This window comes from Dyadobacter sp. CY351 (assembly GCF_021502625.1).
Classification (GTDB): Bacteria; Bacteroidota; Bacteroidia; order Cytophagales; family Spirosomataceae; genus Dyadobacter; species Dyadobacter chenhuakuii.
In genome coordinates, this window is sequence record NZ_JAKFFU010000007.1 from 115,343 (window position 1) to 230,685 (window position 115,343).

A 115,343-nucleotide genomic window follows, 5' to 3' on the forward strand; every position below is an offset into this window, starting at 1 on the left:
GGTTTCTTCCAAATGCTCCTTTTCAAAATCAGCCAGGCTTTCCGTCACATAGTCATTGTAATATTTCCTAAACACAACCGCAGGCGATGCATCTTTCGGTTTTACCTGCTGCTTTCTTTTTACATAATTCAAAAAGCCCAGTGCATCGTACGATTGCTCTTCAATCTTAAATAACGCAACCGAAGCCCAATCTGTTGATACTGCACTTAAATAATCCCAATTTCCGCTGGTAATGCTGCTGTCTCCCAACGCAGCAACTGTTTTCCACTGTTCTGCAAATTCCTGGACTTTGTATTTTTCCCTGAGCCGTTTCGCATTGGCTTGTTCCAGCACTTTTCCTCTCGAATCCGTCACCACTTTCTTCCGCAGCGATGGCGCCATGGTTGCATATGGTTCCAGGCTGCGCTTTTCTGCCAGTCGCACAATGTGCCAGCCATACATGGTCAGCACAGGTTTGGAATAGGCGTTCACCTTGGTCAATGCAAAGGCCGCTTCTTCAATTTCAGGCACCATTTGCCCGATGCCAAACATGGGGAGTAACCCGCTGTTTTTCCTGGATTGTTTGTCGTCTGAAAAACTTTCCACGACTGCTTCCCAATCTTCACCGCTTTGTAACAGGGCATAGGCTTCATCGATCCGCGCTTTTGCAGACTCTTTCTGCGCCGCAGTTCCTGCCGTATCCTGCTGAACCATGATATGCGCAATCCGAACCATCCCCCGGTTCGAACGGCGATCTGTTACTTTCACCAGGTGATAGCCTCCCTTCGTACGCACGGGCTGCGAAACTTTTCCGACGGGCAACGTATAAGCTGCCGTTTCTATGGGATATAAGGTCTGAAAAGCGGTAAAATAACCCAGATCGCCTTTGGTTTTTGATGCAACGGGATCTTTCGAGAATTTTGCGGCCAGGTCGCCGAAATCATTGCCTTCCTCCAATCGTCCCCTCAATGCGATGGCCGCGCGGTAGGCTTCCAAAGTATCGGCCGGAGAAGCATCTTCCGAAACACCGATCAGGATATGGGAAGCTCTCACTTCCTGTTTCAGGCGGTTATAAGCTTCATTTGAGAGTTTTTCGACAAGTGATTTGTCGACCAGGTGGTTTTTTGCGAGCTGTTCGCGGTAGGAGGTGATTTCTTCTTTATAGTCCTGAGTGGTGTCTTTTCCTTCTTGCTTGGCATGCAGGACCTTTATTTTGAGGTCTTTGTATAAATTAAAATATTCTTCCGGGGTTAACTCACGCGTTGAATCAGAAGCATTTTTGTTTTTATTATATGAATCCTGGTAATCCTCAATCGAAAATTTCTCGTTCCCTATTTCCAGTAAGGCGGGCGTTTCGGTTACTACTGCTGCTTGTTGAGGAGGTGCGGTTGTTTTACAGGAGCTTACGGCTAAAACCGCAAGCAGGGCAATGTTGTATTGTATTTTAGGCATATCTACAAATCGAATTTTAAAGGGGCTTCCGGCAATGTACGGCTGCCTTACGACGCTGGTAAAGCCGGCAAAGTTAGACGCTTTCCGAACAGATCAAAAATATAACGTACAGGCTGGCGATTTGTTCTCTGTTGTCCACAGTAGCTGTGATTTTCAGTATGGCGTGATCGCCCCACTGCAAACGTTTGCAACATGGCCATTCTTAGGAAGCCGGTGTAGAAGTCCCTCTATTTGTACTCCTGCATGAATCTTTGGTTTAATTATTATAAATGCCCTTTTTTGGCGTTTCAGGCACAATTTTTTTAGCGGACGCGGGCAAAAGTAGTTCTTAAAAAAGGTTGGTTATGGAAGAGAGTAGAAAAAATGATTTCGTTCAGGCAATCAGAGCATTGTGGATCGAGCAGAAAACCAGAGAACTCCTTTATTTAGAAGCATTGAAGAAGGATAATATGGGCCCTTGCAGGCGCATTCTCAGCCAGGGCCATGTAAGTGCTTTATTATTCCAGAAGGAGATCAAATGGATTTATGATTATTTTAAGTGTTTTCTGACGGACAAAGAGTTGGGCGAGACCAATCATATCACAGCCCGGACAGCATTAAAACTGCTGGAAGACGTAGAAGAAAAAGAAGAAATTGCAACTTGTCTAAAAAAGGTAGAAGCAGCTACATTGCAGCTCTACAAAAAGCTGCGTACTTACGTTGATAAGGATTCCGAAGCACGACAAATGCTGGACGAACACTTGGTGCGTATCTCTGAGTTTTACGAATCTTTATGCAAGCTGGAAGTCGGAACCAGAAGCAGGGTAGGTTATACCGCTGCTGCCTGATCCACAAGAATCAGATCTCATATAATTCAATAGGCAGGTCGTCAGGATCGGCAAAGAATGTAAATTTTTTGCCAGTAAATTCATCCACTCTCACAGCTTCTGTAACAATCCCCTTTTTTCGCAACTGCGCAATCGCCGGTTCAATATCATCCACCTGAAAAGCAATGTGCCGCAAGCCGGTCGACTCGGGCCGCGACGTGCGCTTAGGCGGACTTGGGAAGGAAAATAGCTCGATAATGTATTGCCCGTTGAGCGAAAGATCAAGCTTATAAGAATCCCTTTCTGATCTGTACACCTCTCTTTCAATCTCAAAACCAAGTATATCAGTATAAAAGTGCTTGGATTTGTCGTAATCCGAGCAAATGACGGCAATGTGGTGTACGGCTTTGAGTAGTTTCATGATACAGGAATATAGGGCTCAAATATAGACCGCATATTTTAAATCCTGATAAATATCTTTCGCACGTATAACCAATACAGGATCGCCCATTCCACCAGCAGGATAATTGCACCGCGAACCAACGGCTGGTAATTGGGCCCGAAGAGCAGGTCATAGTTTTGGCTGACATTAATACGGAATGAGCTGTCTATAAAGCTGACAATGGTTTCAGCCATAACGTAGGCCACAATTGAATTGGTGCCTATGACGATAAGCGGGAAGAAGAACCGCTGCTTTTGTTTTACATCAACAATAAAGTAAAATCCAGCCAGGAAAAACATACAAATTCCTCCGCTGAAAAGCGTCCATGCGGGCGTCCATATGCGCTTCACGATGGGGTTAATGCCCGCGAAATTAAGGATCAATGCCAGCGCCAGCAGGATTGCTGCTGTTATAGCGAGGCGTTTGAGCAACCAGGCGGAAGATGTGGCGGATTTGAGCCATTTCCCTGCAATAAGGCCGAGGATCATGGTTCCTAATGTGGGAATGAAACTCAATGTGCTATATCCGCCTCCGTTGAATTTAAATGTTTCGGGGCGTGGAAATAAATTCAGGAACCAGCGATCAAACGCCCACGCAATGTTTGTATTCTTGTTCCAATGTGCGGCAAAGCCTTTAAGGTTGTGCTCCCAGTTGGCAACATTGCCCGTTTCCGACCAGTCGAAATATGGCCCGGGCAGGCTGTATAAGGCGAATGCGAGTCCGTATGCAAGTAATATCCCGCCTAGCGCGCCCCATTGCGTGCGTTCGCCCGTAAAGCCGAGCGCAAACAGGATCGGATAGCCTAAGCCGATCTGGGTTAATGTGTCTTCGAATGTAAAATTGGTTTGCTCACTGTGCATGGAACGCAGGAAAATGCCAAGCAAAATCAACGTCAGCGACCTCCTGAATGTATGCAGCCACATTACAGTCGTACTTTGTTCCCGGCTTGCACGGCTGGCGATAGAGTAGGGAAGTGCCACCCCGACCAAAAACGAGAAAGACGGCTGAATCATGTCGTGCAAGGAGCAGCCTACCCATTCCACATGACTTTGATGATAATCCAGAAATGCCCAAAATGCACTGCCCGGAAAGGCTTCCGCGACTTTTCCCAGCCGCAGTACTTCGGCCATCATCAGGAACATTACAAATCCCCGATAGGCATCGATGGAGGAAACACGTTTCGGCGCGGGTATATACTCTTTCAAATTTTGATGGGTTTAGTCAGAGCATAAAAGAAAAAACCCCGCCGGATATACCCAGCGAGGTTTTTTCAATTGAAATGTGCTTAACTAAACATTCATCTTTTTAAGCTCTTTCACGGCATGGTCGGCCGCACGTGCGGTCATAGCCATGTAGGTAAGCGACGGGTTCACGCAAGATGCGGAAGTCATGAATGCGCCATCCGTTACGTACACATTCTCTGCGCCCCAAACCTGATTGTTCTTATTTAAAACAGAGGTTTTCGGATCATTACCCATCCGGGCTGTGCCCATTTCGTGGATACCAATGCCAGGGTGTTTGGAGTCGTCAATGTATGGTGTAACGTTTTTCAGACCTGCTGCTTCCAGCATTTCCGCTGCATCATTCATCATGTCAACGCGCATTTTCCGCTCGTTTTCACCGTAAGCTGCATCAAAAACCACAAGCGGAAGACCCCATTTATCTTTCTTGGTCGGGTGCAATGTGAAGCGATTTTTTTCATCCGCGATCATCTCTCCAAAACCCTGAATGTTCATATTCCATCCGCCTGGCTCTGAGAGCGACTTCTTGAAATCAGCACCGAAACCGTCCGTTCCGACGCCGCGTCCCCAGCTTTCGCGGCTTGCGCCTCCTTGGTAACCGAAGCCACGAATGTAATCGCGCTTGTCGTCGCCCCAGTTGCGGTAACGTGGGATATAGATTCCGTTTGCACGTCTTCCGAAATAATATTTGTCTTCAAAACCATCCACATCCGCTCTCGCGCCAACTGCCAGGTGATGGTCCATAATGTTACGTCCCAGCTGATCACTTTCATTTCCCAGACCATTCGGGAAACGTTTCGACTTCGAGTTCATTAATATAGAAGCCGAAGCAATAGCCGAAGCGTTCATGAAAATGATCTTCGCATAATATTCCTTGGTTTCCAATGTGTTCTGGTTGATCACACGAACACCTGTTACTTTGCCTAATTTGTCATCGTAAATCACTTCTGAAACGATAGAATCAGGCACTAATGTAAGGTTACCTGTTCTCTGCGCAGCTGGAAGCGTTGCCGATTGTGTGCTGAAATAGGCACCGTAAGGGCAACCGCGCATACACATGTTACGGAACTGACAGGCAGCACGTCCCAGTTCTGTATGGAAAGCTTGTGGCTGGGTAAGGTGCGCGGCGCGGCCCATAATGATGTGGCGGCCTGCAAATTTCTTCTCTACTTCCCCTTTTACATGCTTTTCAACGCAGTTCATTTGCATAGGAGGCAGGTAATTGCCATCCGGCAACACATCCAGTCCATCCTTTGCACCACTGATCCCCGCGAATTTCTCCACGTAATCATACCACGGAGCAATGTCTTTATAACGGATCGGCCAGTCTACCGCGATGCCGTCTTTGGCATTGGCTTCGAAATCCATTGGATTGAGGCGATAGCTTTGACGCCCCCACAGCAGCGAGCGTCCGCCTACGTGATAGGCACGGATCCAGTCGAATTTGCGGGTTTCTTCGTATTGGTTCTCTTTATCGTTTTCAAACAGATACGCCCATTCTTCGTTGGCTGTATAACCTGTCCTGATCCCTGCCCAATATTGCTCTTTGGCAATGGTGGTAACGCGGCCTCTGTGTTCAAATTCCCAGGGGGCAAGTGTTGCTGTCTTGTAATCGGTAATGTGCTTGATGTCACGGCCTCTTTCGAGCATGACCACTTTCAAGCCTTTTTCTGTCAATTCCTTAGCTGCCCAGCCGCCGCTGATTCCCGATCCAACCACGATTGCGTCGTAAGTGGTTTGTTTCGCTGCCTTTATGTTTAAATTCATGATGAATGTTTTTCGATATTAATGACTTGGCCAGATGCCGGCCTGATAAATTCTGGAAATGCGGTGCTTACAAGGCCCACGCTTTTTGTCCCGGCTTGTAATCGATGCATCCATCGTAGCGACCCGGAACTGCCACATATTCAAGTGCTTGTGTTGCACCTTGTTCTGATGTGAAATAACCTAGTAAGGTTAGCTCCTTCAACAAACGGAAGAATGGGACCGGTGCGTCCGTATATTCTTTTCCGGCTTCTGTATACTTTTTCTTTTCCGTGTCCGCCTTGGCCTGATCTGCTTTCGATGCTTTTTCCATTTCGGTCAGGATCGCCGTTCTGTCTTGTGGCGTTGCCTTCATGAAATCTTTCTTTTCGAGCTCTTCCAATCCTTTATTAAAGCTTTTCTGCTCAGGCTCGGAATAGCAATCCTTCATCATTTTTTCGATAAACTCACCGACTTTCGCATCCTTTGCTCCCGGGGTGTCTGTTTTTGGGATAATCATCTCACTAACCTCCGCAACCAGCGCCTGTCTTTCCGGGGTAAACGGAAAAGTAATCCCGGTAGCAGTATCAGAAGCTTTTTTGCAGCTTTCAAGAAAAGCCAGCATGGTGGGGGCTGAGAGTGCACCACCCATTAAAAGTGCCACACGACCAAGGGCATCACGTCTTTTCATTTGATATACTTTATATGATAGGTTAACAATCCAAAATGTAATAATACATTTGATTAATGCAATTTTAAAAAGCCTGCTAATTTATGAAATATTCTCTGTTTACGGGTTCTTAGAACAATTCTATATAATGTAAACAAAGGTTATGTAACTCACTGTCAATGCGTACGGTGATATTAAAAACGCATTAATGTGTACTTTCTTAGCATGGTCAATTTTGGTTGCCGCAACAATGAACGACTTACATTACCATTAAATTGCAACCCCGGATGTCAGAATTATCAAAGCGGCCCATGACATAAAACGAGCCTTCCTTTTCACCGAATCTGCCGAGGTCCTGGGTTTCTATGAATGAGCAGCTATCCAGGTTGGCCAGGTCGATAATGTTAATGCCGCCGGTTTTGGAACTGTTTATATTGTGATCGTAAATCGCAAAAGGATCATTGATATCACGTAGCAAAATACGCATTGAAAATCCTGGCACGAGCAGCCCCGCGCCGTGTGAATAGCCTTGCGAAAGCATTTCGGTCATGCCGTATTCAGAATGGATTTTGTCAACCCCAAGTCTGCCCGTAAGGATGTCATGCACTTCTTCTCTTAAAAGCTCCTGCCGGCGTCCTTTCATGCCGCCAGTATCCATTACCGTAAGTTCTTTGATCTTGGCTAAAAACGAGAGATCGTGGTCGCTCTCGGCCAGGTCCAGCAGGGCAAACGTTACACCCAGCATGAGGACCTTCTTTCCATCGGGGTTGTTTGCGAGAAAAGCGAGCGTTTGAAGCAGTTCATCCACATTTTTAAGGTAAAAACCGGACAAATCTGACCCGCTTTCCGCAATAAAATGTTGCATCATATACACCAGCGAAGAGTTGTTTCGTTCAAGATATGATGGAAGCAGCGCCAGAATATGGAACTGTTTCAGGTCACCAAAATTTTCCCGAAAAATGCGAGCGGAGACGTCCTTGTATAATGTCCCGTCGAACAAATGGTGCTGGCTTGTTTGTTGGCCGGTTGTTCCGCTGCTTTGAAAAATAGCGGAAGCTGCGGGCAGGTCGCCGCTTTGGATAATGTGGTTTTTAAAAAACTGAACGGGCAAAAAGGGAATCTGGGTCAGGCGGGTTATATGCTCCGGGATAATGTTCAGATTTTTGATATACTGATTGTAAACCGGGTTATATGCTGCCTGATAGCGGAAAATTTCCAGTGTAAGGCGCTCGAAATTAGCAGGTTGTAAAGCGAGGATCTGCTCACGCAGGGCCTGCCGTTTTTCGGTTTGAGATTTGTTGTTTTGAAGTTCCAATACTGTTACTTTCGTAGAAATATAAATACAAAGCTAATATGCAATTGAAAGTTTCCCTATTCATCATTTTGGCAGCAGGAGCATTAGGCTGCGTGGATATCCCGGACTTTGATAACACACCCAAAATATATTATAATGGTATCGATCAGTTTACAGAAACTGATTCTGCCGACAAGAAAGTTCGCGAAAATGTAATCATTACCATCGATTTTGAAGACGGTGACGGTGACCTGGGCGCTTCCGCGGATGAACGTTCGGATTCTTCCTTTGTAAGGCCTTACGGAAAATGGGGTAACTATGAGCTTGTCACGGCAAGAAAAGGATCGGATGGCAAATGGACTGAGTCTATTCTTGCCGAAGATCAATACAAATGGATGCCTATCTTGAAACCTGACGGCAAGCCAGGTCCTATCAAAGGAAAGTTAGACTTGAATACAAGTTTTCTATATGGTAACAGCACGGTTCCTGTTTACGTGAGATTTAAAGTGCGTATCCGTGACCGGGCATTGAATGTCAGCGACCAGATCCAGACAGACAGCATTCAGGTCCCAGGTTACCGTTAAGCATTGTTCACACCCTTCAACAGATTGATTATGAAAGTTTCCAGCGCATTATTTCTCTGTATATCAGCCTCATTTACCGCTTGCGTGCCTGCGCCGGATTTCGATTCGGTCCCCAGAATCGAATATGCGTCCATTGATCAATCCACGGAGACAGATCCTGTGACAGGCAAGAAGCTGCGGGAGAATGTCGTGATCACAGTCACTTTTGAAGATAAGGACGGAGATCTGGGAGCGACGGCGGATGAACGTTCTGACGAAAACTTCAATTCCGTATATGGCAAGCGTGGTAATTATGAACTCGTGACGCTTACCAAAAATACCGATGGCTCCTGGGATGAGCGTATTTTGTCCAGTGATTCTGTTATGTGGATGCCTATCCTTAAACCCGACGGTAGGACAGGCCCTATAAAAGGTAAGCTCGATTATGAGCTGAAAAGACCCTATGGGAATTCCTCGATTGATATTGAGCAAAAATACAAGGTCCGGATACGCGACAGGGCATTGCATTACAGCAACCAGGTCGAAACGGACATTGTCACTGTTCCTGGTTATAGATAAAAGCTCTCGCTACTCAATGATATTTGCATTCAACAGGATGCGAAAAGTTGTTCCCCGACCTATTTCGGAGCTTTTGACAAATAGCTTGCCCGAATGGTAATTTTCAATAATCCTTTTGGCTAATGTCAATCCCAATCCCCAGCCACGTTTCTTCGTGCTGAATCCGGGATTGAAAATCTTGTTCATATTAGCCTTGCTCATTCCTTTTCCTGTATCTGCAATATCAATCCAGATTTCTTTGGTGTTAGGCGGTGCTTGAAGAGTCACATTAATCTCGCCGATCCCACCCATCGCATCCACAGCATTTTTGCAGACATTCTCAATGACCCATTCAAACAGGTTTTTATTGATTAATGCCGTCTGCTCATCCGCGAGCTGGTTGAAGACCGAAAATTTCACTTTGGAAGAAACACGTTTTTCCAGGTAACTGATAAAATTTGTCACGATCTCGGTAACAGGCTCTTCCTTCAAAGTGGGCACCGAACCAATGTTTGAAAAGCGGGTAGTAATCATTTCCAGCCGGATCACATCCTTTTCTATCTCTTCTGCGATGGACGGATCAATGCTCGGGTCGCTCCGGAAATATTCCACCCACGCCATTAATGACGAAAGTGGCGTTCCCAGCTGATGCGCAGTTTCTTTAGCCAAACCAACCCAAACACGGTTTTGCTCTGCTTTTCGGGCCGAACTGAACGCCAGATAGGCCAGATAACCAATCAAAAGCATCACCGAAAGCTGCAAAAACGGGTAGTAACGTAGCTGTGTAAGCAGGAATGAATTACTATAATAGATGTTCCCCGTGCGACCCTTGCCCAAATCAACCGGGATTGGTGGATGTTCCAGTTTCATTTCAGCCAGCTTATCCTGAATAATGCGCTCGCGCTCGGCAGGGCCGGCATTTTTCGGGAATTCAATGTTCTTGTTGGGATTAGGGAGATTATTTTCGTTGACATAAATGACCGGGATCTGGTAAAAATTCACCGCATCCTGGATCACCTGGAACACCACATTGAAGTTCTCGTCAAAAGGGCTGTTGAACACATATCGCATTCCCTCCGCATAAAGCTGCACTTCGCGTTCTTCCCGTTGTTCAAGCTCTTCCACCAATTTATCAGTATAAAATAATGATCCGATGCTGAGCAAAAGCAGGATAATGCCAATGATGTATTTATAAAAGCTTTTCTGATCATACGTGTCCATCAGAGAGCGGCGCAGGCGCTGGCTGTTCAGAATGGCAACGGGATGCAGTCGAAAACGAGGCTTTTGTTTTGGAGTTTCGCTAATCATTCATGGGCGGGCACGCATTTCCCGCAGTTAATGTTATATCCTGTAAATAACGTAAAATATTCGTGCTTAGTGGCCTGTAACGAAAGAAATCGGTGTTTGCAGGCGATTGTTATTTGTAAGATTTCTAAATAAACTTCCGGTGCTTTACACACGTTCCTATTGTAAGTTTTGTGCCGTACTTTTGTGTACCGAATAAGAACCAGTGATGTATAATCAGTTCAAATCAATAAGTTTATCACATCGGAATGCGACTCTGGCAATCAGAGAACAGCTTGCATTGAATGAGGCGGAGGCGAAAAGCATGATGCTCAGGCTGAAAGATTTCTTTGATGTTTCCGATGTCCTTGTTGTCTCCACCTGCAACCGCACCGAAATATACTATTCCGCCGCGACGGACCTGAATGAGGAGATCATCAAAATGCTCCTGATCCAAAAAGGCGTTGCTGACATTGAATCGTTCAAATCCTATTTTGAGCGCTTTTCAGCGGGAGAGAGTGCAGTGCAGCATTTATTTCAGGTTGCTACGGGCTTGCAATCGCAGGTTGTGGGGGATATGCAGATTCCAAATCAGATCAAACATGCATATCAGTGGTCGGCAGATCTTAATATGGCCGGGCCGTTCTTACACAGACTTTTACATACCATTTTCTTTGCCAATAAGCGCGTAGCGCAGGAGACTTTCTTCCGGGATGGAGCTGCTTCTATTTCTTATGCAGCCGTAGAATTGCTGGAAGGATTAATGCCAAATCCGAAAGTGCTAATCGTAGGATTGGGCGAGATAGGAGCGGATGTTTGCCGTAACCTGGCCCAGAAAAAAGGAACTGCCGAGGTTACCATCGTAAACCGGTCGAGAGATAAATCTGATAAGCTGGCTGAGGAGCTCGGTTTCCGCGTGGCAGACTTTTCTGACATTGAAGGTGAGATTTCCAGAGCGGATATCATTGTTTCTTCCATCGTTCGCGATGATCCTTTCTTTACCAAGGAAATGATGGTTCGCTTGCGCGGAATGTCTTTCAAATATTTCATTGATCTTTCCGTACCACGCAGCGTTTCGCCGGAAGTAGAAGAAATTCCTGGCGTAATGCTTTATACAATTGATTCCATCCGTTCCAAAGCGGATCAGGCATTGCACCGCCGCCTGGAAGCCGTGCCGCACGTGCGTGAGATTATTGATGAAGCCGTTATTGAATTCAACGACTGGTCCAAAGAAATGGTGGTGTCACCAACCATTCAGAAACTGAAAGGGGCTTTGGAACAGATCAGAAAAGAAGAACTGACGCGTTTTACCAAAAACCTGACGGATTCAGAACTTGAAAAAGTAGAACGCATCACAACGAGCATGATGCAGAAAATCCTGAAACTTCCTGTGCTTCAATTGAAAGCAGCCTGCAAGAGAGGAGAAGCAGAAACGCTCATCGACGTGTTGAATGACCTCTTCAATCTGGAAAAACAAGCGGAAAAGCATTAATCAAGATTTTATATTTTTATGTATATCAAAAAGAAAGGATGGCATTTGCCATCCTTTCTTATGTATTACCTTACCCTCCACAATAATTAATTGTTTCTTATTACATTCCCATTTTCTTGATAAATGGTCCTGCTATTGCCAAAACCTCTTCCATAGTCAAAGGTTCGTCAAATGATTCTGTTACAGCGTCTCTGCTGATGCCCACAACACCTGGTAGCGTAGCAGCGTCCAAACCAGCGTGAACTGTGTTAGACTCAGGCGTTGCGCCTTTATAAACTGCTTCCGGGAAACCTTTATCTTGTGTAATCCAGCCTTTCATCATTGGATCTTTTTTCAGGTGACCGATGATTCTTCTTACCAGTGAAGCGTGACGCGCCTCTACCGAGTGAACCTGCAATGCATATTCAAGGATCTGAGGAGAACCGATCAGGTTTCCTGCCTGTCCTTTGTAAGCACGTACACCGGTGTCTTCCAAAGCAGATGAGATCGTGATGAATGTCATGAAGTTAGTCCATGCATCTGGGAAAGCTCCACCATATGTGAAGTCAAACTGAGGACGATCAACAGCGGCACTTCCCAAAGCAGATTTGAGGAATTCAACGTGTTGTGTTTCGTGTCTTTCGATTTGTGAGAAAACCAATGTGTATTCCGCAGGAATGAAATTGGTCATTCTGTTTGCCTGGAAGTAGAATGTCTCTTCAAGATATTCCAGCGTCAGAGCGAAATTAAGTATATCTGTTACAGATGGCGTAGCGGCATATGCCTTATTTACAATGGAAGCGAAAACGGTTGGGACAGCTGCCGAAGCGAGTGTGCTGCCTACACGATTCATAAACATGCGACGGGTAGAGTGCGCAAGACGCCCTGCTGCATCACCGTCAACTTGTTGAATGCTGTCTAGTATTCTAAAAATATTCATGTCAGTAAGTTTTTTAAAAGTTAGCGTGGCAGATCTTTTCCACTGATTTTATCCATAATAAATGGTGCAACACCGCTCAAAATTACGGACGGAGAATAAGCATTTTCCAAGCCCATATTGTTGATCTGTCCACCTGCGAATTCCAATGCATTCGGGTTGATCAAATCGGCGATTGCAGAAGCGTGTCTTGCTTCAACAGATACGATCTTACCAGCAACAAGCAGATAATTAACGTCCTTAATAAGCTTGCCAGCGCCGTTGTAAGCAGCTACGCCGGTATCTTCAAACAATTTTGCCGCGCCAAGTACACTCTTGCGGTCAGCAAAGTCAATAGCAGAAAAATTAGGAGTAAGGCCTTTGATAGCGTTGCTGCCTAGTGCTGTTTTGAAAAATTCTCTGTGGATGATTTCGTGATCACGAATGTCAGTAAGGATCCATTTTTCCATATCTGTCATGTTCAGATAAGGAGTCATCATTACTTGCGTGTAGAATGCAGCTTCAAGCTGTTCCAATGCATACGCATAGTTCAGGATACCAAGATCACCTGTTCCTAGGTTTACAGTATCGTCGGATGCCAGATCCTGCTCTGTGCAGGCACCAAGGATGAATGCTCCCGTGGCAGCGGCAACGCCCGCAGATCTCAGGAAGTAACGTCTGCCCACTTTTGATAGCATTGCGCCCTCAGAAGGTTCAGAAATTTGAGTTAATGTTTGTTTCATAATCAGGAAAGTGTTTGAAGTTTATTGTGAACCATTTCAGAATTTCCATCCTGGTCCTGGCAGACTTACGCTGCATAAATCTTTATGGATTAAGTATCAGGGAATTATCTTGCAACTTTTAGGAATACTATTTTTTGATTTTGTATTAATCCAATTTAAACGAAGGATATTTGGTATAAACATTGTATTATTTACTTAAAAATATTTTTCATATTCTTTAAAATAAATAAAAAAAAGGGCGCTATGACTAAATAGCGCCCTTTTCTACCATGCTTGATTACAAGCCAAAGCCCAGTGCAAATCCTTTTACAGATCCTGCGAAATCGGAAACTTTCGTTGCGCTTCCGGTGGTCAGGTTAATGGAGTATAGTCCGGTGTTTCCGCCTACCGTAAGCAAAGCGTACGCCATGCCCGTAGTGCCGCCGATATCAAATCCGCTGGCTGCATCTATATCAATGCCCAACGCACCGATTTTTTCGAGACCGCCGTCATTTGGTGGATTTTGTTTGAATAACGAATTCGACTCGCTGTCGATATCATATAGCACCGTGCTGGTTGTGCCTGCAAAGCTGTTTGTATAGGCGGCAGCATTCACGAATGGCGTGCCAGGTCCCGGCACCAATTTCAATGGTCCGTCAAGCAGTGTAATGCCGCTGGTAACATTGATACGCAGATTTTGTCCTGTGTTGCTTACGATGCGCAGCCTGTCAGCAACAGGGTTGAAGTCGAAACCAAAGCTTGTGCCCATTACTTTAAAATTAGGATCACCAAGATAATGCAAAGGAGGAAGCGCTTTTGCAGCAGCTGATGCCAGATCAAGTCCGTACAGTTTTCCATCAGAACCCAGTGCGTGCAAGCGGCCATCAGCAGGACGGAAGTCGATTCCTTCGATGTTAACGCCCATTGGCAAGCCTGTAATCGCTTTTTCGATGCGTGTTCCGGCGTTCATCGGGTTGAAGATCAGCAGCTTGTTGGAAGCATCAACCGCATAAGCAACCGGGCTGGTAGGAATGGCAACGCCAATGATCTTACCGGCAGGCAGATTGCCGATTTTCGAAAGTGCACCTGTCGAAAGATTAATTTCGGCAAGTTCCCAAATGTTGTTCACCTTAACGGATGCAATCGCGTAGTTGTTAACCGAAGAAATATCAAACCCGCCTACATCCTGAATGTCAGTTCCCAACGGGCCAACTTCTTTCAAAACACCGTCATTAGGAGGCATTTGCAGGAAAAGCTTGTCAACGTCCGGATCAATATCGTAAAGCTGTGTAGTTGTTGCACCGGCAACATTGTTTGTATAAGCAGCAGCAGCCACTTTCACATCACTATAACCTTTCAGATAACCATCAAGCGCAGCTAATGCGTTGGTTTCAGGGTGTAAACGCAAATTTTGCGCTGTGTTTGTAACCAGTCTGATGCGGTCAACAGTTGGGTTGAAGTCGAAACCAACCACTTCCGGGCCCGAAATGCCAGGATTAAATGGAACAGGGCTAATAACTGTAACTCTTCCCGGGTTAATGTCGGAGCGGAGATTGACAGTGTAGATGTGATTTTTGTTTCCTACTGCATAAAGCTGGCCTGTGGCAGGGCGGAAATCAATGCTCAATAATTTTTCATCCGGCTCTAATCCTGCGGAGATCGTAAGTGTGCGGATGGGCGTACCTGGGTTTTGTACATTTAGTTCATAAATCTTGTTGTCGCTTGTTAATGCGTAAAAAATCTGGTTAGGAGCGCTCACCAGCGGCACCGGCTGGCTGTCAAGTTGGGTTTGTTCCGTACATGCCTGATTGACGAAGACCAGACCAGCGAGAAGCAGCGAACTGCCCGAGACGGATCGCAAAATTTTAGAGATGTTCATACCATTTGGGTTGAGTGTGACAAGTAATTTGACACACCACATACGACCATCAACCCGATTTAGATCAATCGCATTTAATTAATTTTTAATGCGTATGGGGTCCAATTTAATGGTTTTTTAATGGAGATGGATCAGAGTTGTTATTCTTTGGACATCATGCCGATCATCTTATCCAGGTTGAGGCTCCTGGCCGAAGCGTCAAATATTTCCCTGTAAACGCCCTCTTTCTCATACAGTTCGGTGTGCGTCCCGAACTCTGCGATTCGTCCTTTTTTCATGACATAAATCTGATCCGAATCCAGGATTTGGGAAAGGCTATGCGAAATGATGACAACTGTCCTGCCTTCTTTAATGGCATCCAGACTGTTTTTAATCTGCTCGGTTGCAATGGCGTCAAGGCTGGCTGTGGGTTCGTCGAGGAAAATGACGGGTGGATTTTTCAGAAAAAGTCGTGCAATGGCAATGCGTTGCTGCTGACCGCCTGAAAGCATTTGCGCGTCGGTTTCGTATTGCGCAGGCAACTCCATAATCTGATCGTGCAGATATGCTTTTCGAGCTGCGGCGATCAACTCTTCCTGGGTTGCGTTCATTTGCCCATAACGGATATTTTCCGCAATAGACCCTTTAAAAATGTGGTTTTTCTGTAAAACCATTCCGATGGAGTTGCGCAATGCGGGCAGATCATAATCTTCCAGAGGACGCCCGTCCAGCGTAAGCGTGCCGGAATCCGGCGCATAAAAACCAATGAGTAAGTTGATTAATGTACTTTTTCCAGCTCCCGACAACCCGACCAGCGCAGTCGTTTGCCCGGATTTAATGTTGACATTGATATTAAACAATGCTTGAGTGCCATTCGGATAAGTAAAGGAAACATCGTTCAAGGCATAATCGCCGCGGATCGTCTCGGGAATAACCTTTCCACTTTGTTCAACTGCATTATCGGCGTCCAGTATTTCAAAAAAGCCTTCGGAATAGGTCAATGCGTCGTTCATCTCATCGTAGATCCGGTGCAGCTGGCGGATAGGGGCTGAAACATTATTGAAAAGCAGGATATGGAACATAATCGCCCCGATGGACATCTGCTGATCCAGCACAAGATAGGCCGTAAGAATGATGATCAGCACGACGCCGATTTGCTCGATAAAGCTTTTAATGCCGTCGTAGGCAAAGTTGGTGCGGCGCGTTTTGAGCTGCGTCTCCATTAGCTCCATCTGAGTCTGATACTGCTTTTGCCCCTCAAATATTTCCCTTACAAATGATTTGATGACAATGATAGACTCGATCAGGTTGATGAGTCCGCTGCTTTTATTCTCTCGTTGCCTTTTCAGTTTGCGCCTTACGCCCTGCAATTCGCCCGCCTGCTTGTAACTGATCCAGAAGTAAACCGGTAAGATCGCAAGGGCAATCGCTCCGACATAAAAATTGGCAGAGAACATGATCGCAAGCGCAACGATGGAATTGGCAAAAAGCGGGAGAATGTCAATAAAAAAGTTCTGAATCAGTTTGGTAAGGCTTTCCACACCACGGTCGATGCGGGTTTGCAGCTTACCTTTCTGATTGTCATTGTCGCTGTAAAAGGCGAGGTTATAGGTGAGGATTCTGCTGATGGCTTCCTGAGCGAGATCGCTGGACACCTTAATCCTGATTTTTTCACCAAAATAACGCTGGCCAAAAACGATGAGCGAGTTAACAATTTCCTTTACAAAAAGAATGAGGGAAATCTTGATCAGCAAATCCTTACCTTGAATGATGCCCCAGTTTCTGTCGAGCATTGCCTGCACGGAATCCACTGTATAACGCAAAACCCAGGGGTTAACCTGGGCAGTCACCGCGCCAAGCAGTGTAAGGAAGAGCGCGAAAACGATTTGTTTGTTATACGGCTTTACGTAAGGCTGCAGGCGCTGGAATATTTGCCAGATACTCATAGTGAATGTTCGGGGAAGCTAATTAGATTCATTTCAGGAGTTATCCCAATAACTATGCCCTACTTTTTGCCGGAGCGCTTGATAGGGCGTCCGTATTTCTGCATTTTTTCCTGCGCGTGATTTCTTCTGACGTTTACCTTCTTATTCTTATCTATCTTTTCGTGAAATGCACCGCCGCCTGCTTCTCTTTTGGGCAGCTTCACATCAATGCTCTTCATGTAGATCTGCGGCTCTTCATCCGGCGTAAGGATTTCTGATATTTTAAGGTTTTCGGGAAGATCTGCGATCGGGATCTGGTAATTCATCAACTCCTCGATCTGCTCCTGGCGTTCTTTTTCACCTTCTGTAATAAAGGAAATGGCTACGCCTTTTTTATCCGCGCGACCAGTCCGGCCGATGCGATGAATGTAATTTTCAGGGATTTCCGGAATGTCAAAATTGAAAACGTGGGAAACTTCTGCAACGTCCAATCCACGCGCAATGATGTCTGTGGCGATCAGAACGCGATAATTACCTTCGTGAAATTGCTTAACAGTGTTAAATCTGTGATTTTGTTCCTTGTTGGAGTGGATGACACCTATCTTGTTCAGGTAACCCATTTCCAGTTGTCCGAAGAGCTGGTCGGCCAGCTTTTTAGTTGCAACAAACACCAGCACCTTGGTCATATCCGGATTTTCTTCCAGCAGCAGATCCAGCAGGTTTACTTTGGTATAAAAGTTCGGAACGTAATATGCTTTCTGTTCAATGTTTTCCAATGGTGTACCAACAGGTGCTGCTTCAATTCTTACCGGGTTATTAAAGTAAGTCTGCATTAATGCTTCAACCTCCGGCGTTAATGTCGCGGAAAAGAGCAGGTTCTGGCGTTTTTGCGGCAGGAGGTCAAGAATATTTTTTAGCTGCGTACGAAAGCCCAGGTTGAGCATTTCGTCCACTTCATCAATCACGAGTTTCTTAATCGCTTTCGTTTTGAGCGAGCCATTCAATGCCAGGTCGAAAAGCCGGCCGGGTGTAGCGACAACAACGTCTGCCCCGTTTTTCAGCTCAGCCATTTGTACTTTAATATTGCCACCGCCATATGCCCCTACGACCTGCAATGTCAGGTATGCGCTCAGTTTTTTCACCTCTTCCACCACTTGCACCACAAGCTCGCGGGTAGGAACCAGGATCAGCAATTGTGGGAGGCGATCTTTGGAAAACTCGATTTGCCGGAGGGTAGGAAGCAGATAGGCGAAAGTCTTTCCAGTTCCGGTTTGCGCAATCCCGCATACATCTTTCCCAGACATCATTACTGAAAAAACCTTGTGCTGGATCGTTGTCGGCGTTTCGTAATTCAGATCAGCGAGGGCCTGTAATAGAGGTTTGGTGAGATTTAATTCTTCAAAAGTCATAACAATGATTATAATAAAGCACAAAGTTACGCCTAATCTGCGGTTAGCGCGGCATCATTTGCCGGTATAAAGGGCAACACCAAAAAAAGAACCAGATGGATGATCCCATCTGGTTCTTTTAAATATGGCTAAATAGCTTGGCTAATTAACGCGTCCTCAATCTGCCGGTGTTGCTGTTGTAAGTTCCTAGCGGAAAGCTAAGACCAGCATTGATTCCGAAATTTTGGTTCTTCACATTGGTGTTGCCATCTTTGGTTACATCAATAAGGCCTAATCCATAACGTGCGTCCAGGTTCAGCCAGATTTTTTCTTGCAGACGAATGTTAATCCCTGCTCCGAAAGTCAACCCAAGGTCAAATGGAGAATAAACGCGGTTGTTGGAATCGCCATTCAGGTTATTTCCGTCTTTGTCCCGTGCGCCTACTAGAAAGTTAAGGCTTGGTCCCAGGAAAATTTTCGGCCGAACTTTGTCACCATATTGTCCGAAGAAGAATGTTGCCAGCAACGGAGCCTGAATGTAGTTCAGGTTAAGCTCATTTGTCTTGTTGTTGTTCTGAGCGCCCATTTGCGTAAACAAGAGCTGTCCGCTAAATCCAAAGCCGGATTCTGAACTGTAATTGTAGAAACCACCGACCGTTATGCCCGGTTTCCAATCCGTATTAGCAACGTCTCCCCTGAAATTAGCGATGGAAACCCCAACAATAGGTCCAATGGAAACATTCTCTTGTGCTTGTGCCTGCGTTACAAACAATGTAACCGCAAGTAATAGAATAATACAATTTTTCATCTGAGTAGGTTAAATATACATTTGCTGCAAAACAACAAAACATGTACCAACACGAATGAAAAAACGCCCGCCAGTCAATGTGCTCATTGCAAGCGCAATGTTCGTATATTTATATTTAGACTAAACTCTGAACCGGGGAATTACCTCTACAACTGTATACGTTACCCTCAAAAATCGGCTGATTCACTTATTAGTCTTCTTCTTCATCAAGGAAAGACTGGCCAGGTATCTGATAGGTTTTCAGATAGGCTTTAAGTTGTGAAGGCACCTTCCAGTTTTTGATCACATTACGGATGTTTTTTATCTCCGCTTTCATCTCATTCACATTGGTGTTGAACTTGACGATTACGGTCGTAAGAGAATTGGCATGCTGGAATGGCAATCCGCAAACGGCTGAGATCTTCTTCTGAATGGCTTCTTTGACCAGTTCCAGTTCCTCTACTTGCTGTTTAAGCACCTTATTATAGTAGTTGAGCTGGTTTTTACTCAAATTTTCCAGTTGATCCTGATCAATCCTATCCAGCGCGATCTGTAATTTCAGAAGTTTCAGCAAGTTATTTTCCTGATATGCCTGCGTCACCTGTTGCATAATGTCCGTTCTGCGCAACTTTTCCGCTTCGTCCTTTTCCAGGTCCGGGTGAAAAGCTTTTACCAGGTCCATATAGACGGTCCGCACCGACTTCGTCGTTTTCTGCTGTTCTGCGTTTTGTTTTGCTTCCAGTATGCGCTTGTTAAGCCGTTCTTCGCGTTGCTCTGCTTTAATGCGCTGTTGTTCTTCCTCGGGAAGGTCATGGAAGTTTTCGTACTCGACGGGCTCCTGCGCAGACTTACTTTCTATCAAAAATGCCGGGTCCGTAATTTTTTCGGATTTTGCCCTTTCCGCTGCAAGCAGGACTTCAATGTCAACCGCACTGTATTTATTGAAAACCGGCTTCAAATCATCGAACCCGTAATGTGCGATGAGGTCATAAGCACTTTCAGTGATCAGGTAAGCGAGTTTATCCTGGTAAATTTTCCTGAAAAGATCGGCGGAATATGTTCGGTCCATAATGTGAACAATCTCCGCGCGGAATTCCTGATATTCTCTGACCAATGGGTCGAGATCCGTGGGAATTCGCTGGATCATCTGGTCATAAGCGCTTTCCAGCTCGGGGATCAGGCGATCCAGTTCTTCTATTTTTTCGGACAGCTGGTTAAACTCTTTCTGTCTTTTATTCAAGACATTTTTCCGCTCATTAATATGTAAGATAGCAGTTTCGGGCATGGAGGTAATTTTATGGAAAAATTTGCGATCAAAAGCCTAACTCCTGATAGGAAATCATGATGATCGCAATGACTGCCAATAGAAGTCCAAATTTGTTAAGTTGGTTCAGTCTTTCGCGGTAAATCAGCCAGGCGGCACCCGCAGATACCAGCATGGTCAGAATGTTGTAGATCGGGAACACGAAAGCGGCGCTGTTGCTGAATGATGCAAGCGCGAGCAGCAGGAAATAAAGGGAAAGAAAATTAGGAACTCCCAGAATGAATCCTCCCAAAATGCTCCGCCAATGTAATTTCTCACCACTAACCAAAACCCGGAAAAGCAAAATGACTGACCCGATAAGGATAGCCCCCGAGCAGGCAATTATCATAAACAGCGTGGTTTCGCCGGCTGCATAATACTTTACCGACAAGTAATTGATCAATGTGTTGTTGGTTCCGGCGGCAAGAAAAGTGAGCAGGGGAAGGATCAGCAACAATCTCGCCCTTGAAACCGAATTTGCAGACGAGGTGGTTGTAGCGGAGGCAGCGTCTTTATTATTTTGCTGAATTGCGCCTAATGCTAGTGCTGCAAGTGCAATAACAAGCCCGGCATAGTTGACGACAGTGAATTCCTTATTGTTGTTTTGAAATACAAACAGACCAAAAAGCACAGGGATAACGAGCGACATATTGCCGGCCAGCGACGTAGCGGTGACGCTCACCTTTTGCGCAGTAAGCCCTATCAGCATAAATGTGACCACAAACATTCCGCCCAACGCCAGGGTTACCAGCGTTCCTTCCGAATTCCAGATCACATTCCTGAACAGGCCCAAGTCCGGCGTGAGCACCAGCCCGGTAAGCACGCATGCATAGTAATTGAACACAACTGCATGGAAAGAATGCACTTTATAGCGCGGAAACGCGCGCATAATCAGGTAAAGGGCAACGGTGAAGAGGACCGACAGCAGGAAATAAAGCATGAGCAGTTTCTAGCGCTTTTGATAAAGAACCTCGTCAATCACGCGCGGGTAATTTTCGTGTTCCAATGCATGGATCTTATTTGCCACATCGTCCGAAGTGTCGGTAGGAGCAACGGGGCAGGTGGCTTGGAAAATTACGTTTCCTTCGTCATAATTTTCGTTCACATAATGGATCGTAATGCCGGATTCGGACTCTTTTGCGTTCACAACCGCTTCGTGGACAAACTGCCCGTACATGCCTTTCCCGCCGTATTTAGGGAGTAAAGCGGGATGAATGTTGATGATTTTGTTAGGGAAAGCTTCCACCAGCAAGGCAGGAACCAATAGCATGAAACCTGCAAGCACGACCAGATCAATTCTTTCATTTTGCAGAATTTGAAGCACTTTGCGTGTGTCGTAGAATGTCTTTTTATCGAAAAAAACAACAGGGATCTGCAACTTACAAGCCCTCTTGATTACACCGGCCTGAGGATTGTTGGTGAAAATCAGTGACACTTCTACATCTTGCCGCTCAGCAAAATATTCAGCGATTTTTTCCGCATTTGATCCGGATCCGGAGGCGAAGATGGCAAGTCGTTTCATTGTCGTCAAGAATTAATTATTCGTAATGTAGTGTCAAAATTCTTTGGCAAATTTATAAAAAGAACGGCTCACGGTAGATGACCGGAAGCCGTACCCAAAGAATAATAAGTTAAATGTTTGAGTCTCAATACATTTTAGTGAGTTCGCTGCGCCCGATCAGCTTGCCTTTACGATAAGTTTCCGTTTTCAAATCCCAGGCAACGCCGGGTGCGCGGTAGGAAATACTTTCCATTTCCATTTTTACAGGAAAGCCCATTCTCATTTCAAAACTCAGATCTGATTTGATCTTGTAGGCATCAAATGTTCCGGCTGGCAGCGTAAGTTTTTCCTGGCCGGTAACATTTCGGTTTTTTATCATCATATCAAAATTCACTGCCATAGGCCCCGACTGACCATTTCCTTTCACAGACGCATCTTTTAATTTATCCCCGACATTGTATTTGGTCGGATATTCAATGTTTTCGTAGGTAAATTTCATTTCCATATTCTGGAATGATTTGAGTTGCTCCTGGCTGATGAGCGATTTGGCGTCCATGCTGATCACATTTCCGTCGCATTTCATTTTATAAACGTTTTTCAGCTCCGACTTGCCCTTAGGATTCATTGCTTCCATTTCAATGTTGAAAACCGTAAAAGCGCCCTCTGTCGAAACGTCCAGGATCTTGTAAATGATCTTTCCAGTTTCCTTTCCCTTCCCATCGTAGTTCATCATCTCAAATCCGCTGCCTTGCTTTAATACAAGACCGCCGCAGTCCTGGGCAATGGATTTTGTTTGGATAAAAAAGAGCAGCAGCAGGCTCCACAACAGCAGTTTTTTCATGAATGTAACTTGGATACGTGATTTAGTTTGCGGTAAACAAAGATAGTCCCCGCTGCCAGAAATCCACTTTTTGTTTGGAATATTGATTTTACGGTAAGGCGCTATGCCCAAACCATCGTAATGAGGCCAAGCAGCATAATGATCTTGCACAGGCTGCTGATACGCTTGAAATCACGACGTGTATCCGCCCGAGCCAGGCTTGCCGTAAGCAGGGCAATGGGGATCAAAAGGAGAAAGAATAAAATGATCAGTACATTATTGTCCAGCGCCCGCGCCATTACAAATAAAGTGGTAACGAACATTAAAAGAATCACATACAGGAAGTTTTTGGTCTGGCGGATGCCCCATATGATAGGCAATGTGCGGCAGCCATGCGCTTCGTCGCCCTTGATGTCTTCCATGTCCTTCACAATTTCACGGACGAGGGAAATAAAGAAAGAGAAAACCGCATAAATGAACACCAAATGGCGATTTGCCGGAAAATGGACTGTAAGGATCAGCAGAGAGAAACCGGTAAGCAGGGAAACGATAAAGTTGCCTATAAAAGGAAGTCGCTTATAACGCTCGGAATAAAACCAGAGTAATGTAATTGAGAAAACATTGATCACAAATATATAGGGACTGACCACAAGCCCCAACACTGCGCCTAAAACATTAAGGATCTGATGCGCGCCCATTGCCCAGCGCCGTTTCAGATATCGCCCCACGACAACACGTTCGGGTTTGTTTACAATGTCGATTTTTATGTCAAAATAATCATTGATAATGTAGCCCGCTGCGGCGATGCAGACTGTGGAAAGCGATAGGAAGAACATATCCGCATTCGCGATGATGCTGCGCCATTCGTCGCGGGGGCCTATGAGGAGAATGCGTGTAAAATACTGCGTTACGACCACAATCACCAGATTGGTCATACGGACCAGACGGGCACTTCCGGTAATGTAATCCCATAAAGTAATTTTTGGTCTGGCAGACACATTCATGGAGGCTAACTCTGGAAACAGAAGGTTTAGGGAATAAAATTATTCATTTTATCCCATTAACGACAAATCTCAACATCTTTATCCATTTTGGGGATAAAAAATGGATCATTTGTTGTTAGGCTAAAAGATCTGTTATTACAGCAGCTCGCCCGAGTGCGACTTTCAACTTTTTAAATAGCATTATGAAAATTGGTATTGTATGCTATCCTACCTTCGGTGGAAGCGGAGTGGTAGCTACCGAACTTGGCAAAGCACTTGCGAAAGTGGGACATCAGGTTCATTTTATTACATATTCGCAGCCTCAAAGACTCGACTTCTTCAATGAAAATCTTTACTATCACGAAGTAAATATCCCGGCTTACCCGCTGTTTCAATACCCGCCTTACGAATCTGCATTGTCCAGTGAAATGGTCCATGTGGCTGCAAGTGCCAATCTGGATCTGCTGCATGTGCATTATGCAATCCCGCACGCGTCGTCCGCGTATCTCGCGAAGCAGATCTTGGCGCAGCAAGGCATTCACATTCCGGTAATCACGACATTGCATGGGACAGACATTACATTGGTTGGTAAAGACGAATCTTACGAGCCGGTTGTAACATTCAGCATTAACCAGTCCGACGGCATAACAGCTGTTTCGGAATCGTTGAAAAAAGATACTTACGCACATTTCGCGATTACAAAAGATATTGAAGTGATCCCGAATTTCATTGATCTGGACCGTTTCAATCGTCAGAAAAAAGAGCATTTCAAATTAGCGATCTGTCCGAACAACGAAAAACTGATTGTTCATACATCCAATTTCAGGAAAGTAAAGCGGATCGATGATGTGATCATGATATTTGAAAAGCTGCGTAAAATATTGCCAAGCAAACTTTTATTGGTCGGCGATGGCCCGGACCGGCAACGCATCGAACGCATGTGTAAAGACCTGGATATGCTTTCGGATGTAAGGTTTTTGGGTAAACTGGATGCAATCGAAGAAGTGCTTTCCGTGGCGGATTTATTTTTAATGCCTTCTGAATCAGAAAGTTTTGGTTTGGCGGCTTTGGAAGCACTGGCTTGTGAAGTTCCTTTAATAACCTCAAACGCCGGAGGGCTTCCCGAGTTGAACCTGCACGGCATTACCGGATTTCTGAGTGATGTTGGCGATGTGGATGATATGGTGAAACATGCAGCTTACATCCTGGATGATGCGAATTTGCCAACATTCAAAGCGAACGCACTGGCGCGGGCAAAAGATTTTGATATAGCCAAGATACTTCCTCATTATGAAGCTTATTATGAGAAAGTTGTCGAAAATAGCAAAGCAGTAGCGATATAGGTATGGTATTTTTATGGTCTGGTCGAAATTCACAAACGACCAGACCATGTTACCAAACATTCCATATACACAATACAAGCGGGTAGTAATCGTAGGCGCGGGCTTTGGCGGGCTTGCATTGGCAAGAGAAATCGCCAAGCGCGAAGACCTCCAGGTTGTGCTGATCGACCGCAATAATTATCACCAGTTTCAGCCGCTCTTTTACCAGGTGGCTATGGCGGGCCTTGAACCCAGCTCCATTTCTTTTCCGCTCCGGAAAATCTTTCAATCCAAAAAAAACGTACATATCCGCATCACCGAGGTGCAGAGTGTAAACACCGACCGAAAGTCCATCATGACGGGGTTGGGTGAGATTACCTATGATTATCTGGTCATTGCAACGGGTGCTATCACCAATTATTTTGGAATGAAAGAAATCGAGGAGCGCGCGATTCCTATGAAAACAGTTTCGGAGGCTTTGGCATTAAGAAACAGGATCTTACAAAACTTTGAAGACGCATTGTCAGTGGATTCTGACGAGCAGCGCGCGGGGCTCATGAGCGTAGTTGTAGTAGGAGGAGGGCCCACCGGCGTGGAATTGTCGGGAACGCTGGCTGAAATGAAGCATTTTATTCTGCCAAAAGATTATCCTGAAATGGATTTTAAGTCCATGGAAATCCACTTGCTCGAAGGTTCCAAAGAACTGCTTGGCGCAATGTCAGATGAATCGTCTCAAAGGTCACGCGAGTATCTTGAAAAAATGGGTGTTCACATTCATACTGAGCAGGTTGTAACTGGCTTTGATGGAAAATATGTGACTACCAAACAAGGAATGCGCATCCGGGCCGATAACCTCGTTTGGGCGGCAGGGATCAAGGCAAATCCGTTGAATGGCTTAAATCCGGAGGTAATCGTGCGCGGTGGCCGCATTAAAGTCGATCAATACAACCGCGTTGAAGGTTATGACAATGTGTTTGCATTAGGTGATGTGGCTGCTATGCAGGAGGGTGAATGGGAAAACGGGCATCCGCAGTTGGCACAGCCGGCGATTCAGCAGGGTAAGGCGCTTGCCAAAAATGTGTGGCGTGTGATGGACGGGAAAAAAGCGGTTCCTTTCAAATATAAAGATCTGGGCTCGATGGCCACAGTCGGGCGTAACAGGGCGGTTGTAGATCTGCCTTTTATCAAATTCCAGGGGTTCCTTGCCTGGCTAACCTGGATGTTCGTGCATTTGATTTCCATTGTCGGTGTTAAAAACCGTTTGCTGATATTAATCAACTGGGTTTGGAATTATGCAACTTATGACCAATCATTGCGTCTTATCCTGAAACCCAAGACCATTGAGCAGATATCAAACAAAAATGAGAAGAACGAAGAAGCAGTTAAACAGGAAGCACAGCATAGCCACTCATAATTTCATATGGCCTTTCCCATGAGGGATTGGATCATTCATTAGGTTTTCGTTATATTCGTGTGCTATTTATGCCAGCTTTACGTTATATATTAATGTAACAAAATTTGAAAAATGAAACTGCTATTCAATATAATCCTCATATTCTTACTACTGATTGCGTTTGTCCCGTTTTTCAGAAGGTTTGTTTTCCACTTGCTTGTAGGCCGCCAGCTTATTAAAGAACAGGAAAGGCAATACAAGGCCCAGCAGCAGCGCCAGCGTGCGAATGCGGGTGTGAAAGTGGATAACACGCCCCCCGACGCAAATCCATCATCCCGTTTCCGCGGTGGCGAATATGTAGACTATGAAGAAGTGAAGTAATTTTTTTTTAATATACAAAATCAAAAGCCGGCACATTTGTACCGGCTTTTGATTTTGTATGCCATGATCTATACTAGCGGCTCAGATACAGATTCCGCTCGCTGTAAATTTTCTGGAAGAAATCATCCTGCAGATCATCAATGAAATAGATCGCTTCACCAGTCGATTTCATTTCCGGGCCGAGTTCTTTATTCACATTCGGGAATTTGTTGAAAGAGAAAACCGGGATTTTTATCGCCCAGCCTTTTTTCACCGGATTGAATGTAAAGTCCTTCAATTTTTTCGTGCCCAGCATCAGCTTCGTTGCATAATTCACGTAAGGCTCTTTGTAGGCCTTGCAAATGAACGGAACTGTACGGGATGCTCTTGGATTTGCTTCGATTACATAAACAACGCCGTTTTTCACCGCAAACTGCACGTTGATCAATCCGATCACATTCATCGCCAGCGCAATTTTGCGCGTATGCTCTTCAATCTGACGGATCTCATCTTCTGTTAGGTCAAATGGCGGAAGTGCAGCGTGTGAGTCGCCGGAGTGGATACCAGCAGGTTCAATGTGCTCCATAACCCCGATAATGTAGGCATCTTCGCCGTCACAGATCGCATCTGCTTCTGCTTCCAATGCGCCTTCCAGGAAGTGGTCAAGCAGGATATTGTTGTCCGGAATGTCGTGCAGGATCTTCACCACATGCTGCTCCAGTTCTTTCTCATTGATCACAATCTTCATGCTTTGTCCACCCAAAACGTAGCTTGGACGAACCAGCAGCGGGAAACCGAGCGTGCGCGACAATTCTACCGCAGCATCAGAAGTTCTTACGGTTCCAAATTTTGGAAAAGGAATCCCTAGCTCTTCCAGAAGCGGTGAAAAACGTCCGCGATCTTCGGCCCAGTCGAGTGACTGATAACTGGTTCCGATGATCTTAATGCCATATTTTTCAAGCTTTTCTGCCATTTTAAGGGCAGTTTGTCCGCCCAGCTGAACAATCACACCTTCCGGTTTTTCATGTTCGATAATGTCGAAAACGTGTTCCCAGAATACGGGCTCGAAATAAAGTTTATCAGCGATGTCCGGATCTGTCGAAACCGTTTCCGGGTTACAGTTGATCATAATGGTCTCGTAACCTTCCTCTTTCGCAGCAAGAACTCCGTGCACACAGGAATAATCGAACTCAATTCCCTGTCCGATCCGGTTCGGGCCTGAACCTAAAACAACCACTTTCTTGCGGTCGCTTACCACCGATTCGTTGTCCGGATATTCCTGAGATGTATTGAAAGTAGAGTAGTAGTAGGGCGTTTTGGCTTCGAATTCAGCCGCACAAGTATCAACGCACTTGTATACACGCTTGATTCCGAGCTCTTTCCGACGATCGTAAACCTTGCTTTCCTTGGTTCCGATCAAATGAGCGATCTGGCGGTCAGCGTAGCCTTTTTGTTTGGCCGTAAGCAAAAGCTCCTTTGGAAGGTCATTGAGGTCAAATTTTTCTATCTCATGTTCCAGTTCGATCAATTCTTCGATCTGACGCAGGAACCAGGAATCGATCTTAGTAAGGTTCTGAATCGTTTTGAATGACAAACCGATCTTGAAAGCATCATAAATATGGAAAAGACGGTCCCAGCTCGGGTGCGCCAGGCTGTGCTTGATCGCTTCCTGATCACGCAGTTCGCGACCATCTGCTCCCAAACCATTTCTTCTGATTTCTAGTGACTGACAAGCTTTCTGCAATGCTTCCTGGAAATTACGGCCGATTCCCATGGCCTCTCCAACGGACTTCATTTGTAGTCCCAGTGAGCGGTCAGCGCCAACGAATTTATCAAAATTCCAACGCGGCACTTTCACGATCACGTAGTCGATCGATGGTTCGAAGAATGCAGATGTGCTTCCCGTGATCGGGTTGATCAGTTCATCCAAGTTATAACCGATCGCCATTTTAGCAGCGATTTTAGCGATAGGGTAGCCGGTCGCTTTTGATGCCAGTGCAGACGAGCGCGAAACACGCGGGTTAATTTCAATGGCAATAATCTGGTCATCTGCAGGATTTACAGAAAACTGAACATTACATCCGCCTGCAAACTTACCAATCCCGTCCATCATCTTGATAGCCAGGTCACGCATTTGCTGGTACAATGTATCCGGAAGCGTCATAGCCGGCGCAACGGTAATGCTGTCGCCTGTGTGCACGCCCATCGGGTCAAAGTTCTCGATGGAGCAGATGATGATGAAATTTCCTTTGCTGTCGCGCAAAAGCTCCAACTCGTATTCTTTCCAGCCCATTGCGCTTTGTTCTACCAAAACTTCATGAACCGGCGATGCGTGCAAGCCGTTGTTTAATGCTTTGTCAAACTCAGCTTCCGAGTTAACAAAACCGCCTCCTGTGCCTCCCAATGTATATGAAGGCCGGATAACCAGCGGGAAACCGATTTCCTGCGCAATTTCTTTTCCTTCCAAAAACGACCTTGCTGTGCGTCCTTTGCAGACATTCACATTAAGTTCAAGCATTTTCAGCCTGAATTTCTCTCTATCCTCCGTCGTTTCAATGGCCTTGATGTCAACCCCAATGATTTCAACATCATATTTTTTCCAAACACCTGCTTTATCACAGTCGATGGCCAGGTTCAATGCAGTTTGACCGCCCATAGTAGGGAGCACCGCATCGATAGGTTTACCCATCGCTTTGTGTTTTTCAAGAATTTCAACGATATACTTCTTTTCCAATGGAAGCAGATAGACATGATCTGCGCTAATCGGGTCAGTCATGATCGTGGCAGGGTTAGAGTTGATTAATACAACTTCTATCCCTTCTTCGCGAAGTGAACGGGCGGCCTGAGAGCCGGCGTAGTCAAACTCGCATGCCTGACCGATGATAATTGGACCTGAACCGATAATTAGAACGGAATTGATATTCGTATTTTTGGGCACAGTAATTGGTAATTTGTAGAAATGAGGAAAACTTTTTTAGCAACTTTTGGCAACATTTCCTGTTAATCTCAGCAGGGGTACGTCCAAAAATTCCACAAAGTTAATTCACATATCCGAAAAAGAAGGGAAGGTTAGCGGAAATTACTGTTATTTTTTACCGCAAGATATTTAACAAACTAATTATCAGTTAAATGCAATTATTGGAGTGGCGCAATTGAAGGCGCAGAGATGTCAAAATCCCTCAATCTCAGCGGAACATTGCCATTAGCGCCTAAACGGAACACAGAAGTATTTCCCGGAATATTCGGATAGTAACCGATCCGGAACTGGACGGTATTAAATGTCAGGTTTTCATTTCTTAGCCGCAAACCAAGCCCGTAACCCTGATAAAGCGGACTTTTCCAGATCGACTCAGCGCCATTGACCAAGCCGATATCTGCGAAAACAAAGTAGGCGATACGAAAGCCCAGTAAACTTTTATCTGAAAAGAACACGGTTTCCGTACCCAGCGTCAGCCGCGTCGTCCCTATTAGTTGTTCACTGTTAATGCCCCTGATGCCCTGATCTCCGCTAATGTTTAGATAATCAAGCGGATCGCGGTTCACACCGCGGGTGTAACGGCCGGTTAAGAATTGCCGGAAGAAGCTGTATCTGAACGGGATAAGGTTACTGATGTAGTTGAGCTGCGCGCTGATGACGCCTTGCTGCGCTTTGGCCTCCTTAATGTAGGAACCGATGTTGATCAATCCATACATATAACCGAGGTTGTGCGGCAGATATTTCCCGCGTGCATATTGCAGGCCCGCATACCCTCTGGCGCCAAATTCGGTGTCCTCCCGGCCCGCGGTGAGCGCAAACAGGTTACCTACCGGAACGTCCTCCGTCCGTCCGAAACCATAGATCAGGACGTCTCGCTTGTAATTACGGTTGGAATAACCCAAGCTGAGCAATGTTGCACTTTTGTTCCAATATACTTTATTGATGTAGGGTGAAACCTCCGGACGCTCTGTATAATGATATTTGTTGTGCCTGGCAGCAATTACGATCCTGGAATTCTCGGCCAACCGGCTCGCTGGAAACGGAAACTTGAATGAACGACCCAGCCAGATATCATAATAATTGAATCTGGTGGGAAATATGATAGGCTCTTCGGTATCGCTTGGATTTCTTTTTATCTGCCTGACCATCATTTGACCGGCTTCCACCGCGCCCGCGTATTTTGTTTCGTTGGTCAAAAACCTACGAAAAAACCGGATCGATCTTTCTTCAAGGTCCCTTTCATAAATGAAGCTCGCTTGCCCGGTTATGAAGGTTTTACTAATGTAGGGAACCGTATAAATCGTGCGGAACTGAAATTTTTTGCCCAGGTCATCATTTCCGTCCCATCGGACCCGCGTGAGCTGTGAATGCGTCGTTCCCCGTACATTGATATCCTCGACGCCAACATTGAATTTATTAAAAGAGCTGAAACCGCCCCTGAAATTGAGCGACCAGGAATCCTGAATCAGCACGACCACGTCTGCCATCCAGGTTACGTCCTTCCTGGGCACAACAATGATACGCGCATCGGTAATTGTTTTGTTAGTCCGCAGCAGACGCTCATTATCTTTCAGGATCTGTGCTTTAATGTCGTCCCCCTCGGAAAACAGCAGAAAAGAACGCCTTATGATGCCTTCCCGCGTATTCGTGTGCAGATTTTTACTGAGAAATTTTTCGAGCCTTTTCCCTTCTCGCAAGGTGTCATAAACCGATTCACCGAGGATGTCGAGCTGCCGGATGTAGATTTTCCGGATCACCATCCCTTCGTAAGGCGTAAACGGGTTAGTTTCAATTTCCTTCACCTCCGTCACCTGCCCCTGGTTATACACATCCCTGAACAAAAGCCTGTAAACCGCACGCGAAAACTTGGTTTTCGACATCCGTACTTTCAGGTTGGTATATCGAAGGCTGTCTCTGCTGTACACTTCCAGGCTATCGGGGTTTTTTTGCGCCGACGCATAGGTGGATAACAGCAAAAAAAACAGGACATATCTAAACATGTGTACTTTCAATTCCAAATCAACAGACTAAACGATAAGGTACGAATGATAGATATATATGGCGTTGTAAACCGGTTTCAAAATTGATATGAAAAAAGAGGCCGCTACTTCCCGGCATCCAATATGGCTTTGATCGTCTTGTCGGTGGCGCTGGGTGCCGAGGCGTTCCTGGATGCAAACTTACCATTGGGCCGGATTAGTGAAAAAGTGCCAGGGTCCAGTGGGTTGAGGCGGAAAAGCAGGTCCATCATCTGGTTAGCATCCATGAATAAATGTGTGCCTTTGAGCTTGTGCCGCACAATGTATTGTCTCAGCAATGCATCGGCAGGAACGACTTCATCACCTGATAAATGCAGGAAAAGGAAAACGACATCTTCCGGCACATTCGCCTGTAATGCAGGAATATAGTCGAGTTCTTCACGGCTTTTAGCGTCGTCCAGGTTCCATTTTACGAGATACACCGTTTTGCCTTTGTATTGATCAAGAACGCGATTAAACCAGCTTGTTCCACGGTCATTGGAAGCTGCCAGAAAATAGCCCGGTAATGCTTCGGTCGGGTCGGTTTTTACATTCTTATATTCTACAATTTTGCGGATATCAGCGCTATCTTTTACTTCCAGGCGTACGATCTCATCCAGCGATTCACGGAATACAGGCAGGCTGCTCCTTGACTGAATGTGCCTGTTCAGTTGTAGTTGTTGTGGGTAGGTGAATTTAAAAAGGTTTTTAGCCAGATAACGGATTTTGAGAAATTCAGTCGCTGTGCTGTCAAACAGATCCGCATAAATACGGCTCTCGCGCTCGTAGTTGAAAAGGATGTTCAGCACCGTTTCATTTTTTGCAAAGAGTTTATTCAAAAAATCCAGGTCAGTTTTCTCTGCCAGGCCATTTGCATTAATGTCATTCAGGCGCTGCCTTTCCGTGGGAGTCAGGTTCGCCGCATTGTCTTTTATCAATGTAGCCATAAGGCGAACGGGCAGTGAATTTGTTTTGCTTGGATTTGTGTATTTCCGTTCCTCCACTTTCAGGTCGGCATAGTTACCGAAGCGATTAGCCCAGATCACGCGCTGCGCAGTCAGCGGCGGCTCCGAAAGGCGTTTGAGGCTGTCGAGCAGCACCTTACTCACATCGGTTTGGTTGCTCAATGCATGTTCGTACAAGATCTGCAACTGTTCCTCGTCCGTGATCGATTTAGCCCATTGGGATAATGTAGGAGAAGGCACCGTATTGGCTGCGGCTTGTTTCACGGCGGAAAGTCGCAGGGCAGCGCGTTGCTGTGCGATCTCGCGGGCGCCGGAAGCACTGTTTTGCCAGAAATTTTTAAAAAAATTGGCGCCTAAGTAACTGTTCGCTGCCAAAAGCTTGTTTTCAGCAGCCAGATACTGAGCATACTGATTGTTTGCGTCTGCATTTACGCCTGCAAAATAAAATAGCTTTGAAGCCTTAGCAATCGAATCGCCGTCAAACGTGATCTCCACAGTGCCCGGTGAGCCCAGAAATGTTGTAAAAGCTTTTCCACCGTAATCCAGATAAAATTCTTCTTGCGGAAACAGGATAGGGAGCGACACTCTGAAACTTCCGTCCGCTTCGAGTGGCGTCTGCATGCTAAGCTCGGACTGTGGTTGTAAAATGTTGTTTCTTGAAAACGTGATGACAGGAGCTTGGCGGTATAGTCTGCCATTCAGGTTTAATATGCGCCCCTTAACGATCAGGGAGTCAGTGGAAGCAGAAGAGAATGTAAAAAAGCCTGAAAAAATAATCGCCAGACCGATGAAGCGCATGCCCATACATTAGGAATTTATCAATTTAAAACATTAAGCCCTGTCCTCATTCTCAGGCAGCTGCTCAGAAACGCCATCTTCATAACGCACATAAATGCCATGGTAACGATCCTGGACCTTATAATCTTTTCTCAAAGGGTGACCATTCCAATCCTCAGGCAACAGGATCCTGCGCAGATCAGGGTGTCCTTCAAAATGAATGCCCATCAAATCATATGCTTCTCTTTCGTGCCAATCAGCTGTACGCCAGATGCTTGCTACGGAAGAGACAACGGGCAGGGGAGTGCCCTCCGCACTTCTTGCAAAAACTGTTTTCAGCATCAGATCATGCCCGTATGGAATGGATGTGAGGTTGTAGATCAGCTCCATCGTGCCAGCAGCCAAGCCATTGTCTATCGCGGTAACACAAGCCAGAAAATCAAAATACAAGCGGCTGTCCCGATATAAAAAATCACAGATCTTGTAGATATCCGTCACGGGAACAATCAAAACAGGCTGAGGCCCTTTTGTGTCCGTTTCGAAATTCTTATCCGAAAAAGTAGTAATTACCAGCTCCGAAATTTCCTGAAAAGTCATTGTAATCAATTAATTAGACAGTTGCGGTTTCAGTTGCTTCCATTTCCAGAAAGAGCTCCGGAGCGAGCGGGTGTTCGCCTCTGATTTTTTCCTGCAACTTCATAAAACCACCGATCAGGGCCTCGGGTCTCGGCGGACAGCCGGGAACGTATACATCCACCGGTATTATTCTATCAACACCTTTTACAACGTGATAACCATGTTCCCAATACGGCCCGCCACAATTTGAACAGCTGCCCATCGAAATAACGTAGCGCGGTTCGGGCATTTGTTCATACAATCTCCTGATCCGGTCTGCCATTTTAAATGTCACAGTTCCCGCCACGATCATCACATCCGACTGGCGCGGGGAAGGGCGGGGAAGTATACCAAAACGTTCCAGATCATAGTTTGAAGCATATGCAGCCATCATTTCAATCGCACAGCAAGCAATCCCGAACCCCATCGGCCAGAGAGAAGACAGTCTCGCCCAATTCATCAGATCCTCAGCATTTGTAAGAATAATGCCTCCGTCTCCCGTTTTTATTTTATCACTCATCCTATTGTGCTCCTAAAAATCCAGTGGTACAGATATTGCTTGTTAAGCTACATCAATGTATACAAAAGTAACCATATTTAGCAAAAATCTGTTTCAAGCTTTCATCTGGAAGCCATTCAACAACACAACTCTATGAAAAACAAATTACTTTTCAGCGCCATTCTGGCTATGTCTTTTTTCACTAATGTACAGGCACAAACCGACAGCACCGTGCGGATGTTCAAGAGCGGCATGGCCATTTATGCCGAATTCGGATTGCTTCCCAATAACAAAACCATGCGCGAACAGCTTGACAGATTGCAGATTAAGCCTTTCACTTCCTTCATGGGCTCAATCGTCCTCGCCAAGCGGACCGAATCCCAGCGCTGGTTTACAGAAGGCCGGATTATTATCATGAACAGCACCAATTATACAACGGATAAGGACCAAAGAAAAGCATATCTCAACGGCATCGGTATCGGAACAGACGGAGGCCCGAAATTGGTGAACAACCGTCGCTGGAATGTGCTGGTCCCCATCGGTTTTGACCTGATGTTGTACCAACTGAAAATCAAAAGCAACCAGACTGCAACTATTGGCCAGGTAACGCAAAATCCGCAATCGTATCAACCTGTAAGGCTCCGGACAGGGAATATCAACTTCCACGCGGGTATTGGGGCTGATTATAAAATGAATGTGCTACCCAAATGGCACGATCAGGTTTATCTGAGCGGAAAAGCATCGTATCATTTACCCTTGCTGGGACGTAGAAAATGGAAAGGAGAGGACGTAACGATCAGCGACTTGTCGTCCCTGAAACTTAACCAGGTTTACTTGCAACTGGGTCTGGTGTTTTTTCCAAAAAAGGATGCGAAAATGTGGAATGGAATGGGAAAACATCACTGACATCCCATATCTTTTTTGCGTAGGTCATCCAGCTGCCTTTCCAGAATTTTAATATAGCTGTCTTTTTCCTCAATGGCCCGGATCAGGGCAGATTGTCTTCCCTTGGGATTCTCCGTAACGTCGGCATCCCAAGGGCTTTTTTGAGCTTTTACATCTGAAATCAGCTCATCGACAGACACTTCTAAAATCTCAGAAAACTTTTTGAGCTGGTCGATCGACGGGCGGGTTTTACCTCTTTCAATGTCCGAGTAATTGGGTTGTGACATCCCGCTGAGAAACGCCATATAAGCTTGTGTAAGCCGTTTTTCCTCACGTTTAGTGAGCAGGTTATTCGCAAATATGTTCATAATAGTGTGTTGAAAGTATTTAAGCACGCAAGCTATTCGGTGCGCAAAATCAATATTTTTTCCATTTCAACCAAGCCCAAAATTCAATTATAAGCACCGGTTATATTTTATAAGCATTAGCTATTGACTTATAAGCACAGCTTGTTGGATTGAAGTATCATTACAAAGCAATTTTGCAAACCATCCAATGTCTTGCGAAATAGTGCGGCGGGAGGACGGGATTTAACACATGCTTTTATATGGTAAAGACACACTATCAAGCAGCTGGGACTGCGCTATTGCTATTGATCATCGCGCTTGTATTTGTAAAATGCCATCGCGATGAACCGATCAAAAAATCGGAATCGTTAAAAGAGGCCAGGTCTGATTCTTTGCAAGTCTCCCTAATTGAAGCGTCCGAAGTTGCCTCTGCCGCAAACGCCGCTGTAACCGGCGCGACTGCGGATTCCTCCGCCAGAATAGGAGGTGAAAGAAATGAAATTGTGGATCAGGTAACCATCAGGGATTCTACAGACGGCACCCCGCTTCTCTATATTTTCAAGAAAGCAAGAGGATTCACAGTTGTATCGGCAGATTTGCGGGTAATGCCCATTCTGGCTTTTTCAGACAAGTCTGAAATCGACCCGCACAACATTCCAAACGGCATCCAGCTCTGGTTAGAAAGTGCTACAACGAAAATCAAAAGAGCCAAAGCCGACAAATCACCACCACATTCTATTGTCCTCAAAGAATGGGAGAAATTCCTCGGCAGAAAGCTAAGAGTTACTGACACCAATTGTATTGAATGGTATCAATACGGGCAGTATCAGTGTAAGAATAAGATGACGATTAAAGGGCCGCTTATTACTACAATTTGGGGGCAGCAATTCTTATCTACTACAAAATTAAGCACGGCTGGAAATTGTGATGGTTGTGGCAGGAGGTTGGCTGGTTGCGGACCCGTCGCAATGGCACAACTAGAAGAATATTACCATCCTGATCTTAGCCGACCGCGTGTGTCAAAGGACAAGTGCATTGCTGGTAATGCCGGAGAACATAGTTTGGGCACACTTATGAAATCTATGGGTGACAAGTCCAAGGCAAGCTACAATTATTTGGGGAGTTGCAATACATTTACCTGGCCCGCGGATGTAAAGAGTGGATTAAAAAGCTTTGGTTTTTCAAGTGGCGGATCAGGAAGTGAAGCTTATAACTATTCCATAATTAAGAGCGAGCTCGGTGGCGGACATCCTTTAATTTTCTGGGGTTCAACATGTCTAAGTTGCTTTGAGAAATACCATATATGGGTGTGTGAAGGATATCAGGAAAACCACTATAGTGAATTTGATTGCGCTACAAAACAATGCAAAGAATGGTCGTTTACCTACCTAAGAATGAATTGGGGATGGAATGGAGATCGGAATGAATACTACGCTTTCGGGAAATATAGTCCCAACGGCAATGACTACAATGCTAATATGCATGTTATATCCGGTATCAGACCCTAAAAATATGGAAATGAAAACTGCGACCAAGCTATGTTTTACACTCATCTGTTTATCCCTGCTCGCCGGTCGTTGTCAACGTGACGACGGCTTGACCGCAGGTGGTCCTATAACCATGTTTCTGCTTGGAACCTGGAAGCTTGACAAGATAGTAACTCCTACAAAAACGCTGGTAGGAAGTCAAATGGGCTTTACAGAAAAGTTGTTAATAGTGTACAATGATGGTCATTTTGAAAGTACATTTCGAAATGACACCCTGACTGGGACAGAAGTTTGGCGTATCAATCCTGCACCAATCGCAAAAACAAAGGATATGACCGTTTCCATCACATATCGATATGGGCTTAAACGCCTTTATAAAATTATAAAGCAAACGGGCCAGCCAACCTTGCTGGAAGCATCAGCCTATTTACCAGAGTTGGGCGGGGACGCTGATACTGTTAAATTCTTTTATAAAGAAGTGTGGTAGTATTATAACAATGCTGGTTGCGAAGCTTTCATAATGTCAGCATAGCAAACTTTAAAGATTGAATATGAAAAAGTTAGTTATACCCGTCATGATATTAGCTAATTAAATCCTGCTCGCTGGTCGTTGTCAACGTGACGATCGGCTGGACCGCAGGTGGTCCGCTAATCATGTTTCTGCTTAGAACTTGGAAGCTCAATGAGATAGTAACTTCAACAAGACCACTTAACCTTAATATACTTGTATGCGAACTTTCATACTGATGTTGTGTATCAATCTGATGATTGGGTGCCATCCTAAAAATTTAGGGCCTCGAGGGGATGTTATCGGTAATGGCGGCGATGGCATTACGGGATACTGGAAAATGACAAAATATGAAGTTAAAGGAAGAGATATGCCTTTGGATAATGTCTCGCAAATGTCATTTCTAAAAACGCTGATTGGTTTTATGCAAAACGATAGTCTTAAAACTCCTTTTTACAAGCAAGGGACAGGCTATCGGATATTCTCATTTTACGACGTAAATATGGATAGCACGTCCCGCTATTTGGGCATTTTATACGATTACAGATACAATAAGAAGACGAAGCAGAGTGCATTCTATTACAGAATGGATGAAACGAACGGATTCTTGGCAGTCATTGATCAGGATGTTACTGCGGGACTGACAACCAAGATTAAGTTGAGTAATTTAATGAAAAGCACCGTATACAAACCCGAACTGGATACATTGGGATATACCTACGAGCCGACAGCTAAATTTGAATGAAGTTGAGCGTTATGTTGGCATTGTGTCATTGATTTTGAGAACCTGTTCTTATCAACACTAACTTTCCTCATGAAACATCTGACAAAATTTGGAGTCATTTTGTGATAGTGGTGGGCTAAAAAGGTTCTATAAAATAATGAAGCAAGGTGGAAAGCAGGACAAGCTTGACGCCTCTGATTTTATGCCTGAAATACGAGGTGCTGCTAATACGGTCAGGGTTTTCTATACCAATGCAATGCTTCTTTAATGATATAGATTTGGTAGGCTCTTGAAATTCTGTCTGAGAGGGAAGGCGTATTAATTTAAGATCACTAAGCCTACTTTTTGCTATACCTCTCATTAACATTAGCATACAAATCCGCAGGAACAGGCGAGTCAATCACAGGAACTTGTGGTTTTGGCCTTACCCAGTCGAGGTAACCTTTGCCCCAGGCGTAGGCGAGGCCTAGGATGAGGATTCCGATGAAGACGGTCATTTCGGCGAGGGCGAACCAGCCCCATTGTCCGTTCGTTTGGGTGATGAGGTCTTCATTTCCGAAAACTATCGCCCAGGGAAACAGGAAAAGCAGCTCAACTTCAAATAAGACAAAGATTAATGCGATCACATAAAAACGCACATTGAACTGAATGTTGGCATTTCCCAATGGATCTTCGCCTGACTCATAGGTGGTCAGCTTTTCCTCATTTGGCCGGTGCGGTCGCAGGAATTTGGCAATGGTGAGCATTAAGCCCAGCAAGGCGATTGCTGCAATGATGAAGAGTAGGATGTAGCCAAAATCAGTGATCATAGTCAGGGACTCGTTTTTACAAAGCTACTGAATTTAGGCTTTTGACGTTAATTCAGGCTTTAAAACGTTTGAAGTGGCAAAGAAGAGGCTTGCAGCTTAAAGACTTAGCCAGATTGTTCTTACGCTCAGCCCGATTACCAACGCTCCGATAATCAGCATCAAAGGTTTGCGCTTTATTTTTCCAACGAGCATTGCACCAAAGGGAGCAGCAATAACCCCTCCGATAATAAGACCCGAAACAACTTGCCAGCTGCTAACTCCCGTGAAAATGAGAAATGTAACACCGCTGGCAAATGCAATTACAAATTCAGCGGCATTCACAGAACCAATGGTGTAGCGTGGATCGCGGCCCTGGCCAAGCAATGTTGAAGTAACGATCGGTCCCCAGCCCCCGCCGCCGATGGAATCCAGGAAACCGCCTGCTGCTGCCAGGATGCCTATTTTCTTGGTTTTGTTTTTAATCAGATTCTTTTGCAATGCTTTCCTGATGATGATCAGGCCCAAAATAAGCATGTAAGCCGCAATGTAAGGTTTAACTAAATCACCATCAATCACGTCTGAGAGCAGATAAGCACCTGTAACCGCGCCCAGCACGCCGGGGATCAGCAGACTTTTGAAGAGTTTCTTATTGATATTTTTGTAACGAAAGTGCGAGATCGCGGAAGCGCCGGTCGTAAACATTTCTGCCACGTGCACGCTAGTGCTGCTGATGGCCGGCGGCACGCCCAGGCTTAGCAAAAACGATGTGGAGGTAACCCCATAGGCCATGCCCAAAGCGCCATCCACAAGCTGTGCGGCCAGACCTACCAATAGATACAATGCAAAATCGCTTCCAATAAACGCACTAACATTTTCTTCGCTGATTGAAAATGAGCCGTTGAAAATAAATAGCGCAGATAATATGACCACGATGCCCGCGGGAACAAAGTACCAGTTGGATATTGTGGGCAGTTTAAGGGAGAGCACTTTTGTAAGCATTACTGTTGGATTTTGGAATCGCCGTGAACAGGAAGTTACAAAAGTAGTAAAACTATTTAATCTACGTAATTAATAGATTATTAAAATTCGATCCTTTTTTTTGTTTACCAGATAATTTTTAAAAGTGAAACGCCTTGGGCGGGTAAATCGAAATTAAGATTAATTCGCTCGTTCTCAACATTAACCCATTGTGGCGAAGTCAATGTTTGTAACTGACCGGCGTGTTCCAATGTTGCGATCTGCTCCGCCGTCGGCTTTTGCGGTGATCCCATTTTTTTCCATACTTCATACGCATTGCTATGTTCCTGATCAATGCGATAATGCTGCACCTGAACGCGTTTTGCCTTCACACCACTGAGCTGCACACTTACCGGAGAGGCTTCGACGATCTTGTTGTCGTCATGATAATTCCAGACCATAACAGCAGCTTCATGGTCATTTTTGGTTGCGAAAGCATTGATATCCCGCTCGCCTCGAACGCTTTCCTTTCTTAGTTTTTCAAAATTATAAGCCAAATTTTGCTTCACCTCCACACGGTTTCCGTCCATCATCCCAAACATTCTGAACACATTCAAAACGGGTTTATCGACACCATTCGTCGCCAGATCGCGGAAACCGCGGAACCAGGGCTGGTCCTCAAATTCAAAGGCCCACGTCACCGCACCCAGCAGATTCACGCCATGCGCATCAGCCAGTTCATGCTTTCTGGCAAATGAGGCAGCCGTGTAACTGGAATACATGGTGCCGTTCCGGTAAGCATTTTGGGGATGCAGATCTTCCGAGCAAGCCGCACAGCCTTCGGGATCGGATTCGCCGATGATGATCGGCAGATTTTTCAGGCTGGGGTAGGAGGCCACGATCTCGAAACCTTTGTTAATGTCGCGCAGCTGCGTGCCCATATCCATGCGCACAATGCCGTCCACGACTTTGGGATTGCCTTTTGCGTGAAAGGTGATGACGTCGAGCGGCGAGCCTGTTTTGCCTGTTACATAATTTTTGCCGCTCACGACATGATCCAGAAAAGTCCTGAAAAACTTGGCAGATACATCCCAGTTTGGGCCCGTAACTTCCGGTCCGCCTATTTTCGCAGTTGGTAATGCACGCTTCACGGCGTCGGCGGAATAATCGTAAAGTTTAATGTATTCCTCCGTCGTACCTTTCCAGTAACTGATGTTAGGCTCGTTCCAAAGCTCCCAATACCAGGATTCAACTTCGGCCTGGCCATATCGCTTCACCGAATGTTTCACCCATTGGAACACCAGCTCCGCAAATTTTTCATAATTGTTGGGCGGATAAGCCCAGCCTGTGTAAATGTCGTTGTAATCATCGCCCGGCTTCCAATGATGGCGGTAAGGTTGTGGTTTGGACGATAATGCTTCGGGCATGAAGCCAATCTGCGCGATCGGTTTCATGCCTCTTTCTATATAAGTATCAAAGATTTTGTCAACAATGGTCCAGTCATAAACCGGATTTCCCTTTTTGTCCTCCGTATAAACATTCGTCGAGCCCCACTTCAACGCCGCCACGCCATCACCCGTTACAAACATACTATGCGCCCGAACATAAACCGGCACCTTGCTCAACTGCGAAATCTCCGTTAGCAATTTCTTCCCATCCTTCATATAAGTATAATTCGGCTCATCATACCCAAACCAAGCCCAAATCGGCTTCGCCAGGCCTTTTTCGACAGCGAGGTTGATTTCGATAGCGACGGCTTTTTGTTTGGTTTTTCGGCCTCAACAAAAGAAGAGCCAAGAAGTAACAGAGATAAAAAGAGTAATTTTATGGTCGACATGGGCTGCGAATTATTGCAATAAGCAAAAGTTGGTGATTCGCATTGGTAAGGATAGCCGACAGAAAAACTACTAATCCTGCCTAACAACTTACCAATTCCCAGCCCAAAAACTTGCCCCGTCAAACCCGCTCTGCGCCAGCAGCTTTGCAGCCTGCGCGCTTCTTTTTCCGGTTTGGCAGTAGAAAACAATGGTTTTGTTTGGTGGTAATGTGGCGAGAATGTCTGGGATTTCGGATAAGGGAATGTTAATGCCGCCGAAGTTATCGGCTTCGAATTCGTTGTATTCGCGGACGTCGACAAGGTGGATCTGGCCGGGATAGGAGGCTTCAATGCGTTCGAATTCTGCAAAGGTTAGCTCTTTAAGGTCGGATTTTAGGTCTGCTTTTGCTGTGTCTGCCTTTGCTGAGTGTGTTTGGGTTGATTTGGAGGCGGATGCTGTGATGTTACTGGATCTTGTGAAAGTAAAAATGTTGGTGGTGTTGATTAATGTATTGATGATAAGTAGTTTACCGGATAGCGGTTCTCCAATTTCACAAATGATTTTAATGGCTTCGTTGGCCATGTAACTTCCGATCATTCCGGGTAAAATGCCGATAACGCCAGCTTCGGCGCAGTTGTCGCCTTCTTCGGCGTCGGGGAAAAGGCAGCGGTATGTGGGGCCGCCTTTGTAATTGAAGACAGACACTTGTCCCTCGAAACGCAGGATGGAACCGAAAACGAAGGGTTTATCTAATGCCACGCAGGTATCGTTGACCAGATAGCGGGTCGGAAAATTGTCGGAGCCGTCGATGATGAGGTCGTAATTGGCAATGAGGTGGGCAGCGTTATCTTCCTGTAAGCGAACGGCAAAAGGCGTGAGCTGCACAAAGGGATTCAATGCTTTGAGCTTTTGGACGGCGGTAGTGACTTTGCTTTTGCCGACATCTGCGGCAGAATACAAAATCTGGCGATGCAAGTTGCTCAAATCCACCACGTCATCATCCACGATGCCAATGTTACCAACACCAGCCGCCACCAGATATTGCAGCACCGGGCAACCCAAACCACCCGCGCCAACAACAAGCACTCTGGCCTGTTTCAGCTTTTCCTGCCCAGCCAGGCCGATTTCCGGCATAATGATCTGCCTACTATAACGCTTCCTTTCTTCCTTTTCAAACATTGTATTTAAATTTCTATGGCACAAAAACCGTGTCCCAATCCTTCCAAACCGGCTCATAACCCTTTTCCCGGATCATTGCTGCAATCTGCGCGGGCGAGCGCTCGTCTGAAATTTCAAACTGTTCAAGCGACTCAGGTTCAACGGCATATCCGCCCGGGTTGGTTTTGGACCCCGCACTGATTGACGTAACGCCCAGCTGAATGCAATGATCACGAAACTGCTCAGATTCGCGCGTCGAAAGTGAAATTTCAACTTCCTCATTCATGATCCGGTACGCACAAATCAGCTGTACAAGCTCCCGGTCTGTCATTTCTACCTTTGGTTCGAGCCCGCCGGAAAATGGGCGCAGCCGGGGAAATGATAAACTATAACGCGTTTGCCAATAGGTTCGTTCGAGATATTGGAGGTGGGCGGCCGTAAAAAAACTGTCTGTCCGCCAATCTTCCAGGCCGATTAAGACGCCCAAACCCATTTTATGAATGCCTGCCTTTCCAAGCCGGTCGGGCGTTTCGAGCCGGTAATTGAAATTTGATTTCTTGCCTTTTGGATGATGCTTTTTGTAATCTTCCTTGTGATAAGTTTCCTGGTAAATCAGCACCGAATATAGCCCTAATGCGATCAATTCCTCATATTCAGCGGTTTCCAGCGGCTGGACTTCCATGGATATTTGTGAAAAATAAGGCCGTATCAACTCAATCACTTCCTTGAAATAGGCCGTGTGCACGGTTTGGTTTGCTTCACCGGTTACGAGCAAAACATGGTCATAGCCCAGGGATTTGATCACATTTACTTCGCGCAGGATCTCTTCCTTAGAAAGCGTTTTTCGCCGCACTTTGTTGTCCAGACTAAACCCGCAATAGGTGCAAATATTGGTGCATTCATTTGATAAATACAGCGGAATGTACATTTGCAGGGTTTTACCAAACCGCTTTTGGGTCAGTTTGCGGCTGAGCTGGGCCATGGGTTCAAGGAAATGGGATGCTGCAGGGGAGATGAGTGCTTTGAAATCCTCCAATGTTCGTTTTTGGGCCAAAAGTGCATGTCGGACATCCTGTGCCGTTTTGGAGTAAATGCTGACCTTAACCTCCTCCCAGTCATAGGCCTCAAATTTGTCCTTAAAGCTCATCCAAAAATGCGGTTAACGGGCTGCTAGCCACGGCGAAATTTTCCTGATTTCCCATTCGCGCCTCAAATGCCATACGCCCTGCGATCACCCCCATCTTAAATGCCTCCGCCATCGCCACGGGATCGCCAGCAACCGCAATCGCTGTGTTGACCAAAACTGCATCCGCACCAATTTCCATCGCTTTCGCAGCATCAGAAGGTGAGCCAATCCCAGCGTCTACAATGACGGGAACATTGCTCTGCTCAATAATAATTTCCAGGAAATCAATGGTTTTCAAACCCTTATTACTGCCAATGGGAGAACCCAAAGGCATTACGGCGGCCACGCCAGCTTCCTCCAATCTTTTGCACAAAACCGGATCTGCATGAATGTAGGGCAGGATTACGAACCCGAGCTTTGCCAGTTCCTCGGCTGCTTTTAGCGTTTCAATCGGATCGGGGAGGAGATATTTTGGGTCGGGATGGATTTCCAGTTTGAGCCAATTGGTTTCCAATGCTTCCCGGGCAAGCTGTGCCGCAAAAACAGCCTCTTTTGCCGTTCGGACGCCGGAAGTGTTGGGCAGCAAATGAATGTGCGGATGTTTCAAATGCAAAAGCATATCATCTTGCGCATCATTCACATTTATCCGCCGCAGCGCAACGGTCACCAGTTCCGAGCCCGAAGCCAGCAAAGCTCCTTCCATCAATGCGGCAGAACTGAACTTCCCAGTCCCGGTAAAAAGCCGCGATTCAAATGTTTTATCTGCAATTTTCAACATAATATTTCTTCAAGTTTTGGACTGTTTCTCTTGGTTCTTTTGATTGAATCAATGCAGAAGACATGGCGACACCGTGTATTCCGGTGCTTAGCAATGTTGGAATGTCATCGGGCAGGATGCCACCGATGGCAATGATTGGGATTTCCTTTTTCTCCTGCGCGAGCCTTTGCATCAGGTCGCGATAACCTTCCAGGCCCAGGGTTGGGCTGAGATTTTGTTTGGTTTTGGTAAATCGGAATGGGCCTAACCCAATGTAATTCGCTCCTTCTTCAATCCGTAAAAGAATGTCTTCGAATGTGTTGGCTGTGCCGCCGATGATCATGTTGTCACCTACGATGTTCCTGGCTTCGGGAATGGGCATATCGTTCAATCCAAGGTGCAGACCGTGAGCAGAAACTGCTTTGGCAATGTTTGGAAAGTCGTTGATAATCAGCTTGGCGCCATAGTTTTCACAAAGTGGTTTTGCCGACTTGGCTATTTGAAGAACTTCACTTTCGTCTTGATCCTTAACCCGCAATTGGATCCATTTGCACCCAGCTTCTAATGCTAGATTAATGCTATCTAAATGGCTTATTTCTAATGTTTGATTAGAGATGAAATGAAGCTTTGTGATCTTTTTAAAATCTGAAATCAAATTCAAATCTGAATATGATCTATTTTGCCGGGGGCTTAAGCCCCCGGCAATTTTTGAAGAAGAATCTGAAATAAGATTCTGATCTGATTTCAAATCAATATCCAAATCTGAATCTGATCCATTTTGCCGGGGGCTTAAGCCCCCGGCAATCTTTGAAGAAGAATCTGAAATAAAATTCTGATCTGATTTCAAATCAACATTTAAATCTGAATCTAATCCATTTTGCCGGGGGCTTAAGCCCCCGGCAATTTTTGAAAAAGATTTAAAAAAAGAATCTGAATGCCAGATTGCTCCTAACATGGCGGCGCCATCGAAGTTCATCTGCTTTATCTTATTTAAGTTGGAATGATCAATTCCTCCAATAGCGATCACTTTGATTGTTTTTTGTTCTTCTTTCAAATAAAAATCATCATTAATAACGCGCTGATAGCCTTCTTTAGAAATGCTGTCAAAAACCGGCCCGAATAATGTGTAATCAAAACCCTTGGAAAGCTGGGTAAGCGCATCAATATCATGGATCGAAGTGCTTAGCGTGAAGCCAGCATTGCTTAACTTTTCCAACATAAAATCCGGCGTCCCTTGCCTTAGCTTTTCGGGAAAATGCAGTCTTTTGATGCCAAATTCTGCCGCAAGTTCATGATGTGAATGCAAGGCAATGTTGGTATGAAAAGCAGGGTCAATTTCTCCGATTAGTTGACTCAGGTCAGCGACATTGCAATGTGGTTTCCTGATGTGCAGGCGCTGCAAGCCATCCCGAAAAAGCGCGTTAATCCGTTCGGCTTCATTCGGGATGAAATCTGGATGAGATATCGCGATCAGTTCCATATTATAAAAGAGCTGATTATAGATAGATCTGACTGCCCAGACTCGCGAATTCCCGCGATTTTTCCTCCATACCTTCCGCAATCGCCTCGTCGTTCAGGCCATTTTCGTCCGCATAGTCGCGTACGTCCTGCGTGATTTTCATGGAGCAGAAATTGGGTCCGCACATAGAGCAAAAATGGGCGATTTTGGCGCCTTCGGCTGGTAATGTTTCGTCGTGGAAGGATTTGGCCGTTTCGGGATCGAGGGAAAGATTGAACTGATCTTCCCAGCGGAATTCGAAGCGGGCTTTGCTCAATGCATTATCACGATATTGCGCGCCCGGATGCCCTTTGGCAAGATCCGCGGCGTGCGCAGCGATTTTGTAAGTGATCACGCCGTCCTTCACATCTTTTTTATTCGGCAGTCCTAAATGTTCTTTCGGTGTCACATAACACAGCATCGCCGTCCCGAACCAGCCGATCATGGCAGCGCCAATAGCCGACGTAATGTGGTCATAACCAGGTGCAATGTCTGTTGTTAAGGGCCCTAATGTATAAAACGGCGCTTCCTGGCAATGTTCCAGCTGCTTTTCCATATTTTCTTTGATCAAATGCATCGGCACATGGCCCGGACCTTCAATAATGGTTTGCACGTCGTGCTTCCAGGCAATTTTTGTCAGCTCGCCCAAGGTTTCCAGCTCGGAAAATTGTGCGGCATCATTGGCATCTGCAATGCAGCCCGGACGCAAACCATCACCCAGCGAAAACGCGACATCATAAGCTTTCATAATCTCGCAGATCTCCTCAAAATGCGTGTAAAGGAAATTTTCCTTGTGATGAGCCAGACACCATTTGGCCATGATCGAGCCGCCGCGGGAAACAATTCCCGTGATCCTTTTGGCCGTAAGCGGAATGTAACGCAGCAAAACGCCGGCATGAATCGTGAAGTAATCCACTCCCTGTTCGGCCTGCTCAATGAGCGTGTCTCGGAACAATTCCCAAGTCAAGTCTTCGGCCTTACCATTTACTTTTTCCAAAGCCTGATAAATCGGAACGGTGCCAATGGGAACGGGTGAGTTGCGGATGATCCACTCGCGGGTTTCGTGAATGTTCTTGCCGGTTGAAAGATCCATGATCGTATCAGCACCCCAGCGGCAAGCCCAAACGGCTTTTTCGACTTCTTCCTCAATGGTGGATGACACCGCGGAGTTGCCAATGTTGGCATTGATTTTAACCAAAAAATTACGACCAATGATCATCGGCTCGCTTTCCGGATGGTTGATGTTCACCGGAATCACTGCGCGGCCGGCTGCTACTTCGGAGCGCACAAATTCGGGTGTGATGAAGTTAACCGGCGTATTTGCCCCAAAACTATGGCCGCGATGCTGGTGCGAAAGCGAACCCGCTTTGCCGTTTAATTCCAACAGATTTTCCTGGATACGCTGATTTTCCCGTATCGCAATGTATTCCATTTCCGCAGTAATAATGCCCTTTTTTGCATAATGCAATTGAGATACATTCGCACCCGGTTTGGCCCGAAACGGCTTGGTAATGTGCGCAAAGCGCAGTGCATCCAATGAAGGATCCGAAAGTCGCTGCTGTCCGTATTGCGAGCTGATGCCTTCCAGCTGCTCTACATCCTGCCGTGCTTTAATCCACTCTGCACGCAACGCAGGCAATCCTTTTTTTACATCGATTTCAACATTGGGATCTGTAAAAGGGCCACTCGTGTCGTAGACCGTGACAGGCGCATTTTTCTCCACCTGGCCTAGCTTTCCATGCAAACGCGTGTCGGTTAGTGCAATTTCCCGCATCGCAACGGACACATTGTGCAGGCTGCCTTTTACGTAAATTTTCCGTGAATTCGGGAACGGGTCGGTGGTTACACTGCCGCTTTGTGGCGTTTTTTCGGTTTTCATAAAATGTTGGATTAAGGATAAAACAAATGGGAAGAATGGAGGCTAGCCGCCTTGCGTGGCTGTGATCAGCATGACACGATCGTGCGGTTGCAACGGATGCGCAGCCCACGCCGTTTTAGGGATAACCGACTGGTTTACAGCGACAGCGATCCCTTTGGCAGGATCTGGGAAAAGAGCAGAAAGTAATTGCTGGACCGAGAGCGGTTCAGAAAATTCACGCGATTGACCGTTGATGATAATTTCCATTCTGAATAATGTTTTTGAGAAAAACTTCAGGAATGGACCTTTTGGAAGAAAGATACATTGAGATACAATAGCAGTATCTCTTACTTTTCCCTTCGGCAGTACTAACTGCATCAGGTTCAAAGGGTATTATCTCAGTCCGCATTTCGGGACACCCCTAAAGTTTGGACAAAGCTATCGCAAAAAATGTATTTTCAAAAATTAACCAGAGAAAACACGGCGAAACGAAGCAATAGAAGCACTTTTATTTTAAGAATTATCGGGTAACTTTAAGGTCATATTTACCAATTATATCGAACCTACGTTACTTGATGGATCTTATTATCAGAAGCGCTGCTCCAAAGGATTTGCCATCCCTGTTAGAAATTATTAATCACGCCATTCTCAACACCACCGCCATTTACGATTACGAACCCCGCACGCTGGACGAGCAAAGGGAATGGTTTGAGAAAATGTTCAATGACGGCATGCCCGTGATTGTCGCGGAAAGGGAAGGAAAAGTGATTGGTTACGGCTCTTACAATATTTTCCGGCCGAAAATAGGCTACAAATTCAGCGTAGAGCATTCGATTTACCTTGATGAAAAATCAAGAGGTTTAGGCGTGGGAGGCAAACTCCTCGGCAGCCTCATCCAACGCGCCCGCGAATCCGGCCTGCACAGCATGATCGCTGGTATAGATGCCGCCAACCGCGGCAGCATTGAATTTCACAAGAAATATGGGTTTGTGGAGAAGGGTTATTTGAAGGAGGTGGGATATAAGTTCGATCAGTGGCTGGATTTGGTTTTTATGCAGTTGTTGTTGGAAGAAGATTGAGGAATAAATCGCGGAGCGATGTAATATCGGTAGCCGTCGCGCGGTAGGAAAAAAGGATAGATAAAATAGACGCAAATCCCGGAGGGATGTAATATTGGTGGCCGCCGTGCGGTAGGAATCCAAAAAGATACAAAAAATAGAAATCCCGGAGGGATATAATATTGGTAGCCATCGGGAAACATGTCCGATATAAAAAATCCCGGAGGGATGTAACAGCATGAACGTTGTTACATCCCTCCGGGATTTTTATTTTTCGATCTACATTTTTTGCTACCGCACGGCGGCCGCCGATATTACATCCCTCCGGGATTTACATTTTCACATCTCCCTTTTTTCCTACCGCGCGGCGGCCGCCAATATCTCATCCCTCCGGGATTTGCGTTCAATGCGCCCTTCCGGTCTCCACATACGTCTCTTCATCGCCCGTCGGTTTGCCTTGCCACCAGGATGCTAAAATTGATCCGGTAATGTTCATTAACGGCCCGAAAATCGCGGGTGCTAGCCCAACGGTGGCCATTTTCCCCATTTCTTTGGCTATTCCTGATGCCAGTCCTCCATTTTGCATGCCTACTTCAATGGCTATGGTGCGGCAGTCGCGTTCGCTCATTTTGAAGAGGCGGCCGGACCAGTAACCTAATGTGTATCCCGATAAATTGTGGATTAGTACGAGCAAGAGCAATGTTGGCCCGATGGTGAGCAGGCTGTCGCGGCCTGCGGCGGTGATGATGACGATGATGAATGCGATGCCGGCCATGGAAACGATCGGCATGGCGTCATCGAGCCACTTGGCTTTGCCGCTGAAAAATTTGTTGAAAAGCAATCCGGCGCCGATTGGGATGATGACCATTTTAATGATGTCCCACATCATGTGCAGGGTGTCGATTTGTACAAATGCACCTGCTAATGCACTCATTAACAATGGCGTCACGATAGGAGCGAGCATTGTAGAGATCGCTGTGATGGTGATCGATAATGCCAGGTTTGCTTTGGCCAGATAGGAAATTACATTTGAAGCCATTCCGTTTGGTGAACAGCCGATGAGGATAATTCCGGCAGCGATTTCGGGTGGGAAGCCGCTTAGGTTAGCCAATGTGAATCCAATGGTTGGCATGATGATAAAATGGCTTACCACGCCTATTAGCACGCCTTTTGGCATTTTTACAACACCTACAAAATCCCCAAAACTCATTGACGTGCCCATTCCAAACATGATAATCTGGATCAAAGGCGTAATTAATGCTGCCAGCTTGAAGCCGTTCACCGTTTGGAAATGCTGCGGATAGTAAAGTGCGGTGGTTACGGCGGCGAAAATGACGGTTGTATAAGTGAAACCTTTCAGTTTTTCAAAACCCCTGAAACTGACTGCTAAGGCAAGAAAAAAAGCAATAAAGAAGGGGCCAGCTTGCGGCAGGTTTCCGGAGAGCGCGAGGAAAAGCGCAACGAGAAGACACAGACCTGCAACACCGGCTAGTAGCTTGTAAACATTCATATAATTATCGTTATAATGCTATTTAAAAAAGAACGCAAAAGTGCCCTGGCACTTCAATAAGAAGGTTACCAGGTTCTTTTCTTCATGTATTCGTCCAGTTCGGCGCGCTTCATCGGGATTTCCTTTGGATTGCTGTCCAGCCATTTCAGGAATGCTTCTTTGAGCTGATCGGTCCATTGGTTGTCGATCTGGCCGGGGGTGAATTTGCCTTCGCGTAGCATTTGGAGGGCGAATTTGTCCCTTAATGTGAGGAATTCGGCGGTTAGGATCACTTTTTCGGCCATGTGCGCGGGAATGAAGATCACGCCTTCTTTTTTGGCAAGCACAATGTCTCCTGGCAATACAATCGCGCGGCCTATGCGGATTGGTGTGTTTATGCCGGTCAGGAAAACGTCTTTTAAGAATGATGGGTCAAAATCTCTTACAAATGCATTGAAGCCCTCGATTTTGGAAAGTCCTTCCAGGTCGCGGACCGATGCGTCGAAAACAACGCCATTGCCTGATTTTGTAAAAATGGATGTTCCTAAATTGTCGCCGATCAATGTTCCGCTGGCGATCTTGCCGAAGCCGTCTGCTACGTATACGTCGCCTTTGGAAAGCTTATCGATGGGCCAGGAATTGGTGTTTCCTAACATGCCGTTTTTGTTGCCGCGGTCTTTTACAAGTTTTTCAACGTCGGGGCGGGAGGGCATGAATTGGGCGGTTAGTGCCCGGCCCGTGATGACGATGTCGTCTTTCAATATTTTCCAGTTTCCGTCGAACTGGCAGTTGTAACCCTCATTTTGCAACACCACCCACGCTTCTTCGATGGAGATGTTTTTGGCGCGGTTAATGAGTTCGTCGGACACTTTCGGGCGGCCATCAGGGAAGCGTTCGCCCTTCCACTCAGAAGTGAGGAACATCAGTTCTTCCTTGGGCATCATTTGCGCCTGCGTCGTTTGCAGACCATTAAAATTGAGGGCTAAAAGGGCTATTACACCTAAAAATTGTACTCTCATGTTTGAAAAATAAAATTGCGGCAAGATAAATGTCAAAGATGCATCGAATGGCTTATCATTCAAACTATCTTTTGGTAATCACGAGCGGTTCGGTGAGGCCATTGAGGTCGTAAACGACTTTTCCGGCGCGGATCGTCACCTCTGCTTCCAGTTTTTGTTTTCCCTGGATCTTGGTTCCTGTGTAATCCCAGAATCCGAATGTTCCTGTGTCATTCAATTGGAATTTACCATCCAGAACCCTCAAAACAGTCACATCTGCACGCGAGCCAACTGAAAGGTTTCCTAGCTCCTCGCGGTGAATGGCTTGTGCAGGCGCCCAGGTGCTGGCTTTGATCACAGCCGGAAGATCCATGCCCATGGCCAGAAATTTGGACATAACATTCAGCATATCTTTCATGGCATTGTTCATGCTGCCGGTGTGAATGTCGGTGCTGATGGTGTTGGGATAAAAACCGCTTTTAACAGCTGGAATGGCTTGTGAAAAGGCAAAGCTGATGCCGCCGTAACCCACGTCAAAAAGGATCCCTTTCTTACGCGCGTCGTAAACGAAAGGCTTAATTTTGCCGGTAGCAATGTCCAGAATCGGCTCCCGGCTGCTGAGCTGGCCGAAGCAATGTGTGAAAATATCGCCTGGGCGCAGGTATTTTGTAAACAATTCTTGGAGCGGTAAAACGGGCTTGCTTCCGCCGAAATCAACCATTACAGGCACATTAGCAAGTTTTCCGGCTTCCACGGCGCGTTCGGTTGGCGTCCAGTTGTAACCGTTGTAATGTGCGAGTTTTATGCCGACAATGTAATCCGGATTTTCCTTCACCACTTTTGCCGTCGCAGCCGCATCCATATCGTCCACATTCTGCTCGTAAGTGCCGCCACGCATGCCTTCTCCTACAATGTTCAGGAATGCGAGCACGCGGGTTTTTGAAATGTCAATGGTTTGTTTTTTAAAATCAGGAAAAGATTTCCAGCCGGCGCATCCTGCGTCTACCACCGTTGTAACGCCGGTGCGGAATGTAAAACCATCCGGTGGCAGTGCATTCGGACCATTGCTGTAAGTCTGGTCCATCTTGGTGCCGTAAAAGTTGTGGGAATGCATGTCGATGAGGCCGGGCGTTACGAAAAGCCCTTTGGCATTCACGACCTGCTTGCCTTCTTTGGCATCGATGTTCTTGGCAACGAGCATGACGGTGTCACCTTTCAGCGCGACATCCATAATGCCGTTCACATTGTTTTTAGGGTCGATGACGTGGCCGCCTTTGATCACCACAGAATATTGCTGGGCGTTGGCGGCGCATGCAAATAGCAGCGCAAAACAAGTTAAGCGTAATTTCTTGTTCATGTTTTCAGGATTAGGAATATGGGCATTAGATAGTTAAAGGAATTCTCAGTTCGTTTTTAATGCTACAAGTGCGTTTAATGTTAGTGCGTTGGTTATGAATAAATCAGACTTCCGGGTTTGTGGCCTGGAAGTCTGACATTACATTTTTTTGCAAAAATTATTTATCCCACCAAACCATGCTGGAAAGCGTATTCGTGCCGCCTTGTCTGGTTCTTGCTTCGTAGAAATTGGCCTGGTTATACTGCTCTTCCGAATCAGGAATTACAAAACGGGTTGGGATTTTGCCGCCGGTGAGGTTACCAGGATAGTTGGTAGGCGTCAGCTTAGGGTATCCGGTGCGTCTCCAGTTGGACCAGATTTCATATTCATCTTCCAAAAACAGCGCGACCCACTTCTGCGTGCCGATCTGCTCCATTTTTTCAGCCAATGTTCCTGTTGCTTTAAAGGGATTTGCTTTCAGGTAAGCAGCGATTTTAGCATCAGAAATGACACCGCCTGCACCAAATGCAGCCCATTGCTTCATGCCTGATGTTACCGCGCTTTCATATTCCGCGGCTGGCGTTGTCGCCGTATACCAGCCTCTCAAACCAGCCTCAGCGAGCAGCAAATGCACTTCCGCAGGGGTGAAAACCAATAAGGGCGCATTGTATTTCAAAATCGTATTCGGATTTGGCTCGGAATAAGAATCAAAATCTGCTGGCAATGAGTTGAAAGCCGCATTAGGCATTCCTTTTTGCAAGGCAGTAGCTGTGTCGGCAACGTAAGGAGCTGTTGCAGATGCTTTTGTCCAAACCACAGAGATTACATTCAAACGCGGATCTTTGGTTGTTTTCAAATGGTCAACCAATGTTTTGGCCAATTTTCCACCTTCCACATTGTCACCGCCAGGAGAAACATAATCTGTTGCCATGAGGCCCGCAGCGATGAAATTTCTGCTGGCTGTGATGGAGCCATCCACGTAAGCGATCGTCGCCATATCCGTATCAGATGTGATCACACCGCCTGCAATGGCCTTTTTTACCCAGGTTTCAGCGCTCGCCGGATCAACTTCTGTCAGGCGCATTCCGAGGCGGAGCATCAGCGAGTAACCGAATTTTTTCCATTTTGCAATTTCCCCGCCGTAAACCAGGTCCGCATTTCCAAAAGTAGGTTGCGCCGCATCAAATGCATTGATCGACTCGTCCAGCTCTTTCAGCATATCCGCGTAAATGGCTTGCTGCGTATCGTATTTCGGTGTGAAATTCTGGCTGGAAAGTGCTTTTCCTGCGTCGAAATAAGGAATGTCGCCGTATAAGTCTGTCAAGCGATGGAACAGATAAGCTTTCCAGATCCGCGAAACGGACAACTTGTTTACGTCGGCAGGATTTGTTGAAACAGCTTCAATAACCTGCGCAATGTCAATCACCGCACCCTGAGAAACCGGATCGCCGCCATACAGCTGCCAGCTGCCCTGGCTGTAACCGAAATTGAAATATTTGTCACCCGCGCCAGGCACTTCCTTATAAGTTGCGAAATGCTGCATCGAACCGCCGATCGTCAGGTAAGCCGCGCCCGTAAAGTTGTTGCTAACCGTCACGAGTTGCGCCCTTGTGAAAAGGAAGCCAGGCACAACTTCCGTCGAAGCATTGGGGTTAATGTTCATTTCTTCAAATCCATTGTCGCAGGAGGCAATGAACAGGGCCGGAGCCAGATATAGGACTTTTATTAAATTTTTCATATTCACTAAAATGCTTTTTAATGATTAAAACTTCACTGTAAGGTTCACACCCAAACTCCTCGTTCTTGGAACCCCGAATGCTTCTAGACCTTGCGCATTGCCATTGGTGTAGCTCGATTCCGGATCGAAATAATTGTTGCGCTTGTCTTTGTAAAGCAGCAGCAGGTTACGGCCAACCAGCGACACAGAAGCAGATTGCAATTTCAGGAATGACATTTTGCTCACATTCAGGTTGTAGCTCAAAATCACCTGGCGCAGCTTCACGAAATCGTTGTTGAAAGTGAAAATTCCCGTGTAGTTTTTGTCATTGTCATAGTAGGTATCCACGTCCTTTTTCTCCCAGGTTTTGGTAAAAGGAGCACCCTCAGGCGTTACGCCCGTTACCGTTACACCCGTTTCGCGGCCTGGCAATGTTTCTTTTGGCAAACCAAAACGGTAGGCATACTGATACATGTTGGAGTACACCACGCTTCCGAATTTACCGTCGATCAGAATGTTCAGCGAGAAGTTTTTGTATTTGAAATTGTTGGTTATACCCATCGTCAACGGAGGAATACCATTGCCTAGTTTTTCCAGATCACCTCTTACGGCATATCCGCTGGCTGTGTTGAAAACCACATTTCCGTTGCCGTCCGTTTTCTTGTTGTAACCCCAAACTTCTCCGTAAGTCCCGCCGACAACGTTATTGATCATACCGCCGCCTACACCAAGTCCGATGCTCAATGTTTTCAGGTTGTCGGCCAGTTTCACGATCTTGCTTTGGTTGTAAGCCATGTTGTAGCTGATATCCCAGGTAAAATTATTCTTGCGAAGCGGTGTTGCAGTCAGCAAAAGCTCAACGCCTTTGTTGCTCAATTCACCCACATTCAAAAGTGCCTGCGTATATCCTGATGACGATGCAATGTTGCTTTGCACAATGTCATTGGTGGTCTTACGATTGTAGAAAGTAAGGTCAAGACCAAAACGGTTGTTCAGGAAACGTGCTTCCAAACCAGCTTCATAAGTGGTGGAAGTAAGCGGACGCAAATCAGGGTTAGGAACCAATGCCGAAGCCAATTGCTGCACGGGACGACCATTATGACCGCCTTGCGCCATTTGATAGCTTTGGTAAATCCGGTAAGGATCCACGTTCACAGCACCCACCTGCGCCCACGAAGCACGCACTTTGGCAAAACTGATCGCCGCTGGCATATCAATGGCCTCAGAAAGGATTACCGTTCCACCAACTGCCGGATAAAAAATGCTGTTGTTTGATTTGTTCAAAACAGAAAACCAGTCCTGTCTGCCCGACATGGTCAGGTAAGCCAATCCTTTGTAACCCAAATCCACCGATCCAAACACCGAGTTAATGCCGCTTTTCAAATATCTTGGCGTCGTTGTTGTGGTTGCAAGGTTGGTAAAGCTGTAAAAATTCGGGATTGTGAATTCAGCGCCTCTGTAAGCCATTTCGTCGTAAATGCTGCGCTGCGTGTTACCGCCAAGTAATGCCGAGAAGCTGAAATTTTCAAACTCCTTGTTATAGTTCAATGTCAGCATGCCGTTGGTTTCAGACGAAGTCGTGCTGTTGGATTCGTACTTTCCAAGCGGTTCGAAAGCATTGGCCGTGGGCACGATGAATTCGTATTTGAAATTATAGTAATCCTGGCTCACGCTTCCTTTGATGAACAGGTTATCAAGGATATCGTAACGAATGTTGGCCTGTCCCAAAAAGCGATTCTTACGGTCGTCGTTTTTGAATTTATTAATGACAAAATAAGGGTTTGGTGCAGCCGGAACCGGGTTCCATTCCAATTCTTTGCCTGTAACGGCGTCATAACCAGGAGAAAGGCTTCTGATATCCACCGTGTTGGCGATCAAATGTGTTGCCCAGTGCGGGTTATAATCGGCATAACCCACTTTCGGACGGTTGTGGCCGTCTTCAATGTTGTATTGAACAACCGTTTCGATGCTCAGTTTTTTACCCAAAAATGCATTTACGTTCAAATTCGCAATCCTTCTCGTGAAGTCCGAGTTAGGGACAATGCTGTTTGATTTTGTATTGTTCAAACCAAAACGAAAGTTGATCTTGTCATTTCCACCTGTGAAGGCAATGGAGTTAATGTAGTTCGTTCCCGTTCTGTAAAAGTTCTTAAGATTGTCTTTCTGAGGTGAATAGGGGCGCATCTGGCCGTCAAACTGGATCACATCCGTGCCGTCCATTCTTGCGCCATATGACAAGCGTCCTGAGCTTTTTGCCTGCGTTTGCGTCATTGGTTTTACACCGTCCACACCTTGTCCGAACTCATATTGCCAGTCCGGAATGATCGCCAGGTTCTCCGTTGTAAAGTTGCTGTTGAATTCTACACCAATGCCTTTTTGCGCGCGACCTTTTTTGGTGGTGATCAAAATAACACCATTACCCGCACGAGCACCGTACAAAGCCGCAGCTGGGCCACCTTTCAAAACGCTGATCGATTCAATGTCGTCCGGGTTGATCCCGCCGATTCCGTCCCCACGGTCGGTATTGTTACCATTTCCGTCAGAAGCATTGCCACCGCCCGGAACGCTGTTGTCCATCGGCATACCATTGATCACATACAAAGGCTGGTTGTTTCCGCTCAAAGAACCATTACCACGAATGATAATCCGGCTCGATCCGCCCGGTCCTGTCGACATCCCCGTTGCATTCACACCGGCAATTTTACCTGTCAATGCATTCGCAACGTTGTTTTCGCGGGCCTGTGTGAATTCAGAACCTTTTACTTCGGTCACTGCATAGGCAAGTGCTTTTTTCTCTTTGGAAATACCCAAAGCCGTTACAACAACTTCATTTAATGCTTTGGCCTCGGGAGCCAGCTGAACGGAGAGTGTTGTCTGCGTTCCGACTGCAACTTCTTGTGGCGTGTAACCTACAAAGCTGAAAATCAGCACTGCTGACGCTGCTTCTGCATCCGGAATGTCCATCGTAAATTTTCCTTCCGCGTCCGAAGATGTTCCGCGCTGGGTGCCTTTTACCAAAACACTTACACCCGGAAGACCCGCGCCCGTTTCATCCGTAACCACACCTGTAACATTGCGTTTCGGTGCTTCTTTGGAGGAAGATCCTGTTTCAGAGGCTGCCGTTTCGCGTTTCAGAATGATACGGTCCTGCACCACTTCGTAGGTTACTTTATGCGGAGCGAGGATTTTGCCCAGCACATCGGATAATGCTTCGTCCTGGAATTTGAATGTATATTTCTGTGCATTGAAAATCTGCGGGTTATACATAAACTTAACCTTGGTCACATTCTCAATTTTTTCCAGTGCCTTGTCAATTTCGGCATTGGCTAAACGCAGCGTTACTTTTTGTTCTAAAACCCGCTGACCGCGTACGTCATTGGCTTGCACAAATGTGCTGACGACGATAGCGAGTATGGCTTGATACAGCGTAATGCGCATGATTTTCTGTAAAGCATGATGAATTTGTACTGTTTTTGACATAATTTTGATTTTTGTCGGATTAAAATTTGGCATTAATTGATTCCCACGGCCGCTGCGAGGCGATAACCGTAAGAAGAAACAAACAGGGGATTAACGGAGCCGGTGGTGTTGCAGCATCATCGGCTCATTTTTTAGGGGACTGGTAGCAGATCTCGTCATAGGCATTGTCAGAATTTTAGGGGATTGGTGAGGAACGTTAGTAACAACCTTTGCTGGTAATGATAATGCTGGCATCCAGCTGTTCATATTGGGCGCCTATCGTTTTACAGATCAGGTTTATTTTTTCAAAAAGCGGTTCGTCGGAAAGGGATGCGGTCAGATAGCAATCCTTCATTACATCGGCATCGTGAATGATCTTCACGCCATAAGATTTTTCAAGCGTCTCAAAAACATCGGTAATAGGTGTGCCTTTGAATTCAAATGACTGGCTCTGGATCGGTAATTCAAGCAGTTTTGGGTCCGGAATCAGGCTGCGTGTGAGGCGTAACTCTTTGGGAGCGAATACGATCTGTTGATTCGGTGTTAACACCATTCCGCCAAGCTTATCGTCAGCCTGCTGCGTTGCGATGGCTTCTTTGGTCATCGGGAACACCGAAACTTTTCCTGTTTTTACTACAACCTTCACTTCCTTGTCGCCTTCAAATGCGCTCACTTTGAAACTGGTGCCTAACACTTTGGTCGCCAGTGTATGTGCGTATACATAGAAGGGTTTGTCCGGATTCTTGGCAACTTCAAAAAACGCTTCCCCGCTCAGGAACACTTCTCTCTTATTTCCTTCGAACCTGGAAGGGTAGGTAATACGGCTATTGGGTTGCAAAAGCACCGAGCTTCCATCCGCCAAAACGATCAGCTGCGCCTTGTCCGTCACATTCTCAGCCTTCACCAACGGCTCCTTAATCTGGCTCAGGATCACCTTATACTGGTCTGACTGCTGTTGTGAAGGCGTTTGCTTGTTAAACCACCATCCCGCAAACATCAGCAGCAATACGGAAGCCGCCATATTATACCAATTGGGCCTGAAAAGCTTTCTTATACCCGATTTCTTCGCCTTATTTTCGCCAATCGAATGTGAAAGCCGGTAAATCTCATTTGCAATTTCATCTTCGGAAATCTGGTCAAATGCCGATTTGGTGTTATTCAGAAAGTATTTTGCTTTTGCTACAAGCTCTTTTTTATCCGGATTAAGTTCAAGCCATTCAGCCCAGAAAATGTCTTCTTCGGGATCGTTAAACAACGTCCAGCGTCTGAACGATGGATCGGCTGCGAGTTCCTCCGGAAGAAAATTGCGGTAATTGTGCATATAGGGCAAATAATTGTATAGCTATTTTATTTAAGGATGCACTTTCCTGCGGTCAATACTCTTTTTTTAGAAATTATTTTTTGAGGGAAGCCGTTTTGAGTATGAATGTTCTGAGACGTAAAGTTTGTGAGATGGCGTTTTAATGTTTAGTTTTAATTCTGTTTTAAACCACACTAAACATTCATATGAAATTCACAGTATTAATATCAAAGGGCGAGGAATTCCTGATCGGACGCATCAAGGAAATTCCATCTGTCATGACGCAAGGAGAAACCATCAACGAAGTGATGGAAAACATCAGCGACGCGCTCAGTCTATATGCCCAGGATTCTTTCGAGAGTTTGCCACAAGATGATCAATTCATTGAGGATGAGATCTATGGCGCAATTATCTCTACGAAAGAATTAGAATTTGCCTGATGTCAATAAAAAGAAACGAACTAATCAGGCATCTTGAAAATCACAGTTGTTACTTAAAAAGAAACGGGGCAAAACATGATCTTTACTCCAATGTCCTCAACAGCAAACAAACCACAATTCCGCGGCATCCTAAGATTGACAAGCACCTTTGCGAGGCGATATGTAAGCAATTGGGGATTGAAAAAATCTGATGAGCTTAATCAATAGCAAGGCTAACCATTATTCACAAAAACCAGCAGCATCAGGCTTGTTACTGCGCGGATATGGGTTTTTAGAGAGGATATGGCTTTGAAGAGGAGGTTGGCGACGGATTGGCGGTTGACTTGCATGAGGTCTGCAATTTGCTCATTATCCATTCCTTCGAAATATTTGAGGAAAACGGCTTCTTTCTGGCGGCGTGGAAGTTCTTCTATGGCCGAGCGTACTTTAATCTGGTTTTCAGAGTATATTTCACTTTGCTCAATCTGCGTTTCGACAGTCTGATAATCTGACATCTGCCCAACTTCTTCAATGTCCAGCAGTGAATTGGCCGGATTGTTTTTCCGGAATTCTTGCAGCAACTGATTGCGAAGCGCTTTCAGAAAGTAAATGGAAACAAACTGAATGTGAATTGTCTCGCGCTTTTCCCAAATGTGGATCAGCAATTCCTGAATGGAATCCTTGATAAATTCCCGGTCCGACGTGAAGCTGGTGGCGTAGTTGAACAGCGTGCGATATTGCTTATCGGCAAGCTGACAAAATGCAAGACTGTCCCCGGCCTGGGATTGTTGCCAGAGATTCAGAAGAATTACATTCTCCTCAGCGATGCGTTGTCGTTTGTTCAAATCTTATTGGGTCAGGCAACAAAGAAACTGCTTAATCGCTTAATTTTAAAATATAACACCGACTTTATTTTTTATTTTAAAATTAGATTCGGCAAAATTGGATTATGCCAGAATAAAGATTTGATTTTGGGGGAGGGGGTTATTGTTGGCCGGTCGGGCGTTACGCAGACCGGTTTAGCATGGTGCCTGCCCTTCGACTCCGCTCAGGGTGACAGGGCAGGCACCATGCTAAACCAGCCCTGTCACCCTGAGCGGAGCCGAAGGGCATACCCCTGCGACACTAACAACTGCCGTTGTCACCCTTAGCGGGCGGCCCCGCCCGGCGGCCGAAGGGCAGCACCATGCTATCCTCCTAGATATAAGCAATACAATCAATCTCCACCAACGAGTCCCCCGGCACTCCACCATAAACAGCCACCGTCGTCCGGCAAGGCGGTTTTGAGCCGAAACGGCCTTTGTAAGCCTCATTCATTGCCTTATAGTCATTCAAATCGTTCAGGAAAACACTGCATTTCAGCACTTTCTCCATTGAAGAACCGGCTTTGATCAATTCTTTTTCCAGTTCGTCCAGGACGTGCTTGGTGTGGGCGGTGATATCGCCTTCGAAGTGGGCGCCTTTGCCGGCAATGAACACCATATTATTGAACTTGGTATGGCCTGAAAACAAGGGAACATCCTGATACATAACAACATCACCGACTTCCTTTTCGGGCGCTGGCGCAGCAGGCGTTTCTGCGATTGCTTTGGAAGCAACGCCAATTCCGGCTACTCCGGCAACTGAGGCGAATAATTTTTTAAGGATTGATCTTCTTTCGGACATGATAGTATAATTAAGTTATTAACGAATGTATTATGATCTTTTTTTCTTGCTCTTTTTAGCCATTTTCTCGTTCGCAGGCAGCGTCACTTTCCAAATGCTTCCGCCCGATTTATTTCCGCCCTGCTTGCCGCCGTACTCGATAATGTAAAGCGTATTGCCAACAAGCAATGCATCCGTAGGCGAAGTAAAACCGTCGATGATGCGGGTGGTTTTAACTTTGTAATTGTCTGAGGCTTTGTCGTAGGCCATTTCGAGGTGTAACAAATCCCGTCCTTGCTTCCTTAGCGGACTTGGATTAGCGACCCCGTTTCTTGGTCCGCCCGTGTAACGGATGACAAAACCGTCACCGGTAAGGTCTTTGCCCAGCGTATTTTTAGTATCAAAAAACAACCCAAGCGGGGAGGAGTGCGCGTTGAATGTGCTTACGCCCACGCCCGTGGAATCGCCGTCGTAGACCTGGCCGGTTTTGCGGTCGCGGTACTCGTTGGCGTCCGGGCCCATGTTCTGCACGCCTGGGCTGAACTTCACGCCCGCGGGGCGTTTCGGGAAATTTGGGTCATTGTGAAAATACTTCATCAGCCAGGCAAAAGCAAATTTGCTCAGGAAAGGATCGGTGTCCGGATTGGGTTGATAATCTGGAAATTGCTGCGGATTATCGATGCCGCCCATAACCCACGGAAAACCGTAATGATGGCCCTTGCGCACCCAGAACATATCTTCGGAATGGTCGTAATCACCTGAATTGGAGACTGCGAACAGATTTCCTTTCGGATCAAAAGCCATGTCATATGCATTGCGGATGCCTTCTGCGTAGAGATAGCCGTCGGCTTTTAATTTTTGTGTATCGGTGGAAAGCAGCAAGTCTTTGGCATCGATCGGGAAGCGGAAGATGTTGGCTGTTAATGCATTATCGCGCGCATTTGGATATTCACCGCCGTTGTCCTGCACTTCGCCGTGATCCGTTCTGGCGCCGGTGTTTACGAAAATATATTTGCCATCCGGACTGATTTCCAACGCGTTCCAACCGTGGTCAAATGTCGTTTTGTTGGCACCATATTCCACCGTATTGAAAACAACCGTCATCGCAGGCTTTTCAGTTGAGTTCGTATCTACGCCAGCTTTCAGCTCATAACGAACCATGCGGCCTTTGTTCCCTTTGTTGTTGTTGACATTAATGTTTCCTGCCAAAAACAATGTATTCCCTTTGAATGCCGCACCTTGCAAGCGCGTAATGCCGTGGTCTTCGGCGCTGAGGATTTTCTTACTTTCGGGCTGACCGTTGTTGGTGACGATCTTTAATACATCGCCAAAGAACGTCGTATAATAAATTTCCCCCGTGACCGGATGCTGAATGATCCGCACCGCTTCCGGCTCAATTTTCATGTAGTGCTCAATGGTAATGTCGTCGCGCAGTGATTTCGGCGTGCTTGTGACGGTTTCTTTGGGCTGCGCAAATGCATGTCCTGCAATGGTGGCAAGCAGCAATGCAGCGACTTTGGGTTTGAAATAACGGCTAATAGTCAGCATTTTATCCTATGGGTTCAGTTTATTCAGTTTTGCCTAAATGACGGATGTAGGCCACGAGCTGCCAGCGCTGCTCGTCGGTGAACACATCTTTAAATGGCGGCATGTTACCCCTGCCGGTGGAGATTTTCCAGAAAATGGCGCCGTCGCTCTGGGCTTTTACCAATGTGTCGTGAAAATTAGCGGGTTTCTGCCCCAACGCGCCGCCCGCTGCGCCGTCACCATAACCAGCGTCGCCGTGGCAGGTGGCGCAGTAAAGTGTGAAAAGTTCTTCGCCCTGCGCCAATGTCAGCGGTTCCTCGTGATAGGGACTTTTCAGTGTGTCGGCCCAGGCGGGTGCTTTCCAGGGATCCTGGCTGACGTGCGGATTGAAAGGCCCGGAAGAAAATCCAGTCAGAATAATTCCGGCTAAAACGATAAAATTTGCGGCTAAAATCTTATTTTTAAACATCAAATGTAAAGAAACGTGATATATATAAATGTCTGATTTTTCTCCCTCCAACCCCTTAAAGGAACACTCAATTGCCGGAGAGTAATATCCACTTAAACGAGGTTGGAAGGAGAAAAACGTTGTTGCTAATTTGTTTTTTCAACGGCTGCTCTGACTTTCGAAACTTCATCAGCAGAAACGGCGCTGGCGGTGTTTCCAAAATTACTGCGGATATGCGTCAGAACTTCTGCGATTTCTTCATCTTTTAAAAAGCTGTGTTGGGGCATTACATTGTTATAGGATTGCCCTTTCACTTCCAACGGCCCTTCCAGCCCTTTGAGCAATACTTTTATAAGGCGTTCCTTGTCTCCGGTTACCCATTCGGCACCGCCCAAAGGTGGAAAACGCTGCATATCGCCCATGCCGTTTCGCTGATGACAAGCTGAGCAGTAAACGCTGTAAACCTTCCCACCGGCGACGGGCTTATCCTTGTCCAGGTTGTCGGCAACTTCGTCCGGCGTGCGGATGTTGGACATGGATTTTCTCTTTTCCATTTTGACCAAAGCCGTTTTTGTAAATTTCTTTTTATCGCCTTTGTAAGTCACTTTCCAGATCTTCCCTTTTTCTGTCTCCGCAATGTAAAGCGCACCATCAGGACCAATCGCCAGGCCCATTGGTCGATAAACCGCGTCGCTGACATTCACAATCGGATCTACGCCAGCAAAGCCGTCTGCGAAGACCTCATAATCACCTGCTGGCTGGCCATTTTTGAAAGGAACAAATCCAATAAAATAGCTTGACTGCGGGTAAGGAGCGCGGTTGGTAGAACCGTGGAATGCGATAAAGGAGCCGTTTTTGTAGCGTTCCGGAAAATGGTTTCCCTGGTAAAACAGAATGTCATTCGGAGCCCAGTGGCCAGGAAAACCGATCAGCGGTTTTTCATACTCGCCGCAGCGGCCCACTTCTTTCCCATCACCGCCATACTCAGGGTTAAGGATCTTTTTGCCCTGCATTTGATCCCAATAACAATAAGGCCAGCCTGCATGCGTGCCCTCTTTGATCCGTAAAAACTCCTCGGAAGGAAGCATAGCGCTTTGCCAGGGAGAAAAAAGCTGCGGGAACAGGCGCAATAAATCGTCCCGGCCATGCTGCAATGCATATAAATTATTATCAGCAAAATTCCAGTCGAGCGCCACTACGCTCCGCAAGCCGGTCGCGAATTTCAGGCCGTCTTTCTGCAACTGACCTTTCTTATTCGCGTCAAAACGCCAGATCCCGCCGTGATCTTCGAGGATAGGGCAAGGATCGAGGCCGCTGGATGAGGGGATTCGGTTATCATCCTGACAGGCATTGGAATTAGCGCCAAATGGCACATACATAAATCCTTTGTCATCAAATGTGACCGGCTTTGCAATGTGCTCGTGCATGCCGTGCGCGTGGTCGTCGGTAAGGATTATTTCTTCCTCGCCAGACGGAACAAGCTCGCCCGGATTCAGTTTGTAACGTGAAACAATCAGTTCTGAACTGAAATAAAGATATCCTTTGTAAATGCGCATGGCAGTTCCGTAAACACCTTCACCGTCACGTCCACCAAAATGTTTAATAATGTCTGCACGGCCGTCGCCATTGGTATCGCGCAGCGCAATCACGGATTTCCCTTTTCCGGAAAAACGCGCTTTTACATAAATATCACCATTGTCATTCACGGCAATGTGGCGGGCGCGGCCGGGCAGGCTGTCCACCACAACGGTTGCTTCAAAGCCGTCCGGTAGGAACAGGCCGCCGTTCTTGTCATTAACCACGTCACTTTGCCGGTCACTCTTATGGGTAAAACCCAATGCAAAAAGCAGCAGAAGCGAAGCTGAGAGTTTGAGAGAATGGTAGCGCATTATTTATAGAGGAGTTTAGGAATAACAGGGTCAGCAGCTATTTCAGATAGATCGGCTTGGCAATGCCGTTGAGGTCGTAGACGATCTTGCCGCCCATGATCGTCATCTCGCATTCCAGCTTTTCTTTTCCTTCCATTTTATAACCGGTTTTATCATAAAAACCAAAATTGCCCTTGCGCATCGAAAATATGGCGACATCTGCAATGGCATTCTCTGAAATGTGTCCCAGGTTTTCGCGCTTGATCACCTGCGCAGGTTCCCAGGTGCTGGCCTTAATCACCGAAGGCAGATCCATGCCCATCACATAAAATTTGGACATAATGCTCAGCATGTCCTTCATGGAGCCGTTCATGCTGCCCGTATGCAGGTCGGTGCTGATGGTGTTGGGGAAAAAGCCTTGTTTGATGGCAGGAATAGCCTGTGAATAATTGAAGCTCGCGCCGCCGTAGCCGACGTCAAAAATAATCCCGCGCTTGCGCGCTTCCAGAACGAACGGGCGCACTTTCCGCGCTTTTTCATCTACAATGGTTTCTCTTACATTGCCTTCCAGCAAAGTATATGCGTGTGTAAAAATGTCTCCGGGGCGAAGGTGTTTCAAAAACAATTCTTCCAATGGCAAGGGCGGCGTGCTTCCGCCAAAATCGATCATGACGGGCATGTTGGACAGCTTGCCCGCCTTCACAGCATTATCGACCGGCTTCCAGTCATTGCCCATGAAATGTGCGACTTTAAAGCCGACCACATCATTCTTATTTTTCAGCGCGACGCCCGCAGCCAGCTCGGGGTTCATGTCGCTGGTATCCTGTTCCCAATTTCCCCCGCGCATGCCTTCGCCTACAATGTTAAGGAAGGAAAGAACGCGCGTCTTGGAATTAAAAATAACATTCTTTTTGAACTCAGAAAACGAATCCCAACCCGCACCGCCGGCGTCCACAATGGTCGTAACGCCTACGCGGAAAGTGAAGCCGTCGGGTGGTAATGCAACCAAACCATTACTTAAATAATGGTCTGGTTGCGTTCCGAAAAACACATGTCCATGAATATCAATGAGTCCGGGCGTGACATACATGCCTTTGGCATCCACAACCTGTCGGGCTTCCTTAGGATCGATGTCCCTGGCAACCTTCTTGATCTTTCCTTCAAATATCCCTACATCCATGATCTGGTTGAGGTTATTCTTAGGGTCGATGACCGTTCCGCCTTTGATCAATATGCTGTAAGTCTGCGCATTAACGGCGAGAGTTACACTGCATATCAGGAAAAGGATAAGCAGGGATCTGTGTTTCATTTTTTATAGGGCTTAGGAATAGGTATTCTTGGTAATGCAAAATCTTAAACAACTGCCTTTGATAATTCTTCTTTCAGGCGGGCGGCAACTATTTTTTCCTCCCCGGGTTTCAGGCACCAGGTTGTGATGGTTAATGTGTTGTTTTCGCCGGGCATGATCTCAATGGAAGGGTTGCCGTTCCGCATGTTTTCCTGCAACAATTTCACAGGCAGGCTCACTTTGGCAGCGTCCCAGGAAATGCGGAGGGTAGGCGTATGGTTGCCCAGTTCCGGAGCAAATGTCTCAACATTGACACCAGCCACGCTTTTTGCCGCATTGCTGATCAGTGCCGCGCGGTCTTCCCACATTTTCCACTCCTTCTTGTGGTCCATTTTCACGAACTTTTCCAAAGCCACATACATGCCCAGGATCTCTTCTTTATTCACCTTCATACCGCGCCCGATCGTAGAGCCGCGTGGCGGCATGCTCAGTCTGGCAGCGTCGATAAGGTGTTTTTTACCCATCAGTATGCCTGCACTTTGCGGTCCGCGCATGGCTTTACCGCCAGAGACGCACACCAGGTCAAAGCCCATATCATTGAATCGCCAAAGATTTTCAACAGGCGGCACATCCGCAGCCATGTCTATCATCGTAGCAATGCCATTTTTCTTTGCAATTTCCACCCATTGCTCATGCTTGATCTGCCCTTTGTCCGACTGGATATGCAGGAACCAAAGCAATGCAGTTTTTTCATTAATGGCCTTTTCCAACTCTTCAACCGTCTCAACCTGGATAATTTTGCAACCTGTGTTGGTCAGCGCGTGGGAGTAGCCAATGTTATGGCCTTTCTGGATGATAACTTCGGATTTCATGCCCGTTCCTTCCAGATGCGGCAATGCTTCCACCCGCTTCTGATCCATTCCGGTAAGCACACCCGCAAGTCCTAATGTTAATGCAGAAAAGCATCCGGCAGTAACCACCGCAGATTCGGCATGCGTTAATGCAGCAATTTTTTCACCAACCTTGGTCTGAACTTCGTCCAGCATCATGAAATTCTGGGCAGCGCCCTGGATCGTTTCTACCACTTCGTCCTGCATGAGCGAGCCGGTCATAGCCGTGTAGGTACCCGCAGCATTAATAAAAGTTCGGATCCCCAGCTCCTTTACAAGGTTCCTCGCAGGCAGCTTAGCCGCGAAAGTTGCAGCTTCTGCACTGCCGTTCCCCAAAAATCCGCCTATTAGGGGCACAGCGGACAAATGTTTGATTAAATCTCTACGGTTTATCATGATATTGGAAAGGACTTGAAAAGTGTTAAGGGCGTTAAAAATCTACGATGAAAGCATCAACATATCAATGATGCAGGAAATGCATGCTGATACTCTTTTTTGTAAGATTATTTTTTTTAATTATTGAAAATTAGAAAATAAACTTTGGTCAATGTAAATATTGACGCCCTTTTTATTCCGGCTCAATTCCTAATCGATAAACAGCTGCTTTACACATACGGGCGTAGGAATGCTGATCTCCTTGCTGGTATAAGTCAGTTGGCCTGTTTCTGCATTTCTTTTGAAAAACACCACATTATCATTGTCGCGATTGGTCACCAATACAAGCTCACCTTTGGCATCCACCAGGAAGTTGCGCGGGTGCTTTCCGTGCGTTTCGGCATGCCCGGCGACGGTTAATTTGCCGGTTTTGGCATCTACTGCATAAATAGCAAGGCTTTCATGTCCCCGATTGGAAGCGTACAGGAATTTGCCGTCCGGCGAGAAATGAATGTCAGCGGCAAAGCTTTTTCCCGTAAAATCCGCAGGAAGCATCGTTACCCGCTCCATAGGCACAAGCGCGCCGGAATTCTTAACAATTTTGAAGGAGTTAACAGCCGAACCCAGCTCGCAAGCTGAGTAACCGAAATTGCCATTAGGATGAATAGCAAAATGACGGGGGCCATCACCGGCCTTCACTTCTGCATAGGGAACGGCTCCGGGCGTGAGCTTGCCTGTTTTGGCATCAACGCTGTATACCATGATCTTATCGATGCCAAGATCCGAAGCATAGATGTATTTGCCATCCGCCGAGGGGATTACCGAGTGCATATGTGGTTTTTGGGACGCTAAACCTTTGTCCTGAATGCTGTCGGCCACTGCGCCGATTGTGCCGTCACTATTGATGAGGTAAACGCCTAGTTGCCCGCTTCCGTAATTGGAAACATACAAAAACCGGCCTTTCGGATCTACGCTGACGTGGCAGGCGCCTTTGCCGAGCGAGGGTTTGGAATTCATTGTCGTCAGTTTTCCGGCGGCGTCAATGGCATAAGAAGAAACCGTGCTGTTGCCTTCGTTAGCTGTATACAGGAATTTTTTGTTAGGATGGAATTCCAGGAATGAGGGGCTGTTTTTATTCACCATTACCTGTATTTCTTTGAAAGACAGGTTGCTTCTGTCAAATTCGTAGACATAAATACCCTCACCTTTTTGGGTGTAAGTGCCAATGTAAAGAATTTCTTTTCCGGATTTTTGTGCAAATGTCATGACTGCGGATAATAGGCAAATGAATGTTAAAATTGTATTGCGCATGGTTCAGGAATTTAATGTTTGGATCAATGTTAGGAGTGGCAGCGACTTGCTATTCAAAAATCAAGGTGCCGAATTTGTTAAACTCGTGAAAGCTCCCGCCTGTTTTCTGCCACGAGTAATAGGCGGTTTCTTCATCATAATCAATGCGGTAGAAGTTCCCGCGCCACTTGGTCCCGGACTTTGGTGCGGCTGTTACCATAGGGCTCATCAATGCATAAGGGATAAAGAATTCGGCTTTCCAGCCCTCTACTGAGGCCATGCTCTTCTTTTGGCCTCCTTGGGCGCTGGTGGCATGTTGTACGCGGTTGCGGTCTGTGTAATGCCAGGCTTTCCATCCTTCTGTCCGGCCTTTTATGTTGGCAATGATGATGGGAAGTTCGTAATCCAATGGTGAAAGCTCGTATTCCAGATAAATGGGCACTGTGGTGTCCGGCCAGAGAAAAACTTCCACAACATCCTCTTTAAACAGTAAACCATAATCCTCCATAATGGTCGCAGTCAGTTTTTTATCGGTGCAGTCGAAGAGGAAATACATTCCTTTTTCGGAGTAGAGGATTTTTACTTTGGTGGGAAATTGTTTTCCCGGCGCGGGCTGGTTCGGACCTTTCTGGACCGTGATGTCAAAAGCCTTTGCAGTGGCCCAGTTTGCAGCACTGCCTTGCCCGTCTACTTTAAAGTCGGTCGTTTTTTTGATCACCATGGAGGAATCCGGGATTGCGGCATGCGCCTGGGCGCGAGGAGCAATTGCGCCCGTCAAAATGCCCGCCCATAGAAAAAAGGGGACGATTTTTTTCAACATCATTGTATGGTTTAGGAATGGAATAGGGGCTGCGGGAAGCAGGTTCCGGCAATTTCCTCAGGTTTTTAGATATTACCAAATGATTATTTTCCATAAGTCCCCGATTTTCCAGACTGCGGCACGCTTTGGAATGATTATTTAACAATTGGCACATATCAATCAACTGAAAACCATTTAACTTTTAGCATTATGATACGCGAACGAGGAGAACCCGCAATAGCTGATACCAGCAAACCCATTCTGGAAGCACCGGTAGTTCCGGACTTTCCAACAAATACACAAAAAACCCGCGCAGTAGCCGATGATCCGGAATTGGTAGGCGGTAATGATGACGACGATCTGGATGGCGACGACGATGCAGATGATGTCCTGCCACAAGATGTCCTAGACGATGATGATGACAGCCTGCTCGATGATGAGGAGCCTGTGATCATTGACGGGGACGAGATTATCGACCGTGAAGATGACGATGAGGACGACGACGTTTTATAACGATCCGTCCAATAAATTGATTTAAATAAATATAGCCTCTGGATTTATCCAGGGGCTTTTTTATTGATATAATGAGTAATGATACCCGTCCCAAGGCTTTTCCAGCTAATTCAGGAAGAACATCTTATCCTCACCTTTACCTAAACCCATGCAGTCCACAGACAAAAATGTTACCCAAAGCATTACCCAGGTAATTGCTGCTTCTTCTCTTGGTACTTTAATTGAATGGTATGATTTCTACATTTTTGGCAGCCTGGCCGTTATCATCGGGCAACAACTTTTTCCCAGCGACGCAGGCGCATCCGCATTAATCAACACATTGGCCATCTTCGCCGCCGGCTTCATCGTGCGCCCATTCGGGGCATTGGTTTTTGGTCGGTTAGGTGATCTCATTGGCCGGAAATATACATTTCTGCTGACCCTGGTGCTAATGGGCGGTTCCACATTTCTGATTGGATTGATTCCCTCATATTCAAGCATCGGGTATGCAGCTCCGATTTTAGTTTTGATCCTTAGACTGGTGCAGGGCCTTGCGCTGGGTGGTGAGTATGGCGGCGCAGCGACTTATGTGGCGGAGCATGCACCGGTTGGCAGAAGAGGATTTTTTACGAGCTGGATCCAGACCACGGCAACATTGGGCTTGTTTCTTTCCCTGGGTGTTATTGTGCTCACCAAGAACATGTTAGGTGCCGAAGCGTTTGCGGACTGGGGCTGGCGTATCCCATTCCTGGTGTCGATCTTGCTGGTGGGCGTTTCGATCTATATCCGGATGAAAATGCATGAATCCCCTGTTTTCACCAAACTGAAAGCGGAGGGTAAGGTTTCTACCAATCCTCTGAAAGAGAGTTTTCAGAAGAAAGCGAATTTCAAAATGGTGCTGCTGGCATTATTCGGGGCCACAATGGGGCAGGGGGTGATCTGGTATACCGGCCAGTTTTATGCCCAATCGTTTTTGGAAAATACTTGCAAGCTGGATTTCAATGAATCGCGTTATGTGCTGCTTTGGGCCATTTTATTTGCGACTCCGTTCTTTGTTGTGTTTGGTTCGTGGAGCGATAAAGTGGGGAGGAAATGGATCATGCTTACCGGAATGCTGCTGGGGGTGATCTGCTATCGCCCTATTTACCAATATTTTATTGACGCAACCAATGTTAAGGAATTCCAGAAGACAGAGTTGAAAAGTGCTTCGGATCCGGTTGTTGAAAGGACTTTACTGAACGATACCAAGGATTCGCTGATCACAACCACCGTATTCAAGACACTCAACAACGGAATGACGTTTAAGGAAGCAAAAGTCGTGATCATTCCCGACGATGTGCTGGCGCCATTGCCCGAACCGCAAACGGTGATCAAGGACGTGACGCTTTCGGGGTCATCTTATATTATCATTATTGCGCTGGTTTTCTTCCAGGTTTTGCTGGTAACAATGGTTTACGGGCCTATTGCAGCTTTTTTGGTGGAATTGTTTCCTACCAAGATCCGCTATACTTCCATGTCGCTTCCTTACCATATTGGAAATGGCGTTTTTGGCGGTCTGGTTCCGTTTATCGCTACATTGGTTGCTTCGTTCAGCGGCTCTACGCCATTATCCGGACTTTGGTATCCGATCGGCATTGCTGCGCTTTCCTTTGTAATCGGGGCGGTTTACATTAATAATAAGGGAGATGAGAACGTGGCTGATTGAGTTTTTGATTTGTAAAAAATATTTTAAAAATAGCTTAATATGAATGCTTTAAAGAAATATCTGGGCGTAGTATGGATGCTGCTGGGGCCCATTATCATTATTTTCCTCTTCATGCAGGCCATTGAAAAAATAGGATTGGCAGCGGAGGGAATTGCACGGACAAACACAACATTGCAATGGTCAATCATCATCCTGATCTTCATCCCCATTTGCGCGGGACTGGTGATTTTCGGCTACTACGGCTGGAAAGGCGAGTACGAAAAATTGCCCGGAAGCTCGGCTGATTTATAGGAGGGAGGATTGCACAAACTTCTTCTTTTGTGGATTTGGTGCTTGTTAACATGAATTTGTCAGGATAGTTTTTATTTTTGACGATCTCATCATACAAGCCAATAACCATGAAAGAGGAAGTTTTTATTTTGTCCGCAGCCCGAACGCCGATAGGCAGTTTCGGCGGAAGTTTGTCTGCTGTTCATGCCGCAAAGCTGGGTGCGACGGCCATTCAGGGCGCTGTTGAAAAAGCGGGTGTCTCTTCGGAGCAGGTTCAGGAAGTGATTATGGGCAACGTGATTTCTGCCAATCTGGGTCAGGCGCCTGCGCGTCAGGCTGCGTTATATGCCGGTTTGCCTTCCGGTGTGATCTGCACGACGGTCAATAAAGTATGCGCTTCGGGCATGAAGGCCGTGGTTTTTGGGGCGCAATCCATTCGGCTGGGCGATGCGGATCTGGTGGTGGCAGGTGGGATGGAGAATATGTCGCAAGTGCCCTATTATCTGCCCAAAGCCCGAAATGGTTATGGTTATGGAAATGGCGAGATCATTGACGGATTGCTGAAAGATGGTTTGGTGGATGTTTACGACCAGATCGGAATGGGCGTTTGCGGCGACCGGACGGCTGAAAAATATGAGATTTCAAGAGAGGAGCAGGATGCTTTTGCCATCCGGTCCTATACAAAAAGTGCGGAGTCAACGGCAAGCGGCTTTTTTAAAAATGAAATAGCAGCAGTGGAAGTGCCTTCGCCGAAGGGTGGAGAGCCTGCGATTGTTTCTGAGGATGAGGAATTTAAGAAAGTAAAATTTGAAAAAATCCCTTTTCTTAAACCTGCTTTTTCCAAAGACGGAACAGTGACCGCGGCAAATGCTTCCACCATTAATGATGGCGCTTCGGCACTGGTTATTGCAGGAGGAGAATTTGTCAGAAATAACAACATTACACCCCGAGCCAGGATCGTCGCCTATGCCGACGCGGAACAGGAACCGGCCTGGTTTACGACAACGCCCGTTCTGGCCACACAAAAAGTTTTGAAAAAAGCCGGACTGTCACTTTCCCAGATTGATTATTTTGAAGTGAATGAGGCGTTTGCTGTGGTGGCGCTGGCTTACATTAAAATGCTGGAACTTGATTTAGAGAAGGTCAATGTCTTTGGAGGCGCCGTTTCGCTCGGCCATCCGCTGGGTTCTTCGGGATCGCGGATCATCACGACGTTACTTTCTGTTCTGGAACAAAATAACGGGCGTTATGGCTTGGCGGCCATTTGCAATGGCGGCGGCGGCGCTTCGGCATTTATAGTTGAAAGATTGCAGGAAAATTAGCGGATAAGGACTTTGAGGCGGTTGTAAAATCCTGTGCTTTTGAAGGTGAAGGTTTTGTGCAAAATATAATTACTCACAAAACTAAAACCCATTCCCGACACATATGAGCCCATTTCGGTGATGTTAACCTGTTTTTTGCCAAATGGGAGCTTCACAATGTAGATGTCCATGCCTAAAACTTCGGTTGCCAGCTTGAATGATCCTAATGTGAAAATCTTCGTGACGCCCAGTGATATTAAAGCAACGATTAAGAACTTCACCATTTCCCGGCGCGTCTGATTACTGCGGCGGGCATCAAATGCAAATAATTTGGTAAGGATAAAACCGACAACAAATCCTACTAAATAAGACAATGTGATGGACTCGCTCCATGTCACATCGAACCAATCCTGGATTAAACTGCTTGAAACAAGTTGTATAACTGCCCCGGTGCCCGCAACAAGAAAATACGCTATTAAATCTTTGGCATTGAGAATTTTATCCTGCTTTACTTGGGCCACTTGAGAGTTGGTTAATGGACTGCCGGGAACAATTGTGACCCAATATTAGAAAGAAAATGATCCTGAAACAAAAGCAGAATCGTAATTTGAGCAACTGGAAATGGAAGGCAATGTCATTATTATGGCACTATTTTTGTCCTCTTTACAATTTTGAATAGTGATTATGAAAAAATTTATTACGCTCGTTTCTCTGTTTTTTATCGCATCCCCTGCCTTTGCCCAGACTCAAAAATGGGCCGTCGGATTTGAAGTCGGTGAGCCCATCGCCGTCAGCATTCGTAAATATGGAGAACGTAATGCGCTGGATATCAGTATCGGAACCTACATTGGTTTGTTCAAAAGCAAAGATAATTACAAAGTTAGCAATGACGATCTGGGCGGTGTAGGCGTTATGTTCAATGGAACGTATCTTTGGTATGCGCCGTTTTTTAATGAACGGATGATTGCGTATGCGGGTCCGGGTGTGCAGGTGAATTCGCGAAGATATTACCCAGACCGGAATGTAAAATCAGTTTATACAACCAACATTTCAACAGGGCCGTCGGCCACAGCGGGGCTGGAATTCTTTTTCTCACAAAAACCTGCTTCATTTTTCGTAGAAGGCGGTGGTTATCTTGAATTGATTCCCAAATTCTTTTACTTCAATCCCAATCTGAGCATTGGATTAAGACACAACTTTTAACCATCAAAATCGTGAAAAACATTTATCTTATCTGCTGTATGGCCGCTTTGACGGTGATCGGCTCATCGTGCTCCCAGCAATTACAACGTCGCTACGACCAGCGCCACGGCACATCTTCCGGCAGTACTGATGCTTCCGACCGTTCGTACGACAGCGATTATCGCTCTAATAACGGCACGTACAAAAGAGATTATGACCGCGTTCTCAACGAAACGCCGCGCAGCGATAATGCGGTTTCAGCCGGAAGCTCGGATTACAACCAGCAGCTGATCGCCCAATATCAGGAAATGGACAAGCTGGGCGAAGTGGTGTTGTATGAACTGGATAACCTGGAAAGCCGCTATAATGTGCTGATCAACGAATACCGGACGGCCAAATCTTCCCAAAAAGGCGTTCTGGCGGATCAGCTGGACAGGATTAGCGCGGATCAACTGGTTCTTTACAGGGCGTATACGAACATTTACCGCAATGGCAAAACCAATTGGGCTTCCGTAAAACGGGATGTAGAGAATGATCTGCGATCGGTTCGGCGTGTTGCGGACCGCTAATTACCAGCCTGCGCCTTTAGTGTTTGTTTTGACCCTGCACACATAACCATCCACGGTCATATATAATGTAGAGCCATCATTTCCCCAGGCACAGTTGGAGGTCAGTTCGCCCATTTCGATCCTGCCTATCAGCTTTCCAGCCGGGGTGATAATGAGCATTCCGCCGGGGCCGGAGGACCAGAGGTTTCCGTCTTTGTCTATTTTCAAACCGTCCGGAAGGCCCGGTTTTCCTGCTTTTACCATAGGTGTAGCGTCGTAAATGAGTTTTCCTTTTCCTGTCACATTGCCGCTCTCATCCACATTATAGGCCATGATTATGGCTTTTTCAGGATCGGATTGGGCAATGTAGAGCATTTTTCCGTCAGGGGAAACAGCGAGCCCGTTGGGCCTGGTAAGGTCGGGGATTTGCAGGCTTACTTTCCCGTCTTTTGCAATGCGATAAACGCCGAATTGTTTGGTTTCTCTGGTGGGATCTTCATGCTTTTTAGCAAGCCCGTAAGGTGGATCGGTAAAGTAGTAGCTGCCATTCGTATGCTCTGTCACATCATTTGGGCTATTAAACCTTTTGCCTTCGAAATGATCCGCAAGCGTAACTTTTCCTCCCACTTTTAATGAAACTGCTGAAATGCGGCGATCGCCGTGCTCGCAGGAAACAAGCCGTCCCTTGCTGTCGATGATCAGGCCATTGCTACCAGGCTCATCGCTGTAAACGCCCCGGCCTGTATAACCCGAAGGTTCCAGGAAGACCGACAGACCGCTTTTTTCATCCCATTTATAGACCTTGTTTTTAGGCACATCCGAAAACAGCAAAAAGCTGCTGTCCTTCACCCAAACCGGCCCCTCGGACCATTCAAAACCCGAAGCAAGCACTTCGATTTTCGCGTCTTTGGCAAGCAGCTTCTCAAATGCGGGATCTTCGTAAATGATCTTTCCCATCGTGGGATACGATTTTTGGGCAAAACCAGATACCGAAAGCAATAGGAGAGAACATAGAAATGGCGCGCAGAGCTTCATGATTCCGAAGTTTATTTAAATTACAACCTGAATATGGAAGAAAGAAGCGGATACACCGCAACCTACTGTACGGATTTCACGAATGAGAAGCCAGAATAAGGCTGCAATGTGGCGCGAGCTGCATGGTTTGTAACATGCCAGAATGTTGGGGATCGGTTGAAAAAAGGATGTGCTTGAAGTCAGCTTTATCGTCGGGCATCAAGATAGGCTTGTCATGACTGCTTAAATTATGAATGATAACCAGCGACTTATCCACATGCGGCCGGAAATAGGAGAGCATCTGATCGTCTTGCAGGCACACGCGGTGGAGGTTTGGCGCAAAGATCTGGCTCAGCGCCGGCTCGGACTTCCGCAGATGTATCAATGTTTTATAATGATTGTAAACGGAATCAGGATCTTCCATTTGTACAGACAGCGGCACGACGGTTTCTTTTTTTGAAAATTGGGCATCAATCCAATTGGTGTTTCCGCTGCTTTCCAGGTCATCGGACCATATAAAAGGCTCGCGGATATAAGGATCGGGCTTCGTGCCTAGCATGCCGATTTCTTCTCCATAATAAATATACGGCTGGCCGGGCAATGTCAGCAGAATGCTTGCCGCCATCTTAATTTTCTCTCTATGGTTGCCGGTGACACTCGCAATCCGGTCCTGATCATGGTTGGTAAGCATGATAGCGTCCACAAAGAGCGGGTTATATTTTTCAAAAACCGCATAACTGGATTGCAGCTTCTCAACAATGTCTTCATCCTTTTCACCGATAAGCATACGCTGCAAAGCGAAACTAAGATCAAAATGAAAAGTGGCGTCCAGATAACGGAAATAGGGTGCTACTTCTTCCGTCTCCGCCCATACTTCACCAACCGTAAATGCACCCGGCTTGATATCCTGCACGAGTTTTGAAAAATATTGCCAGAATTCAACACTTAAATGTTTCTCCCATTCCGGGTAAACGTGCCGGGCAGCATCCAGACGAAAACCGTCGACACCCACGTCCACAAGCCAAAAACGAATAATTTTTTCCAATTCTTCCCGTAATGCCTGCGAATGGTAATTGAGGTCGGGCATGCCTTTGTAAAACAGGCCGTAATACTTTTCCAAATCTTCGGGATTCTCGTGCCATGGATAAACCACCTGCGAATCGTCCGAGGTTTCCCTTTCTGAAATTCCCAGGGCTTCGATTTGTGTGGGCGTCATCCACCAGTAGAATTCTCGATAAGCGTTCGCCGTGTTTTTACGCGCTTCGGAAAACCACGGGTGGAGCGTGCTGGTGTGGTTAATGATCAGGTCGAGGTAAATTTCAATGCCCCGCTCACGCGCACTGGCGAGCAGCTTTTTGAAATCATCCATTGTCCCGAATTCCGGTTCAATGGCATAATAATCCGTCACATCGTATTTATGATAACTGGGCGATGGATGGATAGGCGTGAGCCAGATTGCCTCTATGCCGAGGTCGGCCAGGTAATCCAGTTTTGAAGTAATGCCATTTAAGTCACCAATCCCGTCGCCGTTGGAATCGCAGAAAGAACGGACAAATATCTCGTAGCAAACCCTTGGAATAAATCTTGACTTGTCTGCAATCATATGAATGTTGCCCGAAACCGGACCGGCTCAGCGGATGAAATAAGGTTTCAGCAATTTATAAACAATATGCACCGGTAAGCCCATAATCGTGTAAAATGATCCCTGAATTTTTTCAACCCCAACCATCCCGATCCATTCCTGGATGCCATAGGAACCAGCTTTGTCGAAAGGTTTATATTGGTCAATGTAGTGCGTTAACTCCCAATCTTCCAGTCTGCTGAATGTCACTTCAGCAACATCTGAAACAGTTTGAATGCTGTTATCATCCAGCAAACTCACCGATGTAATCACCGTATGCGTTTTGCCGGACAGCTTTTGCAGCATTTGAAATGCCTCGTGAAAATTGGCCGGCTTTCCCATGATTTCATGATCTGCGACCACAATCGTATCCGCGGTCAAGACCATGTCGTCCGGCCGGAGGCCGAGGAACATTTCTGCCTTTTCCCGTGAAGTATAGTCGGCAACCGCTTCGGCTGGTAACGTGGCTGGAAATGTCTCGTCCGTGGGCAGCACTTCCACAGTAAAATCAAATCCTGCATCTGCCAGCAACTGCTTGCGGCGCGGTGAATTAGAAGCGAGTATAAGGGGTTTTTTTAACGGAATCATTTAAGGAAAAAGGGAAATGACGCTGATAATCAATGTATTTGCGTTGCGTTAGCAGATATTTTTAAATTTCTTTCACATGCATGAACCATTCATGAGAATATTGATGTTACTACATTAAATGTATATACATCATAATTACATTTTGTCGGCAGCTATGTCTATTGAAACTGATATAAAACAAAAAAAATTTCGAAGCGCCTATCAGCGTCTTGCATTGAACCTGGTTTATACAACCAACTGGCTGGAATCCAAACAACTTGAATTTTTTAAAGGGCACGACATCACCAGCCAGCAATATAATGTACTTCGGATCCTGCGCGGACAGCAACAAAACCCGATCAAGGTAAGTGACATTACGGAAAGGATGTTGGATAAAAATTCTAATACATCGAGGTTAGTGGATAAGCTGTTGGCCAAAAACCTCGCAAAACGATCATCCTGCCCCAACGACAGGCGCGCTGTGGATGTGTTGATTACCGAAGACGGCTTGAAATTGCTGGAAGAACTTGATCCGTTCGTGGAAGAATGGGAAAACCGTTTCAATGTGATTTCCAGCGAAGAGGCAGACCAGATAAGCGCTTTGCTTGACAAACTTCGGGAATCAAACAAGTGATAATGAGCATGAATACCCAAAAATGAATAACCCAATAATTTAATTACAATCAATTAATCCAAAAATGAAAACTACAATGAAATCCGTTAAATTCTTCCTCGCTTCTATTGCTGTTGCTTTATTCGTATCAGGCTCTGTTTCAGCTGATGACAAAGTTAAAAAAGCAACTAATCTGAAAGTAAACACTTCAAAAAGTGAGCTTACCTGGGTAGGCAAAAAAGTTACTGGTGAGCATACCGGCAAAATCGCTTTGAAGGAAGGCACTATCGTTATGGACGGCGCTAAATTGACAGGCGGAAAATTTGTTGCCGACCTGACTACAATTACAAACACCGATCTTACCGACAAAGAATACAATGGAAAGTTGATCGGCCACTTGAAATCTGACGATTTTTTCGGCGTTGAAAAACACCCGACTGCAACATTCGTAGTAACGAAAGCGACACCAAAATCAACTGGCGTTTACGAAGTTACGGGCGACCTGACGATCAAAGGCATTACAAAACCTGTCACTTTTCCAGTAACTGTTAAAACAACGGCAACTGGTGCAGAAGCAACTGGCAAAATTGTTGTTGACCGTTCGAAATACGATATCAAATACAACTCCAAGTCTTTCTTCGAAAACCTTGGTGACAAAATGATCAACGATGATTTCACAATTGACGTGAAATTGGTTGCTTCAAAATAATCAACTGAGTTTTAAGATTTTCATGGCTAAGATTGTTAACCTGTCCGACCTTTTGGTTGGGCAGGTTTTTGTTTTTTATACCAAAAAACTCAGTTGTTGAATTCCCTGTATTTTGGAAAATCATCCATAAAATGAATCTGTCCGTTCACCGCTTTGAAGCAATAGTGGGCCATGCCGTTGGTAACAGCCAGATATTGAGGTTGTAATGTGAAGTTGTATCGGCTGATCTGGGCAAAGGTGGCATCATTCACGGTAATGAAAGGTGCTTTGCATTCCACAAGCAGAAACGGAAGCGATTCGCCGGACAGGACCATAATGTCCGTCCGTTTCGCTAATGTGTTGTATTGCAGGCCCGTTTCTACGGCGAAAAGGGATTTAGGATAACCATATTCTGTGATCAGCAAATGAATAAAATGCTGCCTTACCCATTCCTCCGGCGTGAGCGACACGAATTTCCTGCGTATAATGTCGAAAATATGCGGTTTCCCGTTAACGTGCTTAACTTTGTAAGCAAACGTCGGGAGGTTCAAAGATTCCATGAACGAAGATACACATCACAACAAACGCAGCCAATAAACTCATTGAATTCATGACTACTAAGGAACAAATCGTCGAAAACTGGCTGCCGCGCTACACTGGTACGGCCGTTGAGGACTTTGGAAGTTACATTCTGCTGACCAACTTCGGGAATTACGTGACCATGTTTGCGGAGAAATTCAATGTTGAGGTAAAGGGTCAAGGGCGTGCGATGCAAACGGCTACTGCTAAGGATATTACCATCATTAACTTCGGCATGGGAAGTCCAATGGCCGCTACGGTGATGGACCTTTTATCTGCCATTAGTCCAAAAGCGGTTTTGTTTTTAGGTAAATGCGGCGGCTTGAAAAAGACTCAGGTAGGCGATCTTATTTTGCCCATCGCAGCCATTCGCGGCGAAGGAACCAGCGATGACTATATGCCTTCGGAAATTCCTGCATTACCTTCATTCCGCCTGCAAAGCACGGTTTCGGCCAGTATTGCCAAAAATAAAATGGATTACTGGACCGGAACGGTTTACACCACGAACCGAAGAATCTGGGAGCACGACGACAGCTTCAAAGAATATCTGCGCGATATCCGTGCTATGGCCATTGACATGGAGACGGCTACGATTTTTATTGTCGGTTTTGCCAATTCCATTCCGCATGGCGCATTGCTTTTGGTATCCGACAACCCGTTGGTTCCGGAAGGGGTAAAAACAGAGGAAAGTGATAAAAAAGTGACTACTAATTATGTCAAAATGCACCTTGAAATCGGCATTGAATCATTGACGGAACTGGCGAGGTCCGGTGCGTCTGTGAAACATCTGCGATTTGAAAATTGATCAGCAAAATGAGTGAAGCTACATTATATGAGCGCATCGGCGGCGATGCGGCGCTACGGCAACTAACGGATAAATTTTACGACCTGGTTTTCAATCACGAGTTGATTTCCAGGCTGTTCAAAAGTGATAAAGAAGAAATAAAGGAGAAACAGCGCCTCTTCCTCACCCAATTTCTAGGCGGCCCGCAACTCTACTCCGACATTCACGGCCACCCCATGATGCGCGCCCGCCACATGCCCCACGTCATCACCGAAGACGACGCCGTAGCCTGGCTCCAATGCATGTCGGAAGCAGTAGGAACGCTCCCCATCAGCAAGGAGCTCAAAGACGAGTTATTCGACCGATTTCCCAGGACAGCATTTTTTATGGTAAATCGGTGAGTTAATTCTTATTATAAATTAAAAAGTTCTTGATTTGGGAACTTTTCCTATCTTTGTGTCGTCAATAAAATTTAGATGGAACGCATCTTTGCTAAAAGCACACTACGAGAATATTGGGAATCACATCCTGACACTGAACAATATTTAAAAACCTGGTATGATACGGCTTTTAACGCCAGCTGGAAAACCCCCGCTGATATTAAGCAGACTTACGCTTCTGCGAGCATTCTGAAAGATGGCAGGATCGTTTTTAATGTTAAAGGCAATGCGTACCGACTGGTTGTAAAGTTTAATTTTGAAAAGCAATGGGCCTTTATCCGCTTCATTGGAACACATCAGGAATATGACGGCATTGACGCTAATTTGATCTAACGTTATGAAACTCATTAAAACAAAAGAAGATTATCAGGCAGCGCTCAAACGCATGGAAATCCTTTTTGATGCGGCAATCGGAACACCTGAAAGTGATGAAGCAGATGTGCTCGCATTGCTGATTGATGCCTATGAGCAACAATATTATCCTATAGAAGCCCCGGATCCAATCGAAGCAATTAAAATCCGGATGGAGGAAATGCAGTTGAAGCAAGTCGATTTGATTGAGGCGATCGGAGGCAAAAGTAGGGTTTCCGAAATTTTGAATAAAAGGAGAAAATTGAGTGTGGAGATGATCCGCAACCTTGCCTCACGTCTGCATTTATCAGCAAACAGCCTCATTGGGGACTACCAGCTTGTTCGATAATTTAATTCTCCAAGTCAGGCAGAACAAGAAATCTTTACCTTTGCCGCATGAATTTTAAAGAGCAGTTAATCCAGTATCCGATTCTTGAAATTGTGGCGAAGGCTGCGGCGGAGCTGGGGGTGGAGGCATATGTTATCGGTGGATTTGTAAGGGACCTGATACTCAAAAGGAATAGTAAAGATATTGACATCGTTTCGATCGGAAGCGGCATTGAACTGGCCGAAAGTGTTGCCAGCCAGCTCGGCCCCGACGTTTTTGTGAGCATATACAAGACCTTCGGCACGGCGCAAATCCGGCAGGGCGATCTGGAAATCGAATTTGTGGGGGCGCGCAAAGAATCTTACCGCGCGGATTCCCGGAAACCCGCAGTGGAAGACGGCACATTGAGCGACGATCAGAACCGGCGTGATTTTACGATCAATGCCATGGGGATCAGCCTTAATAAGGGGACATTTGGTGAGCTCGTGGATCCGTTTGAAGGGATGCGGGATATAAAAAGAAAGATCATCCGAACGCCGCTGGAACCGGAGATTACATTTTCCGACGACCCGCTGCGTATGATGCGGGCGATCCGCTTTGCGAGCCAACTTAACTTCGACATTGAGCCCAATACATTCGACGCGATCATTAAAATGAAGGATCGCATTGAGATCGTTTCGATGGAGCGCATTTCGGATGAACTGAATAAAATAATCCTGTCACCAACACCTTCTTACGGTTTCAAGTTGCTGTATCACGCAGGCATTTTACAAATCATTTTCCCGGAAATGATCGAACTGCTGGGCGTGCAAACCATTGATGGTAAGGGACATAAGGATAATTTTTACCATACATTACAAGTGCTGGACAATGTGTCTCAGAACACAGATGATCTTTGGCTGCGCTGGGCAGCGATCCTGCACGATATTGCGAAACCTGCGACCAAAAAATTTGATAAACGCGTCGGCTGGTCATTCCATAACCACGAGGAAGTAGGTGCGCGCATGGTGCCCGTCATTTTCCGGCGGATGAAACTGCCGTTGAATGAAAAAATGCGTTTTGTAAAAAAGCTTGTGCGATTGCATTTGCGGCCCATCGTTTTGTCCAAAGAAGAAATAACAGACTCCGCCATGCGACGCCTGCTCGTGGAAGCGGGAGAAGATATTGAGGCATTGATGAAACTCTGCCGGGCCGACATTACTTCCAAAAACCCCGACAAAGTAAAGCGCTTCCTTCAAAACTTTGATCTGGTGGAACAGAAGTTGAAGGACCTCGAAGAACGCGATAAGCTGCGCAACTTCCAACCCGTTATTACGGGCGAAATGATCATGCAGGCGTTCGGCCTGAAACCGGCAAAGGAAGTCGGCATCATCAAGGAAGTGATACGGGAGGCCATTCTGGAAGGCATTATTCCAAATGAATTTGATCCCGCATACGCGTATATGGTGCAAGAGGGCGAAAAAATGGGCTTAACTTTACAATCATAAAATCTGACTCCTCATTACAATTAAATGGAAAACAATACGCAGTTTAAACGCTTCTTCGGCGCACTTCTCACTATCCTGGGCATTTCGGTTCTGCTTTTTGCCTGCATCGCATTTTTATCCGACAAGCCCGTTCTGGGACTTACCGTTTCCAAGTGGGAATCCGTGGTTCCGTTTCTGGTCGGCACCGTGTTTTTGCTTACCGGTGTGAACCTTGTTAAGGGCTGACCGAGCGCACCAATGTGGCTCCAACTGTGCATTCCAGACATTTCCGGAATGTACAGTAATTGTTATACCACTCTATAAGCGCCTGAGAATCAGCGGCGGTCTTGACATTCATTCCCAATATTTCCCACTCCCGCGTAATGCGATTTTTTTCTGCGCCGATTTCCGACAACCAATAAATGGCCTTTTCCAGCAGTTCGGGCTGTTGCCGATGCTTTGCATATGCGACCAAAAGTGGCACAGCGCCATTGACAATCAGTAAGTTTGCCGAGTCTTTTCCTAGAAATGGCACCTTACCTTTTGATTTTTTACCAAAAAGATAATGGTCCTGCCAATAATCCGACTGCTCTATCTGGAACATGCCCTGCAAGTTCGAAAACGACTGCGCAGATATAATCTCAGGAAACAGATTCCCGTTTTTATGCAGCAACCTGGCAAATTGAGCGAGGCGAACCGTTGGAAAACCAGCAGGCCGCATCCGCAGGTTCTTCCATTCATGACCATTCATTTGCTGGTCTTTCAAACCATATTTCGCACTCAAAAATTGATGTTCCGCTCGTAGCTGACGAATGTAAGGGTCATTGGAGTCGGTGGGGATAAGTCCTGCACAACCGAAAAGCAATGCTTCAATCTGGTTCACTTTTTCGCGGTGTTTCCGGATTATTTTCCAGGGAACAATTTCAGTAAGCCGCGCGAATGGTGCGTCATTTAATTTAAAACCAAAGTGCCTTCCCAACCATTGATAAGCCGTTTCTTCCCAATCGTTGTTGTTGTTACTTAGTAAATCCATCACCAGAGCGGCTTTCCGATCGAGCCTTTCGAGCAGGACGCGGTCGAGCATTCCGTATTTTTGTATGTCGTGCACCTGCGCGAACATGGATGCACATGGAATCGTCTCTGTTTCGTCCTGCAATGTCGCATATCGTTCCAGAACCGATTGATTGACGATGTTCTTTAATGTCAGAGTCGGCAGTAATGTGCCGTCGTGCCTTATAATAGGCCGGTCATTTTCCCACACCACGTGCAGGATCACTGTTTCATAGGCAGGATCGGTCTCATGATTATGCAGAAACCAGTCGGAGGATTTAACATGTATTTCAATGCTTCCTACCCATTGACAATCTTCGATATTGACCCGCGCTTCGGAAAAATCAGGGCCTGCATTGGCGTTCCTGTGGCCTGTTCGGAGGATGGAGAGCTGGCTGCCTTCATCGGTGCAGAGGGCTTCGTTGGCGAAATATTGGAATCGCCATATAAAACTCAGGATATCTTCATTCATCGCATTTAGAATTAGCGTGTGTAGAAATATTTAATGTAATGGCCTTTATTTTCTTTGTCTAAACCTGATTAGTTTCTGTTCTTTGTACGCTGATGTTTTGGTTTGGTCACAGGTTTTTGAAGTAAAAAGTTTTATGCTCCGCCGTTTGCAATTTATTGCGCTTAGAATTCTCATTGTTTTTTTCGTTCTTTCAATCTTTTGGGTGCTGGTTTTGAAGTTCTTACCGGTTTGGGTAACGCCATTTATGCTATCCAGAAAAATCGAAGCTTTCCGGGCCGACGAGGACACGGAAATCCATCACGATTGGGAGCCTTATGAAAATATTTCAAAGGAAGTTGCGCTGGCGGTTGTCGCATCCGAAGACCAGAATTTCCCAAACCACTGGGGATTTGACTTTGACCAGATCTATAATGCAGTGACAGAGAAGCGAAAACGCGCGCGCGGAGCCAGTACGATCTCGCAGCAGGTTGCCAAAAACGTCTTCCTATGGCATGGCAGAAGCTTTGTCAGGAAAGGTTTGGAGGCTTATTTCACTGTCTTAATCGAAGTTATCTGGGATAAAGAGCGCATTCTGGAAGTCTATTTGAATGTTGCCGAAATGGGAAAAATGACATTTGGCGTAGAAGCAGCCTCGTTAAGATACTACAAGAAATCCGCCAAAAAGCTATCCCGCGCCGAAGCCGCCCGCATCGCCGCAGTGCTCCCAAACCCCGTTCGTTTCTCCATCAAAAACCCATCCGGCTACGTCCAAAAACGAACCGGTCAGATCGTACGGCAAATGCGGTATCTGGGCGGGCAGAAGTATATTGCGGATTTATGAAGCAAGTGTATCTATAAATCTTAATTCTAGGGGGAAATCACACTATCTTTTTTTGAATCAAGGGTAGCAAGATATCTAAAGGCCACTGATGGCTATCCAAGTTTTGCCCTAAATTTATACAAAAGGAATCTCTTGGTTTCCCAAGCTTTCATCCGCTGATTGGTGTTTTGGAAGTTGTCCTTCGAAACAGGCTTAATGACGTAATTGCTGATGGCGTTAGGGGAAATCCTTGAACCACAATATGCAACCTCAACTATTCCCCCGACTCTTCTCTTTCAAAAACTTATAAGTTCGGTGTTTGGATAGGGCTGGGTTGAGTTTTTCGAATAATCCTTGGCTTTTGAGCGCGTACCAGTTGATTTTTAAGAGGTAAAGGCTTACGAATGAGCTTAGGTTGCTTTGGATGAAGGTGCTGGTTTTGGTTTGGAGGTCCAGGCGTTCGAGGGCTTGCAGACCGCGCCAGTAATCGATGCTGTCGGCTTGCGACTTGTTTCTGGCGCGTCCTTCACCGGCGGTGTAGATGAGCAGGCGGTCGTCGGAGGGCTTTTGAATGTTGTTCCAGTAATCCCGCCATTCATCATTGCTTCTGGAATTGCTGACGATGGATCTTGAAATGTCCGTAGTGTCGAGCTGGATCTTTACACCATTTTCAAGAAAAAAGAAAAGCTGGCCTTTTAGCTGGGAAACCTGCATTTGGTACAGGTTGGGAACCAAGTCCTTTTCCATGAGCAAATTAATGCTGTCCTGGCCGAGCTTGATCGAATGTACAGTTGCTGCGAAGCCTTTTTCCCGGGTCAATAAAATGGCCTTGCGACCTTTCATTGGTTCCGGGTTGACAATTTTTATTTTAATAATCTGACCAAAAGCAGGGGATAGGAGGAAGAAAAAAGCAATAACCCGAAGGAAACATTTGGTCATCTTACAACGGAAATTTAGACGCAGCCGGCTTTTAGTGGCCGGCTTTTGACAAGTAAATTAGGAAAAAAATCCCAGAATCGATTTGCCAGAAGCCGGCACGAGGACTGCGTCTATTACTTGATCTCAACCTTGATCAAAACAGGCTGGTGATCAGATGGGTAACGTTGTTCTTTGGCATCTGTTAGAACGCCGTATTTAAGCACATTAATGTTCTTGCTTACAAAAATATAATCGATGCGTTTGTCCATAGCCGCGTCAAATTTGAAACTGTTGAATGTTCCTTCCGGACCGTAAGGAGGCTGTTTTGTAACCTCATGCGAATCGTTAAGCAATCCCTGAATAGTTTTAATCTGCTCGGTCTCAGGCGTTGAGTTGAAATCACCAGTGAGGATAACCGAAGATTTTCCGGCAATCTCGCTGATCTTCTTCACCATCAGATGACCCGATTGTCTGCGGGCCTCAACGCCTTGATGATCGAAATGAACATTGAAAAAATAGAATTCTTTTTTGCTTAACAGATCCTGAAACTTTACCCACGAAGCAATTCTGTTACAGCAGGTTGCGTCCCAGCCCTTGCCAGGCTTGTCGGGTGTTTCGCTAAGCCAGAAATCGCCCGATTGCAGCGCTTTGAAACGGTTTTTTTTGTAAAAGATGGCCGAATGTTCTCCGCCTTCCTTGCCATCATCCCGGCCTTTTCCGTAGAATGTGAATTCTGTCAATTCGGCCACATCTTTTAATTGACCTATCAGTGCTTCTTGTACACCGAAGATGTCAAATTCATGGAACCGGATCAACCCTTTCACATTTTCCTTGCGGTTGGGCCAGGCGTTTACACCATCATTCGCGGTGTTATAGCGGAGGTTATAGGAGGCAACATTGATCGTATTTTTTTGCGCAAAAGTGCTTTGCGACAATGCTAACATCAGGGAAATGGCGAAGGCGATTTTTTTCATTTAAAACTTATGATTTGTGAACGGAAGCAAAGTTAACAGGCTTGCCGGTTATTGATATTTTGACTGCGTGATCATTTTCCCTTTTTTGCAAGCAGAAACTTTCCGACCACTTCGCCATCGTCCCGGATCATTTTCAGGTCCAGGTGTTTTTTGGTTGCATGCAGTTTGATCAATGTTCTTTTGCCTTCCAGCGGGCCTCCGCCGATCACAATCGGATAATTGTGCGTTGCGTCCGGCTCGTGCGTGGCGTAGCGGTGTGTATGGCCGGAGATCTGCAAGTCGATTTTTGCCTTGTTCAAAACCGGGCCGAAAAGCTCGCGACAATGTAATGTTCCATGCCAGTCCCCGGAATGGTAAGGCGATATGTGAATGAGGACGATCCGGAAATCGGCTTTTTTGAAATCCGTGGATTCCACTTCTTTTTCCAACCACTTTTTCTGAACCTCACGATAACGGTCAAAGGCCGAAAGTCCGCCATATTCCACGCTGTCATCCGTCTTATCCTCACCCGAATCCAGGACCACGAACCGCACCGGTCCGCGCGTGAAAGCATAGTAATATTTATTTTCGGGATAGGCATAATAAGCCGGGATATGCCTCGAAAAGCTTCCCCGGCATTCATGATTTCCCTGCGTGAGGATAAATGGGATTTCGGAAGCAAATATGTCCGTTGCGGGCTTGATCAAATGGTTAACCATCTGAATTTCTTCGGTTACCCAATCAAAACAATCGCCGTTGAAAACCACAAAATCATAATCGCGGGTGTTACCCGTATAACCGTGGCGGTAAAGAAGTTGCGGGATAATTTGCGGACGGTCGTGAATGTCATTGAAGATTACCATTTTAAACTCTTCCTCATTTTCAGCCGGTGTTTTAAAGCCAAACATCGCACTGGCAATGGTGTCGCCAAACTCAACTTTCGAGCCTTTATAGCCGGTTATTTCCGTGGAAACAATTTTGTATTTGTGCTCCGTGCCCGCATTTAATCCGCTTAATGTGACCTTATTGATGCGATTATTAGCTTCAATCAGTCCGTTGTTATAGCCAAATTCCCGCTTGCTGGTGTAAGTCCCGGCCCCGTATTCGACCCAGCTGAAACTGTTTTTATGCGTGATCCACATGATGGTCACCTCGTTGGTGCCCATATTTTGTAAATAAGGGCCCGCAACGAATTGGTTTTTTTCTTCTAACAATGCATTGGAGTCGCCGGCTTGCGCAGCAGATAATGGCAAGAGGCTCAGCGCGCCGATCTGCGACATTTTTTCAAGAAACGACCTTCTGTCTGAAAGCATATTTTATGGGTTTAGGAATAGATGCAAAGCTTAAAGTTACTTCCAGTTTGGATTCTGGGTGAGGTTTGGATTCAATAACCTTTCCTGCGTGGGGATTGGATATAAGTAGTCCTTGTTTTCGTCAAACCTTTTGGTAATGTGGCTATTGATAACAATGTTCCCTCCTTTGTTGCCATTTTCCAGAAGGATCTCGCTGCCGAGTTTTAACAACTGCGCGCCCGGAACAGCCGGCTTCGTGCCTTCATAAATAACAAGGTCAATCTTTCCGTTTTTGTCCAGGTCGTAATTTCCTGGACCGGGAAAATACATTCCTTTAAACTGTTTCGTGAGCAACTGGCCTTCTTTCCACCGCACAATGTCATCCCAGCGGAAGAAGTTTTCCATAACCAGCTCAATGCGTCTTTCCCGACGGATTTCCAGGATCACGCCTGTATTTTTGCCGGTCAGTTTTGTGTATTGTGCGGCCTGGTAGGGATCCGGTTTTGCATTGGCAGTCGCCATATTAATGTTCACCATGCCCACGCGGTCGCGGGTGAGTTTGGTAGAAATGTCCAGGTCAGCCTGCGTTAATGTGCCCTTTTCTGCTTTTGCTTCGGCGTAGTTGAGCAGCACTTCGGCATAGCGGAAGATAGGCATGTCGGTAATGTCCTTCCCGAATGTGTCCCATTTTGGCTCCGAAACAAATTTGATTAGCTGGTAACCTGTAACCGTTGCTCCGAACTCCGGAACAAGCGGGGTTGTTTCGCCAATGCGCGTATATCCCGGCGTGCGGATCGTCTGTGTAAGGCGCGGGTCGCGGTTCTGGACTTCGTCATAAAACTGCATGGTTTCGTAGCCCTTTATGTCGGTAAACCGGGAGCCATCAGCCATTAAATAGCTGTTAACGAGCTTCTTTTCCAATCCGGGCTTTCCGTAAGATGCCGTCATGGTATAATAGTTCAGGTTGTGATAGACCTGCAATGCATCGCTAAAATCGCGCGCCAGGATCACCTCGTCTGCAATCGCATTATCGGATGCGAAAAACATTTGGTAAGCCGTTTTAGGAGTTGATTTATAAATGCTGTATCCGCTGTTTTTCATGAGATCTTCCGAAGCCGTAATGCAGGCGTCCAGGAATTTCTCCGAATCGGGCAGGTTGAATTCGGTATGATATTTCCGGAATGTGCCCTCATATAATCCGATTCGGGATTTCAGAGCCAATGCCGTCCATTTTGTAACGGTGCCGACTTGTCGCGTAGCTTCAAGATTGGCAATTGCGAAGTCAATGTCTGCCATTACAGAGTCCATTACTAACGTTCTCGGATCGCGTGCTTTGTTCAGCAATGCTTCATCTCCTGCTTCAATCGGGCCGCTATACCAGGGCAGGTCACCGAATCTTTTGACCATTTGAAAATAAAAATAAGCCCGGAAAAAACGCGCGACGCCATTGTATTTTGCCACAGCTTTCGGGTCCTGGACTTTGCCGGAATTGGCCAGGAAGTAATTAATGTTCCTCAACTCAGTCCAGCCCCAGCCGCCGCCGCTGGTAGGCACGATACGCGTTCCCTGCAACTCGTCGCGCAAACTGTTTTTGACCACATTATCCACGTCTTCATTGTAAACATCTTCCGCGCTCGGCAGCATGTTATAGAATGAATTGGTATAAAGCAGCAGGTCGTTTTCTGTTTTGAAAAAAGTTTCGGGAGAAATGGCGTCGAGCGGAAGCCTGTCGAGGTCGCACGAAGCGAGCCCGATGGCCAGGGTCATGATATATATCAGCTTTTTCATGTGATTTCTTTTAATGTTTTTGGCAAATGATTTTAGAAATTAATGCTTAGGCCCGCAGAGTATGTTTTCGAAAGCGGATAAGTTCTTCCGTTGGTAAAATCACCGTCAAATTGCTCGGGATCAATATACTTAGATCTTAATGGCGTGTAAGTGAACAGGTTTTCGCCACTTACGTAAATGCGCGCCCGGGGAATGCGGACTTTCTTGCTGAGGCGCTCAGGAATTGTAAAACCCAGCACGATATTTTTCAGCCTCAGATAACCCACATTCTGAACATACCGATCATTGCGAGCATTGAGGTCGCCACCGCCGTTAAGCGCTGTGTAGCCGCGCAGGATAGGGAAGTATGCATCCGTATTTTCAGGCGTCCAGATATCATCCTCGAAGTTTTCAGGAAGAAATGAATAGTAAGGACGGGAGTAGGGGCCCCAGAATTTATCCGCATTTGCTCCGGGATACCAGTTCCGGCGAAGAATCCCCTGAGCCAGCGCAGAAAAATCAAATGCACCCCAGGAAGCACCCAGATTAAGGCCATATCTGAACCGCGGGTTGGTATTTCCGATCACTTTCAAATCGCCGTGGTCCGCCAATGTGTTTGCGCCTTCCGAAATCTTGCCGTCACCGTTCAAATCCAGGAATTTCAGATCGCCTGCCTGTAATTTACTCCACTCGCCTGGCGCGCTCAAACGCTGCTTGTTAACCAATGTCTGGTCAATCGGATAGGCTTGCGCCTCGTCATTGGTTCTAAAATATCCGTCAATGGAATACCCCCACATTTCACCCAGCGTTTGTCCTTCGTAACGGCTGGAAAGCAGCTTGTTTGGGTTGTCATAGCGCGTAATTTTCGCTTTATAATCCGACACCATGAATGTGGCGTTGTAAGCAAATGTCTTCCCGGCCAGTTTGAACTGGTCTTTCCACGCCACGGAAAGTTCGAATCCTTTTGTCTTCAAATCACCTGCATTCTGCGTAGGCACCGTGGCGCCATACACCGACGGAAGCACACGTCCCGGCACAAGCATATCCTTGGTTTCGCGGATATAAGCGTCCATGGCAATAGTCAGCTTGCCTTTGAAAAGATCGGCATCCAGACCAATGTTGGAAGTCGTCGCCGATTCCCAGGTCAGGCCGGCAGCGATGGGGTTGGGGCTGTCGACGTACGGGATTTTTTGTCCGTTATTGATCCACGACGAAAGAGCCGTCGGCATGATTTCAATGTAGGGATAAAAGCTCGCTGAACTTGGATTATCATTGAACTTAGGCGGAAGCTGGTTGCCTAATGTTCCATATGAAGCCCTGATTTTAAGGTTACTAACCACATTGCGGGCTGATTCGAAGAATTTTTCCTCACTCAGTCTCCAACCGGCCGAAACCGACGGGAAAAATCCGTAACGCCTGCCTGCGCCAAACCGCGATGTGCCATCATAGCGACCATTTACTTCCAGCAGATACTTGCCCATATAGTCGTAATTCAGCCTGAAAAACGCACCAAAAAGCGAATATTCGTAAGCGCCGCCGTTCACAAGCTGCTCTCCGGTTCCGAGATTGAGGTCGTTAATGTCTTCGGAAAGCAGGTTTTTGCGTGCGCCTGTCAGCACCTGATGCTTTTTGGATTCGTAATTGATCCCCGCAGTTGCGCCCAGGTAATGTTTGCCCAATGTCTTATTATATGAAGAATAAACATTGGTAACATGCATAGGATCAAACCAGAATGTCTTTTCTAGTTGGTCGGTATTGTAGTTCGGGACCGTTGCCAGGATGCCCGGCTGGATCGAGTACTGGGCAATGGCTGACCGATACCAATCATCCGTGATGTAGAACGAGTAGGAGTGGTTTGCGACGAGGTTCCAGGTTTTGGTAAAATCAATGGTAACCGAGTTAATGGTCGTGAGCTCATGCACTTTCTTTTCACCGCCGGCCACGCCTTTCAAGAGGTTTGCAAACAATCCGTCACCAATTGAATAGTTGTTTTTCAATGTGTTGTAAGTCGCGGTCCCGTCCGGGTTGCGCGGTGCATACGCGGGAAGCGCGTGCACGGTGATGGCGGTAAAGTTGGCATTTGCACCGCCTTTCAAACCTGGATATTTATAACGCGAATCGAAATATTGTGTGTTGTTGCTCACTTTCAGCCAGGGCGTCAGCTGCGCATTCACCTTGGTTCTTAATGTATAGGAATTGAACCTGTCTGTATTGATCCGCATAATCCCATCCTTCTGGAATGCAGAACCTGACAGGAAATAATTGACCTTATCCGTGCCGCCCGAAAGGCTGATATTATGCTGCATGGACGGCTCAACCTGCTTGAAAAGCGTTTTCCACCAATCGTAATTACCATAATAATTGTAAATGTCCTTTCCATTGACATTCTTCACCACTGTCCATGGACGTGCAGGATTCTCCGTTTTGTCGTAACGGCGCGCTTCCAGCTCGGCATAATCTTCTTCGGAATAACGCGTATAAGTATTTCCATTGGCGCGCTTGAATGCCTCGTCATTGATGCGGGTATGGTCGTAACCATTAGTCAGGAAGTTCGTACTCACTGTTGGCGTTGACCAGCCGAAGTTGTTGCTGTAACTCACACTCGTCTTCCCATTCTTCGCACTTTTTGTAGTAACCAAAATCACCCCGAATGCTCCCCGTGCACCATAAATGGCGGACGCGGCCGCATCCTTCAACACCGAAACCGACTCCACGTCATTAGGATTAATGCGGTTAATGTCACCCGGGATGCCGTCGACCAGAACCAGCGGGCCTCCGCCGTTGATCGAGGTTTCACCACGGACGTTCAAGTTTCCACCTTGTCCTGGCTGGCCTGTTCCGAATGTAATGTTCAGGTTGGGCACCATGCCTTGCAGGATTTGCGACATATTGTTCAATGGCCTGTTTTCCAGATCCCTCGATTGCACCTGGCTTACTGCGCCGGTGAGGTTTACGCGTTTCTGCGTTCCGTAACCTACCACAACCAGTTCTTCCAAAGCCTTGTTGTCGGCTGCCAGCGTGATATTCACTGTCGAACGGTTCCCTACCACGACTTCCTGGGAAGTATAACCCACAAAACTGAACACAAGCACAGATTCCACATTCGGCACCACGAGCTCAAAGTTTCCGTTTCCATCCGTCGTTGTCCCGGTGGAGCTTCCTTTGAGAACAACGCTTACGCCGGGCAGGGAGCCCTGGCCATCGGAAGAGGTTACCGTGCCTTTTACATTGATTTCAACCGGCAGGACATAATTTTGCAGCTTTTCTTCCAGATCCGGAATGTTGGATTCTTCCTTCGCGGCCTTTCCTCTTGCCAGCACGATCTGCCCGTTTATAACCCGGTAGTTAATGCCGCGGGAAACCAGCAGCTGGTCCAGGACTTTCGACAATTTTTGATTTTTTGCCTCGATACTTACATTTTCTTTGAGAGAAACCCGGCTGCTGTAGACAAATTTCGCATCCACTTTCTCCTGAATCTCATCCAATGCTTCTTTCAGCGAAACATTTTTAAGACTGATTGTCATATCCTTGCTCAGGATAGACTGGGCTGTACTTTCCTTTGCATAGCTGCTGCCTGCCAGTAAGGCTACAAAAAGCCATTGAAGCAATCCAATGCGCATAATCATTTGCCAGTTTACGGGCTTGTTACGTACTGTTTTTTGCATAATTTTGATTGTCTGATGGTTAAGCACTGTTGGGTAAAACATCCCTTAGTTTCGGTGGTACGAGGTTAAAAGGATGGAATTCTGGACCGGGGGTGGTGGTACACCTCCGGTTTTTTCATGGCGGAATAGATCGGTGGTTCATAGGCGGTTATTCACAAGGTGTTCCATTGAGTAAAATCGTGTTTCCTGAAATAGTATAGTTGGCTTCCAAGGTGGTGCAGAGCATTTCCAGGATTACCGTAAATGGCTGCGACTCGAAATTGGCGGTTACACTGCACGTGGCAGTGGCGGGATTGGACAAGCGAATGTTTACATTAAACCGTTTTTGGAGCTGCTCAATAACCTTATTCAACGGCGCTTCTTCGAAAACGACCGTTACCGGCTCGTATATTTCCTTGCGGGGTTGTATGGTTATTTGCCTCGCAGTCAGCCTTTTGGATTCAATTTCAAAGATGGCCTGCTGCTTTGGTTTCAGGACGAGCTGCTGTGGCTTTGTCTCGGTGCCCGGCGCGGTAACTTCCACGCTACCCGTCAGCACATCCACCTGAAACACCTTCTGAGCCGAAGCAGCTTTTACATTAAAGCTTGTCCCCAGCACCTTAATGACCATTTCCCCGCTCTGAATGAGGAAAGGCCGGGTTTTATCTTTTGTTATATCAAAAAAACCTTCCCCCGAAAATGTGACTATGCGCCGGTCTGCATCGAAGCGGGCGGGATAGGTTACCGAAGCTTCCGGGTGCATGATGATCGAGCTGCTATCCGGCAGCATATGCGTAACGATCCTCGATTCCGTATTGACAAACCGGACAATGTCCGATTTTTTCTTCTGCTGGATCTCTTCAATGATAGAAACCGGCTGTTCCTTCCGGATCGGGTAATTAAAATAAAGTCCCGCTGCAATGGCCACGGACGCCGCTATGCCCGAAATCCAGCGCCATGGGAAAGGCCGTGCCGGCGATTCGTCCAGAATATTAAGTTCACCTTTAATGCTTTCGAAAGTGTTTTCCCTGATGGAAGATTTTTCTGTTTCAGATAATTTTTCCAAATGGTCGGCATCTCCTTTGATGGCAGCATACCACGCCTCAACCTCTTCTTTTTCCTGATCATTGCATTGATCGAGGAGATATTTTTCTAATAAAACCGGGGAGATAAAGGGTGCCTTCATTGCTTAAAGTATGGTATCAAACTTCAAGTCGCACGCCGGAAAGCAAACCCTTAGGCGGGGTGTATATTTTTTTTTAATTAAAAAGGAAAAAGAGGATGCCGGAGATTATGTGGTCTTTCAAATGCGCCCTTAAAATCCGGATCGCTTTGGAAATGTGCTGCTCCACCGTCTTCTCGGCAATCGCAAGCCGGTCCCCGATCTGTTTGTTGGAAACGCCCTGCCTGCTCAGCACAAACACTTCCTGACATTTGGGTGACAGCAAATGCAGACCCTGTTCGTAGCGGGTTTGCAGGTCGGCTGTTAATGTATGCTGGTCGGCAAAGTCAACTGGATCTGCGTGCAGTGATTCCCAATGATCGTAATGTTGTTTTCGGGTAAATTCTTTGCGGTAAAAAGAAATGATCTGCTTCTTGGCGATAGCGAAAAGGAATGTGCGGCAGCAAAGGATCTGCTGCCCGTGACGCTTCTGCCAGATGTTTACGAATAATTCCTGCACAATTTCCTGCGCAGCGAACCGGTCGTTCACTTTGCTGTAAGCGTAATTGAAAAGCACATTAAAATAGCGGTTATATAGCTCGGCAAAAGCCAGCTCGTCGTCCTGCTCGCTGATCAGCGCAAGGATATTTTCATCGGAACAGGAAGTATAGATGGCGTTCATAACGAAGATTTCCTTTGAATTCCGGCTGCCCGGATTGGAATAGCTCACAAAATTCGGACAATATTTCCTTATTGAATCTTTTAACAGATTAAGTAATCTCGTTCTTTTATTTACTTTCTTAACAATAATATAAAATCGTCCGGACGGCAAATGTTTTTTGTAACCGCCGGTTCTTTAAATTGCCGACTATTTATCCCTACACAATTAAATGAATGAATAATTATCCGCAGGCTTCGCGCATTCTGCTGGCAATAGACTGTATTATTTTCGGGTTCGACGGGAAGGATATCAAGCTGTTGCTGATTAAAAGGAATTTTGAGCCTGAAAAGGGGAAATGGTCGCTGATGGGCGGCTTTCTCAATGCGGATGAAGACCTCTCGGATGGCGCAGCGCGCATCTTATACAATCTTACGGGGCTGAAAAACATCTACGTCGAGCAGCTAGAAACGTTCGGAAAGATCCACCGCGATCCGGCCGAAAGGACTGTTTCGGTTGTGTTTTTTGCACTCATCCAGATTGACGACCATGACGCCGACGCGGTTAAAAGCCATAATGCTTCCTGGATTACGCTGGAAAATCGTCCGGCGCTGATATTCGATCATGAGGATATGGTTTGCAAGGCCATCGAACATTTAAAATACAAAGCTGCACTGCATCCCATTGGTTTTGAGCTCTTACCGGAGCTTTTTACCATTCCCCAACTCCAAAAACTCTACGAAGCCATCTACAACATCCCGCTCGACAGGCGCAATTTCAGCCGCAAACTTTTGTCAACGGGATTACTGATCGACACCGGAAACAAAAACAGCAACAGCACGACTAAAAAGGCTACTTTGTACAAGCTGGACGAAGTGAGATATAAGGAGAAGTTTCATTCGTTCTGGAATTTTATGCCCGACAGCATGAAGCAGTCGTAGGGTAGGAGATTAGTTTGGGCGTCAATCAGTAATATTAATTGTGTCAAAATAACACCATAAACAAATTTATTTATATTTGTTACGTGATAAGTGAAATAATACGATCATGAGAGAAGGTTACGTCATAGGGATTGATTTTGGCACGGACTCCGTGCGGGCGCTGGTTGTGAACGCGCATACGGGCGATCAGGCCGGAACGGCGGTTCGGGAATACAGCCGTTGGAAGCAGGGAAAATACTGCGATCCAGCGTCGTCGCGGTTCAGACAGCATCCGCTGGATTACCTTGAAGCCATGGAGGCTGCTTTGCTGGAAGCACTGGACAAATTACCCGCAGATGCGCGGAACAATGTCCGGGGCATTTCTGTGGATACGACGGGTTCTACGCCTGTTGCTGTGGACCGGAACGGCACGCCTTTGTCGCTGCTCCCTGAGTTTGCCGATAATCCAAATGGCATGTTTATCCTCTGGAAAGATCACACGGCCAATGCCGAAGCGGAGGAAATCAACACATTGGCACACAGTCTAGAAACAGATTATACCAAATACGTCGGCGGGATTTATTCGTCGGAATGGTTTTGGGCCAAGATCCTGCGGACGCTGCGGGTAGACAGCGAAGTGCGTGACAAAGCGTTTTCGTGGGTGGAACATTGCGACTGGATCTCTGCCGAACTGACCGGTAACACAGACCCGCTGACATTGAAACGATCCAGGTGCGCAGCCGGACACAAGGCTCTATGGCACAGCGATTTCGACGGTTTGCCACCCAATGAGTTCCTGACCAAGCTTGATCCGCTTCTGGATGGCATCCGCGACCGGCTTTTCTCCCAGACACAAACTTCGGACGAAGCGATGGGCACCATTTCGCCAAAATGGGCAGCAAAATTGGGCATTCCTGCCGACACAGTCATTGGTGTAGGGGCATTTGATGCGCATATGGGCGCAGTAGGAGCATTAATCGAGCCTTATTCACTTTGTAAGGTGATCGGGACGTCGACTTGTGACATGCTGATCGCTCCGAACGAGGAAGTCGGACATTTATTGATCAAGGGCATTTGCGGCCAGGTCGACGGCTCCATTATTCCCGGTATGCTGGGTATGGAAGCGGGTCAATCTGCATTTGGTGACATTTATGCGTGGTTTTCCAAGTTGATCGTTGAGCCGGTGAGGACCTTGCTGGGCGAGGAAGCTGCGCAAAAATTGTCCAAAGAACTCATCCCGCATCTGGCCGAAAAAGCCGCAAAACTGCCAGTTACCGAAAACGACATTATCGCCATCGACTGGATGAACGGCCGCCGGACGCCCGATGCGAAACATACATTAAAAGGCGCTATACTGGGCTTGAACCTGGCCAGCGATCACGTCCGGATATTTAAAGCGCTGGTGGAAGCCACGGCTTACGGCTCCAAAAGCATCGTGGAACGGTTCAGGAAGGAAGGCGTTCCGATTCATGAAGTCATTGCGATTGGTGGTGTTGCCAAGAAATCGGCATTTGTGATGCAAACGCTGGCGGATGTGCTTAATATGCCTATCAAAGTCGCTGCTTCCGAGCAGGCCTGTGCGCTGGGCGCGGCAATGTTCGCCGCAGTTGCTTCGGGAATTCATAAGACCCTGCCGCAAGCACAGGAAGCCATGAACTCCGGCTTTGACGCTGTTTATACGCCCAGACCGGCGCAAACGGCTGTTTATCAATCATTATATCAAAAATACACGCAGTCTGGTGCATTCCTGGAAAACGATTTTCTGCGCAAATGGGAGCCGGCTCCCGAGAATATATTATCCGCTTCATTGTAAAATGTAACCCTTTCCACAATCATAATGGTTGATTTAAAACAATTTGAAATTTGGTTTATTACGGGCAGTCAGGATCTGTACGGCGCCGACACGCTCAGACAAGTCGCGGAACACGCCCAGATCATCAGCAAGCATTTTGACGAATCTGCTCAGATGCCGGTCAGGACGGTTTTCAAGCCTGTCGTGAAGTCATCGGAAGAGATTTTTAATATCATGCAGGACGCGAATGTGGCTAAAAACTGCATTGGTATAGTAGCCTGGATGCACACCTTTTCACCGGCAAAAATGTGGATCCGTGGTTTGCAGATCATGCAAAAACCATTGCTCCACCTGCATACGCAGTTTAACCGCGACATTCCCTGGGCGAACATTGATATGGATTTCATGAACCTGAACCAGTCGGCGCATGGCGACCGGGAATTTGGTTTCATGATGACGCGTATGCGCCTGAACCGGAAGGTGATCGTGGGACACTGGCAGGAGCAGCACATTATAGAAGATCTGGCAAAATGGACACGCGTGGCGGCTGCCCGGCACGATATGAAAGGAGCAAAATTTGTTCGTTTTGGCGACAATATGCGCGAAGTGGCAGTTACCGACGGTGATAAGGTTGCTGCTGAAATGACATTCGGATTTTCGGTAAACACGTCCGCTGTGGGCGACCTGGTTGCTGTTATAAATCAGGTTTCGGAACAGGAAGTCGGACTTTTGATTGATGAATATGAATCGCTTTATGATCTGGCGGACGGCATTCGTAAGGGAGACGGGAGGCATCAGGCGCTTTGGGATGCTGCCCGGATTGAACTGGGATTGAAATACTTTCTGGAAGACGGAAATTTCAAGGGTTATACCAACACATTCGAGGATTTGCACGGCATGAAGCAGCTTCCGGGCATAGGTTCTCAGCGCATGATGGCGGCGGGCTATGGTTATGCAGGCGAAGGTGACTGGAAAACGTCGGCCATGGTGCGGGCGCTCAAAGTAATGGGCAGCGGACTGGCAGGCGGAAACTCCTTCATGGAGGATTACACTTACCATTTCGACCCGGCTAATAACCTCGTGCTGGGATCACATATGCTGGAAATCTGCCCGAGCATTGCCTCCGGCAGACCGTCCTGTGAAATCCATCCCCTGGGCATCGGCGGGAAGGAAGATCCTGTCAGACTGGTTTTCAATGCTGCGGCAGGTCCTGCTATTAATGTTTCCCTGGTGGATATGGGCAACCGTTTCCGGATCCTGGTGAACGAAGTAGAAGCGGTGGAAGTGACCGAAGCACTTCCGAAACTTCCGGTTGCGAGGGTTTTATGGAAACCAGCCCCGGATATGGCCACGGGTTGTGCGGCATGGATCTACGCAGGCGGTGCACACCATACGGTTTACAGCCAGAACCTCACCACGGATCACATTGAAATGCTGGCCGAAATGACTGGCGTTGAGCTGGTTGTGATTGATAAGAACACGTCGCTCAGGCAGTTGAAAAATGAATTGAGATGGAGCGAGGCCTCGTATAGATAACATTGAAAAAGCATGTCTAAATACACTTATTTAAAAGAGCAGGTTTACGAGGCCAATATGGAGATTCCCCGGGAGAACCTGGCCATTGTTACGTTTGGTAATGTGAGCGGGATGGACCGGAATGCGGGCGTGATTGCTATTAAGCCCAGCGGCGTTCCTTATCACAAGCTCAAAGTCGAGGATATTGTTTTGCTGGATCTGGATAACCAGGTTGTGGAAGGCAATATGCGGCCATCTTCGGATACGAAAACACATACATTGCTTTATAAAAATTTCCCGTCCATTGGCGGCGTCTGCCACACGCATTCAACTTACGCCGTGGCGTGGGCGCAGGCCATCAGGGCGATTCCGAACCTGGGCACCACACACGCCGATCACTTAACTACGGCTGTACCTGTTACCGAAGTAATGTCGGATGAAATGATCCAGCGAGATTACGAATTGGAAACGGGTAATCAGATCCTGGATTTGTTCGGGGACGAAAAGTTGAATTATGAAGAAACGGAAATGGTCCTGGTGGCTTGCCACGGGCCGTTTACGTGGGGGAAAGATCCGGCTAAGGCCGTTTATAATTCCGTTGTGCTGGAAGAAATTGCAAAGATGGCTTACCTTACAATGCACATTAACCCCTCCGCTCAGACCATTAAGCAAGGCCTGATTGACAAGCATTATTTTCGCAAGCACGGAAAGGATGCTTACTACGGGCAGGGTTGCTGATCAGTTCTTATTTTCAGGGCGTTTGCTGGCAATGTTGCGCATTTGCTGCAACGCTTCCTGGCGCGACATGCGTTTTTCACTCGCTTTCGCTTCATTTATGGATTCCTTGGAAAAGCGACCTTTGAAAAGGTTAAAAAGAGCGAATAACATATTTGAATATTTGAAGGATGACTTTCCTATGAACGTTCACCAAACATAGAAAAGTTTGGGGTAAAAAAAAACTATCGGAAAGTGTTCCCGATAGTCGTATGATAGTTAAACGTTGAGTAAGAATGTCTTTTTTAGATAATAAGTCTCACGCACCTCTGCGCAACTTGCTTCCGGGGTTGAAATCATCCTGGATCCAGCGAACGAAATTGTTGGAATTGGTTTTATAAATTTCCATAGATAGCGGCTTAATGCCGCTATACTCAACCTCCTTAACGTACTCCGCGTGTAATTTTAAGATCTCAGACAGGGTTTTGCTATCAGTTTTCATTTAAAAAGGGATGTTAAAGATTACTATATGCCAAGATCCTGCTATAAAGCTGTTCCTCAACAGTGCGCAATTTTAAAAAAATTAAAAAAATTATATTAATAGTTTATATGTTCATATCATGTGGCATAATTTTCCCACTAATGGCAAATGTGTGGTTTAACCCGAAGAAAATTTGTTACATTATTGGACAAACTGGGAATTGTACTAGCTGGAAGCCTGCAAACGTAATTTTTATTCAGTCGTTGCGCATTATGCAGAACAATGTTAAAGTCCTATGCCTAAGCAACTTAGATTACTTCCTTCATTTGGGAGCGAGGACTTTCTAACAATCAAAGCAGGCGGAAACACGCCAAAATACAAAAATCAGATTTCTAGCTTTCGCTTCAAAGTTGAGATTTCCAATGGTTTGGGAAGGAGGTCGATGATATGCCGGCTCGCCTTTGCCTTGTCGATGTCACGGGTATCAATGGTGGAGGACAACATGAAGAGTTTAATCTTTTTATGGAGACTTTCCGGAAGATGGTCGAATTCGTCTATAAACTCAAACCCGTTCATGTCGGGCATTTGCAGGTCCAGCAGAATAATGCTTTCAGGAAGGCTATCTGCTTCACTGACAAGATGTTTGAGCGCATCGCGCGCGGAATTGAATGTCCTGACAGAGTCCGTAATGCCACTTTTCTTCAGTAACTTTTCGTATATAAACAGATCGAATGTGCTGTCGTCTATAAGGAAAAAGTGTAAAAGTGGCTTCATGTATTTCTTATTTATGGATAGAAGGGATGTTGACTTCGAAAATACTTCCTTCGCCAACTTTGGAAGAAACGCTAATCTCACCTCCGAGTTTAGCAATCGCTTCATGTACAATGTACAAACCTATGCCTGATCCACTGTTTGTTGCGCCTGCCCGGTAAAACATTTTGAAAATTTTGTCCTGATCCGAATCTTTGATGCCCGAGCCATTGTCCTCGATGGTGATCTTGGCTGAGCTCGGCGTGGACTTGATTTTCAGATGCACGAACTGGTTCTGCTTGTTCGTATCCTGGAATTTTATAGCATTGTTGATCAGGTTATTGAATATAATCCGGAGCTTCATTACATCCGACCGGAACACACCATCCTGCTCAATGTCAGTGGTCATTTTCAGGTTGCCGTATTCGGGCAGATATTGGATGGTGGCCTGCACTTCGGTTACGAGCTCTTCGAAACTGATGTCCGTAACGACTGGAACGCCTCTTGCATTTTTGTAGTAATCAATGATATTAATAATGAATGTATCCAGCTTTTTAACCGACTGCCGGATCAGTTCCAGATATTCGTTCTGGGATTTGATATCGTCTTCCAGCAGCGCCAGGTTCACGATCCCAAGCACGGACATCAACGGCGCGCGCAAGTCATGGGAAGCGCTGTAAACAAACTTATCGAGCTCTTCATTCGCCTTCTGCAACTCTTCATTCCGCTCTTTAAGATCTTCGCGCGTTTTATAAATGTCGTAGGCGTGCGAAATTGCATTCTCAACATAACCATAATCCCAGGGCTTGTCGATAAACCTGAACACTTCTCCCTTGTTAATGGCATCGATCGCCGCGCCAATATCAGTGTGGCCTGTGATGAGAATCCGGATTGGTTTAGGATATTTAGTCCTGATTTTCTCAAAAAACTGCACACCCGTCATAATGGGCATGCGCTGATCTGCGAGTATAATGCAGAAATCCTGTTTTTCAAGGATCAATTCCGCATCTATTACAGATGAGGCAATTGTGATATCGTACTGCTTCCGGAAAGAAGCCTTGAACGAATGAAGGTTATGCTCCTCATCGTCAATGTAAAGGATGGTTATTGGTTTTTCACTCATTGAAATCTTGGATAGGGCGTGCTTTCTGTTTTACGGGCAGGGTGATCAAAAACTCTGTTCCCTCGCCAACTTCGGTATTTACCTGGATATTTCCGCTGTGAACTTCAATTATTTTAAATACAATGGATAATCCGAGGCCTGTTCCGTCTCCCACCTGCTTGGTGGTAAAGAACGGCTCGAAAATTTTCGCGCGGACCGCGGGTGGCATACCGGGCCCGTTGTCCCGGATAGAAATAGAAATATTTTCCGGGTCCTGCAGCCATGACCTAACCCAGATTGTCGGCGTTTTTCCCTCTGTTTTCGCATTTAACAGTGCGTAAATGGAATTATTGAGGATATTCATAAACACCTGGTTCAGCTTGCCTGCGAAACATTCGATACTCGGGATATTCCCCAGCTCTTTTACCAAATGTATGGAATTACCCATTTGATAGTTTAAAATAATAAGGGTTGACTCGATGCCCTCATTAATGTTGACGACGTTGAGGTCGGATTCATCTACGCGGGAGAATATTTTTAACCCTTTTACAATCTCAACCGTCCTGCTGGCGCCATCTTCCATGCCTTTCAGCAAGGTGCCCAGCTCAGTTTTAATGTAGTCAAGATCCAGATCTTCTTTCAATCGCTCGATTTCTTTGATCTTAACCTGTAACTGATCAATTGAGTCAACGCCCTGGATGTCATTGTAGGAATCGAGGATTTCGAGGACGTCGTCAATGTCACGGCGGAGGGGCCTGATATTCGAGCTCACGAAGTTGATGGGATTGTTGATCTCATGGGCGATCCCTGCTGTAAGCTGACCCAGTGAAGCCATCTTTTCGGAATCCAGCAGCTGTGTCTGGGTGTCTTTCAGTTTATTGAGCGTCACATTTAGTTCTGTATTAGCGTGTTGCAACTCAGCAGTTCGCTCGTTGACACTCCTTTCCAGATTAATGTTTTGCTCCATAATGATCTTTTCATTTTCCAGCGACACGCGGAGGGCTTCTTCCTGTGATTCTTCCCTTTCCTTTTTAAATATATTAATCTTATCCGCCAGTGCAATAGATAGCAGTACAACTTCTGCAATAGAGCCGAACTGCATGGTGTAAGTTGTGAAAATATTATACGGCAGGATGTTAATATTTCGCAAAACAAGAAGGAACAGACCAAGCAGGAAAATACTCCAGGCCAATAAGAAAAGTTTGGCAGGACGATAATTTTCCTTTGAAAGTTTAAACCCTATTATAAAAAGCCCGATCGCCCCAACTCCTCCTGATACATCGACCGCGCGAAAGCTCAGTAATTCAAACCCAAGCAGGTTCAGTAAGCCTGTGGACGAATAAAGTGCGATGATCACATTCAGGATGAAGACCCCTGGCGGCCATTTTTCGGGAAGCTGGAGAAAGTTTTTCACGAAAAGCATGGCGAAGATTCCGGCAACACCCGAGAAGTAAATGGTTGCTACGGAGTTGAATTTTGGTGCAAATGGCCAGATATACTTAAACCCGTAACCCGACAATGCGGTTTGTGCCAATCCTACGAACAACACATAAAGCACATAAAAAAGGTAACTCTTGTCGCGGGTGGAGAAGTAAATGAAGACATTATAAAGCACCATTACTGCAATGATCCCTGCGAAAATGCCATTGATGGTTTCGCCGATCTGCGCGGCTTCGAAGAATGTTTCCTGGTCGCGCAGGATGAGCGGCAGGATCACCTGGTTATAGCCCTTCACCCGCAGATAATAGTTCTTTTGCTGGCCTGGCCTTATATCAAGCGCAAAAACAAGATTCTGGTGTTTGATCCGTCTTTCATTGAAGTCCGCATTTTCACGATTTGTTTCAACCTTGACCTTTGCGCCCTCAATCTCAAAAAGCTCACAGGTATGTATCAGCGGATGCGCGAGTTCCAGATATAGCAGCGAGCTGGCCGATTTGTTGGCGATGGAAAACCGGATCCAGAATGTGGACTGGCTCAGCCCCATATTAGGCGTGTCGTCCGTACTCTGAACGAAAGCGTTGGTTTTTAGGACCTGCTCAAAATTGCGCGCATTGGTGACATCTTCAAAAATTTCAACCTGCTTGCCAATGATTTGTGAGCCCTGGTAAAAATTCACCGGGATGCCGTAAACGAGCTTTGCGGAAAGTAGAAATGTGATTGCAAATAGGTGCTTTAAAAATTTCATAAAAATCCTAAATCTTCATATCAAGATCATAATGTAATGCAATTTCTCCCTTCGGGCCCTTTTCCACCGCAAACTGAACCGGATGCTTGCGCAGGTGCATGATGCGCTCGCGCTCTTCTTCATGCGCCTGGGGCAGATTGTCCAGGTCGTTGACGATAATGGCGGTGGCGATGAGGCCTTCTTTGGGATAATAAAATGTTCCGTTGTCCCCCAGGTCACGGATAATTTCAAACCCGATCCGCAGGCACTGGCGCAAGGTAGGCGGTGAGCACAATGCAAATAAATGGTCAACACCGATCTGCGAAGTAATCGCAACGCCGATCCTTCCCAGGAAAATGCTCCCGATGCCGTAACCCGCCACTTCTTTGGAATTGAAGAGGCCGCAGAACTCGGCGATCTTTTTTTCTTTCAGATTGTCTACATACCCGTAAATGCGCTCGTCCTTCTTGGCAATGGCATCTTCCATCGGCATTTTCATTTTCTCATTGCGGACCTGGATCCTCCCGCCGCCATAAATCTTTTCACCGTCCTCGGACTCAACAATGATCACATAAGTATTTTCATCATTCAGCCAGTCATGGCTTGCGGAAGTCACCTGCTTTACGCCATAGGCTTCCAGTACTTTTCGGTGCTCGTCAATGTACCTATAACAGGTTTCGATATCCTCAGTTGACTTGTACGCTTTAATTTTTGCTACCATCAAATTGCGTCGTTTACAATAAACAAGGTTTCATTCAATGGAAGGCGTGGTAATGGAATTGCTGGCATTTCCGGTTTGATGATCTTAAATAGAAAAACTGCTTTTGTGTTATTTTTTAAAGATATGATATTTTGAAACTCATTGCGTAAACCTTGTAATTTGTCTTTTTCCGTTACACTTAATCCGGCGCCCGAATCAAGCCGTTCAAACAAAAACAGGGGTGATAGCAATGGCTGGCCGCCCAGACCGAGTTGTTCAACGGTTATCCAAAGCTTTTGAGAAGCGACTCCTCCCACAAAGTACTGATCTGCTGCATCCGGCAATGTAATAATAGCCACACAGGAAGCATCTGCAACGCTGAATTGGATAGGTTCCGTTAAAGCATTTCCACCGCCAAATGCGCTCAGCGCAGCAGCGATTTTTTTGTCCTTAACGATCGATAACGCAGCCATATGCGCTGGCGTTGAGGCCAATGCCTGGATAGGAACACCGTCCCCTGCATTCGCATTTTCCGCGCCTGGCCACCGGATGTCGCGGTTGAAGTAGTCGTTATGACCTTCCGTATGAAGCATCATTATCCTGTCGCATGCTGCGACAACTTTTCCAAGTCCAGCGAGCTGTTCCTTTTCGGTAATGAGTTGAACATCAGCACCGGATACGCCCTCCACAGCCTTGTGCAGGGCATTCCTTTCTTCTTCGTGTAATGCATAAGACAAGGTTGAATTCCGGTGAATTGCGAAAGATTCCGCGGATTCTGCCAGCCTGTGTGTTTGATTTCCGGGCTGGGTGTCTTTTATAAATTGAATGCTGGCAACCAGCTCGTTCGAATCTGTAACAGGGGATTTTTGTACAATGGTCTGATAGCCAAGCTGACTGGCCTTCAGCAACGCATGCTCATAGGCAGCGCCCAGGGCGAGGTGCGCGGCCATGTTATTGATATTGGAAAAAGAATGCGAGCGGAATGTATCGTGAAATAAATGCAGCAGACCATTTCGGAAAACCCATTTCCAGGGCTGGTCATTTCCATTTGAATATGCTTGTGTTGCGGCGTTAACAATCTGCCCGATTTCATCCGCGTTCGGGACAGCGTCGGGCTGAGTCTGGGGTAGGGAATCAATGATGGCAAGAGCCCGATCCAGGTCGAATGACGTGTTCGGATTACTATAAACGGCGACCGTGGAAGTGTCTGGTTTGTTATTGATCAGGGTTTCGAGATCTACATAATATCTTCCTGAATCCGTAAATTGATCCAGCAGGATGCGCCTGCAAACGTCGGTTACAACGCCTCCGCCCAATGTTACCGCACTTGCAAGCTGCGGCCAGGTGGTGATCGTCTGCCCGATTTCCAGCAATGAAGCCCGCCCGCGGGTGGAAGTGTTCATGGCGTCAATAATGCGCATTACTAACGGAAAGCGGTCGGCGGGACTAATGTTCTTTAATTTTTCAGCAGGAATATCAGCCAGCATTCCGTGCAGAATAGGCCTGTCCGTCTCCCGGTCAAACCGTTCCACATCCAGCATTCCCCGGTCGCTCGTTTCCATTACAACCGGAATATGAAAGCTTTTGGCCATCTGCCGTGCGCTGATCTTTACTTCCAGGTCGTCACATTCGTCAACAAGAATGTCCAGCTTACCACCTTCGGTAAGAAATGACGTGATATTGTCTTCCGTAATTCCTTCCGTATAACATTCTATTTCCAGGTAGGGATCTATCTCCGCAATTTCCCTGGCCGTTACTATCGCTTTGTTGATGCCTATGTTGTGCAGACCGGTTTTTATCCGGTTCAGATTACTCAGCTCAATGGTATCAAAATCAGCAAGTTTTAATGTTCCGCAAATGCGTTCTGTGGCAACGCTGAGTGCAACCGCATGACCAACCGAAAGTCCGATGATACCAATTCTGCGTTCAGATAATGTTGCCTGTTCGTGCGGGGTGATCTTATAATGGTTTCTGCTGGTTCTTAATGTTACGAAGTCGTGCTTGTTGAGAATGTGCAGCAGCCGGTTGGACCAGGGATAATAGACCCACGAACCAAGCAGATCGGAATCTTTGCCCGAAATCCATTCGTCGTACTTTTCGTCAATTTCAGTACTTGTAAGCCTTTTCCTGGGATTTTGTATCTTAATCAGCTCCTTCATTTGGGAAGAAAACAGATCGAGGACGATTTTTTGTTGATAGTCCGAAAGGACTGCATTAAACTTTTGTTTGTCAGTGCTTTGTTCGTGAAAGATAAAAATCGGCTTATAGATCGTATTGTTTGCTGGATAGGGATACATTTTTAAGCTATTAGGAGGACGGTTCCCAGAAGAACTCACGTAAAATTTAAAATTCGACGAAATGTATTGATCTTCGTATAAAATCGCTGCCGCTGAAACTTTGTAACCGGGCAAGTGATCCTATGTCTATCAATAGTTACACAAATTGCTGAAATTATTTTTCTAAAACTATCACAGGTTGTATCCAGGACAAAATATTTGATTGGAAAGCGTCTAAATTCGTTGACAAGTAGTTGGTTACACAGAGGTAAAAAGTTAATTTGTAAAAACCACTTAGCGCTTTTATACTAATATAGAATTAATATTATAATATTATCAATTAGTTGAGCGTATCGGATCGAACTCAAATTTCAAACAACCTCCGAAAAAAGAAAGAATTACGTGATAATGGAAACCAAAGAAAAAATAAGCGTCCTGTATGTAGATGATGAGATCAACAACCTCAATTCATTCAAGGCTGCGTTTAGAAGAGATTTTAACATTCTGATCGCTACATCAGGGCGGGAAGGCTTGGAGCTGCTGAAACATAATGTGGTTCACGTGATCATTACGGATCAGCGCATGCCTGAAATGACCGGGGTGGACTTCCTGATAGAAGTGTTAAAGGATTACGCAGAGCCAGTCCGCATTCTGCTGACGGGCTATACGGACGTTTCGGCCGTGATTGATGCTGTGAATAAGGGCCACATTTATTACTATCTCAATAAGCCGTGGGACGAGGCCCAGCTGCGGATCATCATTAAAAATGCGCATGAGATTTTTTATCTGCGGGAGAAGAACAAGGAACTTATTGAAAAGCTGATCGAAGTGAATGGTCAGCTGGAATTCCTGCTCAGGCAAAACCTGCTTTCCTAGCAGGTTGCAACATTCATTTTCTTCTGAAACTGATGTTCCTTCTTGATAATTGTGCATGCCCGAACTGTTTCAACAGGTTCAGCACAACTGAAAATCCGGCCGTAATAAATATTGCCAGGAAAAGAATGACTGCAAATACGAGGTTGCCTATCGCTTTCAAAAATATGATAAAGTCCATCTGCTTATGTGTTTAGTGGGTGTTTGACGTTGATATGTTAAAATCATACCAGCATGAAAAAGCAGCCCTGAAACCCTATGACGTGTGCGTTGGTATCCTTTTTGCTTACTGTAATATAAAAAGTGAGCAAAAATTCATCAAACCGATTCGATCATGAAAAAGATATTGGCAGTAGGAGCAGTTTCAGGCGTTGTGTTGTATGTTTTCTTCAACAAATTTTTCAGACAGATGGAAGGAAATTTCGGCGCTGAAAAAAAACAGGACGAACTTACCGGGAATAACAAAACAGAAGGGTATTTTTACCACCAAAGCGAACTGGCCACGGATGGAACCGCAGGACAGCTGGCATCGAGCATGAATAACTAAAATGCCTGATTACCAGGCAAGTCAAGCATAAATACTCTACCTGGATAATGTGGCGGACAGTCTACCTACAATGCATTTTTTTACTTTTAGTTGGATTGTTCGCTGCATGCGAAGGGCCAAGTCCCTTCGAGCCCCCCATTAAAGAGCCCATTGGAGAACCCGGCGAAGAGCCGGAACCCATCGACACCAGCGGCGTTGACACTACGGGTCATTCGAATCCCGGCCCCGTCATTATTGATACATTAAAGCCCCGTAACAGCAATCGGTTTTTGGCATTGTCCAAAGGCTTCGGCACTGCCAACATTTACAGTGAATCGGAACTGGGCATTATCACCGGAACTTACAAGCAGGCGCCCGACTACAATGGGAGCATTGCGAACCTCAATTATTCTTTTATCGCCCCACAAAACGACACACTTAAATATCGCCCGTTTGTGATTTTCGTGCATGAAGGCGCATTTATTTATGGTGATCTCGGCAGCGAGATGGGGAAAGCGAGATCCATGGCCAGGAAAGGTTATGCAGCGGCTGCTATCAATTATCGTCTTGGGTTTGCAGGCGGAAGCGAAACAAATACTTGTGGCGGCAATAACAAGGAAGTGATCCAGGCCATTTACCGCGGCGTTCAGGATACGTATACTGCCTTACATTACTTTGCAGACAAGTCAAACGAGTTCGGAATAGATCCCGGCCAGATGATGCTAGCCGGAAGCAGCGCAGGTTCCATGATCATTTCCGCCCTGGTTTACATGGATGAGGCTGATTTTGAGGCTTTACAACCGGGAATTTCCAAGACGCTCGGACCATTGGACAATGCTAAGGGAGGCACCGAGTTTCGCGTACGCAGTTTGTTGACTTATATGGGTTACTCTGTCTTCAAGACAACTTATGTTAACAGAAACAATGCGAAGCCAACCGTGTTTTTCCAGGGAACCAGCGACAGTGTGCTGCCTTATATACAGGGCAATTTATTCTCATGCGGAAGATACTTCTGGATGCTGGGAGCAAAACCTGCTTCGGAGCGGCTGCATTCACTGAAAGTGCCTTATGACCTCAATTACCAGCCTGGAAAAGGCCATGTTCTGTCTTACTCACAGGAATATATCGCCAACCGTTACGCCGAATTCATGAAGCGGTTCTGGTCCGGAGACTTGCGGCAAACAACTGTCGAGGATATGAAAACCATTCAGGATATCAAGATTCCCTGAAATCCGTTATCGTTTTTTCATGAAGGGCAGGAATTGTTTCAGATAGCTGGACAATTTCAATTCAAAATATTGATAGGATAGGTAGGACGCCACCATAGTCAGGAACAGCGCCAGGAAAAACATGGAAGTGCCAGTGCTGTAAACCGGATACCCCAGGCTTTTGAAAAACTGACCTAAAATGACAACAATAGGCATATGTACAAGATAAACCGAAAACGACATATCGCCGATTTTGACAAGCCAGTCGGGAAAGTTAATCGGGCGGCGCGCATTATAGAAGATGAATGCGGTAAAAAGCAGACTGGATCCAAATCCCCATTGTGAAGGCCCCAAGCCACCAAAAAAGCCCGACCAGTATTGCCATAATGCAAGGGAAATGAAGAGAAACACAAGCCAGACCCTTGCAAACGCGGATGCGAGGATGGGAAACAGTTTTTCGTTCGTGTAAATGAGACCGATAATCACACCATATACAAAATTCCAGATAATAGGATTTGCGATCATGTTCAGGTATCCGTTCCCGAAGTCGGCAGTTCGCTGGGTTTCCAATGTGATGTAACCCAATGTAAGCGGAAGGATGACCAGTGTGATGATTACGATCACGAAGAACACATACCATCTGAACCGGGAGAAGAACATGGAGATGGCCACAAGCGCATAGAAGTAAATCTCGTAATTGAGCGTCCACCCAACCGGAAGAAATGCATATCCGTAAAATGGCGGATCGGTGTGCGTGACCGGGATGAAAAGTAAGCTCAGGATCACACTCTTCACAGCGCCCGGTTGCAGCCCGACTTTCATTTGAAATAAAAAGTAAAGAAGGGTAATGATCGCATAGGTGGGCCAGATCCGGATAAACCTGCGCGCCATGAATTTATAAACCGATAGCAGTGAAAATGTGGTGTGTTTGGTAATGTACACCATAATAAACCCGCTGATCACAAAGAACAAGGCAACGCCGGAAGGGCCTGAATTGAAAAAAAAGTCAAGTTCCTGCTTGAAGGGTTCACCTTTTCCGATGACGTCTTTAAGATGGTAAATGGTGACAGTTAGTGCCGCAGCCGCTCTCAGAACCTGTATACTGTTGATCTTGGACTCGAAGGGATTGCTGACCGGCTTTATCTCCTGATTCATTCTGTTAAGTAAAATTTTGCGGTTTGGGATCCGGCTGTAAAGTAAGTTAAAGTTTGCTTCATGTTGTAATTTGTAAGCAGCCGGGCGCGATTTTCCATGAAACAGTGCGTTTCAGGCCTTGTGGGCACAATTTTAGTTCATCGCTTGTAAACGTATACTGCAAAAAGTAATTGAATATGATGGATCAAGCGTTAACTGTTCAGGATCAGACAAGTATAGAAGCTCCGCTGAGCAAAGTGTGGGAAATATTGATAGCCCCGAAATACGTCAGGCAGTGGGATGAGCTTCCTTCGGATTTTGGCGATTATTACCTGGAACTTGGAAGGGTGATCGACTGGTCGGGCAGGTCGCGGCTCACCGTCACGGCGCACGAGCCTAATACGCTTCTGAAACTTTCGCTGTACGTAGAGAAGTGGGAGCAGTCGCCTGCTGCATATGACATTGCGTATACATACAGGCTCTCAGAAAATGAAAATGGCGTTTTGCTGCAAGTGGAAATTGGCGATTTTGCGGTGTTGGCAGACGGGCAGACTTACTATGACGCTTCTGTGGAGTTCGCAAAAACGGCATTGGAGAAAATCAAAAATCTGGCGGAAAACAGACTTTAATTCCGGGGGTGAGTATATTTGTAGTTATCACTGCCGAAAGTCATGCAACCGAACACCAAACTTTACTATGATACCAATGAAGTAGCCGAAATGGTTGGCTGCGAGCCATCTGCCCTGCGCTTTTGGGAAAAGAAATTTCCACAGCTGAACCCCAAACGGGACGCACGAAACAGGCGCAGATATACGGAGCGCGACATTGAGATTATTAAAAAGATCATGCACCAGCGCGACAAGCAGGGGCGTACGATCAAAGGCGCGCGTGAGCAGATGCGAAGAAAAGAGGAATCACAGCTGCTGATTCAGCGCTTAATGCGCGTCCGGAAGTTCCTCGTGGAGTTGCAGGAGACATTGTAACTTTCCGTTGTTTTAATTCATCCATACCTATGAAATATTTCCTTTTGCTGCTGCTTGGCAGTGCTTCTTTTTCATCCTATGCACAGAAATTTCAGGCGCCGGCCATCCGCAAGCACATTGAATTTCTTGCTTCGGACGACATGGAAGGAAGGGGAACGGGGAGTTTGGGCGAAATCCGGTCGGCGAACTACATTGCCACGATCTTCGGAGAACTGGGCCTGAAACCTGCCGGAACGGATGCCGGTTTCTTTCAGCCATTTCAGGTGAAATATGCCATTGAAGGCAACTTGCACCAGGTTACGGCCCGCAATGTTGCAGGATTTTTAGATAATGGAGCCAGGAAAACAATCGTTATCGGTGCGCATTACGATCATTTGGGAAAAGGTTTTCAGGGAAGTTCGCTCACAACGGATAGTCGCAACAAAATCCATAATGGTGCGGACGACAATGCATCGGGTACAACGGGCCTGCTTGAACTGGCAAGGCATTTTGCAAAAAACAACATTACTGAAAAGCATAATTACCTCTTTCTGGCATTTTCGGGAGAGGAGCTTGGGCTTATCGGGTCCAAGTATTTTACAGAAAATCCGACCATTCCGCTTGCGTCCGTTTCCTGCATGATCAATATGGATATGATCGGAAGGCTTAGCGATGAAAAAGGGATCATTGTCTCGGGTTGGGGAACAAGTCCGGTCTGGGGAAAGCTGATTCCTGATCTTGTCAAGGCGCAGAATCTGAAATATACGGTTGATTCCTCTGGCGTAGGCGCATCGGATCACACTTCATTTTATTTGAAAAATATTCCTGTTGTGCAGTTCTTTACAGGCGTTCATAGCGATTATCATAAGGTTAGCGATGACATTGAGCGCATTAATTTCGAAGGTGAGGCCAAAATCCTGAGCATTATTGCCGGCCTGCTGGAAAATATAGATAAAGAAACAACTGATCCACAATTTATAACAGCCGATAATCCGCATACAGGCAACAAAACATCTGATTTCAAGGTAACCCTGGGCGTGATGCCGGATTACAGCTATTCGGGCAAAGGCCTGAAAATCGACGGCGTTTCCAAAGCCCGTCCAGCCGAAAAAGCC

Annotated in this window: 109 protein-coding genes and 1 riboswitch (2 of these 110 running past the window's edge); of the genes, 39 read left to right on the plus strand and 70 right to left on the minus strand. The window is 46.3% G+C overall.

Annotated features, from left to right (window positions below; all coding sequences use genetic code 11):
• Positions 1 to 1,431, minus strand: partial view of a peptidylprolyl isomerase gene (locus L0660_RS14785; RefSeq protein ID WP_235160158.1) — the 5' portion only. Its footprint begins 867 nt before the window's first position; only the first 1,431 of its 2,298 coding nucleotides appear in the window; it begins with the start codon at positions 1,429 to 1,431; the stop codon falls past the left edge of the window.
• A gap of 344 nt (positions 1,432 to 1,775) precedes the next feature.
• Between L0660_RS14785 and L0660_RS14790 the strand changes: the two genes are divergently transcribed.
• Positions 1,776 to 2,258, plus strand: a complete 483-nt coding sequence (locus L0660_RS14790; RefSeq protein ID WP_233797745.1) for a hypothetical protein — start codon at positions 1,776 to 1,778, stop codon at positions 2,256 to 2,258.
• Between the two features lie 10 nt (positions 2,259 to 2,268).
• Here L0660_RS14790 and L0660_RS14795 read toward each other — a convergent pair whose 3' ends face one another.
• The 5 genes from L0660_RS14795 to L0660_RS14815 form a co-directional block, all read right to left on the minus strand.
• The gene (locus L0660_RS14795; protein ID WP_235160159.1) at positions 2,269 to 2,658 is read right to left on the minus strand and encodes a VOC family protein; all 390 of its coding nucleotides are present in this window, start codon (positions 2,656 to 2,658) and stop codon (positions 2,269 to 2,271) included.
• 38 nt (positions 2,659 to 2,696) lie between these two features.
• Positions 2,697 to 3,884 (minus strand): DUF5009 domain-containing protein, encoded by a 1,188-nt coding sequence (locus L0660_RS14800; RefSeq protein WP_255711049.1) that lies wholly within the window; start codon positions 3,882 to 3,884, stop codon positions 2,697 to 2,699.
• An 84-nt stretch (positions 3,885 to 3,968) separates the two neighbouring features.
• Positions 3,969 to 5,687 carry an FAD-dependent oxidoreductase gene (locus L0660_RS14805; RefSeq protein ID WP_233797747.1) on the minus strand — a complete coding sequence of 573 codons (1,719 nt, stop codon included), beginning with the start codon at positions 5,685 to 5,687 and terminating at the stop codon, positions 3,969 to 3,971.
• Positions 5,688 to 5,754: 67 nt separating this feature from the next.
• On the minus strand, positions 5,755 to 6,354 hold the full coding sequence (locus L0660_RS14810; protein WP_233797748.1) for a gluconate 2-dehydrogenase subunit 3 family protein: 600 nt from the start codon (positions 6,352 to 6,354) through the stop codon (positions 5,755 to 5,757).
• A gap of 238 nt (positions 6,355 to 6,592) precedes the next feature.
• Entirely contained in the window at positions 6,593 to 7,648 is a 1,056-nt protein-coding gene (locus L0660_RS14815; RefSeq protein ID WP_235160160.1) for an acyl transferase, read from the minus strand.
• Between the two features lie 38 nt (positions 7,649 to 7,686).
• On the opposite strand from L0660_RS14815, the gene L0660_RS14820 reads away from it, so the two are divergent.
• Together L0660_RS14820 and L0660_RS14825 are read left to right on the plus strand one after the other, a co-directional pair.
• Positions 7,687 to 8,211 carry a hypothetical protein gene (locus L0660_RS14820; RefSeq protein ID WP_233797750.1) on the plus strand — a complete coding sequence of 175 codons (525 nt, stop codon included), beginning with the start codon at positions 7,687 to 7,689 and terminating at the stop codon, positions 8,209 to 8,211.
• Between the two features lie 30 nt (positions 8,212 to 8,241).
• Positions 8,242 to 8,769, plus strand: a complete 528-nt coding sequence (locus tag L0660_RS14825) for a hypothetical protein (protein ID WP_235160161.1) — start codon at positions 8,242 to 8,244, stop codon at positions 8,767 to 8,769.
• A 9-nt stretch (positions 8,770 to 8,778) separates the two neighbouring features.
• On the opposite strand, the gene L0660_RS14830 is transcribed toward L0660_RS14825, so the two are convergent.
• A complete protein-coding gene (locus tag L0660_RS14830; protein ID WP_233797752.1) occupies positions 8,779 to 10,056 on the minus strand; it encodes a PAS domain-containing sensor histidine kinase in 1,278 nt (425 codons plus the stop codon).
• 205 nt (positions 10,057 to 10,261) lie between these two features.
• Here L0660_RS14830 and hemA point away from each other — a divergent pair, with 205 nt between their 5' ends.
• Positions 10,262 to 11,524: a glutamyl-tRNA reductase gene (gene hemA, locus L0660_RS14835; RefSeq protein ID WP_026629936.1), complete on the plus strand. Its 1,263-nt coding sequence runs from the start codon at positions 10,262 to 10,264 to the stop codon at positions 11,522 to 11,524.
• A gap of 100 nt (positions 11,525 to 11,624) precedes the next feature.
• Here the strand turns inward: hemA and L0660_RS14840 are convergent, their stop codons facing one another.
• From L0660_RS14840 to L0660_RS14890, 11 genes are all read right to left on the minus strand, one after another.
• Positions 11,625 to 12,443 carry a ferritin-like domain-containing protein gene (locus tag L0660_RS14840; RefSeq protein ID WP_233797753.1) on the minus strand — a complete coding sequence of 273 codons (819 nt, stop codon included), beginning with the start codon at positions 12,441 to 12,443 and terminating at the stop codon, positions 11,625 to 11,627.
• Between the two features lie 20 nt (positions 12,444 to 12,463).
• A complete protein-coding gene (locus L0660_RS14845; protein WP_233797754.1) occupies positions 12,464 to 13,162 on the minus strand; it encodes a ferritin-like domain-containing protein in 699 nt (232 codons plus the stop codon).
• A 277-nt stretch (positions 13,163 to 13,439) separates the two neighbouring features.
• Positions 13,440 to 15,020 (minus strand): DUF4394 domain-containing protein, encoded by a 1,581-nt coding sequence (locus L0660_RS14850; RefSeq protein WP_235160162.1) that lies wholly within the window; start codon positions 15,018 to 15,020, stop codon positions 13,440 to 13,442.
• A gap of 140 nt (positions 15,021 to 15,160) precedes the next feature.
• On the minus strand, positions 15,161 to 16,945 hold the full coding sequence (locus L0660_RS14855) for an ABC transporter ATP-binding protein (protein WP_235160163.1): 1,785 nt from the start codon (positions 16,943 to 16,945) through the stop codon (positions 15,161 to 15,163).
• Positions 16,946 to 17,004: 59 nt separating this feature from the next.
• Positions 17,005 to 18,333, minus strand: coding sequence for a DEAD/DEAH box helicase (locus tag L0660_RS14860; protein ID WP_233797757.1), 1,329 nt, complete (start codon positions 18,331 to 18,333; stop codon positions 17,005 to 17,007).
• Between the two features lie 145 nt (positions 18,334 to 18,478).
• Positions 18,479 to 19,120, minus strand: a complete 642-nt coding sequence (locus L0660_RS14865; protein WP_235160164.1) for a porin family protein — start codon at positions 19,118 to 19,120, stop codon at positions 18,479 to 18,481.
• A gap of 190 nt (positions 19,121 to 19,310) precedes the next feature.
• A complete protein-coding gene (locus L0660_RS14870; protein ID WP_235160165.1) occupies positions 19,311 to 20,384 on the minus strand; it encodes a hypothetical protein in 1,074 nt (357 codons plus the stop codon).
• Positions 20,385 to 20,412: 28 nt separating this feature from the next.
• Entirely contained in the window at positions 20,413 to 21,342 is a 930-nt protein-coding gene (locus tag L0660_RS14875; RefSeq protein WP_235160166.1) for a hypothetical protein, read from the minus strand.
• A 9-nt stretch (positions 21,343 to 21,351) separates the two neighbouring features.
• On the minus strand, positions 21,352 to 21,924 hold the full coding sequence (gene purN, locus L0660_RS14880) for a phosphoribosylglycinamide formyltransferase (RefSeq protein ID WP_235160167.1): 573 nt from the start codon (positions 21,922 to 21,924) through the stop codon (positions 21,352 to 21,354).
• Positions 21,925 to 22,048: 124 nt separating this feature from the next.
• The gene (locus L0660_RS14885) at positions 22,049 to 22,744 is read right to left on the minus strand and encodes a hypothetical protein (RefSeq protein ID WP_235160168.1); all 696 of its coding nucleotides are present in this window, start codon (positions 22,742 to 22,744) and stop codon (positions 22,049 to 22,051) included.
• A 101-nt stretch (positions 22,745 to 22,845) separates the two neighbouring features.
• Complete coding sequence (locus L0660_RS14890; protein ID WP_235160169.1) at positions 22,846 to 23,727, minus strand: geranylgeranylglycerol-phosphate geranylgeranyltransferase; 882 nt, start codon at positions 23,725 to 23,727, stop codon at positions 22,846 to 22,848.
• Between the two features lie 182 nt (positions 23,728 to 23,909).
• On the opposite strand from L0660_RS14890, the gene bshA reads away from it, so the two are divergent.
• From bshA to L0660_RS14905, 3 genes are all read left to right on the plus strand, one after another.
• Positions 23,910 to 25,049 (plus strand): N-acetyl-alpha-D-glucosaminyl L-malate synthase BshA, encoded by a 1,140-nt coding sequence (bshA, locus tag L0660_RS14895; RefSeq protein WP_235160170.1) that lies wholly within the window; start codon positions 23,910 to 23,912, stop codon positions 25,047 to 25,049.
• A gap of 46 nt (positions 25,050 to 25,095) precedes the next feature.
• On the plus strand, positions 25,096 to 26,442 hold the full coding sequence (locus tag L0660_RS14900) for an NAD(P)/FAD-dependent oxidoreductase (protein ID WP_233797765.1): 1,347 nt from the start codon (positions 25,096 to 25,098) through the stop codon (positions 26,440 to 26,442).
• A gap of 111 nt (positions 26,443 to 26,553) precedes the next feature.
• Positions 26,554 to 26,802, plus strand: coding sequence for a DUF4834 family protein (locus L0660_RS14905; protein WP_235160171.1), 249 nt, complete (start codon positions 26,554 to 26,556; stop codon positions 26,800 to 26,802).
• 73 nt (positions 26,803 to 26,875) lie between these two features.
• On the opposite strand, the gene carB is transcribed toward L0660_RS14905, so the two are convergent.
• The 5 genes from carB to nuoB all read right to left on the minus strand — a co-directional run bounded on the left by carB (position 26,876) and on the right by nuoB (position 34,653).
• Positions 26,876 to 29,719, minus strand: a complete 2,844-nt coding sequence (carB, locus tag L0660_RS14910; protein WP_235160172.1) for a carbamoyl-phosphate synthase large subunit — start codon at positions 29,717 to 29,719, stop codon at positions 26,876 to 26,878.
• Between the two features lie 197 nt (positions 29,720 to 29,916).
• Positions 29,917 to 31,758 (minus strand): hypothetical protein, encoded by a 1,842-nt coding sequence (locus tag L0660_RS14915; protein ID WP_235160173.1) that lies wholly within the window; start codon positions 31,756 to 31,758, stop codon positions 29,917 to 29,919.
• 104 nt (positions 31,759 to 31,862) lie between these two features.
• Positions 31,863 to 33,545, minus strand: coding sequence for a hypothetical protein (locus tag L0660_RS14920; protein ID WP_235160174.1), 1,683 nt, complete (start codon positions 33,543 to 33,545; stop codon positions 31,863 to 31,865).
• Positions 33,546 to 33,572: 27 nt separating this feature from the next.
• Positions 33,573 to 34,115 (minus strand): NADH-quinone oxidoreductase subunit C, encoded by a 543-nt coding sequence (locus L0660_RS14925; protein ID WP_235160175.1) that lies wholly within the window; start codon positions 34,113 to 34,115, stop codon positions 33,573 to 33,575.
• A gap of 13 nt (positions 34,116 to 34,128) precedes the next feature.
• A complete protein-coding gene (gene nuoB / locus L0660_RS14930) occupies positions 34,129 to 34,653 on the minus strand; it encodes an NADH-quinone oxidoreductase subunit NuoB (RefSeq protein ID WP_026629955.1) in 525 nt (174 codons plus the stop codon).
• Positions 34,654 to 34,785: 132 nt separating this feature from the next.
• Here nuoB and L0660_RS14935 point away from each other — a divergent pair, with 132 nt between their 5' ends.
• Positions 34,786 to 35,538, plus strand: a complete 753-nt coding sequence (locus L0660_RS14935) for a hypothetical protein (protein ID WP_235160176.1) — start codon at positions 34,786 to 34,788, stop codon at positions 35,536 to 35,538.
• Here the strand turns inward: L0660_RS14935 and L0660_RS14940 are convergent.
• Positions 35,532 to 35,885, minus strand: a complete 354-nt coding sequence (locus L0660_RS14940) for a helix-turn-helix domain-containing protein (protein ID WP_235160177.1) — start codon at positions 35,883 to 35,885, stop codon at positions 35,532 to 35,534. The genes L0660_RS14935 and L0660_RS14940 overlap by 7 nt on opposite strands.
• Positions 35,886 to 36,124: 239 nt before the next feature.
• On the opposite strand from L0660_RS14940, the gene L0660_RS14945 reads away from it, so the two are divergent.
• From L0660_RS14945 to L0660_RS14955, 3 genes are all read left to right on the plus strand, one after another.
• On the plus strand, positions 36,125 to 37,372 hold the full coding sequence (locus L0660_RS14945) for a Spi family protease inhibitor (protein ID WP_235160178.1): 1,248 nt from the start codon (positions 36,125 to 36,127) through the stop codon (positions 37,370 to 37,372).
• A gap of 10 nt (positions 37,373 to 37,382) precedes the next feature.
• A complete protein-coding gene (locus L0660_RS14950; protein ID WP_235160179.1) occupies positions 37,383 to 37,838 on the plus strand; it encodes a hypothetical protein in 456 nt (151 codons plus the stop codon).
• Between the two features lie 241 nt (positions 37,839 to 38,079).
• Positions 38,080 to 38,604 (plus strand): hypothetical protein, encoded by a 525-nt coding sequence (locus tag L0660_RS14955; protein WP_235160180.1) that lies wholly within the window; start codon positions 38,080 to 38,082, stop codon positions 38,602 to 38,604.
• Between the two features lie 317 nt (positions 38,605 to 38,921).
• On the opposite strand, the gene L0660_RS14960 is transcribed toward L0660_RS14955, so the two are convergent.
• The 9 genes from L0660_RS14960 to thiS form a co-directional block, all read right to left on the minus strand.
• Positions 38,922 to 39,392, minus strand: a complete 471-nt coding sequence (locus L0660_RS14960; protein ID WP_235160181.1) for an NADH-quinone oxidoreductase subunit A — start codon at positions 39,390 to 39,392, stop codon at positions 38,922 to 38,924.
• A 96-nt stretch (positions 39,393 to 39,488) separates the two neighbouring features.
• On the minus strand, positions 39,489 to 40,370 hold the full coding sequence (locus tag L0660_RS14965; protein ID WP_235160182.1) for a sulfite exporter TauE/SafE family protein: 882 nt from the start codon (positions 40,368 to 40,370) through the stop codon (positions 39,489 to 39,491).
• A 104-nt stretch (positions 40,371 to 40,474) separates the two neighbouring features.
• Positions 40,475 to 41,992, minus strand: a complete 1,518-nt coding sequence (locus L0660_RS14970; protein ID WP_235160183.1) for a GH39 family glycosyl hydrolase — start codon at positions 41,990 to 41,992, stop codon at positions 40,475 to 40,477.
• Between the two features lie 261 nt (positions 41,993 to 42,253).
• Entirely contained in the window at positions 42,254 to 43,324 is a 1,071-nt protein-coding gene (moeB, locus tag L0660_RS14975) for a HesA/MoeB/ThiF family protein (RefSeq protein WP_235160184.1), read from the minus strand.
• Positions 43,325 to 43,337: 13 nt separating this feature from the next.
• The gene (thiH, locus tag L0660_RS14980; protein WP_235160185.1) at positions 43,338 to 44,450 is read right to left on the minus strand and encodes a 2-iminoacetate synthase ThiH; all 1,113 of its coding nucleotides are present in this window, start codon (positions 44,448 to 44,450) and stop codon (positions 43,338 to 43,340) included.
• Positions 44,440 to 45,207 (minus strand): thiazole synthase, encoded by a 768-nt coding sequence (locus tag L0660_RS14985; protein WP_235160186.1) that lies wholly within the window; start codon positions 45,205 to 45,207, stop codon positions 44,440 to 44,442. Before L0660_RS14985 ends, thiH begins: the two co-directional genes overlap by 11 nt.
• Positions 45,188 to 46,666, minus strand: coding sequence for a thiamine phosphate synthase (locus tag L0660_RS14990; protein ID WP_235160187.1), 1,479 nt, complete (start codon positions 46,664 to 46,666; stop codon positions 45,188 to 45,190). Before L0660_RS14990 ends, L0660_RS14985 begins: the two co-directional genes overlap by 20 nt.
• Positions 46,667 to 46,682: 16 nt before the next feature.
• Positions 46,683 to 48,563: a phosphomethylpyrimidine synthase ThiC gene (gene thiC, locus L0660_RS14995; protein WP_235160188.1), complete on the minus strand. Its 1,881-nt coding sequence runs from the start codon at positions 48,561 to 48,563 to the stop codon at positions 46,683 to 46,685.
• 42 nt (positions 48,564 to 48,605) lie between these two features.
• Positions 48,606 to 48,809 (minus strand): sulfur carrier protein ThiS, encoded by a 204-nt coding sequence (gene thiS / locus L0660_RS15000; RefSeq protein ID WP_026629967.1) that lies wholly within the window; start codon positions 48,807 to 48,809, stop codon positions 48,606 to 48,608.
• Between the two features lie 70 nt (positions 48,810 to 48,879).
• Positions 48,880 to 48,975, minus strand: a riboswitch (TPP riboswitch).
• Positions 48,976 to 49,117: 142 nt separating this feature from the next.
• Here thiS and L0660_RS15005 point away from each other — a divergent pair.
• Complete coding sequence (locus L0660_RS15005; protein ID WP_026629968.1) at positions 49,118 to 49,621, plus strand: GNAT family N-acetyltransferase; 504 nt, start codon at positions 49,118 to 49,120, stop codon at positions 49,619 to 49,621.
• A gap of 382 nt (positions 49,622 to 50,003) precedes the next feature.
• On the opposite strand, the gene L0660_RS15010 is transcribed toward L0660_RS15005, so the two are convergent.
• The 6 genes from L0660_RS15010 to L0660_RS15035 all read right to left on the minus strand — a co-directional run bounded on the left by L0660_RS15010 (position 50,004) and on the right by L0660_RS15035 (position 59,920).
• Positions 50,004 to 51,110 (minus strand): bile acid:sodium symporter family protein, encoded by a 1,107-nt coding sequence (locus L0660_RS15010; protein ID WP_026629970.1) that lies wholly within the window; start codon positions 51,108 to 51,110, stop codon positions 50,004 to 50,006.
• Between the two features lie 65 nt (positions 51,111 to 51,175).
• The gene (locus tag L0660_RS15015; RefSeq protein ID WP_233797787.1) at positions 51,176 to 52,108 is read right to left on the minus strand and encodes an RraA family protein; all 933 of its coding nucleotides are present in this window, start codon (positions 52,106 to 52,108) and stop codon (positions 51,176 to 51,178) included.
• 64 nt (positions 52,109 to 52,172) lie between these two features.
• Complete coding sequence (locus L0660_RS15020) at positions 52,173 to 53,444, minus strand: amidohydrolase/deacetylase family metallohydrolase (RefSeq protein WP_235160189.1); 1,272 nt, start codon at positions 53,442 to 53,444, stop codon at positions 52,173 to 52,175.
• Positions 53,445 to 53,601: 157 nt separating this feature from the next.
• Positions 53,602 to 55,161 carry a SusD/RagB family nutrient-binding outer membrane lipoprotein gene (locus L0660_RS15025; protein WP_235160190.1) on the minus strand — a complete coding sequence of 520 codons (1,560 nt, stop codon included), beginning with the start codon at positions 55,159 to 55,161 and terminating at the stop codon, positions 53,602 to 53,604.
• 24 nt (positions 55,162 to 55,185) lie between these two features.
• Positions 55,186 to 58,620 (minus strand): SusC/RagA family TonB-linked outer membrane protein, encoded by a 3,435-nt coding sequence (locus L0660_RS15030; protein ID WP_235160191.1) that lies wholly within the window; start codon positions 58,618 to 58,620, stop codon positions 55,186 to 55,188.
• Between the two features lie 196 nt (positions 58,621 to 58,816).
• Positions 58,817 to 59,920 carry a FecR family protein gene (locus L0660_RS15035; protein WP_235160192.1) on the minus strand — a complete coding sequence of 368 codons (1,104 nt, stop codon included), beginning with the start codon at positions 59,918 to 59,920 and terminating at the stop codon, positions 58,817 to 58,819.
• A gap of 185 nt (positions 59,921 to 60,105) precedes the next feature.
• On the opposite strand from L0660_RS15035, the gene L0660_RS15040 reads away from it, so the two are divergent.
• Together L0660_RS15040 and L0660_RS15045 are read left to right on the plus strand one after the other, a co-directional pair.
• Positions 60,106 to 60,339 carry a type II toxin-antitoxin system HicB family antitoxin gene (locus tag L0660_RS15040; RefSeq protein WP_235160193.1) on the plus strand — a complete coding sequence of 78 codons (234 nt, stop codon included), beginning with the start codon at positions 60,106 to 60,108 and terminating at the stop codon, positions 60,337 to 60,339.
• Positions 60,339 to 60,530 carry a type II toxin-antitoxin system HicA family toxin gene (locus tag L0660_RS15045; RefSeq protein ID WP_235160194.1) on the plus strand — a complete coding sequence of 64 codons (192 nt, stop codon included), beginning with the start codon at positions 60,339 to 60,341 and terminating at the stop codon, positions 60,528 to 60,530. Before L0660_RS15040 ends, L0660_RS15045 begins: the two co-directional genes overlap by 1 nt.
• 21 nt (positions 60,531 to 60,551) lie before the next feature.
• On the opposite strand, the gene L0660_RS15050 is transcribed toward L0660_RS15045, so the two are convergent.
• From L0660_RS15050 to L0660_RS15090, 9 genes are all read right to left on the minus strand, one after another.
• Complete coding sequence (locus tag L0660_RS15050) at positions 60,552 to 61,163, minus strand: RNA polymerase sigma factor (protein ID WP_233797793.1); 612 nt, start codon at positions 61,161 to 61,163, stop codon at positions 60,552 to 60,554.
• A 352-nt stretch (positions 61,164 to 61,515) separates the two neighbouring features.
• Positions 61,516 to 61,986: a RidA family protein gene (locus L0660_RS15055; protein WP_235160353.1), complete on the minus strand. Its 471-nt coding sequence runs from the start codon at positions 61,984 to 61,986 to the stop codon at positions 61,516 to 61,518.
• Between the two features lie 27 nt (positions 61,987 to 62,013).
• Positions 62,014 to 63,510, minus strand: a complete 1,497-nt coding sequence (locus L0660_RS15060; protein ID WP_235160195.1) for a sorbosone dehydrogenase family protein — start codon at positions 63,508 to 63,510, stop codon at positions 62,014 to 62,016.
• 19 nt (positions 63,511 to 63,529) lie between these two features.
• Positions 63,530 to 63,958 carry a cytochrome c gene (locus tag L0660_RS15065; RefSeq protein WP_235160196.1) on the minus strand — a complete coding sequence of 143 codons (429 nt, stop codon included), beginning with the start codon at positions 63,956 to 63,958 and terminating at the stop codon, positions 63,530 to 63,532.
• A 125-nt stretch (positions 63,959 to 64,083) separates the two neighbouring features.
• Positions 64,084 to 65,826 (minus strand): c-type cytochrome, encoded by a 1,743-nt coding sequence (locus L0660_RS15070; RefSeq protein ID WP_235160197.1) that lies wholly within the window; start codon positions 65,824 to 65,826, stop codon positions 64,084 to 64,086.
• A 37-nt stretch (positions 65,827 to 65,863) separates the two neighbouring features.
• Positions 65,864 to 67,114: an amidohydrolase/deacetylase family metallohydrolase gene (locus tag L0660_RS15075; protein WP_235160198.1), complete on the minus strand. Its 1,251-nt coding sequence runs from the start codon at positions 67,112 to 67,114 to the stop codon at positions 65,864 to 65,866.
• 44 nt (positions 67,115 to 67,158) lie between these two features.
• Positions 67,159 to 68,379 (minus strand): aminotransferase class V-fold PLP-dependent enzyme, encoded by a 1,221-nt coding sequence (locus L0660_RS15080; protein ID WP_235160199.1) that lies wholly within the window; start codon positions 68,377 to 68,379, stop codon positions 67,159 to 67,161.
• A 189-nt stretch (positions 68,380 to 68,568) separates the two neighbouring features.
• Positions 68,569 to 69,669 (minus strand): lactonase family protein, encoded by a 1,101-nt coding sequence (locus tag L0660_RS15085; RefSeq protein WP_235160200.1) that lies wholly within the window; start codon positions 69,667 to 69,669, stop codon positions 68,569 to 68,571.
• 49 nt (positions 69,670 to 69,718) lie between these two features.
• Positions 69,719 to 70,471 carry a carbohydrate-binding family 9-like protein gene (locus tag L0660_RS15090; protein WP_235160201.1) on the minus strand — a complete coding sequence of 251 codons (753 nt, stop codon included), beginning with the start codon at positions 70,469 to 70,471 and terminating at the stop codon, positions 69,719 to 69,721.
• A gap of 186 nt (positions 70,472 to 70,657) precedes the next feature.
• Here L0660_RS15090 and L0660_RS15095 point away from each other — a divergent pair, with 186 nt between their 5' ends.
• The 4 genes from L0660_RS15095 to L0660_RS15110 all read left to right on the plus strand — a co-directional run bounded on the left by L0660_RS15095 (position 70,658) and on the right by L0660_RS15110 (position 74,236).
• Positions 70,658 to 70,960, plus strand: a complete 303-nt coding sequence (locus L0660_RS15095) for a hypothetical protein (protein WP_235160202.1) — start codon at positions 70,658 to 70,660, stop codon at positions 70,958 to 70,960.
• Between the two features lie 148 nt (positions 70,961 to 71,108).
• A complete protein-coding gene (locus L0660_RS15100) occupies positions 71,109 to 72,644 on the plus strand; it encodes an MFS transporter (protein WP_235160203.1) in 1,536 nt (511 codons plus the stop codon).
• A gap of 39 nt (positions 72,645 to 72,683) precedes the next feature.
• Positions 72,684 to 72,935, plus strand: a complete 252-nt coding sequence (locus tag L0660_RS15105) for a DUF6814 family protein (RefSeq protein WP_233797802.1) — start codon at positions 72,684 to 72,686, stop codon at positions 72,933 to 72,935.
• 107 nt (positions 72,936 to 73,042) lie between these two features.
• Positions 73,043 to 74,236 (plus strand): acetyl-CoA C-acyltransferase, encoded by a 1,194-nt coding sequence (locus L0660_RS15110; RefSeq protein ID WP_235160204.1) that lies wholly within the window; start codon positions 73,043 to 73,045, stop codon positions 74,234 to 74,236.
• Here the strand turns inward: L0660_RS15110 and L0660_RS15115 are convergent.
• Positions 74,233 to 74,736, minus strand: coding sequence for a GtrA family protein (locus L0660_RS15115; RefSeq protein WP_026629989.1), 504 nt, complete (start codon positions 74,734 to 74,736; stop codon positions 74,233 to 74,235). The genes L0660_RS15110 and L0660_RS15115 overlap by 4 nt on opposite strands.
• A gap of 163 nt (positions 74,737 to 74,899) precedes the next feature.
• On the opposite strand from L0660_RS15115, the gene L0660_RS15120 reads away from it, so the two are divergent.
• Both L0660_RS15120 and L0660_RS15125 read left to right on the plus strand, forming a co-directional pair.
• Positions 74,900 to 75,418 (plus strand): hypothetical protein, encoded by a 519-nt coding sequence (locus tag L0660_RS15120; protein WP_235160205.1) that lies wholly within the window; start codon positions 74,900 to 74,902, stop codon positions 75,416 to 75,418.
• A gap of 11 nt (positions 75,419 to 75,429) precedes the next feature.
• Entirely contained in the window at positions 75,430 to 75,966 is a 537-nt protein-coding gene (locus tag L0660_RS15125) for a hypothetical protein (protein WP_235160206.1), read from the plus strand.
• Here L0660_RS15125 and L0660_RS15130 read toward each other — a convergent pair whose 3' ends face one another.
• From L0660_RS15130 to L0660_RS15140, 3 genes are all read right to left on the minus strand, one after another.
• Complete coding sequence (locus L0660_RS15130) at positions 75,967 to 76,902, minus strand: SMP-30/gluconolactonase/LRE family protein (RefSeq protein WP_235160207.1); 936 nt, start codon at positions 76,900 to 76,902, stop codon at positions 75,967 to 75,969. It abuts the gene before it with no gap.
• A gap of 154 nt (positions 76,903 to 77,056) precedes the next feature.
• Positions 77,057 to 78,562: an alpha-amylase family glycosyl hydrolase gene (locus L0660_RS15135; protein ID WP_235160208.1), complete on the minus strand. Its 1,506-nt coding sequence runs from the start codon at positions 78,560 to 78,562 to the stop codon at positions 77,057 to 77,059.
• Positions 78,563 to 78,589: 27 nt separating this feature from the next.
• Positions 78,590 to 79,168, minus strand: a complete 579-nt coding sequence (locus tag L0660_RS15140; protein WP_235160209.1) for a Maf family nucleotide pyrophosphatase — start codon at positions 79,166 to 79,168, stop codon at positions 78,590 to 78,592.
• A 154-nt stretch (positions 79,169 to 79,322) separates the two neighbouring features.
• Here L0660_RS15140 and L0660_RS15145 point away from each other — a divergent pair, with 154 nt between their 5' ends.
• Positions 79,323 to 79,781 carry a MarR family winged helix-turn-helix transcriptional regulator gene (locus L0660_RS15145; RefSeq protein WP_233797809.1) on the plus strand — a complete coding sequence of 153 codons (459 nt, stop codon included), beginning with the start codon at positions 79,323 to 79,325 and terminating at the stop codon, positions 79,779 to 79,781.
• 76 nt (positions 79,782 to 79,857) lie between these two features.
• Positions 79,858 to 80,469, plus strand: a complete 612-nt coding sequence (locus tag L0660_RS15150; protein ID WP_235160210.1) for a YceI family protein — start codon at positions 79,858 to 79,860, stop codon at positions 80,467 to 80,469.
• Between the two features lie 89 nt (positions 80,470 to 80,558).
• Here the strand turns inward: L0660_RS15150 and L0660_RS15155 are convergent, their stop codons facing one another.
• Entirely contained in the window at positions 80,559 to 81,008 is a 450-nt protein-coding gene (locus tag L0660_RS15155) for a type I restriction enzyme HsdR N-terminal domain-containing protein (RefSeq protein WP_026629997.1), read from the minus strand.
• Positions 81,009 to 81,058: 50 nt separating this feature from the next.
• Between L0660_RS15155 and L0660_RS15160 the strand changes: the two genes are divergently transcribed.
• The 6 genes from L0660_RS15160 (at position 81,059) to L0660_RS15185 (ending at position 84,642) form a co-directional block, all read left to right on the plus strand.
• Entirely contained in the window at positions 81,059 to 81,832 is a 774-nt protein-coding gene (locus L0660_RS15160; protein WP_026629998.1) for an AMP nucleosidase, read from the plus strand.
• 8 nt (positions 81,833 to 81,840) lie between these two features.
• Positions 81,841 to 82,212 carry a globin gene (locus tag L0660_RS15165; protein WP_233797811.1) on the plus strand — a complete coding sequence of 124 codons (372 nt, stop codon included), beginning with the start codon at positions 81,841 to 81,843 and terminating at the stop codon, positions 82,210 to 82,212.
• A 75-nt stretch (positions 82,213 to 82,287) separates the two neighbouring features.
• Positions 82,288 to 82,584 carry a type II toxin-antitoxin system HigB family toxin gene (locus L0660_RS15170; RefSeq protein ID WP_235160211.1) on the plus strand — a complete coding sequence of 99 codons (297 nt, stop codon included), beginning with the start codon at positions 82,288 to 82,290 and terminating at the stop codon, positions 82,582 to 82,584.
• Positions 82,585 to 82,588: 4 nt separating this feature from the next.
• The gene (locus tag L0660_RS15175; protein WP_235160212.1) at positions 82,589 to 82,951 is read left to right on the plus strand and encodes a type II toxin-antitoxin system HigA family antitoxin; all 363 of its coding nucleotides are present in this window, start codon (positions 82,589 to 82,591) and stop codon (positions 82,949 to 82,951) included.
• A gap of 47 nt (positions 82,952 to 82,998) precedes the next feature.
• Positions 82,999 to 84,417, plus strand: a complete 1,419-nt coding sequence (locus L0660_RS15180; RefSeq protein ID WP_235160213.1) for a CCA tRNA nucleotidyltransferase — start codon at positions 82,999 to 83,001, stop codon at positions 84,415 to 84,417.
• Between the two features lie 24 nt (positions 84,418 to 84,441).
• Complete coding sequence (locus L0660_RS15185; protein WP_026630003.1) at positions 84,442 to 84,642, plus strand: hypothetical protein; 201 nt, start codon at positions 84,442 to 84,444, stop codon at positions 84,640 to 84,642.
• On the opposite strand, the gene L0660_RS15190 is transcribed toward L0660_RS15185, so the two are convergent.
• Positions 84,632 to 85,918 (minus strand): DUF2851 family protein, encoded by a 1,287-nt coding sequence (locus L0660_RS15190; RefSeq protein WP_235160214.1) that lies wholly within the window; start codon positions 85,916 to 85,918, stop codon positions 84,632 to 84,634. The two genes, L0660_RS15185 and L0660_RS15190, sit on opposite strands and share 11 nt — an antisense overlap.
• A 133-nt stretch (positions 85,919 to 86,051) precedes the next feature.
• Between L0660_RS15190 and mtgA the strand changes: the two genes are divergently transcribed.
• Positions 86,052 to 86,738 (plus strand): monofunctional biosynthetic peptidoglycan transglycosylase, encoded by a 687-nt coding sequence (gene mtgA / locus L0660_RS15195; protein ID WP_235160215.1) that lies wholly within the window; start codon positions 86,052 to 86,054, stop codon positions 86,736 to 86,738.
• 249 nt (positions 86,739 to 86,987) lie between these two features.
• Here the strand turns inward: mtgA and L0660_RS15200 are convergent, their stop codons facing one another.
• The 7 genes from L0660_RS15200 to L0660_RS15230 form a co-directional block, all read right to left on the minus strand.
• Positions 86,988 to 87,560, minus strand: a complete 573-nt coding sequence (locus L0660_RS15200; RefSeq protein WP_235160216.1) for a hypothetical protein — start codon at positions 87,558 to 87,560, stop codon at positions 86,988 to 86,990.
• A 209-nt stretch (positions 87,561 to 87,769) separates the two neighbouring features.
• Positions 87,770 to 88,609: an endonuclease/exonuclease/phosphatase family protein gene (locus L0660_RS15205; RefSeq protein ID WP_235160217.1), complete on the minus strand. Its 840-nt coding sequence runs from the start codon at positions 88,607 to 88,609 to the stop codon at positions 87,770 to 87,772.
• Positions 88,610 to 88,680: 71 nt separating this feature from the next.
• A complete protein-coding gene (locus L0660_RS15210) occupies positions 88,681 to 89,901 on the minus strand; it encodes a metallophosphoesterase (protein WP_235160218.1) in 1,221 nt (406 codons plus the stop codon).
• Positions 89,902 to 89,937: 36 nt separating this feature from the next.
• A complete protein-coding gene (locus tag L0660_RS15215) occupies positions 89,938 to 91,668 on the minus strand; it encodes a RagB/SusD family nutrient uptake outer membrane protein (RefSeq protein ID WP_235160219.1) in 1,731 nt (576 codons plus the stop codon).
• A 32-nt stretch (positions 91,669 to 91,700) separates the two neighbouring features.
• Positions 91,701 to 95,312, minus strand: coding sequence for a TonB-dependent receptor (locus L0660_RS15220; protein WP_235160220.1), 3,612 nt, complete (start codon positions 95,310 to 95,312; stop codon positions 91,701 to 91,703).
• Between the two features lie 148 nt (positions 95,313 to 95,460).
• Positions 95,461 to 96,477, minus strand: coding sequence for a FecR family protein (locus tag L0660_RS15225; protein ID WP_235160221.1), 1,017 nt, complete (start codon positions 96,475 to 96,477; stop codon positions 95,461 to 95,463).
• Between the two features lie 73 nt (positions 96,478 to 96,550).
• Positions 96,551 to 97,135, minus strand: a complete 585-nt coding sequence (locus L0660_RS15230; RefSeq protein WP_235160222.1) for an RNA polymerase sigma factor — start codon at positions 97,133 to 97,135, stop codon at positions 96,551 to 96,553.
• Between the two features lie 212 nt (positions 97,136 to 97,347).
• Here L0660_RS15230 and L0660_RS15235 point away from each other — a divergent pair, with 212 nt between their 5' ends.
• The 4 genes from L0660_RS15235 (at position 97,348) to L0660_RS15250 (ending at position 102,076) form a co-directional block, all read left to right on the plus strand.
• On the plus strand, positions 97,348 to 98,052 hold the full coding sequence (locus L0660_RS15235; RefSeq protein WP_235160223.1) for an NrtR DNA-binding winged helix domain-containing protein: 705 nt from the start codon (positions 97,348 to 97,350) through the stop codon (positions 98,050 to 98,052).
• A 106-nt stretch (positions 98,053 to 98,158) separates the two neighbouring features.
• Positions 98,159 to 99,844, plus strand: coding sequence for a ribulokinase (locus L0660_RS15240; protein ID WP_235160224.1), 1,686 nt, complete (start codon positions 98,159 to 98,161; stop codon positions 99,842 to 99,844).
• 24 nt (positions 99,845 to 99,868) lie between these two features.
• A complete protein-coding gene (gene araA, locus L0660_RS15245) occupies positions 99,869 to 101,359 on the plus strand; it encodes an L-arabinose isomerase (protein ID WP_235160225.1) in 1,491 nt (496 codons plus the stop codon).
• Positions 101,360 to 101,371: 12 nt separating this feature from the next.
• Positions 101,372 to 102,076, plus strand: coding sequence for an L-ribulose-5-phosphate 4-epimerase (locus L0660_RS15250; RefSeq protein WP_235160226.1), 705 nt, complete (start codon positions 101,372 to 101,374; stop codon positions 102,074 to 102,076).
• Here L0660_RS15250 and L0660_RS15255 read toward each other — a convergent pair whose 3' ends face one another.
• From L0660_RS15255 to L0660_RS15285, 7 genes are all read right to left on the minus strand, one after another.
• Positions 102,077 to 102,226: a hypothetical protein gene (locus L0660_RS15255; RefSeq protein WP_169720023.1), complete on the minus strand. Its 150-nt coding sequence runs from the start codon at positions 102,224 to 102,226 to the stop codon at positions 102,077 to 102,079.
• A 145-nt stretch (positions 102,227 to 102,371) separates the two neighbouring features.
• Positions 102,372 to 102,554 (minus strand): hypothetical protein, encoded by a 183-nt coding sequence (locus L0660_RS15260; RefSeq protein WP_233797830.1) that lies wholly within the window; start codon positions 102,552 to 102,554, stop codon positions 102,372 to 102,374.
• A 363-nt stretch (positions 102,555 to 102,917) separates the two neighbouring features.
• A complete protein-coding gene (locus L0660_RS15265) occupies positions 102,918 to 103,307 on the minus strand; it encodes a response regulator (protein ID WP_235160227.1) in 390 nt (129 codons plus the stop codon).
• 7 nt (positions 103,308 to 103,314) lie between these two features.
• Positions 103,315 to 104,406 (minus strand): hybrid sensor histidine kinase/response regulator, encoded by a 1,092-nt coding sequence (locus tag L0660_RS15270; RefSeq protein WP_235160228.1) that lies wholly within the window; start codon positions 104,404 to 104,406, stop codon positions 103,315 to 103,317.
• Positions 104,399 to 106,570 (minus strand): 7TM diverse intracellular signaling domain-containing protein, encoded by a 2,172-nt coding sequence (locus tag L0660_RS15275; RefSeq protein WP_235160229.1) that lies wholly within the window; start codon positions 106,568 to 106,570, stop codon positions 104,399 to 104,401. The genes L0660_RS15270 and L0660_RS15275 overlap by 8 nt, the downstream gene beginning before the upstream one ends.
• A gap of 7 nt (positions 106,571 to 106,577) precedes the next feature.
• Positions 106,578 to 107,270 (minus strand): hypothetical protein, encoded by a 693-nt coding sequence (locus L0660_RS15280; protein WP_233797834.1) that lies wholly within the window; start codon positions 107,268 to 107,270, stop codon positions 106,578 to 106,580.
• Positions 107,270 to 109,546 carry an Rv1355c family protein gene (locus L0660_RS15285; protein WP_235160230.1) on the minus strand — a complete coding sequence of 759 codons (2,277 nt, stop codon included), beginning with the start codon at positions 109,544 to 109,546 and terminating at the stop codon, positions 107,270 to 107,272. Before L0660_RS15285 ends, L0660_RS15280 begins: the two co-directional genes overlap by 1 nt.
• A gap of 387 nt (positions 109,547 to 109,933) precedes the next feature.
• Between L0660_RS15285 and L0660_RS15290 the strand changes: the two genes are divergently transcribed.
• Positions 109,934 to 110,401, plus strand: a complete 468-nt coding sequence (locus L0660_RS15290; protein WP_026630021.1) for a response regulator — start codon at positions 109,934 to 109,936, stop codon at positions 110,399 to 110,401.
• A 13-nt stretch (positions 110,402 to 110,414) separates the two neighbouring features.
• Here the strand turns inward: L0660_RS15290 and L0660_RS15295 are convergent, their stop codons facing one another.
• The gene (locus L0660_RS15295) at positions 110,415 to 110,579 is read right to left on the minus strand and encodes a hypothetical protein (RefSeq protein WP_233797836.1); all 165 of its coding nucleotides are present in this window, start codon (positions 110,577 to 110,579) and stop codon (positions 110,415 to 110,417) included.
• Between the two features lie 153 nt (positions 110,580 to 110,732).
• Between L0660_RS15295 and L0660_RS15300 the strand changes: the two genes are divergently transcribed.
• A complete protein-coding gene (locus tag L0660_RS15300; protein WP_235160231.1) occupies positions 110,733 to 110,945 on the plus strand; it encodes a hypothetical protein in 213 nt (70 codons plus the stop codon).
• A gap of 95 nt (positions 110,946 to 111,040) precedes the next feature.
• Positions 111,041 to 112,153 carry an alpha/beta hydrolase gene (locus L0660_RS15305; RefSeq protein WP_235160232.1) on the plus strand — a complete coding sequence of 371 codons (1,113 nt, stop codon included), beginning with the start codon at positions 111,041 to 111,043 and terminating at the stop codon, positions 112,151 to 112,153.
• A gap of 6 nt (positions 112,154 to 112,159) precedes the next feature.
• On the opposite strand, the gene L0660_RS15310 is transcribed toward L0660_RS15305, so the two are convergent.
• Positions 112,160 to 113,287, minus strand: coding sequence for an acyltransferase (locus L0660_RS15310; RefSeq protein ID WP_235160233.1), 1,128 nt, complete (start codon positions 113,285 to 113,287; stop codon positions 112,160 to 112,162).
• Between the two features lie 176 nt (positions 113,288 to 113,463).
• Between L0660_RS15310 and L0660_RS15315 the strand changes: the two genes are divergently transcribed.
• The 3 genes in view from L0660_RS15315 to L0660_RS15325 are tightly spaced (at most 42 nt apart) and all read left to right on the plus strand, a layout consistent with a single transcriptional unit that may run on beyond the window.
• A complete protein-coding gene (locus L0660_RS15315; protein ID WP_235160234.1) occupies positions 113,464 to 113,895 on the plus strand; it encodes an SRPBCC domain-containing protein in 432 nt (143 codons plus the stop codon).
• Positions 113,896 to 113,937: 42 nt separating this feature from the next.
• Positions 113,938 to 114,249: a MerR family transcriptional regulator gene (locus tag L0660_RS15320; protein WP_026630025.1), complete on the plus strand. Its 312-nt coding sequence runs from the start codon at positions 113,938 to 113,940 to the stop codon at positions 114,247 to 114,249.
• 29 nt (positions 114,250 to 114,278) lie between these two features.
• A protein-coding gene (locus L0660_RS15325; protein WP_235160235.1) for a M20/M25/M40 family metallo-hydrolase crosses the window boundary here: on the plus strand, positions 114,279 to 115,343 show its 5' portion. Its footprint extends 159 nt past the window's final position; only the first 1,065 of its 1,224 coding nucleotides appear in the window; it begins with the start codon at positions 114,279 to 114,281; its stop codon lies beyond the right edge, outside the window.

Coding starts and splice junctions, on each gene's coding strand:
- L0660_RS15175 (WP_235160212.1), top strand. CDS start 82,589: ATGAAACTCATTAAAACAAAAGAAGATTATCAGGCAGCGCTCAAACGC.
- L0660_RS15230 (WP_235160222.1), bottom strand. CDS start 97,135: ATGAACGCCATCTATACTTCCTGTTCCGATGAAAATATCCTTGCGCTG.
- L0660_RS15155 (WP_026629997.1), bottom strand. CDS start 81,008: ATGGAATCTTTGAACCTCCCGACGTTTGCTTACAAAGTTAAGCACGTT.
- L0660_RS15185 (WP_026630003.1), top strand. CDS start 84,442: ATGGAAAACAATACGCAGTTTAAACGCTTCTTCGGCGCACTTCTCACT.
- L0660_RS15150 (WP_235160210.1), top strand. CDS start 79,858: ATGAAATCCGTTAAATTCTTCCTCGCTTCTATTGCTGTTGCTTTATTC.
- L0660_RS14945 (WP_235160178.1), top strand. CDS start 36,125: ATGGTAAAGACACACTATCAAGCAGCTGGGACTGCGCTATTGCTATTG.
- L0660_RS15110 (WP_235160204.1), top strand. CDS start 73,043: ATGAAAGAGGAAGTTTTTATTTTGTCCGCAGCCCGAACGCCGATAGGC.
- L0660_RS14875 (WP_235160166.1), bottom strand. CDS start 21,342: ATGCTTTATTTCCTGCTGTCGGTCCTCTTCACCGTTGCCCTTTACCTG.
- L0660_RS15065 (WP_235160196.1), bottom strand. CDS start 63,958: ATGTTTAAAAATAAGATTTTAGCCGCAAATTTTATCGTTTTAGCCGGA.
- L0660_RS15320 (WP_026630025.1), top strand. CDS start 113,938: ATGCAACCGAACACCAAACTTTACTATGATACCAATGAAGTAGCCGAA.
- L0660_RS14870 (WP_235160165.1), bottom strand. CDS start 20,384: ATGCCCGAAACTGCTATCTTACATATTAATGAGCGGAAAAATGTCTTG.
- L0660_RS14960 (WP_235160181.1), bottom strand. CDS start 39,392: ATGATCACTGATTTTGGCTACATCCTACTCTTCATCATTGCAGCAATC.
- L0660_RS14955 (WP_235160180.1), top strand. CDS start 38,080: ATGCGAACTTTCATACTGATGTTGTGTATCAATCTGATGATTGGGTGC.
- L0660_RS14845 (WP_233797754.1), bottom strand. CDS start 13,162: ATGAAACAAACATTAACTCAAATTTCTGAACCTTCTGAGGGCGCAATG.
- L0660_RS14855 (WP_235160163.1), bottom strand. CDS start 16,945: ATGAGTATCTGGCAAATATTCCAGCGCCTGCAGCCTTACGTAAAGCCG.
- L0660_RS14985 (WP_235160186.1), bottom strand. CDS start 45,207: ATGTTGAAAATTGCAGATAAAACATTTGAATCGCGGCTTTTTACCGGG.
- L0660_RS14820 (WP_233797750.1), top strand. CDS start 7,687: ATGCAATTGAAAGTTTCCCTATTCATCATTTTGGCAGCAGGAGCATTA.
- L0660_RS15260 (WP_233797830.1), bottom strand. CDS start 102,554: ATGAAAACTGATAGCAAAACCCTGTCTGAGATCTTAAAATTACACGCG.
- L0660_RS15035 (WP_235160192.1), bottom strand. CDS start 59,920: ATGCACAATTACCGCAATTTTCTTCCGGAGGAACTCGCAGCCGATCCA.
- L0660_RS15045 (WP_235160194.1), top strand. CDS start 60,339: ATGTCAATAAAAAGAAACGAACTAATCAGGCATCTTGAAAATCACAGT.
- L0660_RS15075 (WP_235160198.1), bottom strand. CDS start 67,114: ATGAAACACAGATCCCTGCTTATCCTTTTCCTGATATGCAGTGTAACT.
- L0660_RS14810 (WP_233797748.1), bottom strand. CDS start 6,354: ATGAAAAGACGTGATGCCCTTGGTCGTGTGGCACTTTTAATGGGTGGT.
- bshA (WP_235160170.1), top strand. CDS start 23,910: ATGAAAATTGGTATTGTATGCTATCCTACCTTCGGTGGAAGCGGAGTG.
- L0660_RS15140 (WP_235160209.1), bottom strand. CDS start 79,168: ATGATTCCGTTAAAAAAACCCCTTATACTCGCTTCTAATTCACCGCGC.
- L0660_RS15215 (WP_235160219.1), bottom strand. CDS start 91,668: ATGAAAAAGCTGATATATATCATGACCCTGGCCATCGGGCTCGCTTCG.
- L0660_RS15060 (WP_235160195.1), bottom strand. CDS start 63,510: ATGCTGACTATTAGCCGTTATTTCAAACCCAAAGTCGCTGCATTGCTG.
- L0660_RS15165 (WP_233797811.1), top strand. CDS start 81,841: ATGAGTGAAGCTACATTATATGAGCGCATCGGCGGCGATGCGGCGCTA.
- L0660_RS15180 (WP_235160213.1), top strand. CDS start 82,999: ATGAATTTTAAAGAGCAGTTAATCCAGTATCCGATTCTTGAAATTGTG.
- L0660_RS14940 (WP_235160177.1), bottom strand. CDS start 35,885: ATGAACATATTTGCGAATAACCTGCTCACTAAACGTGAGGAAAAACGG.
- L0660_RS15270 (WP_235160228.1), bottom strand. CDS start 104,406: ATGAGTGAAAAACCAATAACCATCCTTTACATTGACGATGAGGAGCAT.
- L0660_RS15130 (WP_235160207.1), bottom strand. CDS start 76,902: ATGGGAAAGATCATTTACGAAGATCCCGCATTTGAGAAGCTGCTTGCC.
- L0660_RS14900 (WP_233797765.1), top strand. CDS start 25,096: ATGTTACCAAACATTCCATATACACAATACAAGCGGGTAGTAATCGTA.
- L0660_RS15235 (WP_235160223.1), top strand. CDS start 97,348: ATGAATAATTATCCGCAGGCTTCGCGCATTCTGCTGGCAATAGACTGT.
- L0660_RS15135 (WP_235160208.1), bottom strand. CDS start 78,562: ATGATTGCAGACAAGTCAAGATTTATTCCAAGGGTTTGCTACGAGATA.
- L0660_RS14965 (WP_235160182.1), bottom strand. CDS start 40,370: ATGCTTACAAAAGTGCTCTCCCTTAAACTGCCCACAATATCCAACTGG.
- L0660_RS15265 (WP_235160227.1), bottom strand. CDS start 103,307: ATGAAGCCACTTTTACACTTTTTCCTTATAGACGACAGCACATTCGAT.
- L0660_RS15255 (WP_169720023.1), bottom strand. CDS start 102,226: ATGTTATTCGCTCTTTTTAACCTTTTCAAAGGTCGCTTTTCCAAGGAA.
- L0660_RS15210 (WP_235160218.1), bottom strand. CDS start 89,901: ATGCTTTCAGACAGAAGGTCGTTTCTTGAAAAAATGTCGCAGATCGGC.
- L0660_RS14830 (WP_233797752.1), bottom strand. CDS start 10,056: ATGATTAGCGAAACTCCAAAACAAAAGCCTCGTTTTCGACTGCATCCC.
- L0660_RS14950 (WP_235160179.1), top strand. CDS start 37,383: ATGAAAACTGCGACCAAGCTATGTTTTACACTCATCTGTTTATCCCTG.
- L0660_RS15025 (WP_235160190.1), bottom strand. CDS start 55,161: ATGAAAAATTTAATAAAAGTCCTATATCTGGCTCCGGCCCTGTTCATT.
- L0660_RS14790 (WP_233797745.1), top strand. CDS start 1,776: ATGGAAGAGAGTAGAAAAAATGATTTCGTTCAGGCAATCAGAGCATTG.
- L0660_RS14825 (WP_235160161.1), top strand. CDS start 8,242: ATGAAAGTTTCCAGCGCATTATTTCTCTGTATATCAGCCTCATTTACC.
- L0660_RS15190 (WP_235160214.1), bottom strand. CDS start 85,918: ATGAATGAAGATATCCTGAGTTTTATATGGCGATTCCAATATTTCGCC.
- L0660_RS15040 (WP_235160193.1), top strand. CDS start 60,106: ATGAAATTCACAGTATTAATATCAAAGGGCGAGGAATTCCTGATCGGA.
- L0660_RS15145 (WP_233797809.1), top strand. CDS start 79,323: ATGTCTATTGAAACTGATATAAAACAAAAAAAATTTCGAAGCGCCTAT.
- nuoB (WP_026629955.1), bottom strand. CDS start 34,653: ATGAGTGATAAAATAAAAACGGGAGACGGAGGCATTATTCTTACAAAT.
- L0660_RS15020 (WP_235160189.1), bottom strand. CDS start 53,444: ATGAACAAGAAATTACGCTTAACTTGTTTTGCGCTGCTATTTGCATGC.
- L0660_RS15090 (WP_235160201.1), bottom strand. CDS start 70,471: ATGATGTTGAAAAAAATCGTCCCCTTTTTTCTATGGGCGGGCATTTTG.
- L0660_RS15205 (WP_235160217.1), bottom strand. CDS start 88,609: ATGAAAAAAATCGCCTTCGCCATTTCCCTGATGTTAGCATTGTCGCAA.
- L0660_RS15240 (WP_235160224.1), top strand. CDS start 98,159: ATGAGAGAAGGTTACGTCATAGGGATTGATTTTGGCACGGACTCCGTG.
- L0660_RS14970 (WP_235160183.1), bottom strand. CDS start 41,992: ATGAAGGATGGGAAGAAATTGCTAACGGAGATTTCGCAGTTGAGCAAG.
- L0660_RS14860 (WP_233797757.1), bottom strand. CDS start 18,333: ATGACTTTTGAAGAATTAAATCTCACCAAACCTCTATTACAGGCCCTC.
- araA (WP_235160225.1), top strand. CDS start 99,869: ATGGTTGATTTAAAACAATTTGAAATTTGGTTTATTACGGGCAGTCAG.
- L0660_RS15085 (WP_235160200.1), bottom strand. CDS start 69,669: ATGCGCAATACAATTTTAACATTCATTTGCCTATTATCCGCAGTCATG.
- L0660_RS15275 (WP_235160229.1), bottom strand. CDS start 106,570: ATGAAATTTTTAAAGCACCTATTTGCAATCACATTTCTACTTTCCGCA.
- L0660_RS15300 (WP_235160231.1), top strand. CDS start 110,733: ATGAAAAAGATATTGGCAGTAGGAGCAGTTTCAGGCGTTGTGTTGTAT.
- L0660_RS15225 (WP_235160221.1), bottom strand. CDS start 96,477: ATGAAGGCACCCTTTATCTCCCCGGTTTTATTAGAAAAATATCTCCTC.
- L0660_RS14925 (WP_235160175.1), bottom strand. CDS start 34,115: ATGACTTTTCAGGAAATTTCGGAGCTGGTAATTACTACTTTTTCGGAT.
- L0660_RS15200 (WP_235160216.1), bottom strand. CDS start 87,560: ATGAAAGGTCGCAAGGCCATTTTATTGACCCGGGAAAAAGGCTTCGCA.
- L0660_RS15070 (WP_235160197.1), bottom strand. CDS start 65,826: ATGCGCTACCATTCTCTCAAACTCTCAGCTTCGCTTCTGCTGCTTTTT.
- L0660_RS14920 (WP_235160174.1), bottom strand. CDS start 33,545: ATGGGCATGCGCTTCATCGGTCTGGCGATTATTTTTTCAGGCTTTTTT.
- L0660_RS14935 (WP_235160176.1), top strand. CDS start 34,786: ATGAAAAACAAATTACTTTTCAGCGCCATTCTGGCTATGTCTTTTTTC.
- L0660_RS14865 (WP_235160164.1), bottom strand. CDS start 19,120: ATGAAAAATTGTATTATTCTATTACTTGCGGTTACATTGTTTGTAACG.
- L0660_RS15280 (WP_233797834.1), bottom strand. CDS start 107,270: ATGGTAGCAAAAATTAAAGCGTACAAGTCAACTGAGGATATCGAAACC.
- L0660_RS15285 (WP_235160230.1), bottom strand. CDS start 109,546: ATGTATCCCTATCCAGCAAACAATACGATCTATAAGCCGATTTTTATC.
- L0660_RS14990 (WP_235160187.1), bottom strand. CDS start 46,666: ATGGAACTGATCGCGATATCTCATCCAGATTTCATCCCGAATGAAGCC.
- L0660_RS14805 (WP_233797747.1), bottom strand. CDS start 5,687: ATGAATTTAAACATAAAGGCAGCGAAACAAACCACTTACGACGCAATC.
- L0660_RS15015 (WP_233797787.1), bottom strand. CDS start 52,108: ATGAGAGTACAATTTTTAGGTGTAATAGCCCTTTTAGCCCTCAATTTT.
- L0660_RS14795 (WP_235160159.1), bottom strand. CDS start 2,658: ATGAAACTACTCAAAGCCGTACACCACATTGCCGTCATTTGCTCGGAT.
- hemA (WP_026629936.1), top strand. CDS start 10,262: ATGTATAATCAGTTCAAATCAATAAGTTTATCACATCGGAATGCGACT.
- L0660_RS15295 (WP_233797836.1), bottom strand. CDS start 110,579: ATGGACTTTATCATATTTTTGAAAGCGATAGGCAACCTCGTATTTGCA.
- L0660_RS15290 (WP_026630021.1), top strand. CDS start 109,934: ATGGAAACCAAAGAAAAAATAAGCGTCCTGTATGTAGATGATGAGATC.
- L0660_RS15120 (WP_235160205.1), top strand. CDS start 74,900: ATGAAAAAATTTATTACGCTCGTTTCTCTGTTTTTTATCGCATCCCCT.
- L0660_RS14915 (WP_235160173.1), bottom strand. CDS start 31,758: ATGTTTAGATATGTCCTGTTTTTTTTGCTGTTATCCACCTATGCGTCG.
- thiC (WP_235160188.1), bottom strand. CDS start 48,563: ATGAAAACCGAAAAAACGCCACAAAGCGGCAGTGTAACCACCGACCCG.
- L0660_RS14890 (WP_235160169.1), bottom strand. CDS start 23,727: ATGAATGTGTCTGCCAGACCAAAAATTACTTTATGGGATTACATTACC.
- L0660_RS15250 (WP_235160226.1), top strand. CDS start 101,372: ATGTCTAAATACACTTATTTAAAAGAGCAGGTTTACGAGGCCAATATG.
- L0660_RS14885 (WP_235160168.1), bottom strand. CDS start 22,744: ATGAAAAAACTGCTGTTGTGGAGCCTGCTGCTGCTCTTTTTTATCCAA.
- L0660_RS15310 (WP_235160233.1), bottom strand. CDS start 113,287: ATGAATCAGGAGATAAAGCCGGTCAGCAATCCCTTCGAGTCCAAGATC.
- moeB (WP_235160184.1), bottom strand. CDS start 43,324: ATGTTTGAAAAGGAAGAAAGGAAGCGTTATAGTAGGCAGATCATTATG.
- L0660_RS15105 (WP_233797802.1), top strand. CDS start 72,684: ATGAATGCTTTAAAGAAATATCTGGGCGTAGTATGGATGCTGCTGGGG.
- L0660_RS15160 (WP_026629998.1), top strand. CDS start 81,059: ATGACTACTAAGGAACAAATCGTCGAAAACTGGCTGCCGCGCTACACT.
- L0660_RS14840 (WP_233797753.1), bottom strand. CDS start 12,443: ATGAATATTTTTAGAATACTAGACAGCATTCAACAAGTTGACGGTGAT.
- L0660_RS15315 (WP_235160234.1), top strand. CDS start 113,464: ATGATGGATCAAGCGTTAACTGTTCAGGATCAGACAAGTATAGAAGCT.
- L0660_RS15220 (WP_235160220.1), bottom strand. CDS start 95,312: ATGCAAAAAACAGTACGTAACAAGCCCGTAAACTGGCAAATGATTATG.
- thiH (WP_235160185.1), bottom strand. CDS start 44,450: ATGAGCTTTAAGGACAAATTTGAGGCCTATGACTGGGAGGAGGTTAAG.
- L0660_RS15030 (WP_235160191.1), bottom strand. CDS start 58,620: ATGTCAAAAACAGTACAAATTCATCATGCTTTACAGAAAATCATGCGC.
- L0660_RS15095 (WP_235160202.1), top strand. CDS start 70,658: ATGATACGCGAACGAGGAGAACCCGCAATAGCTGATACCAGCAAACCC.
- thiS (WP_026629967.1), bottom strand. CDS start 48,809: ATGGAAATTATCATCAACGGTCAATCGCGTGAATTTTCTGAACCGCTC.
- L0660_RS15010 (WP_026629970.1), bottom strand. CDS start 51,110: ATGAATGTTTACAAGCTACTAGCCGGTGTTGCAGGTCTGTGTCTTCTC.
- L0660_RS14905 (WP_235160171.1), top strand. CDS start 26,554: ATGAAACTGCTATTCAATATAATCCTCATATTCTTACTACTGATTGCG.
- L0660_RS15170 (WP_235160211.1), top strand. CDS start 82,288: ATGGAACGCATCTTTGCTAAAAGCACACTACGAGAATATTGGGAATCA.
- L0660_RS14850 (WP_235160162.1), bottom strand. CDS start 15,020: ATGAACATCTCTAAAATTTTGCGATCCGTCTCGGGCAGTTCGCTGCTT.
- L0660_RS15100 (WP_235160203.1), top strand. CDS start 71,109: ATGCAGTCCACAGACAAAAATGTTACCCAAAGCATTACCCAGGTAATT.
- mtgA (WP_235160215.1), top strand. CDS start 86,052: ATGCTCCGCCGTTTGCAATTTATTGCGCTTAGAATTCTCATTGTTTTT.
- purN (WP_235160167.1), bottom strand. CDS start 21,924: ATGAAACGACTTGCCATCTTCGCCTCCGGATCCGGATCAAATGCGGAA.
- L0660_RS15005 (WP_026629968.1), top strand. CDS start 49,118: ATGGATCTTATTATCAGAAGCGCTGCTCCAAAGGATTTGCCATCCCTG.
- L0660_RS15080 (WP_235160199.1), bottom strand. CDS start 68,379: ATGATAAACCGTAGAGATTTAATCAAACATTTGTCCGCTGTGCCCCTA.